We start from the raw sequence: 105195 nt of genomic DNA on the forward strand, positions 1-105195 counted from the left end.
GGTCGGGTTTTGGAAGCACCTGTTTACTATAACCATCTTATTAGCAGGGTTTGCCACCTTTTCCCCTGCGGATTGAACTACTTCTGGTCCCATAAACCTTGGCATAATCATGGAGAGCTTTGCAGGTGCCTCGTAGGTCTTACCCTCCAAGTCCTCGTATATTACCTTATCTGGCTCAACCTTTGTTATCTTTACGTTTGCTGCCCACTTTATGCTCCTTTCCGCCATCAGGTCTTCCATAATCCTTCTTGAGGGTCCTACACCACCAAGACCCATATGTCCTACGTAGGGCTCAGATGTTACGTATGTTATAGGCACCTTGTGTCTTATGCCCCTTTTCCTGAGCTCATAGTGGAGCATGAAAGCGAACTCATAAGCTGGTCCAAAACAGCTAACACCGGGTATGGCACCAACTACCACCGGTCCAGGATTTCTGTAAAATTCTTCAAGTTTCTTGTTTAGCTCCATAGCGTGCTCTGCAGTGCAGACAGAGGTGGAGTTTTGTTCTTGACCCTCCGCACCAAAGACCAGCTTGGGACCTGTTGCTATCACAAGGTAGTCATATTCTATAGTCTTGCCTCCCTTTGTCTTTACCTTGTTGGCTTCTGGGTCAATGCTTTCCGCATCCTCGTTTATGAAGTCTATACCATGCTTTGGAAGCAAGCCTGCCAGCGGGACGCTTATGTCCTCAAACTTTCTCCATCCCAAGGCAAGGTGAGGCCAAGAAGGAGTAAAACCAAAATAGGGTCTTCCTGATATAACAGTGACCTTAAGGCTTTTGTCCAACTTCTTAAGGTCGTAGGCAGTGGCTATTCCTCCTATACCGCCACCAATTATTACCACGTGCTTGCTCATAACACAACCTCCTGAGTTTTATAAGCAGTAGCTTATAATTATATAAGCAAAATGTTGTATGGGTCAAATAAGAATGCAAGGAAGGTTTGTATGCTACATTCCCAAAAAGCATTTCTGATATAATTAAAAAGTTATGAACTATGTCAGGAGGTAATGTCATGGAGACCTCAAGAAGGGACCTTATGGGTCTCGCCATAGGTGGTTTAGGAGTGGTAGGAGTCCTTGGGGTTCTATACCCGATTGTCAAGACCCTTGCACCAAGTGCAGCTTCTCTTGCGGGTGCTATGGTGGAGGTGGATGTGGCTTCAATTCCTGAAGGACAGGTAAGGGTCGTATCTTGGAAGGGTAAGCCCGTTTTCGTTATTAAGCTCCCGCAAGGCTTTCAATGGACTGGTAGGGCGAAAGAGGAAAGCAACTCAAAGCTCCTTCAGGGACAAGAAGCATACGCCCTTATAGCGGTTTGCACCCATCTTGGCTGTGTTCCTTTATGGAAACCACAAGGTGAAGCAGGGTTTAACTATCCTGTTTTTCATTGTCCCTGTCATGGTGGGTTCTATTCTCCGTGGGGTGATGTTATAGCTGGACCTCCTCCAAGACCCCTATACGTGCCTCCACAGAAGAAGGAAAACGGCAAGTTAATTATAGGTGAGCCTGGGTTCGTTAAGGAACTTACATAAGGAGGTATAGACATGCTTGGAAGGATTGGCAGATGGATCGATGAAAGGGCAAACCTCTCTGAGCTATGGCAGGCTCAGATGGTGGACTATAAAGTCCCCAAAAACCTTACATTCCCCTATGCCTTTGGTATAATGGCACTTGTTGCCTTTGCTATTCAGATAATCTCTGGCATATTCCTCACCATGTATTATCAACCAAACGTTCATACCGCCTTTGACAGTGCCAACTACACCATAATGAAGGAAGTTCCCTTCATGTGGCTTATAAGACACGTGCACGCCGCAGGAGCTAACTTCTTCCTTGCTATTGTATACCTACATATATTCACTGGCATATACTACAATGCTTACAAAAAGCCAAGAGAGCTAACCTGGATAGTAGGTTGGCTCATATACTTTGTTCTGCTCACTACAGCCCTTACGGGATATCTCTTGCCTTGGGGACAGCTTTCCTATTGGGGCATGGTGGTCACAGCAGAAATACCTACATCCATAGACTCTGCTCCCCTGATAGGTAGTCTAAAGATAGGAGAGACTATTTCCATATGGATGAAAGGCGGATATGAAATAGGGCAGATAACCCTTGGAAGGTTCTTTGGTCTTCACATATGGCTTTTACCACTCATACTTCTGCTTCTTGTGAGCGTTCACCTCTACTTAGTGCGTGCCGCGGGTATATCCAACCCAGAGGGAAGAGAGATAGACAAGAAAAAGGAAGGTGTTCCTTTCCATCCTTACATGACCCTCAAGGAAGGTGCATATGTGATGGGATACCTTGCGGTGTTCTTCTTCTTTGTCTTTTTCTACATGCATCACTTTTTGCCAGCGGACAACTACGACCCTGCAGACCCCTTCAAGACACCGGAGCACATAGCCCCCGAATGGTATCTGCTCGCCTACTACACCATATTTAGGTCCATACCAGACAAGTTCCTTGGTTTTGTAGCCTTTAACCTTAGCCTTGTTTTCCTTCTTATACTACCCTTACTTGACTTTTCTCCTCTAAAGAGTGCAAGAAACAGACCTCTCTTCTTTATAATGTTTATAGTGCTTGTAATTTCTTCTATGGCTCTTACCATACTTGGCACTATGCCACCTACACCCACAAATGCAACGCTCGGTCTTATATTTACTGGAGGTGTTTTTGCCTTTTTCCTTTCTCTTCCCATAATCTCCATAATAGAGTGGAGCCTGTATAAAGCAAGAGGAGGTGAAAAGCAATGATAAAGACTGTGTTTTTTACGGTTATCACAGTTCTCTTTTTCTACATAATATGGATAAATAACATTTTTGCACCTCACGAGAGTTATGAAATGCCTGTCCAGCATGCAAGGATAGCGGATGATGTGAAAAGTTATGCAAAAGAAGGTAAACAGCTCTTTGAGCAAAACTGTCAGGCATGCCACTCTGTTAGGTATGATGCGGTGTATATAAGCTCTGTGCAGGCAAATCCGAAGCTTCAAACACTGCAAGAAAAATATGGAAAGGTGCTTCCAAGAGATGTATACGAAGCAGTGTTTCATGAAGACCTTATGGCTCTAAAGGAAGCCTTTGGTAAAGTCCCACCAGACCTATCTACCGCGTATTTGGTTAAAGGTAAGGAATACCTTTATGTTTTTACTCTTGAACCTCAGAAGGTTTTACCTGGTACATCCATGCCAGCGGTTATGACAGAAAGACCAGAAGAAACCGCAAAGATAGTAGCTTACCTTAAATCTGTGGCTGAGCCTCCTCCAGAGGAGAAAAACAAGAGGGTTCTTATGGGTGTTGGAACCATAGCCTATCTTGTGGTTATGGGTGTTCTCCTCTGGATATGGAGAGGCAGAATACTCAAGAGGATGGGCTTGCACTAATACAAAAGCTCCTTAAAGGGCACTCTTCACATAGGGGAGTGCTCCTGCAGTATCTTTTTGCGTGCTCGTCTATCAATGCATGGAGTTCCTTGTAGATTTCAAGTTCTTTAGGTAGGTTTTCTTCAAAAAAGTCTTTTAGTTCATCATAGTTCATATCAATTCCCATAAATCTCTTCATAAATCTTTGAGTGTATTTGTCTATAACGAAGCTTAGCCCGCCGCCCGCATAGAGGAGTATGGCGTCTGCCGTTTCTGTTCCTATACCTTTGACTCTTAACAGTTCTTCCCTTGATAAGGTTTTTACCTTGTCCGTAGGCTTTATAAACTCAGCCACTGTTTTTAATCTGATAGCTTTCCGATTGTAAAAGCCAGAAGGTCTAATGAGCTCCTTCAACCTTTCCAAGCTGACCTTTCTAACAAATTCAAGAGATAACTCACCTTCCCTCTTTAGATTCTCTAAGGCTTTCTCCACATTTTTCCAGCTTGTGTTCTGGGTAAGTACCGTACCTATTATGACCTCATCCCTTGGGTCTGTTCCCATTCGGTTATGGTATTGAGTATCTACCGGCCACCACTCTTGAAAGCCATAAAGGTCAAGCAAAAGCTCGTATAACCTCAACAACTTCATCGTATACCTCTTCTCCTCTTGAGTATCTTCTACCCAAATCTATCGCCCTTTCCCTTTCAAGAAAGCCTTCCCTTACCAGCAATTGGAGAAACTGTGTAAGATTATGTAGCTTTTGGGATTTTTGGCTACCCCTTTCAAAGTCAAGCATATAGACTTCTCCATCCTCGCCTAAAAGAGTGTTTTTATCAAGTCTTTGAAGTTCGTCCTTGTTTATACCAAGATAGTCCAAAACTTTAATAAGCTCTAATACCTTCAGAAAAACCCTCGCCTTTTCCTCAAGGGACAGCCTTTTCTTCTCCAAAGGGACACCTTCAATAAAGGGATACACTATAAAGTCCTTTCCGCACAAAAGAACCTGTGGAAAGCCTCCATGTCCCAAAAGCCTTTTTAATATCTTGTATTCCTTCTGTATGGCGTATACTCTCTCCTGGTCTTTGGCTACTTTTATGGCTACCTTTTGCCCTTTCCAAATGCCTCTGTAGATATATCCCCTCCATCCCTTGCTAAAAAGCTCAAGTCCTTCCACTTCCTTTTTAAACTCCTCAAACTTCACCAACCAACCTATAGCCCCACTCTTCCACTGCGGACTTAAGGACATGAAAAGGTATTTCCTCTTCCATGTGGACATGCACTTTACCTTCTTGAAGACTGACTTCTACGTGGGAAACCCCTTCAATGGAATATATCGCCCTTTTTATAGTTTCTACACAGTGAGGACAAGTCATACCTTCAATCTTTAGCGTCTTTCTCATCATACTTTCTAATATAAGACATCTCGTATGTATCTGAGTAGCCTATAACTTTTACTATATAGTCAGCATCCGCCCTTGTGTTCATGTTCAGAAAGGACAAAAGCATAGGGTCATACTCTAAAACCTCCCTTTCAGCAATTTCCTCATATGTAAACCTCTTTACAAAATCTAACACCCTTTCACCACCCGATTCAATATATAGCTTTAACTCTGGCAAGACTTGTTTATAATAAACTGCAAAAAGAGGATAGAGCCTTCCGTCTATATTAAAGAGGGTTATAGGTGGCTTCGCCTTTTCTAACAGTAGATTTACTACTTCCTTCTTTATAAGTGGCATGTCCCCAGCTACGATAAGGACTCTATCTACTCTTAAGTTTTCCAATGCTGTATAAACGCCTGCAAGAGCAAATTGTTTTTCAATTGTGTCCTTTAGAATTTCTACTCCCTTTAGAAAGGAAAACTTTTCTTCGTCCTTTACCACAAGACACAGTCTTCCACATACGCTTTTCAAGGCTTCAAGCGTATACTCTATAACCCTCTTTCCGCCTATCTGATAGAGAAGTTTGTCTTCACCAAAGCGTCTACTAAGACCGCCTGCAAGCACAAAGCATTCTATCATTCCCTTATTATAAGTTTTGCACCGTTTGGAAGTCTTTCAACCCTCTCTTCCATGTTATGCTCTCTTGGTATGTATACATATGTCCCTGCAGGTATGACTTCACTTCTTATGTGAGGGTTTAGGTCTCTAAAGGTGCTTACTCTTAAGTTTTTTTCTGTGAGTATCTCCTCAACCAACGTATCCCTTTCCACAAGCCTTCTGTCCACACTTAAACCCTCAACCCTAACAGACAGGCCATATTTCTCAGGGTCTCTTGCAAGAAGTAATACAGCAAAAAAGGCAGGAACATAGTTTCTTGTTTCCTCTGGCAAGAACCTTTGCGTTGCCCAAAAATCTACACCACCTGTCCTCCTTGCCACACAACCCTCACCACAATTATAGCTGGCAAGGGCAAGCTCCCAGTTTCCAAACATGCCGTATAGGTCTTTTAGATACCTCATAGCTGCATCTGTAGCCTTAAGGACATCAAACCTCTCATCCACAAACTGGTCAACTCTTAGCCCATACCGTCTTGCGGTAGAGGGAATAAACTGCCAAAGCCCTGCTGCACCAGACCTTGAAACTGCGAAGTTGTTAAAGGCACTCTCTATAACAGGCAATAATGCAAGCTCTTCAGGAAGACCATGTTTTTGCACTATGGGTTTTATTAAAGGCATGTAGTAGTTTGCCCTTTGCAGGGTGAGCTCAAAAGACCTTTTATTGCTAAGGTAGTAATCTATAAACCTCTTTATCTCTTCTCTATCCGGTATGGGTATACCAAGAGCTCTTGCCTCTTCCCTTATGAACCTTTCTTCCTCCTCTGTAAAGTAAAAACTTCCTTTTTGTACAAAACTCACTTGGTGCTCCGCCTTGGGCATTACCGCTTGTCTTACAGCGGGAGTACAGGAGCTCAACAATGCTGATAACAGCCCAAAGAGTAAAGCTCCCTTCTTCATATTTTACCCCTAAATATGTATTATACAACTATCGCAATCAAGGTTATAAATTTATACACTATGCGTGTGCTTACCTCTTTTAATCTAACGGAGCTAAGGGATATCTTTAAGGAGCTTGGACTTGAACCATACAGAACAGGTCAGGTCCTTGACTGGGTTTACAAAAAGTTTGAAACAGACTTCCAAAATATGACAAACCTATCAAAGACACACAGGAGCATGCTTTCTGAGCATTTTAAAGTGCATACCCTTGAGCTTGTCAGTAAAGTGCCTGCGGAAGACTCGGTAAAGTATATATTCAGGACTGAGGATGGTCATCTCATAGAAACGGTTCTTATATTTGAAAGAGACCATTTAACGCTGTGTGTATCCTCTCAAGTTGGTTGCGCGGTGGGTTGCAAGTTCTGTGCCACTGCAAAAGATGGACTTTTGAGAAACCTAACAACCTCTGAGATAATTGACCAGTATCTCCTTGTGCAGAAAGAGGCACCAAACAGGATAAGGAACGTGGTCTTTATGGGTATGGGTGAGCCTTTGGCAAACTACGAAGCGGTCAGGAAAGCTGTGGAGATAATGGTAAGCTCCTGGGGCATAGACCTCTCTAAGAGAAGGGTGAGCATATCTACGAGCGGTCTTGTAGCTCAGATAAGAAGAATGGCACAGGACCCCCTCATGAAAGAGCTAAACCTTGCGGTCTCCATAAACGCACCCTCTCAAGCTCTTAGAGAAACCCTCATGCCCATAAGCAAAACCAACAACCTTGAGGAAATACTTCAGGCTCTTATAGAATTCCCTTATCCACCAGACAGAAGAATAATGCTTGAGTATGTTTTGATAAAAGACCTCAATGACTCACCCAAACAGGCACAAGCCTTAGCCAAACTCATAGCTCCCTATAGAAGGAAATTTAAGGTAAACCTAATCCCCTACAACCCAGACCCCTCTATCCCCTTTGAAAGACCATCCATGGAGGGTGTATACGCTTTTCAAGAAGTGCTAAGGAAATACAACATATCCACCTTTATAAGACTGAGCAAGGGTATTGAGGTTTTCGGAGCTTGTGGACAACTAAGGAGCAAAAGGCTTGAGCTTATGGTAAAATAAAAGGGTGCAGGCAGTTCCTAAATGGCTCAGGGAGCTTATAGTAGTTATAATAGTGGTTCTATTTATTAGGGCTTTTCTCCTACAAGCTTACAACATACCTTCAGGCTCTATGAAGCCCACCCTTCTCGTAGGCGACTTTATACTTGTAAACAAGCTCGTTTACAAGATTTCTGAGCCCCAGAGAGGGGATATAGTAGTTTTCAAGTGGCCCATAAACCCGCAGATAGACTTCATAAAGAGGATAATAGGTATGCCCGGAGATACTCTCGAGATAAAGGGTGAAAGTGTATCTATAAATGGTCAAGAATTGCCCTTGAGATTTGTGGGAGAGGTTTTGGAGGATGGAAACCTAAAGCTTATCTACGAAGAAACACTTCCCAATGGGGTGAAGCACAAAATAGCTCTATACCAAAGCCCTTTTATACAAAGAAAAGACGTTTATTATGCTAAGATACCTGAAGGGTACTACTTTGTGATGGGAGATAACAGAGACAATAGTGAGGACAGCAGATACTGGGGGCTTTTGCCAAGGGAAAATATAGTGGGGAAGGCTTTTGTGATTTACTTTTCTGGAGATATACCTCCCCTTGACAGCACAGATGTAAGTATATTTACTGGTTTTAAACAACTCTTCCTCGCCCTGCTGAACCCAAGATTTGAAAGAATAGGCAAGCCACTTATATGGTGATGGAAACACCCGCCATATAAAAGTGTGTTATTGCTTTTTTTATAGTAGCGGGGGTTATATTTTTTGCATACATGAGGCTTAATATAAGAGAGGGTATATTTTCTGGGTCTATAAAAGACTCTACTATTTTGTTGTCTTCCATGTACACAAAGCTACCCAATTCCTCAAGGAAATTCTGAAATTCCTGTGCTTCCAAAGTGTCTCTAAGATAAGCCAGAATGCTGTTGCAGGTTTCTAACACCACCTGGCTATCTATAACCTCAGGAACAGCTAAAAATCCGCTCTCCAGTCTATCAAATATCTCTCTTATTTTGTCTTTTGAGTATACTGGGTTGCCCAACATTGGTAGTATGGCATTTATTTCTTCCTTATTTACCTGCCTCAGAGACCTATTAAGGGTATCCTGCGAGGGTATTATGAGGTTTGTGTATATAAGCACATCCTCTGGGTCTCCATCCTCTAAGGGCTTAAGGTCTTCGTAAATGCAGAGAGAACTTAGAAAGCCTCCTGTAAACAGAAAACCAGTGCTTTCCTCCAATACTGCAAAACTACCTCTCTCAGGGAGAAAGGGTAAGTGTATAAACCTTAGAACATCTCCAGTGGCTAACCTAAGCCTTTTGTTGGGAAAGGTTTCAAAAGCCTTTATTCTTGCCTGCGGAATACCAAGAGCCCTTAATCGCTGAGCAATGCTAAGAGAAGTTATCACAAAGGCCTTTTGGTTTGACTGCAAGAAACTTACAATTCCTGAACAATCATCCACCCCAGAGCTGAGCACTACTACCGCCTTCACCGCTTCTATGGTGCCAACCACTTGTTCCAGCTTTGACCTTATAAGAACATAATCTTGCACCGTGCCTATGTTTATAAGCATTGGGACTTTTATGTTATCCTTTTCGTATATACGCAGGTATGCGTTCCTTTGAACTAGCCCATGCCTCTGAGGTGACCCTATCCAGAAGAACCCATGAGATATTTCTATAGGTTGGCTTAAATCAAGAGCAGGCTTTGGAGCGGTAGTCTCTTCTACTCTTGAAACAGGTGGTGAAACAGTTTGCGGTGGGGTATAACCATGGACGAGACTGGAGAAAAATTCCCAGTTGTCCTTATACATGCAGTTATTAACAGCCTTCCCCTCCTGGTAGATATCAAGTCTGATTTTGACATCTTTTGAGATCAAATTAAACAATTCCTCTTTTCCACAACTACAACCCTTTATAATGCCCTTATGTATGTATATGCTGCAGGATTTCTCTTCATCTTCTATTATGAGAGCTGAAGTAGCCCCTTTACGCAAGAGTTTAATTAACAAATTTATAGGACCTATTATTGACAGGGATGCTGAATCTTGAGGGTCCCTACTTAGGCTGACTAATTTGGTTAAAAGCTCCATTGGATTGAAAGGAAGAACCTCGTAGTTAACTTCCCTAAGCCCGTATTTCGCTAAAGTCTCCGCGTCTTCATAGCTTCCTACGAACAGAATGGGCATTATATATCTTTCAATTTCCAGTAGCTTAAACCAGAAACCCAGATCCTCCGCAGGCATTATTATTACCTCAGGCTCTGATACTTTTAAGAGTTCTAAGGCTTTTTCCTCATCAAAGGCTATGAGGAGTTTATGTCCGGTTATGTTAAATATGTCCGCAAGAAGAGAAAAGTATTGTTTCTTTTTGTCTAAGAGCATGCAGAGAACACTCATCAGTAAACCTCCCCTTTTTGAACTGCTACTCTTAAGAGCGTTAACTGTTCTCTGAGTATGTTCATTGATTGCACTAACATGAAAAAGGCGTGTTCCACATTTAAAAGCGCGGACTGGAAGGATAGATCATCCTCAAGAAGCCTGAGCTCTCTAAACCTTCTGTAAAATTCATCCACCTCGGTACCAAAACTCAGGAGAGCTTTAATGGTTTCCTCTGAAAGGTCTAAAGCGGGTTTTTTTGTATCCATATATTACCTACCTCCTCTCCTTCTGACCTTGGCATATTATATCTACTAAAGAGTATAGATTCAACCATTTTAAGCTCATAGTCTTGTAGGTTTTCTATCCATAGCCTTGCCTTACCTTCCTCAATAGTGTGTCTTAGAATTATATCACCATCCTCTTGCGTGTATACATCTCCGCCACCTGTCATAAAGCCCACCGCTACAGAAAGGGTAATAAAGTTCAGAGTATCTACCTTCATCTTAGGTTTTTCAATGTTCTTGCTTATTTTAATGTAAGTGCACAGTGCAAGACCTATCCTCATGAGGTTTTCCGTGGTAAAAGGAAACAATCCAACTTTTCCCTGCATGCAGTTCTCTTCAAACAACTTCCTTGAGTGCACCTTCTACAACCTCCTCCATGTTTTCTAAGGCTTTTAGGTGCTTGCCCGAGAGGAGAAAAAACTCTTCGTTGCCTTTCGCTCCCTTTGGTTTTGACTTTACTACCCCAGCTATATTAAAACCCAAGGAAATTAAGAAGTCTGCAACCTTTAGCACGGCCTTTTTTTTCTCCTCTTCTTCTCTAACTATTCCTTTTCTTGCTTTCTCAGGACCAACTTCAAACTGTGGCTTTACTAACACTAACAAAACTCCTTCCTCCTTTAGGAATTTTATCACGTGGGGAATTAACTTTGTTGTTGATATGAAGGAGACATCCATCACTATGAGGTCTACAGACTCTGGTACATGCTTGTCTGTAAGCTCTCTTGCATCCGTTTTCTCATAAAGCACTACTCTTGGGTCTGATCTTAGCTTTGGGTCCATTTGACCCTTTCCCACGTCCACCGCATACACCTTTTTTGCACCATGCATAAGAAGACACTGGGTAAAACCACCGGTAGAAGAACCAACATCAAGTGCTATCAGGTCTTTTACATCAAGCCCGAACCTTTGGATAGCCCACTCTAACTTATAACCACCTCTGGATACATACTTAGGAGGTTCTTTGAGCTCTATAGTCTGCCCTTCTTTTATCTTCGTCCCTGGCTTTGTAATAGGTTTACCGTCCACATACACAAGCCCCGCCATTATTATGGCTTGAGCTTTTTCTCTACTGGAGACATAGCACTTCTCAACCAGATACTGGTCAAGCCTCAAAGTCTAAGAAGATGCTTTATGAGGTAGAGTATAAAAAGAAGGACGAGAGGAGAGAAGTCAAACCCTCCAGTTGACGGAAGAACCCTCCTTATAGGGTTAAGAATGGGCGATATAAGGCTGTCTAATACTTCGTATAACTTGCTTTCTCTAACCTTGGGTATCCATGAACCTATTGCATGTATAAAAATCAGGAGTATAAGTAGGTTTATGAGGAGCGATAAAATTCCCTTTATCATTCTACAAGCTCAAGGATAGCAAGCTCGCACCCGTCGCCTTTTCTTCTTTCAGGCAGTCTTATTATCCTTGTGTAACCTCCGTTCCTGTTTTCAAACCTTGGAGCCACATCCTCAAAGAGCCTTTTAACTACTCTTCTGTCAGGCAGGAGAGAAAGGGCAAGCCTTCTAGAAGATAGGTCTCCCTTCTTGCCGAGGTTTATAAGCTTTTCCACAAACGGTCTTACCGCCTTAGCCTTCTGAAGTGAGGTCTCTATTCTTTCTTCCATTATGAGTGCTCTTGCAAGAGACCTATAAAGTGCAAGCCTTTGCTCTTTTGTTCTATCAAAGTGTTTTTTCTTTACCCTGTGCCTCATCTCCTTTACCTCCTACTTTCCATGTCCATGCCTAAATGAAGTCCCATCTGTTTGAGGGCTTCTTTAATCTCGTTTATCGCCTTCCTGCCCACGTTCTTTGTCCCCTTTAGGTCTTCCTCTGTGAGCCTTACCAAGTCTCCTATGGTGGATATACCCATCCTCTTTATAGAATTGAGTGCCCTTTGGGAAACGTCGAGCTCTTCTATAGGAAGACTGAGCTTCTCTACAAACTCCTCTACCATGCCAACAGGCTCTTCTACAACTGGCACTTCAAAGGATATGTTTTCAAGAAGTGTGAAGTTTTTCACTATTAGACCTACCGCTTCCTTTATAATCTCGTCAGGTGTTCTTGTGCCATCTGTGTAAACTTCCATTATAAGCCTATCGTAGTCGCTCCTTTTTTCTACTCTTGTTTTTTCCACCCTAAAGGCAACTTGGCGAACTGGTGAAAAGTCCGCATCCACCAGTATCCATCCAACCTCTCCGAGAACCTCCATTTCCTCAGTAGGCACATAACCAAAACCTCTTTCTATCCTTAGCTCTATGTTTATCTCCTTATCCGGGCTTGTTATAGTGAGTATCTTTTGGTCAGGGTTTACTATCTCTACACTGGGAGGAAGGCTTATATCCCTTGCGTAAACTGCACCCTCTCCCCTTTTTTTCAAGTAAAGAACTTCCACATCAGACTCGTGGAGTTTAAACCTCACCCTTTTAAGGTTTGCTATGATTTCAAGGGTATCTTCCTGAACGCCCTCAATAGAGGAAAACTCATGATAAACACCGTATATCTTTACAGCAGTTAGGGCAACCCCTTGTATGGAAGAAAGCAGTGTCCTTCTAAGAGAATTTCCTATAGTTATACCAAACCCTCTTTCTAAGGGCTCTGCAACAAAACGACCGTAGGTCTTTGTTCTTTCTTCCCAGTAGACCTTTGAAGGAAAAAGAAATTCTCTAAGCATACTTTGAACCTCCTTAAACCCTTGAGTAGAACTCTATTATGTATTGGAGATTTATAGGGACCTCTAACTGAATTTCCCTTGGTAGGTCTACAACCTTTCCTCTAAAGTTCTCCTTGTCTAATTCAAGCCAAGGTGGTATGCTTCTTGGGTCTATGTTTTGCAGGTTTTCCAGGATCTGTGGTATGTCTCTTGAAGAAGGTTTTAACTCTATTATGTCTCCCACCTCAACCCTGTAAGAGGGTATGTCCACTTTTCTACCGTTTACCAAAAAGTGTCCGTGCACTATCCACTGCCTTGCCTGTCTTCTGGTACTAGCAAAACCCAACCTGTAGACCACATTATCAAGCCTTCTTTCCAGTAGCTGAAGAAGCACTTGTCCAGTGTTTCCTTTGGAGCGAGATGCTTCATCAAAGTATCTCTTGAACTGTTTTTCCCTTAGACCTCCGTAGAGGAATTTAAGTTTTTGCTTTTCCATAAGCCTTATGCCGTATTCTGTGAGCTTTTTTCTTCTACCTTTTATCCTTCCATGCTGACCGGGTGGAAAGTTCCTTCTGGCTAAGGTTTTTGGTGCGCTCTTTTTGCCTGAAACAACCGCACCGAGTTTTCTGTCAATCTTTACCTGAGGTCCTATATACCTACCCATGCCTTAAACCCTCCTCTTGGCTGGTGGTCTGCATCCGTTGTGGGGTATGGGTGTTATATCCCTTATTGACTTTATCTTTATACCAGCGGCGTATATGGCTCTCAGTGCGGACTCTCTTCCTGCACCTGCTCCTTTTACCCTAACCTCCGCTTCCTGAAGTCCATACTCCTGCACCGCTCTTTTTGCTGCCTTTTGTGCTGCAAGCTGTGCTGCGTAGGGCGTGCTCTTTCTTGTTCCCTTAAAACCTACAGTGCCACCGCTTTCCCAAACGAGAAGGTTGCCCTGTTTGTCTGTTATGCTTACTATGGTATTGTTGAAAGTGCTAAGTATGTGAACTATGCCTTCCGTTACGGTCTTTTTTTGCTTTTTAGGTTGTTGTTGTCTTCTTGCCATCAATTACCTCCTTACTTTACTATCTTTTTCTTTGTCCCACCCACAGTTTTTCTCTTACCCTTTCTGGTTCTTGAGTTGGTCTTTGTCTGTTGACCTCTTACGGGTAGACCCTTCACATGCCTCATGCCTCTATAACATCCCATATCTACGAGTTTCTTAATATTCATCTGAACTTCTCTTCTAAGGTCGCCTTCCACGGTATAGCTTTGCTCTATAAACTTTCTTATGGTGTTTAGCTCTTCTGGCGTTAGCTCTCCAAGCCTTTTTGTGCCCGGTATGCCAGTTTTTTCACATATCTCCTTTGCCCTTGCCCAACCTATACCGTAAAGGTATGTGAGGGCTACTTCTAACTTCTTGCCGTCAGGAAGGTCTACACCAGCTATCCTTGCCATCTTTTACCTCCTTAACTGCCCTGTCTTTGTTTATGCTTTGGGTTTTCACATATGACCATAACTCTTCCCTTTCTCCTTATCACCTTACACTTATCACATATGGGCTTAACAGAGGGTTTTACCTTCATACTTGCCTCCTTGTAAGCTAAAAATTATAGCACAAAATCATCCTCTGTATACTATCCTTCCTCTCGTGAGGTCATAAGGAGATAGCTCCACCTTTACCTTATCGCCGGGTAATATCCTGATGAAGTGTATTCTCATCTTACCAGATACGTGTGCAAGCACTTCGTGCCCTGTCTCTAACTTTACCCTAAACATGGCATTGGGCAGAGCTTCCAAGACCTCACCCTCAAGCACTATACCCTTTTCCTTTTGTTTTTCTTCTCCCTTCTTTTTAGCCATCCTTGAACTCCGTCAACACTATTGGTCCTTGTTTTGTTATAGCAACCACATACTCGTAGTGTGCCGCAGGACTTCTGTCTGCAGTTATTACTGTCCAGCGATCGCCATCGTGGGATATCTCCTCCGTTCCAAGAGAAAGCATGGGTTCAATAGCCACCACCATACCTTGCCTTAGTTTGTAGTCTTTTTTTTCCCTCTTTAATGTTTCAGGATGGTTCGGTATAAAGGGGTCTTCGTGCACCCTTCTACCTATGCCGTGACCACCGAGGTTTTTAAGAGGATATACACCATACTTCTTTGCCACTTTGTGGATAGCTTCCACTATGTCTGAGACCCAGTTGCCAGGCACACATACCTTGACCGCCTCCTCAAGGGCTTCCCTTGTTGCTTTCATAAGCATTTCCTTTTCCTTACTTATTTCTCCTACCGCCACAGTAAGAGCTGAGTCACCTGCATAACCCTCCGCATAAGCTCCGAAGTCCAAGCTCACAATGTCCCCTTCTTTTATTATCTGCTCTCTCTTTGGCAAGCCGTGAACCACCGCTTCGTTTACAGAGACACACAGGCTGGCTGGGAACTTCTCATCGCTAAAGGGTGGCTTGTAGTTGAGAAAGGCAGGCTTTGCACCTCGTTTTTTGGCTTCCTCCCTTGCTATCTGGTCAAGCTCGTAGGTGGATATGCCTGGTCTTACCGCCTTTGCAACCACCTGCAAAACCTCAACCACCACATCACAGGCCTTCTTTATCCTTTCAATCTCCTTAAAGGAGTATAGCTCAACCGCCATTCTTTAACACCTCTAAGAGCTTCCTGTTTACTTCCTGTATATCTTGCTCTGCGTCCAGTCTTGTTAATTTATTCCTTTCTTGATAGAATTCAATGAGAGGTTTTGTCTGCTCCGCATATACCCTATACCTCTTCCTTATGACCTCCTCCTTGTCATCCTCTCTTTGGATGAGCTTTCCACCGCACAGGTCGCATATACCCTCTTGCTTTGGTGGGTTGTATTTCTTGTGGTATACCGCACCGCACTGAGAGCATGTGAGCCTTCCAGAGAGCCTCTCTACCACTACCTCCTCAGAAAGGTCAAAAAGGAAAACCTTATCTAAATTCCTACCGTGTCTATTAAGCATATCCTCAAGGACGAGGGCTTGTGGCACAGTCCTTGGAAAGCCATCCAGTATAAAACCACCCTCCTTTGGCATGACCTCTTCTATGAGTGCTATCATAAGGCTATCTGGCACAAGCTCGCCTCTATCCATATATTCCTTTGCCTTTAGTCCAAGAGGAGTTTGCTTTTTCACCGCTTCCCTTAGCAGGTCTCCTGTGGATATGTGCGAGAGGTTCAACTCTTGAGAGAGCTTTTTTGCCTGCGTCCCTTTGCCAGACCCAGGAGGTCCCAAAAAGACCACTATCACTTCACCTTCCTCCTGTATTTGTTATACCTTTGTTGAAGGAGCTGGGCTTCAAGTTTGTTTATGGTATCAAGGGCAACACCCACCACTATAAGGGCAGTGGTCCCTCCAAAGTAGAAAGGCACATTAAGCCAGAGGCTCACAAAGATTGGCACAACTGCCACCACACTGAGGAAAATAGCACCCACTAGGGCAAGCCTGTTAACTATATATTCAAGGTATTTCTGCGTGTCTTGACCGGGTCTAACACCCGGGATAAAAGCACCTCCCTTTCTTAAATTGTCCGCCACATCCACGGGGTTTATAAGCACTGCGGTATAGAAATAGGTGAAGAAGATTATAAAAGCAATATAGAGTATGTTGTAAGGCAGGGTGGTTGGATTAAAGGCATCATGTAGGGCTCTTGCGATAGGATTTTGCATAAAGCCTAAAATGGTTGAGGGTATTATAAGAAGGGATTGGGCAAAGATTATGGGTATAACACCTGCGGGGTTTATCTTTATAGGAAGATAACTTGAAGAGCCAACAATTTCTTGTCTTCCTACCTGTCTTCTTGGATATTGGATTGGTATCCTTCTTTCTGCCTCTTGGATGAATACGATACCAACAACCACAGCCAAGATAAAAAGTATAGCACCCACAAAGGCAAAGGGTGAAATATCTCCGTTCCTCAGCATGTCCCAAATCCTTATACCAGCACTGGGAAAGCCTGCCACTATACCCGCAAAGATAAGCAAGGACATGCCATTGCCAATGCCTTTTTCGGTTATCCTATCACCCACCCATACAAGAAACATGGTGGAAGAGACAAGGGCTATTATGGTGGTTATGGAGAAGAGAATTCCTGTATCCGGCACTATGGGAGTTCCTCTTGGAGATACTTGACCCTGAAGCCATACCGCAATACCTATGGACTGCACGAAGGCAACAAAGAGGGTCAAATACCTTGTGTATTGGTTTATCTTATACCTTCCGTAGTCTCCTTCTTCTTTTGCGAGCCTTTGTAGCTCTGGCACAGCCACGGTAAGAAGTTGCATCATTATAGAGGCGGATATGTAAGGCATAACTCCGAGTGCAAAAAGGGTCATCCTGCTTAGGTTTCCCCCCGAGAAGATATCATAAAGGTAAAAGAGTGTTCCCTCAAAGCTCTTAAAGAATTCCTGAAGTGCGTTGGTATCTATGCCAGGCAGTGGTATATGACTGCCAAACCTATATATGGCTAACATAAATAGGGTATAAAATAGCCTCTTTTTAAAGTCCTCAAGGGAAAATAGCTGTTTTATATACTCTATCACCTTATCTCCTCGCAGGTTCCACCGAGGGATTCAATCTTCTGCCTTGCGGAGCCTGAAAAGGCGTGAGCCCTTACCCTGAGAGGCTTTGTGAGCTCGCCATCTCCCAGAACTTTGACGGGCATGCCCTTCCTTACAAGCCCCTTTTGGAGAAGGGTCTCTGGGCTCACTTCTTGACCTGCCTCAAAGTATCTTTCAAGGGTTTTCAGGTTTACTACCGCATACTCCACCCTGTTTATGGGTCTGAAGCCTCTCTTTGGCACTCTCTTGTGGAGTGGTGTCTGACCACCCTCAAACCATGAGGGAAGCCTTCTATCCCCAGACCTTGTCTTTTGACCCTTGTGTCCCTTCCCGCAGGTCTTACCAAGTCCAGAGCCTATACCTCTTCCTACTCTTCTTTTCTCCTTTACCGCTCCTTCATTGGGTGTGAGCTCGTGCAGTTTCATTCCTTTACCTCCTCTACCTGAAGAAGATGAACCGCTTTGCATATGTTCCCCCTTACCATGGGGTTGTCCTCAAGCAACACTTCTTGACCCAACTTCTTAAGCCCAAGGCTCTTTACCGCTTTTATTTGAGCCTCAGACTTCCCCGCAAGACCTCTAACAAGCTTTACTCTAAGCTTTGCCATGCTATGCCTCCTTATGGAATACGCAGATCTCTTGCGTAAATGTTGTAACGCTTTTTCAGAACCTCCGAGTCTATTCCCCGCTCTCTTGCCACTTCTTCCATAGACCTAAGTTTAAGGAGAGCGTCAAAGACTGCTCTTACCACGTTGTTGGGGTTTGTGCTTCCTTGTAGCTTGGTAAGCACATCCGTATAGCCTGCTAATTCAAAGATGGGTTTTGCAGCACCACCAGCCACTATACCTGTTCCACGCCTTGCGGGTATAACCTTTATCATGGTAGGACCATAATGCCCTATCGCGTCATGTGGGACAGTGCCGTTTTCTATTGGCACTCTTATTATGTGCTTTCTTCCGTCTTCTATAGCTTTGGCTATGGCTATTGGCACTTCTCTTGCCTTTCCAAGTCCAAAACCCACAAAACCTCTCTTGTCGCCCACTATCACCAGAGCACTAAAAGAAAACCTCTTTCCACCCTTTGTGACTCTTGTGGTTCTCTTTGCATAAATTAGTCTTTCTTCTATCTGGAGCTGGTCTTCAAGCTCTGCTATACCTTGCTCTTTCCTTTTCCTGTCGATTAAACTTTCAATAGACACACCACCCATCTTTTCCTCCTTTAGAATTCAAAACCAAGTTCTCTACATTTATCTGCAAAAGCTTTTATCTTTCCGTGGTAAAGGAAACCACCTCTGTCAAAGACCACTTTTCTTATGCCCCTTTCTGTTGCCCTTTTGACAAGAAGCTCTGCAACCTTTTGCACATCCTCTATGGACTTTCCACCCCTCTTACCCGCAAGCTGGACAAATTCAGGGTCAACGGAAGAGGCGGAAACTAAGGTTTTTGACTGACCATTAGAATCGTCTATTATCTGCGCATAAAAGGCATTTACGCTTCTGTATACACTGAGCCTCGGTCTTTCTGGAGTCCCTACGATCTTCTTTCTTATCCTTTTGTGTCTTCTTTCCCTCTTTTCATGTCTGCTTAACTTTGCCATAGTTTACCTCCTTACTTCTTACCACCCTTGCCCTTTCCAGCGGACTTACCTGCCTTAAGTCTGAGCACCTCACCTTCGTATCTTATACCCTTACCCTTGTATACGTTAGGTTTTCTAAAGGCTCTTATCTGAGCACACACCTGACCAACCCTGTCCTTGTCTATTCCACTGACGTATATCTTGTTTTCCTTCACCTCTATTTTCACATCTGAAGGTATTTGGTACACCACAGGATGAGAGAGCCCAAGGCTAAGTTCTAAGTTATTACCCTTGACCGCAGCCCTATAACCGAGCCCTACCACCTCAAGTACCTTAGTAAAGCCTTCGGTAACTCCCTTTATCATGTTCCTTATAAGTGCCGCTGTGGTCCCATGCATTGCCCTATGAAAGGGTTGGTCTGTGGGTCTTTCTACCCTTATAGTGTTGCTTTCAAGATTTACTTTTATGTCTGGATGAACTCTCATGGAGAGCTTACCCTTTGGTCCTTCCACCCTTAGCTCTCCATTTTGAAGGCTTACCTTAACTCCCTGAGGAATTTCAATGGGTTTTTTACCTATCCTTGACATGTTTGCACCTCACCATACATAGGCTATTATCTCTCCACCCTTGCCGAGTTTTCTGGCATCGTGGTCTGTTATAAGACCAGCATCGGTGGAGAGGATGGCTATACCAAAACCCCTCTGCACATAAGGAATCCTATGCTTTGGAGTGTATATCCTCCTTCCTGGCTTAGAAACCTTCTGAAGTTCAGATATGGCATTCCTTTCCTTTTTAGGGTCAAGGTATTTGAGGTGAATCCTTAAGGTATACTGAGTGCCCTTTTTGCCTTCTTCCATCCTTTCCCAGTCTCTTATGTAGCCCTCTTTTTTGAGAAGGTCCAATATGGACTCCTTTAGTTTTGAAGAGGACACATCTACATAATCCATCCTTCTCCCTATGGCGTTTTTTATCGCAGAAAACATGTCTGCTACTGGGTCCATCTTCTACCTCCTTACCAACTTGCTTTTCTAATACCTGGAATTTCACCCCTGAGGGCGAGCTCTCTAAAGCAAAGCCTACACATGCCAAACTGTCTTATAAAACCTCTCGGTCTGCCACATATAGGGCATCTATTTTTCTGCCTTACCTCATACTTGGGAAAATGAAGAACATCCTTTGCAACCTTTGCCTTTCTTGCCATATTAACCTCCTACACTCCTTATGGGAAGCCCCAGCAGGGACAAAAGCCAGAAGGCTTCCTCGTCTGTTTCTGCAGTGGTATGGATTATAACATCCATGCCCCTTATGGCATCCACCTTTTCGTAGTCTATCTCCGGAAAGACTATCTGCTCCGCAATACCGAAGGCGTAGTTTCCTCTCCCATCAAAGGACCTGGGGTTAAGACCCTTAAAGTCCTTCACCCTTGGCAGTGCAACACATATTAGTTTATCCAAAAAGTCCCACATCCTTTCCTTTCTAAGGGTCACCTTAAGACCCACAGGCATACCCTTTCTGAGCTTAAAACCTGCCTCGGACTTCTTTGCCCTTCTGACTGTGGGATGTTGACCGGTTATCGCCCTGAGGTCTTCCATTGCTTTTTCAAGCTGTTTTATATCGCCAACTGCCTCACCTACACCCATGTTGACCACCACCTTAACTATCCTTGGCACTTCCATTGGGTTTTTGTAGCCAAAGCGGTTCACAAGCTGGGGAACGACCTCATCCTTATACTTGTTATAAAGTCTTGGGACATACTTAGTTTCCACGCTCATGCTCTAACCCTCGCTTTTTCTCTTATGAGGTCTATGTTTTCATTACACTTCTTGCAATATCTGTATTTCCTTATAGTATCGCCTTCTACCACTGTCCTTATTCCAACCCTTGTGGGTTTTTCACACTTGGGACAGATGAGCATTACATTGCTAATATGTATAGGAGCTTCCATTTCGTATATTCCACCCTCTCTCACGTTGGGTATCTCCTTTATGTGTTTTTTTACAAGGTTAACGTCCTTTACTATAACCCTGTTTTCTTCTCTGAGAATCCTTATAACCTCTCCCGTTTTGCCCTTTTCCTTTCCTCTCAGGACAACCACTGTATCACCCTTCTTTATTCTCTGAGCCATCACACTACCTCCGGAGCAAGAGATGCCAATTTGGTAAAGCCCCTGTTTCTGACCTCTCTTGCAATGGGCCCAAGTATACGAGTGCCAAGAGGCTCTCCGTATTGATTGAGAAGAACCACCGCATTGTCATCAAACTTTATATAGCTACCATCTGGACGCCTCACTTCCTTTTTTGTCCTTACCACCACAGCCCTGTATACCTTACCCTTCTTTGCAGGGCTATTGGGTGCTGCAATCTTTACGGTAACAGTAACCACATCACCCACGGTGGCATAGTCTCTGGGTGCATAGGGTATGCCTATTATCTGAACCTTTTTAGCTCCCGAGTTATCTGCAACATTCGCATAACCTTGCCTTTGTATCATGACTATTCACCTCTACAACAAGCTATAAATTATAACACAGGTTAGTCCCTATTTGTGGGACTTCCAGTCAAGGCTAACCATTTTAACCTAAGCATTATCTCTTTGTCAAGAGGTAAAATAAAAAGGTGAGTAGCTAAGAAAAAGCTCAAAAGATTTCTGCCAAGCATTATACTTTTTAAGCCATGAGAGTTATACTCTTTTCCGGCAAAGGCGGAGTAGGCAAGACCACGATTTCTGCAGCCACTGCCTACAGGCTATCAAATCTTGGCTACAAGACCATAGTGGTTTCTCTTGACCCGGCTCACAGCCTCGGAGATGCCTTTGATATTCCAGAAGAGGAAAAGACCAAGGCGAAGGGATTGCCCATAAGGATATCTGAAAAGCTCTACATACAGGAAATAGACATACAAGAAGAATTGGACAGATATTGGGGAGATGTCTACAGGTTTTTGGAGCTTCTTTTCAACACCACCGGGCTTGACCAAGTAGTATCCGAGGAGCTTGCCATACTGCCGGGTATGGAAGAGGTCACCAGCCTTCTGTATGTTAACAAATACTACAGAGATGGAGAGTTTGACGCTTTGGTGCTTGACCTTCCACCCACTGGCGAATCCCTACGCTTTGTGTCCATGCCCACAGTGCTTAAGTGGTATATGAGAAAGATATTTAATGTGGAGAGAACCATACTCAAAGTGGCAAGACCTGTAGCGAGACGCCTTACCGATGTCCCCATACCCGATGACGAATACTTCAAAGCCCTTGAGAACTTCTACGAAAAGCTAAAGGGAGTGGACGAGCTTCTTGTTGATCCTGACATAACCTCTGTGAGGCTTGTGGCAAACCCAGAAAAGATGGTTCTCAAAGAAAGCCAGAGAGCTTTTATGTATTTTAACCTGTTTGGAGTAAACGTGGATGCGGTTGTGGTCAACAAGGTCTTACCACCTTTTGTGGAAGACTGCGAGCACTTTTCAAAATGGGTGCTAACACAGAAAAAACATCTTGAGGATATGCAAGCCCTTTTTTACCCAGTGCCAGTTTTCAAGGTCCCTCTTATGGAGGATGAAGTGGTTGGTGAGGAGAAGTTAAAGGTTCTTTCAGACCTAATATACGGCGACACAGACCCTATAAGAGTTTTCCACAAGGAAAAGCCCTACGAGTTTATAGAGCAAAATGGAGATTATATGGTAAAACTCAAAGCACCCTTCTTAACAAAGGACGGTCTATCTGTTCTTAAAAGTGAAGGCGAGATAGTTATCCGGTGGAAAAACTTTAAGAGCCACATACTCCTACCAAGAAAGCTCAAAGACTACGAGCCAGTGGGTGCAAAGATTGAGGAAGGCTATTTGAAGGTCTTTCTCTCAAAGGCTACTTAGAAATTCCTTTATCCTCCTTAGGTCCGCCACAAACTCCTTTTCTCCACCGGGATTTCTAAGGATGTAAGCGGGATGATAGGTAAGGAAGACCTTTATTTTTCTGTCGTAAGGATATTCAAGAAATTGACCTCTGTGTTTGGTTATGGAAAGAGATTTTCCCAATATTCCCTCAATGGCTGTTGCACCAAGACAAACTATCAGCTTTGGGTTTATTATCTCTATCTCCTTTCTGAGATAGGGCAGGCAGGTCTGCATTTCTTTTGGGGTAGGCTTTCTGTTGCCGGGTGGTCTGGACTTTACCACGTTGGTTATGTATACCTCCTCTCGCCTTAGACCTACCTCTTGGAGTTTTTGATTTAAATACCTTCCCGCTCTACCCACAAAGGGTCTTTTCTGTTGGTCTTCTTCTTCTCCCGGCGCTTCGCCTACAAATACCACAGGCGAATAGGGATTCCCTTCCCCAAAGACATAACCGCTTGCCCCCTCGTAGAGGATGCACTTTCTCTCTTCCTCAAGTTTTCTATACAAAGCCTTCAAGATTTCTTCTTTGCTCTGAGTAGGTTCTTTGACCTTTTGTGAAGGCTCTACCTGACTTTGCAGAGCTTCTTTTTCTATATACAAAGCGTCAAAGCCAATTTCTATAAGAGACCTTATGGTATGCTTCAAGGTCTTCATCTTTTAAAGAGATCTTCAAGCCAAGACCTTTCAAAGCACTTTACGCCTTCTTCATAACTTTGGCTCTTTTCTAAACAGCTTCTTATACCATCAAGCCTCTTTAAACCAAGATTTTTGCATATACTCCAAAAATATCTACAGTATTCCTTATCCTTTAGAGGATTGCTTTCGCACTTTTGCCCTTCTGAAGCGTAAGCAAGGTAAACCGCAAAGAAAGACAAGAGAAAAAGCCTCATACTCCTAATTTTACTTGCTTTCTATATTTCTCCCACTCTTGTGGAAACTTCTGCATAGCTTGACGAATTAGTCTACCTGCAACTGCACCAAGACCGCAGATAGAAGTGGGCTGTATGTGTGAGTTCACAAACTCAAAGCCTACCCATTCTCCTTCGTCAGCTTCATGGTGCAGTATTCTCTCAAGTAGATTAGCCTGCTCGCGAGTGCCAACTCTACAGGGCGTGCATTGACCACAGCTCTCATGAGCATAGAACTCTGCTACCCATAGACAAGTTTGGACTATGTCATCTTCTTCTGTCAAAACTATAACCGTTCCCGTCCCGCCAAAGCCAAAGGGCGAGTAGTCCATGGGTGTGTCTAACTCCTCTGCGGAAAAACAGTCAAGGGCTCCAGAAAATACCGCTTTAACCTTCCTGTTTCCAATAGTTCCTCCCGCATACTTGAAGATGACCTCTCTGAGGGTGGTGTTCATGGGAAGTTCGTAAACCCCCGGCTTTTTCACTTTTCCACTTACAGGAAAGAGCTTGGGACCCGGATAGTCGCTTGGTCCTATGTAGCGATACTCTTCCCAACCCATACCCACTATGAGAGGAATGTTGCAAAGGGTTTCCACGTTGTTTACCACAGTAGGTCTTCCCCAAAGACCATATTGGACAGGAAAGGGTGGTTTTATCCTTGGAAAGCCTCTCTTACCTTCAAGAGATTCAATGAGTGCACTCTCTTCTCCGCATATGTAGGCACCTGCACCTCTTGCCACATAAATCTCAAGGTCAAAGCCAGAGCCAAGTATGTTTTTCCCAAGAAAACCCTTCTTCTTTGCCTCCTCTATGGCATCCCTGAGGATATAGTATCCCGCAGGATACTCACCCCTTATGTATATGAAAGCCTCATTCGCCCCTATGGCATATGCGGATATTATCATTCCCTCTATAAGAAGATGCGTGTCTCTCTCTATGAGTATTCTGTCTTTAAAGGTCCCAGGTTCGGATTCATCCGCATTGCATATGAGATACCTCGGTGCTGGGTTTTGAACCGCAAACTTCCACTTTCTACCCGTGGGAAAGCCTGCACCTCCTCTGCCCCTGAGCTGGCTTTTGTCCACCCAGTCTATTATCTCCTCAGGCTTCATGTTAAGGGCTTTTTCCAATGCCTGATAGCCACCGTCTTTGATATACTCCTCTATTGTATGAACTTTGGGCTTTTTAGCCCTTTTCAACAAAAGGTTCAATGCTGTCTCTGCGTATATTTCAGGTATAACGGGATAGGACCTCATGGAGCTTCTCCTTTGACTCAAATTTATAGGCGTCGTTATCCACCATGAAACAAGGTGCTTCTGAACATGCACCTATGCATTGCACCCCTATTAATTTAAACCTTCCATCCCTTGTGGTCTCACCTAAGGAGATGCCAAGTAGCTCCCTTAAGGCATTTAGCACCTTGTTAGAGTTCATAAGATTACACACAACGCTTACACAAACCCTTATCCTATGTCTTGCAGGTTCTCCCCTGTCAAACATATCGTAGAAGGAAACCACATTTTCCACGTGGCTTAGTGGCACTTCCAAGAGTTTTGCCACTTCCTCCAAGGCAAAAAAGGGTATATGTCCGTAGTGGTCTTGGACTTCGTGGAGACAAAGCAACACAGCCTGTTCCTTTCTTGGAAAATACTCCACATGTTCCCTTAGCTTTTCCATTAGTTCCTGTGGCAAGACACCCATCAGTCTTTCACCTCGTCGCTGAATATAACCTCTGGCATATTAGCTTCTATTATATTCCCTTCTATTCCCATCTGTAGCAAAAGTCTTACCGCACGCCTGCCATCTTCTCCATAATCTAAGGTTCTGTGGTTTACATACATGCTTACAAACCTGTTGGTTCTTTCTGTGTCTTCTTTTATATCCCTTGCATACTCTCTGGCAAAGCTTAGGGCTTCTTCCCTATGCTGTAATGCATACTCTATACTCCTTCTCATTAGCCTCTCCATCTTCCTTATTATCTCAACACCGAGGTCTTTTCTTATGATATTGCCACCAAGAGGAAGCACAAGATTGGTCTTCTCCATCCACCATTGACCCAGGTCAACAACCTTTTTTAGCCCTCTATCTTGATAGCTTAGCTGTCCCTCATGTATAACAAGCCCTGCGTCCACTATACCATCAACCACAGCATCTAAGACCTTGTCAAAGGGGAAAAGGACTTCCTCAAAGTCTAGTTCGTAGAGCTTTAGGACAAGATATGCAGTGGTAAGCCTTCCTGGAATTGCGACCCTTTTGCCCTTTAAGTCTTCTAAATCCTCCTTGGCGACCACTATAGGTCCGTAGCCTTCTCCCACGCTTCCACCACTGGGTAGCACCAGATATCTGTGTGCCACATAAGGATAGGCGTGAAAGGATATAGCGGAGACCTCATAAGTTCCCTTCAGGGCTTCCCTATTGAGGGTTTCTATGTCCGCAAGCACATGCTCTATCTGAAGACCCTCCGTATCTATCTTGCCTGCGGTTAAGGCATAAAACATAAAGGCATCATCTGAATCAGGACTGTGAGCTATCCTTATCCTCATGTCTTTTCTCCTTAAAGAGCTCTGGAAGTTTTAAAATATAGGCATAAATCCTTTTCCATTTGGACCACTCCATAGCTGAAATAGCCCCTCCGTAAACCTTGCCACCTTCAAGGCTCTTTGACACCCCAGCCTTTGCAGATACAATAGCCCCATCTCCTATTTCCACATGGTCTGCCACGCCTACCTGCCCTGCCAAGATTACTCCCTTGCCCGTCCTTACACTGCCAGAAAGCCCTACTTGAGACACTATAAGGTTACTCTCACCTATCTTGCAATTGTGTCCTACCTGCACCAAGTTATCTATCTTGGTATTTTCGCCTATCACCGTCTGGTCTATAAGAGCCCTATCTACGCAAGTGTTTGCACCTATCTCCACATTGTCTTGGATGACCACCCTGCCTACGTGGTTTAGCTTGAAGATGCCCTCTGGACCCACATAGTAGCCAAAACCATCCGCACCTATAACAGAACCGCTATGAATCCTCACACCTTCACCTATCACGCAGTAAGGATACACGTGAACTCCGCTGAAAAGCACGCTGTTTTTACCTATCCTCACACCTTCCCCTATGTAGCAAAAGGGATAAACCTTTACCCCATCCTCAAGCACCACATTCTTTCCCAAATAAACGAAGGGTGCCACATACACATCCTTCCCTATCTTTACACCCTCTTCTATGTAAGCCTTATCGGATATGCCAGAGGGATGTCTCTCTGGGTAGAAGTGAGACAAAAAGCGTGCAAGGGCAAGCCTCACGTTTTTAACCCTTATGTATGTGGGAAAGTCAATGTTCTGAGTTACCACTGGGACTATTTGCATACCCTTTAAATTCTCCAAAACCTTTACATCTTGCAGAAAGACAGGCGTCCCCTTTTTTGGATTTTCTGGTGATGATATACCCTCTACCTCCATATGAGGGTTTCCAACAACTTCACCCTCTAAAAGCTTTGCAAGGTCTATGAGCTTCATTTTTGCTGATCTAACCTTTGGATTACCTCCGCAGTTATGTCTATCTCCGCAGACATGTATATGAATACAGTGCAGTCAATAACCCCCGTAAAGCCTTCTCTCTTTGCTATGTCTTCGGATATTTTCCTTACTGTTGATACTATGTCTCCTTCTAACTTTTCCCTCATCTCCGCAATTTCTCTTTGTGCCTTTTGCTGTAGTTCTATTCCTTCAGCTTCCACCCTCTGATATTCTCTTATCCTCTGTTCTCTTACATTTTGAGCTATTCCCCTGCTTTCTATCTGTTTTCGAAGGTCTTCAAGCCTCTTGTTTATCTGGTCAAGCTGTTTTTGATACTCTTCCACTTTGGCTCTTAGCTGGGATTCCTTCCCTTTTACAAGCTGGGATTCTGAAAGAATCCTATTTGGGTCAATACAAGCAAACTTTTGCTGGGCAAAGCTAAAACCAGAAAAGAGGGCAACTACAAGAAGAGCTTTTTTCATAACCATAACCTCCTTACTAAAAAGCATACCACTAAATTAGACAGGCGTGTGAAGTTTTAAATGAAACTCTCCGTATCTCTTGTCAACTCTACCCACATGTCCATAAAGCCATCCTGTAAGTATTGCTAAGGCTTGTCTTGTCTGCTTTTTATCCTGCATCTCCTCACCCAGTTTGGTAAAAAGGTTCGCAAGAGTGTTTATCCTGTCCACTATGCCTTGATGCTGATCGTCCATATCCTTTATGCCCGTATACAAGTCTGGAGTGAGCTCCATATACCTCATGACTCATCTCCTTTATACCGCTTCTTTCATTATGTATATGGGCTTTAGCTTGTTTTTTACCACTTCTGCACTTACAATGACCTTCTTCACATCGGGTAGAGAGGGTATTTCAAACATCACATCAAGCATTATCTCTTCCATGATAGCCCTAAGACCTCTTGCACCCGTTTTCCTTCTTATAGATTCTCTTGCTATTTCCACCAGTGCATCCTCTGTAAACTCAAGCTCTACACTTTCCATTTCGAAGAGCTTCTTATACTGCTTAACAAGTGCATTTCTTGGTTCAACAAGCACCTTTATGAGCTCTTCTTCTGTAAGCTCATCAAGGACCGCAATTACAGGAATCCTTCCCACAAACTCTGGTATAAGCCCATAGTGTATAAGGTCATCCACTTCCACAAAGTGGAGCGGGTTTTCTCCCTTGTCAAACTTTCTTATCTCCGCCTCAAAGCCTACCACAGACTTTCCAAGTCTTCTTTTTATTATGTCTTCAAGCCCTACAAAGGCACCACCGCAGATAAAGAGGATGTCTGTGGTGTCTACCTGTATGAACTCTTGGTGAGGGTGCTTTCTTCCTCCCTGTGGTGGCACGTTAGAAACCGTCCCCTCTATTATCTTCAAAAGGGCTTGTTGAACACCTTCACCAGAGACGTCTCTCGTTATGGAAGGGTTTATACCAGCTTTTTTGGCTATCTTGTCTATTTCGTCTATGTATACAATTCCCTTCTGTGCAGCTTTTACGTCGTATCCGCAGTTCTGCAAAAGCCTTACGAGGACGTTTTCCACATCCTCACCCACATAGCCTGCCTCTGTAAGCGTGGTTGCATCTGATATGGCAAAGGGGACATCTAAGATTTTTGCCAGAGTTTTCGCCAAAAGGGTTTTACCAGAACCCGTAGGACCTATTAGTAATATATTGCTCTTTTCCACCTCTACGTCGTCAAGATTGAGACCGAGCTCCTTCGCCCTTATTCTCTTGTAGTGATTGTATACCGCCACAGAAAGCACCTTCTTTGCCCTTTCTTGTCCTATCACATACTGGTCAAGCTGTCTCTTTATTTCCTCAGGCGTGGGAATTTCCTTAGAAAGGCTATAGCTAATGTGTTTTTTCTGGTCTTTTATTATGTTGTTGCATACTTCTACACATCTATCGCATATAAAGGTATCGTTTGGTCCTGCTATTAGCACCAAAACCTCGCTCTGAGACCTTCCACAAAAAGAGCAATGGTTTTCCTGTTTTTTCCTTGACATATTAGCTCCTTTTTTCTATAACTTTGTCTACTATACCGTATTCCATAGCTTCCTGAGCAGACATAAAATAATCCCTTTCCACATCCTTTTCAATCTTCTCTAAGGGCTGTCCAGTGTGCTTGGAGAGGATTTCATTTAACATATGTCTTATCCTTCTTATCTCCTCCGCATGGATTATTATGTCTGTTGCCTGACCTGATATGCCTCCAAGGGGTTGGTGTATCATTATCCTTGAATGGGGCAGCGCATACCTTTTACCCTTTGCACCAGCAGAGAGCAAAACCGCACCCATGGATGCTGCCTGACCAAGGCATATGGTAACCACGTCAGGCTTTATGTATTGCATGGTGTCGTATATTGCCATGCCCGCGGTGACAGACCCACCAGGTGAGTTTATATACATGTATATATCTTTTTCTGGGTCCTGAGCTTCAAGGAAAAGAAGCTGAGCGACAATAAGGTTAGCTATGTGGTCATCTATGGGAAAACCAAGCAAGACTATTCTATCTTGTAGAAGCCTTGAGTATATGTCGTAAGCTCTTTCACCTCTTGGGGTTTGCTCAATTACTATGGGGACAAGTTGGTCAAGTATTTTCATTTTTCTCCTCCTTTTTATCTTCTGTCTCCTTTACTACAGCTTTTGAAACTATGTCCTCAAGAGCCTTTTCTCTCTTTATGTCCTCTTCAAGGACTGGTAGCAGGTTTTCCCTTTCCAAAAACTCCCTCATCTCCTCCACTGTGCGTTCATAAGCCCGTGCCAGAGTTTCTATCCTTTGCTGGATTTCTTCAATGCTGACTTCTATGTTCTTTTGTTGGGCATATTTCTCTAATACGTATCTGAGCTTTATGTTAAAGACCGCCTGTGGTGTAAGCTCTTGGGCTATAGCCTTGTAGTCCAGATACTTGGGGTCTATTCCCCATTGAGATAGTTCCCTTACCTTTCTTTCCACAAGATGTGATAGCTCCCTCTGGAGCAGTGTTTGAGGCACTTCAAACTGGTGGAGCTGAACCAACTTTACAGCTACCGCATCTGATATCATAGCCTTTCTCAAGTTTTCTAAGCTGGCTTTTACCTCTTCTCTTATCTTCTCTTCCGCTTCCGCCCAAGTCTCACCAAGCCCGAGTTCCTTCGCAAAGTCGTCGTTTAGCTCTGGAAGCAGTTTTTCCTTTATACTCTTCACGGTAATTTCTACCCTTGCCTTTCCAGCGGGTTTACCTTCCACATCATAAAGGGTCAGGTCATCAAGCACGAAGCTATCGCCTTCCTTTTTGCCTATCAGCTCTTTCTCTATTTCTTCTCTGAAGGTCCTTGTGCCAATAACTCCAGATGTCTCCCCTTCTGTGGTCTCCCCGCTCTCTAACTCTTGAACCTTGTAGTCCACAACCACTAAATCTCCTTCCTTGACTTCCCTTTCCACAGGCTCCCAAACCGCGTGCTCTTGTCTTATCTCCTCTATCCTCTGCTTTACCAGGTCTTCATTAAACTCAACCTTTTTTATCTCCACCTCAAGCCCTTCCACATTTTGCAGTTCAAACTCAGGGGGCACTTCAAAGGATATGCTATAGCTTAGCTTTTGTCCTTGCTCTTCTAACTCTACATTCTCAAGGTATATGTCCGCAACAGGTTTCAGACCACTTTCTTGTATTGCACTTGACAGAGTAGCGTTTGCAACCCTTTTGCCTACTTCTTCCCTTATGTATTCTTTGAACTTGGCTCTTATAATCCACAGAGGTGCCTTACCCTTCCTAAAGCCTTCCACTTCTGCATTCTGTCTGAGGTAATTGTATACCTCATCAAGAGCGGACCTTACCACATCACCTTCCACCTCAACTTTAAGACTTTTGAATAGCCCCTGCTTGTCTTCTACACTAATCCTCATGCAAACCTCCTATTCTTGGTGCGGGTGGAGGGAGTCGAACCCTCACGGGTTATCCCCACAGGATCCTAAGTCCTGCGCGTCTGCCAGTTCCGCCACACCCGCTTAAGAATAGAAAATTATAACCTGCTTTTGGTCAATTCAACCTCTTACAAAAGCCCTATATTTACATAGACTATGGAGAAGTTTATAGAGATACCTCTTGACCTTGCCCAAAAGTGCGTAAAATGTGGACTTTGTAAGTCCGTATGCCCCACATACCCATACATACAAGAGGAGGCTGGCTTTGCACGTGGCAGGCTTGCCCTTGCGGAGATGGTGGTAAAGGGAGAGCTACCCCTCTCTGAAGAGGTTGCCAAGCAATGGGACCAGTGTGCCATGTGTAGAAGATGTGAATGGATATGTCCCAACAACGTGGAATACAAGGAGATTTTGGTCCATGCAAGGGATATGCAAAGGGATAATCTGGGACAGGGAATGGTAAAAAGTCTTGGTCTAAAGTCCTTGGAGTTTTTGCAGTCAAAGGCAGGTAGAAAGGTGGTAAAGTTAGCTGGAAAACTTTTTAGCCCCTTGCCTTTTGGAGAGATAAAAACGCCCTTTCCCACCGGTGCGGTGAAGTTTATGCCAAAGCCTACTGCAGAGGCTTTTGGACTAAGAGGTAAGGTCTTTAAGGCTCAGGAAGAGAAGGGAAAGCTCCTTTTTTTCACAGGCTGTATGATAGATGCCTTTTATGGAAAGACGGGTGAGAACGTTATAAAGCTTATAAACAAAGCAGGCTACACGGTGGTTGTCCCAGAGGATATAAAGTGCTGTGGTGCACCCCATTACTACTCTGGAAACCTTCCTGCCTTTGAGAGATTAAGAGACCATAACCTCAAGGAGATGGAAAAGTATGAGTTTGACGCAGTGGTGGTTGCCTGTCCCACCTGCGGTGGAGCTTTGCAGGAAGACTATAAACTGCAAAAACCCGTCTACGACTTTGCGGAAATAGTCTTCAAAAGCCCTTTGAAATTCAAAGGCTCTGGAAAAGTCCTCACCTTCCACGTGCCATGCCACTCCTACAGTGCCATGAAGGTAAGCGACAAGGTCTTCTACGGTGTCATGGAGAGGATTGAAGGCGATGAGGTAAGAAAGGCGGAAAAGGACAAGTCTTGCTGTGGCTTTGCAGGGCTCTTTTCCATAACAAACCCCAAAATGTCAGACCAAATACAAAAGGAAAAGGTCCAAGACCTTCAGAAAACTCAAGCGGATGTGGTGCTTACCACCTGCCCAGGCTGTGTGCTTAATTTAAAGGATGGAGTTAAAAAACATAAAACGGGACAGGAGGTCTTGCACTTGGCGGACTATCTGGCACAAAACCTTGAGGATTGATATATAATTGCACTATGCGAATATTAGTAACGGGAGGGGCAGGCTATATAGGCTCTCATATGGTAAAGCTCTTAGGTGAGAGAGGATACCAAGTCCTTACTGTAGACAACCTCTCAGATGGCAACCCTTGGGCGGTGCTATACGGAGACCTCAAGGTGGTAGACCTTCTCAACTACAAAGCCCTTGAGGAAGTCCTGCTTGAGTTTAAGCCAGAAGCGGTTATTCACTTTGCTGCAAAGGTAAAAGTCCCAGAAAGCGTTAGAAAGCCACTGCTATACTACGAGAATAACTTCATGGGAACTCTCAACCTTCTTCAGGCTATGCAAAGAGCTGGGACGCAGTATCTCATATTCTCCTCCACCGCTGCAGTTTATGGCATACCAGATAAAGTCCCAGTAAAAGAGGATGACCCAACAAAGCCTATTAATCCCTACGGCTGGAGCAAGCTATTTACAGAGCAGGCAATAAAAGACTTCTCCTATACCACAGGCTTAAAGTATGCCATTCTCAGGTATTTCAACGTAGCGGGTGCAGACCCAGAAGGAAGAATAGGACAAGTAAGCAAAGAACCAACACATCTCATCCTAAGAGCAGTAAAGACTGCAATCGGTCAGTTTCCCCACATGGAGGTCTTTGGAACAGATTATCCAACACCTGACGGGACGTGCATAAGAGACTACGTGCATGTTATGGACCTATGCGAGGCTCACTTAAAGGCTTTAGACTACCTAATGGGCGGAGGGCAAAGCGATGTCTTTAACGTGGGATATGGCAGAGGATACTCGGTGCTTGAGGTGGTGCAAAAGGTGAAAGAGGTCTCTGGTATAGACTTTGAAGTAAGATACGCACCAAGACGCGAAGGAGACCCACCCATGCTCGTGGCAGATAACCAGAAGGCAAAGCAAATACTTGGCTGGAAACCTCAATATGACAGCTTAGAGTTTATCATAAAAACCGCCTTAGACTGGGAAAAATCCTATATTTATTCCAATGGAACTTGAAATCCTGGAAAAGCTAAAGGAGATAAGAGACCCAGAGATACCTATAGACATAGTGAACCTTGGGCTTATCTACGGCGTGCAGGTAAAAGACAGAATAGCCTATGTGGATATGACTTTAACAGTTCCTTCTTGTCCTGCAAAGGGATTTTTTGCAGAACATATAAGGGAACATCTGCTTAGAAACTTTCCCCAGTTGGAGGATGTTGTGATAAACTTTGTATTTGAACCTGCTTGGAATAGGGATAAAATATCTGAAGAAGGATTGCAAAAACTTAGGAGTATGGGATGGAATATCTAAAGGATAAGTTCAGAGCACTGGCAGAAGCCATAGAGAGGGAATCTGTCCTTGTCCACCGTGCTGCCCTGGTGGATGGCTATAGGGACATACACAAACTGAGCAAATTGGGAATAGACAAGGTGATAAAGAAGGCAACCAATTATGGAGGGAAAAAGGGAGCAAAGATATTAAAGGAGAGGTATGGCATATACACAGATAGGTTGGATGAAGCCCTTGACATTCTAACGGTCATAGCAGAGTCCTCCAGGCTTTTGGATGTTTTTGAGTATGACCTTGACAAAATGGAAATAAGGGTTGACGGCTCAATACTGGTAGAAGCAGTGGGAAGTAGCAAAAGCCCTGTTTGTGAACCCATGGCCGGCTTCTTTGAGGGTTTTCTTAGTGAGTTACTTGACAAAAAGATAAGCGTTAAAGAAGTTGCATGTAGAGCACAAGGTCATGAAAGGTGTATATTTAAGATAAACCTTAAGTAATATGGCGGTCATAAGGGTTAGGACAACCAAGCATACCAGCTTTGTAAACATAACCAATCAGGTCAAAGAAATAGTGAAAAATTCAGGTGTCAAGTCTGGCATATGCATTGTATACGTTCCTCATACTACCGCCTGTGTCTTTATAAACGAAGGTGCAGACCCAGACGTAATAAGGGACATCGCCTACTCTATAGAGAAGCTCATACCATGGAGGGATAACTACGCCCACTCAGAAGGAAACTCTGCAGCACATATAAGAAGTGCCATAATAGGCAACTCAAGGGTAATACCTATAGAAGATGGAGACCTTGTCCTTGGCACTTGGGAAGCGATTTTTCTTGCAGAGTTTGACGGACCCAGAGAAAGGAAGGTTATAGTTAAGGTCATAGAAGACTAAGTGAGGAGTAGTATGAAACTTTTCCTGCTGTTGACTTTGTTCTTTAGCATTGCACTGCCAAAGGAAGTGCCTTTTACACAAGAGGATAGAGACAGGATTATAAGGCTGGAAGAAGGTCAAAAACACTTACGAAAGCAGATAGACGAACTTAAAAGAGACACGCAAAGACAGTTTGACGAATTAAGAACCTTTCTTTATTGGGGTTTTGGCATATTATTTGGAGGTATGGGTATTCTCATAGGTTTTGTCATATGGGACAGAAGAATTGCGGTTGAGCCTATGGCAAGAAAGCTAAGAGAAATTAAGGAAAAGGAAATTCTAAAAAAGGAGGGCTTGATTTGAGATTGGTTGCTCTTGTCCTAATGCTTTTTGCTATCGCTTTGGCAAAGGAAGTTCCTTTTACTCAGGAAGATAGGGATAGAATTATAAGGCTGGAAGAAGGGCAAAAATATCTCCAAAAACAGATAGATGACCTTAAAAAACAGATAGATGACCTAAAAAAAGATACGCAAAGGCAGTTTGACGAATTAAGAACCTTTCTTTATTGGGGTTTTGGCATATTATTTGGAGGTATGGGTATTCTCATAGGTTTTGTCATATGGGACAGAAGGACTGCAGTTGAGCCTGTGGCAAGAAAGCTAAGAGAAATTGAGGAAAAGGAAGAGAAGATAGAAAGATTTATAAAAGAGCTTGCACGAAAAGACCCTGAGATAAAGGAAATTGCAAAAAAGGAGGGTTTGATTTGAGAGTGGTTGCTCTTGTCCTAATGCTTTTTGTTATCACATTAGCTAAAGAAGTGCCATTCACACAAGAGGATAGGGATAGAATTAGAAACGTGGAACTCAAGGTAGAAAGGTTAGAAGAAGGGCAAAAGCACTTACAAAAGCAGATAGAAGAACTTAAAAGAGACACACAAAGGCAGTTTGACGAATTAAGAACCTTTCTTTATTGGGGTTTTGGCATATTATTTGGAGGTATGGGTATTCTCATAGGTTTTGTCATATGGGACAGAAGGACTGCAGTTGAGCCTGTGGCAAGAAAAATTAAAGAAATAGAAGAAGGGGAAGAGAAGTTAGAAAAGGTTATGAAAAAACTTGCCAAAAGGGACCCTGAGATAGAAAAAATATTAAAAGAAGAAGGACTTGCATAGGAGGTAAACATGGAGTACGTGTTGGCTTTTCTTGTTCTTATAGGTGTGCTTATATGGTTTCATGAGCTTGGTCACTTTCTTATGGCTAAGCTATTTGGTGTTAAGGTGGAGATATTCTCCATTGGTTTTGGTCCAGTGCTTATTAGCAAAAAGGTGGGAGAGACAGAATACAGACTGTCCGCACTTCCTCTTGGTGGCTTTGTAAAGCTATACGGCGAAGAAGAACAGATTGAAGACAAAAGAGCCTTTTCTTCAAAGCCCAACTGGCAGAAAATCCTCATAGCTTTTGGTGGTCCACTATTTAACTTTATACTTGCAATCTTGCTCTTTGCCCTAATAGCCATGGTTGGCAGACAGGTGCCAAAGTATCTCTACGAAGAACCTCTTGTGGGTCATGTAGTAGAGGACAGCATAGCTTATAAACTTGGTATAAAGGAGAGGGATATAATACTGGAGATAAACTCAAAGAAGGTGCAAAACTGGAAGGAGCTTGAAAACGCTATCTTTGAAAACATACTTGCCAAAGAGTGGAGCGTCAAAGTGCTAAGAAATGGAGAAGAAGTAAGCCTTTTCCTTAAAGATAGCGTTAGCAAGTCTGCTGGCTTTGGAGCTGAGCCGTGGCTTCCTGCAGTGTTGGGAAGGGTTGTAGAGGATAGCCCGGCATCTCAAGTAGGATTGCAAGCTGGAGATAAAATACTCAAGGTTAACGGTAAAGAGATAAATGGATGGTATGAGCTTGTGAAACATGTGAGAGAGTCAAAAGACAGACCTGTCCTGTTAACTATACAAAGAGGAGACTCCATTGAAGAAAAAATGGTTATTCCTAAGGTTGACCCAAGAACTGGAATGCCCATATTGGGAATAGCTCCCTATGTGGAGAAGGTTGAGACCAGAGAACCTCCTTTGCAGGCTATTTTGGAAGGTTTTCAAAGGACATACATGCTGAGCATACTATCTCTCAAGGCTTTATGGAGTCTTATAACCGGCGGTCTTTCCATAAAAACCCTGGGTGGGCCCATAGCCATAGCTCAGCTGGCTGGCGAATCCGCACAACATGGTCTAATTCCCTTTATAGGTATGATGGCTTTTATATCTGTTCAACTTGCCATATTTAACCTAATACCCCTTCCCATTCTTGATGGTGGGCTTATACTTCTTTTCCTTATGGAATCCATAAGAAGAAAACCCTTCTCTCCCAAATTCAAGGAAGTATGGGTGAAAGCAGGCTATGCCATAATTATAGTCCTCGCAGGTTTTGTGATATTGAACGATATAATGAGAATTCTAAGCGGGGGAAGGTTCTAAAAGGGTCTTCCCGGAACCTTTTCCCAATCTTTTAGGAATAGCTCTATACCCTTGTCTGTAAGAGGGTGTTGGAAAAGCTTTTTCATAACCTCAAAGGGCATGGTGCATATGTCCGCACCAATGAGTGCAGCTTCCACCACATGCATGGGATGTCTTACGCTTGCGACTATTATTTCTGTATCTACGATGTCGTAGTTATCAAATATCTGTTTTACCTCTCTTATAAGCTTCATGCCATCGCTTGAGACATCGTCTATCCTACCTATAAAAGGAGAGACAAAACTTGCTCCTGCCTTTGCTGCAATAAGAGCTTGAGCGGGTGAGAATATGAGAGTGACGTTGGTAGGTATACCTTCAGATTCCAAAGCCTGAACCGCCTTCATGCCTTCTGGGGTCATGGGAATCTTTACCACCACGTTGTCTCCAAGCTCCGCTAACATCTTTCCTTCCCTTATCATGCCCTCTGCATCCTTTGAGACAGTTTCCAGGCTTACAGGACCATCTACCAGCTGGAGTATCTCTTTTGCTACCTCTAAGAAAGGTCTTCCTGTCTTGGCTATAAGGCTTGGGTTTGTGGTTACTCCGTCAAGTATGCCCCAATCAATGGCTTGCTTTATCTCATCCACCATCCCCGTGTCAAGAAAGAACTGCATAGCCTACACCTCCTGAAGTATTCTCTGGTGCTTTACAACACCTACAAAAGCTCTTTTAATTATACCATCTTTAACCACAAGGGTAGTGGGTGTTGCCATAATACCCAAATTCTGTGCATTCTTGAATCCTTCTGGCTTTGCCACATCAATCTCCAAAACCTCTACCTTTTCTTTTAGCTTTTCTATCTCGGGCTTCATTAGCTTACAAGCTCCGCACCTCTCAGAGTAAAAGTAAACCACTCCATCTGTAATAAGGTCAATTTTTCTGCCTTGCATCTTTTTGCTCCTTAGGCTGGCATAAAACCTCAAACCTAGCATAAACCCAAAAAACAAAACAAGAAAAAGAGTAGCCAGTTTTAGGATATTTTCCATGTCTATCTCCTCCCTACAGGCTTAATGTATAGGGCTTTGTGGAGGCTGTCTATCTCTTCCTTTGTCATATCTCTCCACTCTCCAGATTTTAGACTTCCCAGTTTTATTGGACCTATTGCAGTCCTTTTGAGCCTTATAACCTTGTGTCCAAAATGAGATACAAACCTTTTGACTATGTGCTTTCTACCTTCGTGAAAGACTATCTCTAACAGACTTGCATCCCTTAGATGCTTTATCAGCTTTACGCTGTCTGGTTTGGCAAAGCCATCTTCAAGGTTCGCACCTCTTTTCATAGCGTCAAGGGTTTCCTTGCTTACTTTCCCAGAAGCCCAGACTAAATAGACCTTTGGAAGTTTATGTCTTGGATGCATTATTCTGTTTGCAAGTTCTCCGTCGTTGGTAAGTATAAGAAGCCCCTCTGCGTTGTAGTCAAGTCTTCCTGCTGGGTAGACCATCTCTGGGATGTCCTTGATAAGCTCCTTTATGGTTTTTTTGCCGTCCTTAGCATCACCAAGTGAAGTAAGATAACAGCAAGGCTTGTATAGGATTATATATCTGTGCCTTAATGGCTTTACTTCTTTTCCATCTACCTCCACCACATCCCTTTCTGGGTCTACCCTCCATCCCAGTTCCTTTACAACAAGCCCGTTTACTTTGACTTTCCCTTCTAGGATAAGCTCATCTGCCTTTCTCCTTGAAGCAACCCCACACATGGAAAGATATCTGTTTAACCTTACCAATAACGCTCCTCCTTCCATGGGTCTCCTCTCATGTTATAGCCCCTCTGCTCCCAGAAGCCAGGGACATCTTCTTGTAAAAGCTCTATACCCCAAACATACTTGGCACTTTTCCATGCGTATAGCTTTGGAACTACAAGCCTAAGGGGGTAGCCGTGTCTTAGTGGTATGGGTTTTCCATACATCTTGTATGCCAGTATGCTGTCTTCTTCGTAAAGATATTCAAGAGGTAGGTTGGTGGTGTATCCCTCAAGGCATTGAACCATAACATACTTGGCTTCAGGCTTTGGCTTTGCAAGACTTAGTATATGTGAGGTCTGCACACCCTCCCATCTTATTTCCTTTACGCTCCATCGGGTCACACAATGAAAGTCCGCTACAAGCTCCACAGAGGGCAGGCTCAGGAGCTCTTCGTAGGTAAGCTCAAGGGGGTTTTCCACAAGCCCAAAAACCCTAAAGCGGTATTTTCCTGTATCCCACTGGGGTATCTCATCCACTATGTCGTAGACTATTGGGGCGGATATCCATCTTTGACCGGGTGGTAGCCTATCTTCCCTAAGGTTTATGGAGCTTACAAGGGTTTTCTTCTCCATGCTTTTCTATTATAGGCTTTTCTCTTTTTCACACACTGTCCTTTGTCAGGAAGAGCTTGACAGGATATAAGTAATTGCTTACTATATATACATGTTTTATGTGTCAAAGGTAAGCTTGCCCTTTTTCTTTCTTGCGATACTGGACCTGTTGTATTCTCTTGCTGTAAAAAGCCTCCAGCTTGACCCGAAGATAGTTTGGATAACTGCAGTCTTTGGTTTTGTTGCCCATACCATAATGTCCGCTATGTATCAGATAGTTCCCAACTCTCAGGGTAGACCACTCAGACCTATTTGGCTCTCCTATGTGGTTTTTGCCCTAAGTCTTTTTTCTTCCTTTCTTTTTTACCTTTTTCAGACACTCTACGCAAGCCTTGTATATGCCTTTGCCTCTTTGCTTTTTGCCATAAACATTCTGCTCTCTATAAAAAACTGGCAACCTATAACTGTAAAGTTTATAGGTCTTGGCACTCTTTACCTCCTCTTTGCAAGTTTTTTCCTTCTACTTTCGGAGCTTGGTTTCCTTCCCTTAGCCCTCGCGGTTCACAGCCTTACTCTTGGCTTTATGCTTAATGTGGTGGTTGGCGTTGAGCTTGCATGGATTCCTATGCTTTACATGGAACCCCTCAACATAGTCCTAAGTAGAAGGCTTTTCTATCTTAGCCTCTTTTACCTTCCTCTTTTTCTCCTTAGCTTTTACCTTCTTGACTACAGGCTTATCTCTATTGCAAGTCTTCTCGTGCTTGCCTTTTCAGGATACTTTTTATATATCCTCTACTCAATGTTTTCAAAAAGACGCATGCCAAAGGAGATACCCCTCGTAGTTAGATATTTCATACTTGCTTTAATTATGCTACCCTTCGGTCTTTTACTTGGCTCTATTATGGCAGGTGAGGGCATAGTCTCCTTCTTACTTCCCCTACACTTTGACCTGCTGGTTTATGGCTTTACTGGGACAACCATAATGGGTGGGCTTGCTCACCTTTATCCAAGGATTGTGTATAACTGGAAGTTTTCCGGAGCAACGGGTGTCTCACTCTCAGACTTGCTTAGGGAGGATGCCCTAAAAAGGATAATCCTTTTAATCCCCTTTAGTCTTGCCTGGATGCTTTTTGCGGATGCCTATGGTGGTTTTCTTTCTTATATGTCCAGCCTGCCCTATATGCTTCTGTGGCTATACTTTGCATGGGCGGTGCTTTTGAGGGGTATGTTTTACAAGCCTACCAACTGAAATCCCTTCCAAGATAAACTTCCCTTACATCTTCCCTTTCACTTACCTCGTGTGGTTCACCCTCAGCCAATATTCTGCCATCGCTTATTATGTAAACCCTGTCTACCATCCTTATTGTTTCCCTTACATTGTGGTCTGTTATGAGCACACCTATGTTTTGTTGCTTGAGGCTTAGTATGATTGACCTTATATCTGCAATCATTATTGGGTCAATACCTGTAAAAGGCTCATCAAAAAATATATATTTTGGCTTTGGTATGAGAGACCTGGCCACCTCAAGCCTTCTCTTTTGACCTCCGGATAACCTACCGGCCCTTTGGTTTCTTAGTTCCCATAGTCCAAAGTCTACGAGAAGCTCCTCTGCTCTTGCGAGCTGTGATTCTTTACCTTCCTCAAAAAATTCAAGGAATATGAGTAGGTTTTCAAGGACTGTGAGGTCTTCAAAAAGGGTATGCTCCTGAGGTAGGAAGGTTATACCTTTCCTTGCCCTCTCATGGGCAGGCATTTGGGTTATATCTTCACCGTCAAGCTCTATCTTTCCTCCATCTACGGACAAAAAACCCACAAGACAGTTAAACAGAGTCGTTTTACCAGCACCATTTGGTCCAAGAAGCCCCACTATCTCACTCCTTTTAAGCTCAAGGTCTATACCCTTTAGAATTTCCCTTTTCTTGAAACTCTTCCTTATTTCTGTTGCGGTCAACACATTAAAGATTTTAAACTATTAGCATGATACCCATAAGGGACTTAAACCCACACAGGAGCTTTCCTGTAGTAAACCTTAGCATAATACTAATCTGTTCCTTTGTATGGCTCTATGAGGTGAGCCTTTCTGAAAAGGAGCTAAACTTCTTCATATACCATTACGGGCTCGTGCCAGCTAACCTCGTTGAGAGACCTCAGACGCTCCTGACTCACATGTTCCTACACGGAAGCTGGCTTCACATAATAGGCAATATGTGGTTTTTGTGGGTTTTTGGAGACAACGTTGAGGATAGATTAGGAAAGCTCAAATACCTTCTCTTTTACATACTTTCAGGTCTTGGCGCGGCGGTTATTCAAATGTTTGTTAGCTTTATCTTTGGTGGAGCGGATATACCCATGGTGGGAGCCAGTGGTGCAATAAGTGGTGTGCTTGGCGCGTATCTGTGGATGTTCCCACATGCAAGGATACTTGCCTTGGTTCCCATTTTCTTTTTCCTCACCTTTATGGAGCTTCCTGCGGTCTTCTTCATAGGCTTCTGGATACTTATACAGGTTATAAATGGGCTTATAACTCTTCCACTCTCTGGTGTTGGTGGAGTCGCTTGGTTTGCTCACATAGGCGGATTTGTGGTAGGGTATTTACTTGCAAAAAGACTATATAGGAGAAGATGGTATTAGTGTCGGGGTGATGCCCGAAGGGCATCTACTTTAATATCTAAATTACCTGCACTTTATACTTAGAGTGCTCAAAAGTAAGCTTGTATTTGTCTATTGCCTTGCCTCCCACTTCTGCAACAGGATACATGAATTCGTTGAGAGATTCTACGCTGGACATGGGAGGCTTCAGCTTAAAGTCCCTTGCATAATTAAAAGCTACCCAGTGGACATCCCACTCGCCGAACATAAACTCTCTTATCTGTGCCACTTTAGGATGTCTTAGGTCAAGCTCTTCTTCAAGTATTAGCTTCCTTACGTCTGCAGGGTCTGCAGGTATCCATCTGCCCAGATAGAATTCTGCCCTGCAATGCTGTGCTTTTGTGGCGTCACCTTGAACAGAGGATATTCCCTTTGAAAGCTCAGAAGGCAACACCCTTATCCCAAATATTTCCCTTGCTGGTATACCAGAAGCTCTACATAGTGCGACAAACAGAGAGTTTATATCTGTGCACTTTCCGCCAAAATATCCACTTTCCAGCATACTCTTCACGTCTCCGACACCACAACCCAGAACTTTTGGGTCTCTAAAGGTGTTTTCTACAACCCAGTTATATATCGCCCTTGCTTTTTCTAAATCCGTCTTTGCTCCTTTTGTTATTTTGTCTGCGTATTCTTTAACTATACCATCTGTCTGTATATGTTCCGTTGGCTTGAGATAAAGAGCCACATCCTCTGGTATTTTTCTATTATTAGCAGGTATAGTTTTCCAATCTATCTTATCTCTATTCCAAATTTCTACATGGAAGCTCACCTCTGCAAAGTTTCTTTCTGAACCACCCTGAAATTCTAAATACAGAATAGGGGTCTTATAGATATTTTCCTCTGTCATAAGAATTCTGGAAGCATTACTCCTTACATCCACATCAACGAGCTTCTGATAGGAAGTGTTCATAGGAACTGGAATCCATAACCTAACGAGGTCTTTATAGGGTAATTCCGTGGAGTAGGTCAGCTTCAACGCCTTTTTATTTTGTGATGTCTTGCTTAAAACAGTGCCGATGGGCATAGCCATAAGCGTAATTCCACACATTGCTCCCTTAAGAAGCGTTCTTCTATCCATGGTTAACCTCCTTTAGTTTTTGGTTTCATGGCTTACTAATATAGAGCGACTTCAAGGACCTATCATCAGATTTATTCAAACAATCATCAAAAACCCTTTGAAAAGTTTGTAACTTTGTTACAGACAACAGAAAAGAGGCATCTCATAATTTAAACAGAACCCTTAAGGAGGTGCTGTCATGAAGAAACTTTTAGCTTTGGGAATCATGGCAGGTTTTAGCCTTGCCCTTGCAGAAGCCTTCAAGGTAGCTCCTGAGAAATACAGGAGCTGGAACCATGTAAAGAGTATGGTAATATTTGACCAGAAGCATCCCCTTTTTAACCCCTTCAGCGGTGTTCACCATGTTTATGTGAATGATAAGGGCTTGGAAACCATAAAGAAGGATGGAAAAAGGGTCTTTCCAGATGGAACGGTTATAGCCATAGTCTTTTACGAGCATGTGCTTGATAATGGTGCCTATGTAGAGGGTGCAAAGAGGATAGAAGCCTTTATGGTAAAAGATAGTAAGAAATACAAGGCTACCGACGGCTGGGGCTACTATGGCTACGATGGTAAGGGGAACAACTTGGTCAAGGACATGGCAAAGGACTGCCATGCTTGCCATGCTCAGGTAAAGGACAAGGACTTTGTCTTTTCTGTTTGGACTAAGTAAAGCTCAGGGGCGGGTTATCCCTGCCCGCCTTTTCAGGGCCTCATAGTCCTTAATAAATATCCTTCCTCTACAGACCTCTATAAGTCCATCCCTTTCAATGTCCTTTAGGACCCTACTTACCACTACCCTAACACTTCCCACATCTTTGGCAATATCTTCATGGGTCTTTTCAATAAACCCTCTTCCTTTAGCCTCTGAAAGCAGGTAATGTATAAGCCTTTCTTCTACCCTGTTTGATACCATTGAGTTGATTATCTCCATTACAGAAAGAAGGTTTTCTGAGAGGACCTTCATAAAAAGGCTTCTCCACCAGTGATTTTCTTCAAACCATCTGAGGGCTATTTCTTTAGGTACCATGAAAATAACGGAATCTTCTTCAGCTCTTGTGTAGGCTGGATATTCCCTCTTGGAGTAAACCGTAATCATAGCAAGCATGCACATCTGACCGGGCATCACCCTATAGAGGGTTAGCTCCCTGCCTGAGTTTGATATAAGGTAAACCCTTAGCTCACCCTCCTTCACAAAAGGAACTGCAGAGCATAGACTACCTTCAGAAAAAAGCAAAGACCCTTTATTAACTCTCTGAGGTGGAAACATGCCCTCCAAAAGCTTTTTTGTTTCTTCTATCCACATTGACTTAAAATATAAAACATGAAACCTATCTTTACCGAAAAAGCACCAAAACCTGTGGGACCGTATTCCCAAGCACTTGTGGCTGGTGGTTTTTTGTTCCTATCGGGTCAGATAGGCATCGACCCAGATACGGGAAAGCTCAGAGAAGGATTTACAGAGCAAGTTAAACAGGTGTTTGATAACATAGAGGCAATACTGCAGGCAGGTGGTGTGGATAAGAAAAGTGTAGTGAGAGTTGTGGTCTATTTAAAGGACATAAGCCTTTTCAAGGAGTTTAACGCCCTTTATGAGGACTTTTTCAAGGATGTCCCTGTCAAGCCTGTGAGGACAACCGTTGAAGTAAGCGGACTACCTCTTGACGCTCTTGTAGAGCTTGAGATTACCGCACTTGCCAAAGAAAGGACATGATACCCTCTGACCTTGAACCACCCTATGACGAGCTTGCGGAAAGGGCAGTCTTGGGTGCAATAATCGCAGACCCAGAGACCATGCCCACAGTGCTTGAGCATATCAGGGAGGAGGACTTTTATTTTGAAAATCACAAACTACTTTTCTCTTTGCTCTATAAGGTTTGGGAGGACAAGGGAAAGGACTGGGATGATATAGTTCTGAGAGAGTATATAGAGAAACGGGGGCTGAAGGAAAAGTTAGATATGGCTTTTATTTATTCTCTCGTTGAAGAGGCTGCTACTGGAAGCCTTCTTGAAGAAGCCATAAGAAGCGTAAAGGAAAAGTCTGGACTTAGAAAATTAATGGACCTATCTCTTAATGTGCTAAGGGGCATAAAAGAAGAGCCAGACCTTGAAAACCTCCTTGAACTCTTAAACACAAAGCTAATAGAAATATCCGAAAAACAGATAGTTAGCCATTACTGGCATATAAGGGATGTGGCGAGGGATGTTATTGACATTATAGAAAAGCACCGAAAGCAGGAAAAACTTATAACTGGTAGGGCAACGGGTTTTCTTGACCTTGACACTTTGACCACTGGTTTTCATCCCTCTGACCTTATCATAGTTGCTGCCAGACCGGGCATGGGCAAAAGTAGTTTTATGCTCTCTATGGCAATAAACATGGCGATGCAGGAAAAAGCTCCAGTTGTCATATACTCTCTGGAAATGAGCAAGGAACAGCTCGTTATGAGGGCTTTGTCTATGCTCTCTGGAGTCCCTCTTCAAAACATAAGGAGGGGTTTTGTAAACGAAGAGGATAGAAACAAGCTCATATCTTCTGCTCTTGACCTTTCAAGATGTGAAATATACATAGATGATACTCCCGGTCTTTCTACCACTGACGTGAGAATAAAGACAAGAAAGCTAAAAAAGGAAAAGGGTGTGGAAGTAGCCTTTATTGACTATCTTCAGCTCCTTAGACCTCCCACAAGAAGGTCTTCAAGGCAGGAGGAGGTGGCGGAGATATCAAGAAACCTCAAAGCTCTTGCAAAAGAACTTGCCATACCCGTGGTGGCTCTGGCACAGCTATCGCGTCAGGTGGAACATAGGTCAGACAAAAGACCACAGCTTGCAGACCTAAGAGAGTCTGGACAGATTGAGCAAGATGCGGACCTTATAATCTTTATCCACAGACCAGAATACTATAAAAGAAACCCATCACCAGAAGAGCAGGGAACCGCAGAGATAATAGTGGCAAAACAGAGACAGGGACCCACAGGAATCGTAAAGGTTGCCTTCCTAAAGGATACAGCCAGCTTTAGACCACTTATGGCAGGAGTATCTACCACCACAGAAGACTACGAACAGGAGTTGGAGGACTTTTCAGAGGATGAATTTGACTTGGACTTTTAGCTTATAATCTTCCTATGTTTAGTATGACCGGCTACGGCTCAGGAACTTTTGAAAATGAAGATTGGGCTGTTAACATATTCGTGAAAAGCCTAAACGGCAAGACTCTTGAGGTGTTTATAAAGTCAAACTACAACCTTATGTCCCTTGAATTTCTTGTGAGAAAACTGGTAAAGGAGTTTATCAGAAGAGGAACGGTCAACTTGCACATTGAGGTCAAAAGAAAGGGAATTATTGAACCCGTGAGCTTAGATGCCCTATTTAGAAACATAAACTTTTTTAAGATAATAAGGGAGAAGCTTAACTTAAATGTGGGGGATGACACCATCTTACACCTCGCTGCAAAGTTTTCAGAAGCTCCAAAGGAGGAGATAGACCCATCTCTTGAAGAGGCAGTTTCCTGTGCTTTGACGGATGCACTAAAGGAGCTTCTCAACAGAAGAGCGGAGGAGGGAGAACACATAAGGAAATATATGGAAGAGAGGCTTGTAAGTATTGAGGAGTTACTTCAGAAGATAATACAAAGCAGGGAAGAGGTTTACCAAAGGGTAAAAAAGAGGGTTTTGGAAAAGGCAAAAGAGCTTGGGCTTTCGGAAAACAACGCTTTGGTGCTCAACGAGATAGCTCTTATCCTCTCCAAAATGGACGTGGAAGAGGAGATAAGCAGGTTTAAAGCTCACCTTACCAAGAGTAGGGAGCTTTTTAGGTCGCAAGATGAGGTGGGAAGAAAGTTAGAGTTTCTCTTTCAGGAAATGCATCGGGAGATAACCACACTCTCCAATAAACTTCCAGACCTGTCGCATCTTGCGGTGGAGATAAAAACAGAAATTGACAGACTAAAACAGCAGGTGGCAAACGTGGAATAGTGATATAATATATATACCTTAGCGGGCGTAGCTCAGTGGTGGAGCGGCTGCTTGCCATGCAGCAGGTCGCGGGTTCGAGTCCCGTCGCCCGCTTTTAGGCAACGTGGCCGAGCGGCTAGGCGAGGGACTGCAAATCCCTTCTACGGCGGTTCAAATCCGCCCGTTGCCTTAGAAAAAAAGGTAGACTTAAGGAGGTTGTTCATGCCTAACACGAGGCAGGCTGAAAAGCGTATGAGAAGAGACGCAAAGAGGAGGATCAGAAACAGGTATCATCTATCAAAGATGAAGACCTATATAAGGAAATTTAGAAGGATGGTAGAGGCTAGTCAACTGGAAGAGGCAAAGCAGTTTCTACCTCAAGTTGTAAGCATCATATACCATACCGCATCCAAGGGTGTTATACATAAGAAGGAAGCAAGCAGAAGGGCTTCAAGGGTTTCTACCATTCTTAACAAGGCTCTTCAAAAGGTTCAAGGGTAGGTAAGCTAAGGGCTCTTTAAGCATAAGAAGGCATAGCCAATAGACAGCAACCGCAAGGGGTATTGAGTAGAGCACTCCGTAAGGGGATGGTTTTAGTAAAAGGACGGAAATACACATAACCAAGGTGGCAAAGATAGATTTCAACGCAGTTAGGAAGTAGGTTCTTATGTCTAAGTTTCTCTCTCTCCAAAAGTATAGCAAAAATCCAAAGCCTGTTATAGATGAGCTTGCAGTTCCAAGGGCAAGACCCACCACGCCGAGTTTGAGGACAAAGGCAAAAACAAAAGCAAAAAACCCTTCAGATAAAACTGCAAATAGAGAAGACAGCACTGGAGTTTTTGTGTCTCCTTTTGCAAAAAACACACTTGCCAATACCTTCTGAAGGGAAAAGAAAACGAGACCCAAGGAGTAAACCGCAAGCACTTTGCCTGCTACTGCTATGTCTTCCTCTAAAAACTTCCCCCTTCCGTAAAGTAAGGCTATTATCTGGTGCGAGAGCACCAAAAGACCTCCAGTGGCGGGAAGGGCAAGCAGTGTAATAAACCTAAAGGCGAGGGTGATGTTCTTCTTTGGGTCTTGTCCGCTTGCCAAGACAGAAAGCAAGGAGTTTGCCATACCCACAGACAAGGCACCCAAGGGAAGCTGGAATATCCTGTTGGCGTAATAGAGGTATGATATGGCACCCAATGCCAAAAAAGAAGCGAGAAAGGTATCTATAAAAAAGGAAAGTTGAGCAACACCAAATCCCATCAAAGCTGGGATAAGTCTCTTTAAAAGAAGGTTTAGGTCTCTGTCTCTTTTAAGCGTTGGCTGAGGTAGGAGCTTTTGAGAGACTACCGAAGGAAGGTGAAAAATTAACTGGGCAAAGCCCCCCGCTAAAACTCCTAAAACAAGAGCCATATAACCCAAACTGTGAGAAGCGAGTGCAATACAAAGAGCCATTACTATGTTAAAGACCGCCTGTGCAAAAGCAGGAACAAAAAAAACTCCCCTTGTGTTTAATACCGCCATAAAGAAGGCACTAAGTCCTACAAAAAAGAGATAGCTAAAGAGAAACCTTGCCATAAAGACCGCCAATTCAAAGTAGCTTTTACTTATTATCCCTGGAGCTATAAGCCTTATTATCCACTCCGCAAACAGAATGCCTGCAAGGGTTACCAAAAGATTAAAGAGCGTATAGTAGGTAAAGGTTGAATTGAGAAACTCCCTTTCCGTTCCTTCCCTTACCCTCTTGGCAAAGATGGGAACAAAGGCTGCGTTAAAGCCACCCTCTCCAAAGAGCCTTCTAAAGGTGTTGGGAAGCCTAAAAGCTACAAAAAAGGCATCTGTTATATGAGAAACGCCGAAATAGTAGGCTATTAGGGCATCTCTTACATAGCCTATAATCCTACTTAAAAGGGTGGCGATGGAGAAGGAAATGGAGTGCTTGAGTAATCCCATTTTTTCTACTAATGCCGGAGGCGGGAGTCGAACCCGCACGCCCTCACGGGCACTGCCCCCTCAAGACAGCGCGTCTGCCAGTTCCGCCACTCCGGCTTAGGAGTTATATTATACACCATGGCTTTAAATTTGCCAAGATTTTACGCCATAACAGACAGCAAAAGATACCCAGACATGTTCCAAAGGTTGGAGAAGGCTCTCAAGAAGGGTATAAGAATGGTTCAGCTCAGGGAAAAGGAGCTTTCTGGACTTGAATACTACCAGCTTGCAAAGAGGGTAAGAGAGCTTACGCAGGACTATGATGCGAAGCTTCTTATAAACGATAGGGTAGACATTGCACTGGCGGTGAATGCGGACGGAGTGCACTTACCAGAAAAAGGTCTGCCACCAAGCGTGGTTAAGAGGATAGCACCAAAGCTCCTCGTGGGATACTCCTCACACAGCCTTGAGCAGGCTCTCTGGGCTCAAGAAGAGGGTGCGGATTTTATAACCCTTAGCCCCATCTTTAAAACCCAGTCCCATCCAGAAGCTGAGCCTGTAGGTCTTGGTTTGCTAAAAGAGGTTTCTGAAAGGCTTTCTATTCCTATATACGCTCTCGGTGGGATTACATGGGAAAGGTTAAAGCTATGTTATAAAAACGGTGCTTACGGTGTTGCTGGTATAGGATTATTCTTTGACCATGTTGATAGTAATTGGGGGAGCAACGGGTAGCGGGAAGTCAGAAGTATGCTGTCTTTTAGCAAAAAGAATTGGAGGAGAAATAATTAGTGCGGATTCCATGTGCGTTTACAAACATATGGACGTAGGCACCGCAAAGCCCTTGGAATGTATGAAAGAGGTCAAACACTATCTGTTAGACATTATAGAGCCGGGAGGGCTTTTTGATGCTAAACTTTTTGAAGAGTATGCTCTTAGGGCTATAAGGGAAATAATAAACGGGGGAAAAGTTCCCATAGTATGCGGTGGGACTTATCTGTATATTCAAGCACTGCTCTATGGTATAGAGGAAACACCACCACCAGATTGGAAACTAAGGGAAAGGTTATACGAAATAGCCAAGGAAAAGGGAAGCGAATATCTCTACATTAGGCTCAGGGCTGTTGACCCACAATATGCGCAGAAAATATCTCCAAGGGATACAAGAAGAATAGTTAGAGCAATTGAAGTCTTCATAAACACGGGAAGACCATTTTCTTCTTTTCATCGCTGGAGCAAGCCGAGGTTTGACTTTATTGGATTTTATATCCGTTGGAGTTGGGAAAGCCTTTCTAAGAGGCTTGAAGAGAGGGCAAAGAGAATGCTTGAGATGGGTCTTATAGATGAGATTAAAAAACTTATGCAAATGGGCTTTGAAAACTTCCTTACATCGCCTCAAGCTATTGGCTACAAGGAGTTTATTCCTTGCATAAAAGGACAAAAACTTCTTGAGGAGTGCCTTTCCGAAATGCTAAAAAACACAAGGGAATATGCCAAAAGGCAGATAAGATGGTTTAGAAAACAGGGATGGCATGAGGTGGATATGGAAAGGCTTGGCACTTATAGTGCATTAGAAGAAGTTATTAAAATAATTGAACTATACAGGCAATAGCTCTACATTCTCATAAAGACCATGAAAGTTTGACTCTTTTACTGCTTTGTCTAAGATATAATCTCTTTAATAAGGTAGGAAAGAAATGAGAAACAGGGACTATAACAAGGAACTGGTTAAGAGAGGGGAAGTGCTCATTGACCTATCCCTTTTCGGAAGCCCGACCACTCCAGACACAAAGCCAAAAAGAGGAAGACCATACACATACCCAAAAGCACTCATATTCCTACTCTTGCTCCTAAAATTCTCCCTCAGACTACCATATAGACAGACAGAAGGATTGGCAAGAAAAATCTTTTCCTCCTTGGGCGTTACCATCCCCAACTTTAGAACACTGCATTATAGATTAACAAAAGAAGAGATAAACCTTGAAGACCTGCCACAGATAGAAAAGCTACAAGATGACTTTGTCATAGTGCTTGACTCAACTGGGTTAAAGGTCACAAACAGAGGAGAGTGGCTTAGAAAAAAGCATGGTAGGAGGACAAGGAAGGGATGGATAAAGCTACACGTAGCCTTTGACATAAATAGCAAGCAGGTGGTTAGTGTTGAAGTAACTGATGAGAAGACACATGATAGCCAGAAGGCAGAGGAGCTTGTAGAGACAGCAAGGCAGAAAGCTAAAGAGAAGTGCAAGAGAGTAGAGAAGGTAATAGCGGACGGAGGCTATGACACACACAGGATATTCAGGGACATGCATGAGAGAGGAATAGAGGCGTGTATATTGCCGAGGTCATCTGCGAGGATAAGTGGAAATATAGCGAGGGATAAGGTTATAAGGCTAATAAGGAGAAGTAAGAGGGTGTGGAAAGAAGCGAGTGGTTATGGCAAGCGATAGCTTGTAGAGAGCTTTTTTTCTGTATTCAAGCGATGGTTTGGCGAGTATGTAAGTCATGTAAAATTTGAGAACATAAGGAAGGAGGTTGTGTTTAAGGTATGTATAATAAATCTATTTCTTAATTTGGGAACTTAAGGTATATGTAATATTGTAATATAGTATAAACAGGAAGTGGAATTTTGATGGGAGTTTAAAATTTGCATTGTTGGACAGAGCAAATCTTTCAGCTTTTGCTCTTGCATCCTATATCTTTTAAACTCTCCTTTTCTATTGTTTGATGCTGACCTTACAGTTTGTGAAAAAGCAACAAGTAGAAGTTCATAGAAACCCGTTTTGTATAGCTCTTCTAAGTTTTCCAAGGGCTTCAATTACCTGTGGTTTAAACCAATATTCCATGTTTTTCACCTTAGGCACCTCTGGATTGCTTGTCATAGCTTCTTTTATAATGGTATCTGTGGGAACATGAATGTCTAAGTTGGAAGACCTAACCTTTGCTATGAGTAGAGCCAAAGGGTTTATGTCAATACCCATAGCTTTTTTACCTGCCCTTATAGCCTCGCAAAGAGATACGCCACTACCGCAAAATGGGTCAAGCAAAACTTTTTTGTGTCTGCCAAACTTTTCTATAAGCTTTCTGACAAGCATATAGTGAAGCATAGCAGGGTAGTCATGAATTCCGTATCTGCCCTCGCCTGCCCTATAGCCTACAAAATCCCAAGAAACCATCCTAATCTTGTTATTCGTGCTTAACATCTAAACCTCCGTTCCACCCAAGACCATTGACCTTATTCTCAAGGTAGGTTGTGCGTCCGTTACTGGCACGCCCTGTCCATCCTTTCCACAGGTTCCTATGCTCCACCCCAAGTCATGACCTACCGCATCCACATCTATAAGAGCCTTTGGACCGTTGCCTATCAAAGTTGCTGACCTTATGGGATAGGTTATTTTCCCATTTTCTATCATATACCCTTCCATAACCTCAAAGACAAAGTCTCCTGTGACCGTGTTAACCTCACCTCCACCCATCTTTACCACTAAAACACCCTTCTTCGTGTCCGCTATTATATCCTCTGGGTTGTCCTTGCCTGGTGCTATATAGGTGTTGGTCATTCTTACAATGGGAATGTGAGCGTAGCTTTGTCTTCTGCCGTTTCCAGTGGATTGCCTGCCTTCCTTCATAGCGGTTAGTCTATCATACATATAGCCTACAAGATAGCCTTCTTGTATAAGCACTGTCTTTTGTGCCTGCACACCCTCGTCGTCCACCGTAAAAGACCCATTGTAGCCTTCAAGGGTAGCGTCATCTATTACCGTTATAAGCTCACTTGCTACCTTTTGACCTATCTTGTTCTTGTAGATAGACAGACCCTTTTGAACTAAGTCTGCCTCAAAGCCATGCCCAACCGCTTCGTGTATCATGGTCCCTCCCGCCTGACCTGAAAGCACCACTGTAAAAGGACCTGCGGGTGCAGGCTTTGCCTTGAGCATAAGCAATGCCCTTTCCGTTGCCTTTCTTGCTATCTCCTCCGGGCTTGTCCTTTCAAAAAGCTCAAAACCTCCCATTATGCCGGTGGACTCATACCCCCTCTGCATAAGTCCATCTTCTTGAGCGACCACATCCACGAAAAAGACCACCCTCTTTTGTATGTCCTCTGTGGTCTCCCCAAGACTGTTTATAACCATTATCTCCCTTGAGCGGTCCAAGAGGACCACAGTTACTTGCTTTACCTTGTTTCCATAGCTTCTTGCCTTTTCGTTTACCCTGTAGAGAAAACTCGCTCTGTAGTTTATATCTACCTCATCTGGGTCTATAGTCAACTTCGTCCAACCTCTTATGTATCTCTGACCCACCTTTATAGCTCCGTGTCCTGAACCCCTTGCGAGGGTCCTTACTATCTCCATTAGATTTTCAAAGGTAGGCTCTGTAGTGTATCCGTAATAGGTTTTGCCACCCTTTATAAGCCTTATACCCACACCCTCATCAATACCCCATTGAACCTTATCTATTTTGTTGTCCTCAAGTTGAACTCTACAAAGCCTCACCCTCTCGTAAAAGATCTCTCCGTATTCTCCACCCTGAGAGAGTAAATTAGAAAGTAGATAGCCTGATTTTTCCTTTAGCATTTCCTTGACCATTTTGAACCTCCAAAGGTTTAAAAATATATGCTAAAATCATATACCATGGGAGTGAAAATTGACATAAACAGCGTGCAAAGGGATATGTTTATTGAGCATAATGGTATGCCCCATAGGGTGCTTGACTACGAACACGTAAAGCCCGGTAAAGGTCAAGCCTTCGTAAGGATAAAGGCTAAGAATATGCAAACGGGTAATGTTATTGAGATTACCTACAAGTCCTCTGATGCCATTGAGCTTGCGGACTTTGAGCAGGTCTTTGCGGAGTATTCCTACTCTGACGGAGACTACTACTACTTTGTAAGCCAAACTACTTATGAGATGGTCCCTGTTTCTGCGGACAATATAAGAGAGGAGACCAAGTTTCTCAAAGAGGGTATGACAGTGGTGGTCTTCTTCTACAAGGGACAGCCCATAGGTATTGAACTTCCAAAGCAGGTGGAGCTTGCGGTGGTGGAAACAGAGCCAGCCTTTAAAGGAGATACCGCAGCGGGTGGTTCTAAACCTGCCAAGTTAGAAACGGGTGCGGTGGTGCAAGTGCCCTTTTTTGTAAAGGAAGGAGACATAGTAAAGGTGGACACCCGCACCGGTGCATACATAGAGGTGGTAAAGAGAGCCTAATGGATAAGGATTTTGTAAAAGAGATAATAAACCTTGTAAAGGGTAGCGACATAAAACAGCTCACCATAGAAGCGGAAGGTTTCAAGCTATTCATAGAAACCCACCAAAAGGAAATACTTCAAAGGGTAGAAAATGCTCCAAGAGAAGTCCGCTATCAAGAGGTAATACCACCTTCAGAGGATGTCCCTCAGGAAAACCTGCATGTGATAAAAAGTCCGCTTGTGGGCACCTTTTATAGGTCTCCATCTCCTGGTGCACCTCCCTTTGTAGAGGTGGGTGATACAGTGTCTCCAGGTCAGGTGCTCTGTATAATAGAAGCCCTAAAGGTTATGAACGAGATAGAGAGCGATGTGAGAGGCAAAGTGGTAAAGATACTGGTGGAAAACGGAGAAACGGTGGAATACGGTCAGCCTCTCTTTATAATAGATACCAATGTCTAATATGGAAGAGAAAAGGGTCAGCCTAAGACTTTCCGAACTTGAACACACATACGTAGGAAAGACCTCTTATGGTGAGCTTCTGGTAGGAGAACATGGCTACAAGCCTATGGAGCTTCTTCTTCTTGCCCTTGCGGGTTGTAGTGGTGTGGATGTGTCGCACATACTCAAAAAGAAAAGGCAAGAGGTAAAAGACATACAGATTGAGGTGGTAGGCATAAGGAGAGAAGAGCATCCAAGAGTATACGAGAAAATACAGGTCAAGTATAGGGTTTATGGTAAAGGCGTAAAAGAAAAGGCGGTAGAAGAAGCCATTAGGCTTTCAGTAGAGAAATACTGTAGCGTGTATGCCATGCTAAAGGAGTCTGCCAACATAGAAGTTTTCTTTGAGGTGCTTAATGAGGCTTGAAAACCTTTGGAAAAAGGGCAAAAAAGCCTTAGTGTCCTATATGATGGTGGGTTATCCAGACTATGAGACTTCTATGAAAGCCTTTAGAACCCTTCTGAGAGAGGGGACAGACATATTGGAGATAGGTTTTCCCTTTTCTGACCCTGTGGCGGATGGACCTACCATACAGACCGCTCACGAGTTAGCCTTAAGGGAGGGTATAAGCTCTAAGCATGTCTTTGAGCTCTCTCAGAGGCTAAGAGAGGAGTTTCAAGAAAAGCCCTTTCTCCTCATGACCTACTATAACCCAATATTTCGCATGGGTCTGGAAAATTTCTGCAGAAGGGCAAAAGACAGTGGAATAGATGGCTTTATAGTCCCTGACCTGCCACCAGAGGAAGGAATTGAGCTAAAAGGTGTTTGTGAAAAACTTGGTCTTTCTGTGGTCTTTCTTGCATCGCCCACAAGCACAGAAAAAAGGCTCAAGCTCATATGCGAGAAATCAGACCATATGGTTTACTTTGTATCCTTGACTGGCACCACGGGTGCAAGGGAAGAGCTTCCCATACAAAGGCTTAGAGAGAGCCTAAGCCTCTACAGGTCTGTTTGTAAAAAGCCGGTGGTGGTGGGCTTTGGCATTTCAAAATCAGAGCAGGCGAGGGAGATTGCGAGCTTTTCGGATGGTATTGTGGTGGGTAGCCATTTTGTCAAGCTCGCAGGAAACAAGGACCTTGAGGGTCTTTCAAGGAGCGTAAAGGCGATAAAACAGGCTATAGAAGGCTTGGGATAGTTAAGTTAAAATATTAAACCTATGTTTTTCTGGAGGAAGACAGAAGAAGAAAAGCTTGCGGAAAGGGGCGACAAGAACGCCATACTGACCCTAATAGAAAAGGGCAAAAAGGACAAGGCTATTGAGATATTGGAAAGGTTTAAGGAGAACCCAGAGCTAAGAGGCTTGTTATTCAGACTATACATGGAGGAGGGCAAATACTACTATGCTTACCAGCTTATAGAACACTATGACCCTGAGCTTGCAACCGCCAAAGAAAAGGCTCTTATATATGAGAGGGTGGGAGAGTTAGAAAAGTCCGCCACAGAGTATGCAAAGCTGGGAGATTGGGAGAGTTTAAAAAGGGCAGGTCTTTTGCTCTATGAGGCAAAAAAGCCAGAAAGGGCTCTTGAACTCTTAAACCGTTCTCTAAAACTTGCACCAGCCCTTAAAAGGCAGGAGGTAGAGGAGGTCATAAGAAGGATACAGGAGGAGCTAGGTCTTATACAAAGGGAGAGCTTTCTGGAAAAGCTCAAAAAGGGTCTGAAAAAGACAAAGGAAGCGGTAGAGTTTGGCATACTCTTTGCAGGTAGGAAGATAGACGAGGAGCTCTTTGAAGAGCTTGAGGAAAAACTCATTAAGGCTGACGTGGGTGCTAAGGTCTCTCTGCAGATGGTGGAGGAGCTAAGAAAGGAAGCCATAAGGAGAAATCTCAAGACCTCAGACCAACTGGCTGGACTTTTGAAGGGTCTACTTCTTTCACAGATAAGTAAGTGTGAGGGCACGCTCAAGGAGCCTCACGAAGGGATAACCCTCTATCTCTTTCTTGGTGTAAACGGCTCAGGAAAGACAACTACCATAGGAAAGCTTGCCTACAGGTTTGTAAAGGAAGGTAAAAGGGTTCTCCTCGTGGCGGGAGATACCTTTAGGTCCGCCGCTATTGAACAGCTTGAGGTGTGGGCTCAGAGAAGTGGTGCGGACATATTCAAAAAGCACGAAGGTGCAGACCCCGCTTCTGTAGTATACGAAGCCTTGCAAAAGGCTACCTCGGAGGGTTATCAGGTTGTGCTTGTAGACACCGCTGGCAGGCTTCACACAAAAGAGCCTCTTATAAGAGAGCTTAGGAAGATAAGGGATGTGATTAAGAGGTTTTTACCGCAAGAGCCTACAGAAACTCTGCTCGTGTTGGATGCAACCATCGGTCAAAACTCCATACAACAGGCAAAGGTTTTCAAAGAGGCGGTTGAGGTAAGTGGACTAATTCTCACAAAGCTTGATGGCTCTGCCAAAGGTGGTGCAATAGTGCCCATATGTAGGGAGCTTGGCATTCCAGTAAAGCTCATAGGTGTAGGCGAAGGCATAGAAGACCTACAGCCCTTCGTGGCGGATGCCTTTATAGAAGAGTTAATCTCTTAGGAGGTAGGCATGTTTCCAGAGGAGCTCATAAAGGTTCCAGAGGTCCCTAAGGAGGTTTTTGAAGTTCCTGTGATGCCTTTGAGGGACCTTGTGGTTTTTCCCACTATGGTGGTGCCTCTTTTTGTGGGTAGGAGCTTCTCCATAAGAGCTATAGAGGAGGCACTAAAAAGAGACAGGCTCATATTTTTGGTTTTGCAAAAGGATAAAAGCACAGAAAATCCTAAGATGGAAGACCTCTACACAATTGGCACTATAGCCCATATAGTCCGTTCCGCACCCATAGAGGAAAACAGGCTAAAGATACTGGTGCAAGGCATAAAAAGAGCAAGGCTTGTAGAATACAAACAATCTGGAGACTACTATGTGGCAAAAGTCCAACCTATAGAAGAAGTTGAGCCAGACCCAGAAACCCTCTCAAGCGAAGTCAAGGCATACATAAGGTCTGTAAAGGAACAGCTTGATACCGCTGTGTCTCTTGGCAAACAGATAATACCAGACTTGCTTATGCTTATAAGAGAGATTGAAGAGCCTGGAAGGCTTGCGGACTTAACTGCTTCCATATTAGACATAAAGGCGTCAGAAGCACAGCAGGTGTTAGAGACCCTTGACCCTGTGGAGAGGTTAAAGCTTGTCTATCAGTATCTCCAGAGCGAGATAGGTCTTTTGGAAGTCCAAAGCAAAATAAGAGGCGTAGCCAGAGAGAAGATAGAGAAGGAGCAAAGGGAATACTTCTTGAGGCAACAACTTAAGGCGATCTTGGAAGAGCTCGGTGAGGGTGATGAGCGTAGGGCGGAGATAGAGGAATATAAAAAGAAACTTAGCAAGCTAAGGATTCCAAAAGAATCAAAGGAGGAAATAGAAAAGCAGATAAGAAGGCTTGAAAAGCTACATCCCGAGTCCGCAGAGGCTGGAGTCCTTAGGACTTGGCTTGAGTGGGTGCTTGACCTGCCTTGGGATAAAAGCACAAGGGATCGCTATGACCTTGACAAGGCACGGGAAATCCTTGACAGAGACCACTACAACCTTGAGAAGGTAAAAGATAGGATAATAGAATATCTTGCGGTCAAGAAGCTCACAAAGGGCAAAAGCCATGCGGTGCAGATACTTTGCTTTGTGGGTCCACCTGGGGTTGGGAAAACTTCGCTGGGAAGGTCTATAGCAGAGTCCCTTGGCAGAAAATTTATCCGAATAGCCCTGGGTGGTATAAGGGATGAGGCAGAGATAAGAGGTCACAGAAGAACCTACGTGGGTGCCATGCCCGGCAGAATAATACAGGCAATAAAGCAAGGAGGGACAAAGAATCCTCTTATAGTCCTTGATGAGGTAGATAAGCTCTCCCTTTCCTTTCAGGGTGACCCTGCGGCTGCACTTCTTGAGGTGCTTGACCCAGAGCAGAACAAAAACTTCGTAGACCTATACATAGGGCTTCCTTTTGACCTCTCTGAGGTCTTTTTTATATGCACCGCAAACCGTGTGGATACCATACCAAGACCTCTTTTAGACAGAATGGAACTTATACATCTCTCAGGCTACTCAGAAGAGGAAAAGGTCTTTATAGCCAAGAACCATCTATTGCCAAAGCTACTTCCAGAGCATGGCTTTAGGGAAACAGAGGTGCACTTTAGCGCTGATGCCTTGCTTGAGGTTATAAGGGGATACACAAGGGAGTCTGGAGTGAGAAACCTACAGCGACAGCTCAGCTCCATACTTAGGAAATTAGCCCTCAGGAAGTTAAGGGGTGAAAAACTGCCCTTTGAGGTAAAGGCTCAGGATATAAAGGGATTTCTTGGTGTGGCTAAAAGGCACACCATCTCCGAAGAAAAACCTATGGTGGGTATAGCGGTGGGGCTTGCCTGGACAGAGGTAGGGGGTGAGATAATGATTATTGAAGCAACGAAGTTTAAAGGCAAAGGAGGTCTTATACTCACCGGCTCTCTGGGAGATGTTATGAAAGAATCCGCACAGGCTGCACTCTCCTATATAAAGTCAAAGGCGGAGGACTATAGCATAGATCCAGAGGTCTTTTCAAACTATGACGTGCATGTGCATGTTCCTGAGGGTGCAGTGCCCAAGGATGGTCCCTCTGCGGGTATAACCCTTGCGGTAGCCTTGCTTTCTCTCTTTACAGGAAAACAAGTAAGAACGGATATAGCTATGACTGGAGAGATTACCCTAAGAGGAAGAGTCCTACCAATAGGGGGTCTAAAGGAGAAAATATTGGCGGCAAAGAGGGCTGGCATATACGAGGTTATACTTCCCTCAAAGAATAAGGATGAGGTGATGGAGGACTTGCCAGAGTATGTAAGGGAGAAGATGAATTTGCATTTTGTAGACCATCTTGACGAGGTTTTTGGTATAATATTTGGCAAAACCTAAGGAGGTGAAAAGGTTTGGCAATAGTGGAGATTATGGAAAACGAGCCTTTTGAGAAGGCCTTTAAAAGGTTTAAGAGGATAGTAGAAAAAGAAGGCATACTTACAGAGGTAAAGAGAAGACAGTTCTACGAAAAACCCAGCGAGAAGAAGAAGAGAAAGGAAAGACAGGCGAGGAAGAGAATAATCAAGGCTCTGAAGAAGAGAAGTCTTCTTTAAGTTCGCCCATTTTGTAGGCTCTTAGTAGCTCTCTCTGTTCTTCTATTATAAACTTTCTTATATAGTCTTCATCCGCCTTGCTAAGATTTTCAAACTTTATGCCAAGGCATGTTTTGCTTGTGCCACTCCTTACATTCCTTACAGTTCCCAAAGCCCTTATAGGATGGGACTTGAGATCAAAGTAAAGGTAAACTTTCTGCTCTACCCTTGCCTCTAAAAAACCCGAGAAGCAAAGTTTTATACCCTGAATACTCAAATCTTCTATGGTGCCTTCTATAAAGTCCTCTGGCTCCTCAAGTGAGAGTGCATTGGCATCTTTGTATATATATGCCTTTGCAGGTATTTTCACCTTCCAACGAAGACTTTCTCTTAACTGGATTTTTGACAGCTGGTCTGTATGAGGTAGCACTATAATTAGCTTTGTCCCATCTCTGTAAGTTCTTAGCACATCGCCTTGAAAATAATACCTGCCGTCACCTTCTCTAAGAAAGGAAAACTTAACCTTTTCCCCGGACTGTATAGGTCTAAGAGGCGTATCGAGTATGGCAATGTGCAGTTCAAGCTCATTCTTTTCCCATACAGCAGAACCGTAGGCGTTGTTTTCATAAGTTATGAATCCTGTCTGATAAAGTTCTATGTCCTTTGTGTTACTTAGAGGTAAAAACCAAGGAAGGCTGTCAAACCTTAGCTTTTTTCTTATTTGGGTTGCCATTTCTATCTTTGATGCATCTTCCTTTACAAGTCTTGAGATACACTTTTCAAACACTGCCTTGGTCTGCAATATTTTGAGAGGCTCTTTTGTTATGTCTGCACATCTCCAGAGAAGCTCAATCTCTTCCTTTTCAAGTCCTAAAGACCTCCCTGTATTAAAAAAGTCCTTTTTGAGGTCTATCTTAGCCCTGTATCTTGACCAAAGATATGGAAGGATAATGAGAAACCCTACTGCGAGAGAAAAAAGTAAAACCACAAAAAGCACATCAGAAGGGCTCGGAGACCTAAACATATACTTAGTCGCTTCCCTAAAGGTTTCAAACCCTCCCTGATAGTTCATGTCTAAACCTTTCCTTTAAAAATTTTCTTCTATATACCTTTCCGCCTCTATGGCGGATATACAACCTTCTCCAACAGCTACAGCTACCTGACCCGTTGCTCCGCTTCTGCAGTCACCCGCGGCAAAAACTCCTTCCATAGAGGTCCTCATCCTTTGGTCGGTTATTATATAATCCTTATCGTCAAGGTCTATAGTTCCTTTAAGGAAACCTGTGTTGGGCTCAAGACCTATGAAAATAAATACGCCATCTACTGGGAGTTCAGAGAAGCTGTTGTCCTTTGCGTCTCTCAGGAGTAGCTTTTCCACAAAATCGCCACCTTTTATCTCTTCTACCACCTTGTTTGGTACAAAGGTTATCTTTGGGTTTGAAAAAACCTTCTCCTGGAGATGCTTTTGAGCCCTGAGTTGGTCTCTTCTGTGAACGAGGTAAACCTTGCTGGCAAACCTTGTTAGAAAAAGGCTCTCCTGTGTGGCTGAGTCTCCACCTCCAATTACTGCTATAGGAACTCCCTCAAAGAGAGCACCATCACAGGTAGCACAGTAAGAAACACCTCTGTTTAAAAACTCCTCTTCTCCCGGGACTCCAAGCCTTCTTGGATTTGAGCCTACGGCAAGTATAACAGTCTTGCTTCTAATAAGCTCGCCCGTTCTCAAATGAAGAACTATTTCCTTCCCAATCTTATCTATTTTTATGACCTCTTTTTTGAGTATCCGCAGACCAAACCTTTCCGCTTGCTCTCTAAACTTTTTTGTAAGCTCCTTGCCACTTATACCCTCTGGAAAGCCCGGGTAGTTTTCCACTAAGTCTGTGATGGCTATCTGCCCACCAAGTGTTCCCTTTTCAAAAAGAAGAGTGTTAAGCTTTGCCCTTGCACAGTAAAGCCCTGCGGTCAAACCCGCAGGACCACCACCTACTATAACACAATCATAGAATATATCCTCAGAAAGCTCCACCATCACAAGTGGCTGCTAATCATCTGTCTGAGAGCTTCTTTTGGTTGGACTCCAATGCGTGTGTCCACCACTTCACCGTTCTTAAAGAGCATTATTGTTGGTATTGCCCTTATGCCATACCTCATGGCTATGTTGGGATTTTCGTCAGTGTTTAACTTGCCAAACTTTACCTTATCTCCCATTTCCATCGCCAGCTCCTCTACTATAGGAGCTATTATCCTACAGGGTCCGCACCAAGGAGCCCAGAAGTCCACCACCACAGGCTTGTCAGAAGTGATAACCTCCGCTTGCCAGTTGCTTTCTGTGAGAACTATTACCGCCATATTACACCTCCTTGCTAAGTATTTCGTAGATTTTTACCACCCTTTCATCTTTGATGTAATAGCACACTATAGACCCATCCCTTTTACATCCTACTATGCCTCTGCTCCTGAGTATACTCAAGTGTTGAGAAACATTAGGCTGTGAGGTATGTAGAAGGTCGCTAAGGTTTTTCACACACTGCTTGCCTTCAATAAGCACTGCCACTATCCTTAGTCTGATGGGATGAGCCAATGCCTTTAAAAACTCTGCCCACTCCTCTAACTTTTCTTCGCTTAGCATCTCCACTTGCATATTTTCACCTCGTATGCTTATATTCTATCATAGGAATATGGAAAAGGTATACATTTATAGAAAAAGGTCAAGACAGCTTCACTACGCCTTTGTGGCTTCCTTGGTTATCTTATACCTTGCCTGCATCCCCCTATACTTTTACTTTAGGCTTCCCCTCCACAAAAACTTAGTGAACTTCTTTACCTTTTTTGTGGTAGCAACTGGAATAGTTTCCGTCCTTCCCGCAATCTTTATAAAAAGGAAGGTATTCCCTGTGGATACCACGAAGGACCCTTACTGGAGCTACACCGCCACAAGAAGGTATTTCTGGCTTTATGTCCTGTGTCTTGTTCCCTTTGCCTTTGCCTTGCTAACCTTTATAGCCTTTGCCTCTTTTCAGGTTTTGTCCGCCGGCTTTCTGGTTAGTCTTTGTGGTTTAATATTAGTAAGACCAAAAGAGGAGGATATAAGATGACCAGAGAGGAGGCTATTCAAAAACTTCTCCAAGAAAACAAGGAGTTTAGGTATCACTACGAAAAGCACCATGAACTTGATGCACAGGTGGACAAACTGGAAAAACATCATCCCATGACCCATGAACTGGAGATGGAAATAGAAAAACTAAAGAGGGAAAGGCTATACCACAAGGATATGATGGAAAAGATACTAAACGATTATCTTAAGGGAAACTCATGAAAAGCTATACCGCATATTTGACCTTTAACACAAAAAACAGAAGAGAGCTTATAAGGATAACAGACCAAGTAAAAAAGATAGTGGAAGAGTCCGGCATAAGAGAAGGTCTTTGTCTCGTATCTTCCATGCACCTTACCGCTTCTGTGATAATTCAAGATGACGAAGAGGGGCTTCACGAGGATATATGGAAATGGTTAGAAAACCTCGCACCCTATAAGAAGGACTACAAACATCACAAGACAGGTGAGGACAACGCTGACGCTCATCTTAAAAACCTTTTAACTCACCTCCAGGTAGTTTTGCCAATTACCAACGGAAAACTTGACCTTGGACCTTGGCAGGAGATATTCTATGCGGAGTTTGACGGACAAAGGAACAAAAGGACGATAGTCAAAGTAATAGGTGTTTAAGTGCCTCTTGTCTTTCCTTGCATTTTTCACATACTCCACAGGGGATTATCTTACCCATAGATTTCTTTGGTCTAATGCAAGAAAGGGTCTTATCAAGAGGCACACCTTCTGAAAATCCTCTTATTACTTCGTGTTTTTCCATTCCCATAAAGGGCGTTAAAAGTTCTACGTTTATAAGAGATTGCAAGCGTTTCATATAGTCCGCGTTGTTGTCAGGAAAGGGATATATGCCCAAACTGCCTATGGCTACGCATTTTATTCCTTTTAGCAATGCATAGTTTCCCGCCATAGCAACAAGGTTTATGTTTCTGAGAGGAATAAAAAGGTTCTTATCATGCTTTCTATCCTTTACCCTTTCTGGATTTAACGTGGTTAAAACTCTTAGTGGCATTAGGTTTTTGTATTTTTTCTTCGTATAGAGCCACAGACCTTTTGCCCTTTCAAATTCAAGGCTTTCCCAAGGATATCCTGCCTTTACATAAACAGGATAAACGAGCCAACCCTTTTTTAAATACATGTATAGCATGCATGTGCTTTCCACACCTCCACTAAAGAGCACCACTACCTTATGAACATTCACCTGATATATGCCTCCCGCTGTCTAACATAATAATTTCTCCTGTCATGCTTTCCACTTCGAGAAGGAGTTCTGTAAGTTTAACTACATCTTTTATAGATACAGTTCTCTTAAGAGGTGTTTTGTTTACATACTCTTGCCACTTTTCTTCAGAAAAGTCTGGAGGTTTTACAGTAGGACCAAGAGCTATGGCGTTTACAAGCACATGAGGTGCAAACTCCTTGGCAAGCACCTTTACCGCTGTGTGCAAAGCACCCTTTGCTAAAAAGTAAGCCGAGTAGTTTCTATAGGGTGTAGTGTTTGTAGCCCAATCGCCAAAAGCAATTATTCTACCCTTTGTTCTACCTTCGTTTTTAAGCATATAAGGAAAGACCTCTTTGCACATTACTACAAAGGCTTGAGCTATGGGTTTAAAGTGATAGTCCAAGTCTTCTTCTCTTAGGCTCTCAATAGGCGTAGGCTCATAGGGGCTTGAGAGATGCAAAAGGGCATCAACACCACCGAGCAACTGCACAAGTTCTCTTGTTGAACCTTCCGCTTCCTGCCAAAGGCTTAAGTCCGCTCTAACTCCATAAACTCTATCTCCAAAGGATTCTCTCAACTCTTTGTAGACATGCTCAGAGCCCTTATAGACAAGACCTACACTCCAACCCTTTTCAAGAAGACTTTTAGCTATTTCATAACCTATCCTTCTCACACCTGTTATTATGGCTCTCTTCATGGCTATAATTATATGCGTGAGGAGTGTTCTTATAACTGCCACAGATACTGGTGTTGGTAAAACCTTTATTAGCTATAACTTAGTTTACGCCCTCAAAGAGAGAGGCATAAGGGTTGGCTATTTAAAGCCCGTTGAAACAGACGTCAAGGAAGTTCCTGCTGACGGTAGCCTCTTAGCTTCTCTCACAGGTCAGAGCCTTGAAGAAGCAGTCCCAGTAAGATACAAACTTCCTCTCTCTCCCTATGCTGGAATTTTGGAGGAAGGAAAGGACTTTTCCCTTGATGCCTTGAGAGAGCGTTATGAAAAACTTTTAGAAAAGTATGAGTTCCTTGTGGTAGAAGGTGCAGGTGGTGTTGCAGTGCCTATAAAAAGAAGCTACGATTATGCAAAACTCGCAAAGGACTGGGGATTAAAGACCATACTTGTTGCAAGGGCAGGTCTTGGGACGATAAACCACAGCTTTCTAAGTTGGTATTACATGAAGTCTATGGGCGTAGAGCCTTTTGTGATAATTATGAATGGCTTTGAAGGTAAGGACATCTCCGAGAGGACAAACCCAAATATAGTGGAGGAGTTAACGGGTGTAAAGGTTATAAAAATTCCAAAAATACAGGAGCTTTTGCTACCTGCGGAATACAGGTCTTTACTTGCTGAGCTTGTCGGGTTCTAATCGGTAATAAAAGGCTACTCTTTCCACAAGCTCTTTGAAATAGGGTGCGGCCACCGTGCCTCCATATGGGTCGGGTCCTCTTGGTCTGTCCACCATTATACCCGCTATATACTGTGGGTTGCTGGCAGGAAAGTATCCTACAAAATATGTAACTAAGTCTTCCCTTGAGTATCTTCCTGTCTTAAAATCAAACTTTTGGGAAGTGCCAGTTTTGCCTGCAATGCTAAAGTAGTCCGATTTAGCCCTTTGAGCTGTTCCTTCTTCAACTACCTTTGTAAGGTTTTTCTGTAGCCATTGAAAAACCTGTGGTGAGAATATGTTTTCTCTTAAAACCTCAGGTTCATCATCAAGCAATATTCTTGGCTTTACTATCCTGTTTGTAGCCAAGGCATTAAAGCTCACACACAGGTTCAGAAGGTTTGAAGCCATACCTTGACCTATGCTCGAATAGAGAATGTTCGCAGGATAATTAAAGTTAGGCAACTTAGGCTTTGCCTCTCCTGGAAGAATATTAAATCTATCTGTCAGGTGTATTTTTTGCATAAGCTCCTCTACATCCTTCTTTGAAAGGAATCGGGCAACTTTTATAGTTCCCACATTAGAGGACTTTATTAACACTTGCTCAAGGGTAAGCTTCCTTGAAGGTTTCACATCCTTGACGTATCTACCAAAAACTTCTGTTCTACCACCTTCCGTGTCTATCCATATACCAGGCTTTATATAGCCCTTCTGAAGAGCTTGTCCGATAAAAAAGGGCTTCATCACAGAGCCCGGTTCAAAGAGATCCGTGACTACAAAGTTCCTCCTCTGGGAAGGTGAAGATTTCTGATACTGATTGGGATCAAAGGTAGGATAGTTTGCCATACCCAGTATGTCACCGGTCTTGGCATCCATAAGCAGTATACCCACCCTGTCAGGATTCCACTGTTTGACGATTTTGTCCCTTATATCCTCTAATATGGTTTGCACTCCAAGGTCTATGGTAAGCTGAACATCCTTAGAGGTAAAATCTTCAGATAGGGGGTTTACCGCCAACCTCCCTAAGTAAAAAACTCCTTTTATCTCCTTACCCTTCAAATCCTTGTTAAGTGCGTATTCAAGCCCCTCAAGCCCCTCTCCATCTATACCTACAAAGCCTACAAGGTTACTGGCAAGAGTGCCATGAGGATAAAATCTTTTATATTCCTCCTGCAGACCAACCGCTCTATCATTGCCTGTGTCCCTTATAACCGCCCTTAAGTAGGGCATATAAACCTTATCCATGTGTCTTACAAGCCATACAAACCTTCTATCTGAGTTAAGCCTTTCTATGAGCTCCTTTTCCCTGACCCCCGGTAAGGCAGAAAGCCTTCTGACGAGTTCCTCCTTGTTTTGCACAAGATGAGGTGAGGCAAAAAGAGAAATAGTAGGAATGCTTATGGCAAGGTCGTTCCCTCTTCGGTCTTTTATAGAACCTCTGGAAGTAGATAGTCTCACTATAGAAGCCTTTGGAAACTTTTCTACCACCTTGTCTACATAACTTTCCTTTCCTATTAGTTGTATATAAGCGATCCTTACGGTTATTATGGAAAACCCTAAAAATAATAGAAAGGATATTAAAAGAATTTTTGCGTTACTACCTTTGAGATTGTGCATAGCTCATTGCAAGGTCAACGAACTCTTTGAATATGCCCTTGGAGTCATGTGGTCCTGGTGATGCTTCTGGATGATACTGAACACAAAAAACGGGGAGATGTTTATGCCTAAAGCCTTCAAGGGTTTCATCAAGAAGGTTTATATGGGTTATCTCCACTTCCCTTAGACTTTCTGAGTCTACCGCAAAGTTGTGGTTTTGTGCGGTTATCTCTATATGCCCGTCTCTTAGGTCCTTTACTGGATGGTTTCCTCCGTGATGTCCAAACTTTAGCTTGTATGTCTTCCCTCCCAAAGCAAGACCTATTATTTGATGTCCCAAGCATATACCCATTATAGGTAGCTTTTCCATGTATTTCCTCACAAGCCTTATACCTTCTACTACCCTTTGTGGGTCTCCGGGTCCATTGGAAAGGAAAAGAGCATCTGGCTTTATTTCTTCAATATTTCTCTCCACATGGTAAGGTGGAACTACAACAACCTTTGCACCCTCTTGAGTTAGCCTACGCAGTATGTTTCTCTTTACTCCATAGTCCACAACCATTATTAAAGGTTTGTGATTTTCCTTATGGATATACCCCTTTCTAAGGTCCCAGTCCCCCTCTTTCCAGAAGTAGACTTCCTTAGTGGCTACCTTTTCAACTAAGTTCAATTCTGATATGTCAGGAAGTGTCCTTGCCCTTTGCACAAGCCTTATAGGATCTTGTTCAACGGTGGATATGACTCCTTTGAGTGCGCCCTTTTCCCTTATCCTTTTTACCAAGGCTCTTGTATCTATACCCCATATACCCACTACATGGTTTTCCGCAAGATATTCATGTAAACTCTTTACCGCTCTCCAATTGCTGTATACAGGAAATAGTTCCTTTATAACAAGTCCGTTTACTTGAATTTTAGAAGACTCCACATCCTCATTATTTACACCATAGTTGCCTATCTGAGTGTAGGTCATAACCACTATCTGACCCTTGTAGGATGGGTCTGTGAGAATTTCTTGATAGCCTGTCATAGAGGTGTTAAAAACTACCTCTCCTGCGGTTTCTCCCTCTGCACCAAAGGAGTATCCTACAAAGTAGCTTCCATCTTCTAAGGCTAATATGGCTGTTTTCATACTTTATATGTTAACACGGAGAGGGCGGGATTCGAACCCGCGGTAGGGCTGTTAACCCTACAACTCCTTAGCAGGGAGCCGCCTTCGGCCTCTCGGCCACCTCTCCTGCAAGAAAATAGTATAAACATAAAATATGGCTCTTGCAAGCCAAAAGCGTTATACTCAATTTTCCAAAATAGCAAATCATCGCTTCTGGTTTCTTGCCTAAGGACACGCAAAAGTTTATATTAAACCCTTATGGAATGGCAGACAGCATTGACTATAATCGTGAGCGTAATAACCGCGCATGCTGTGGTTCTTGGACTGGTAGCTGGGCTTCTTAACAAAAGAATAGAAGACACTAACAAGAGGATGGATGACTTAAAGGTGGATATCAACAAGCGTCTTGATAGGATAGAGGAGGAGATAAGGGAGATAAGACAGCTTTTGTATAAGTTTCTTGAAGTTCCTCAAAAAGGTGGTAGCTAACTTGACTTAGTTAATACTGAGGTTTTATATTAACCCTTATGGAATGGCAAACTGTTTTGACTGTAATCCTGAGCGTAATAACTGCGCATGCAGTAGTGCTTGGCTTAGTTGCTGGGCTTATTAACAAGAGAATAGAGGACACTAACAAGAGAATAGATGAGACCAATAAAAGAATAGATGAGCTAAAAGCAGACGTTAACAGACGCTTTGACAAGGTAGAGGATGAAATAAGAGAGATAAGACAACTTTTATACAAGTTCCTTGAAGTTCCTCAAAAAAGCGGAGATTAGCTTGACTTTCTTACAACAACAAAAACCCTATACAAGGCTATGGCTATAACACATAGCACGAGGGAGACATACAAAATTGCCATAAAGGCGTTTACATAGTTGTTAAAGATAACTCTATGGGCTATTTCTACGCTTGGAATGGTAGCTGGTAAGGTGTTTGAAATTATTGCGTTTTTTAGAAACTCCGCTTGGGCGAGAAAGCCTATCGCCTTATCTGGATGAAAAACTCTTATAAGACCAGCACTTATGGTGTTTATTGCAAGGAAAAGTGCAGGAAGACCAGTTATCCATGCGTATTTTAGTTTTCCATTGTTTACCATATAAACGGTTGCAACAACGAGAGCGGTGGTTGCCAAAAGTTGGTTGGATATGCCAAAGAGAGGCCAGAGGGTTTTTATGCCCCCATAAGGGTCAATAACTCCCACATACAAAAAGTATCCCCAGCCAGCTACCGTTATGCCACTGGTAAGCACATTTACCCAGAGGTTTCTGTAGTCTCTGAAGGCAGAAGATACGCCAGAGAGGAGGTCTTGAAGAATGTATCTGCCTACCCTCGTCCCTGTGTCTATGGTGGTTAGGATGAAAACCGCTTCAAAGAGTATGGCAAAGTGATACCAGAAGGCAAGCAGGGCTTCGCCTGTTATCTTTGCGAATATAAGAGCCATACCTATGGCGAGGGCTGGTGCTCCACCAGTTCTTGAAAGAATAGTAGGCTCTTCAATTTTTCTTGCTATCTCCTCAAGGTATTCGGGTGTTATATAAAAGCCCCAGCTGGATATCTTCTGCGCTGCCTCTTGAACCGTTTTGCCTATCTCTGATGCTGGGCTATTTATGGCAAAGTAAAGACCCGGCTCCATAGAAACCGCAGCGATGAGTGCCATTATCGCCACAAGGGATTCTCCAAGCATGCCCCCATAGCCTACAAGCCTCACATGGCCTTCTTTGTCAAGCATCTTAGGTGATGTTCCCGAGGATATAAGTGCATGAAAGCCAGATACCGCACCGCATGCGATGGTTATAAAGAGAAAGGGAAAGAGGTCCCCCTTCCAGACGGGACCGTAGCCAGTAAAGGCATACTGTGTAAAGGCAGGCATCTTTATCTCTGGGTTTGCTATCGCCACTGCGATGGCAATAAGGATAATAGTTCCCAGCTTTAAGAAGGTGCTAAGGTAGTCCCTTGGAGCGAGCAAAAGCCAAACGGGTAAAACGGAGGCAAAAAAGCCATAGACCATTAGGGCTATTGCCAGCTGAGGCTCAGAGAGGGTAAAGACCTTTCCAAGGGTCTCGTGCTGTGCCACAAGCCTGCCTACATAGAGACTTATCAAGAGTGCCACCACGCCAAAGATAAAGGACTGTAGCACCGCACCGGGTCTTATATGCCACATATAAATGCCCATGAGCATGGCGATGGGTATGGTCATGAAAACGGAAAAGGTTCCCCACGGACTTTCCGCCAATGCCTTTATAACCACAAGACCAAGAACCGCAAGAAGTATAATGAGGATGCTGTATATGACCAAAAGGGTTATAAAGCCACCTACTTTTCCAAGCTCCTCTCTTGCTATCTGCCCAAGGCTCTTGCCCCCTTTACGCATGGAAATGGTTAGCACCACCATATCTTGAACTGCACCAGCCAAAACCACACCGAGAAGTATCCAAAGAGTCCCTGGCAAGTATCCCATCTGTGCTGCCAGCACAGGACCCACAAGAGGACCAGCACCCGATATGGAGGCAAAATGATGACCAAAGAGCACCCACTTATTGGTAGGCACATAATCAAGACCGTTGTAAAACTTGTGAGCTGGAGTGGGATTATTGTCGTTTATTTCAAAGGCTTTGTAGGCTATAAAGTAGGAGTAGTATCTATAACCTATCATATAGATAGAAAGGGTTGCTATTAAAATCCAGATTGCCCCCACAGGCTCACCCCTTGACAGGGCGAGCACCGCAAAGGCAAAGGCACCTAAGATAGATAATCCAAGAAGTATTAGCCTATCCTTCCACCTCATTTAAGGTGTTTGTTGAAGAAGGCGATAGTCTTTTCCCACACATCGCTTGCATACTCTTCATGATAAACTTCGGGTCTTGAGTCGTTAAAGAAGGCATGGTCTACGCCAGAGTATATTAGGAACTGTGCGGGAACACCATGATTGTTGCACTCTTCGATAGCCTTTAACACATCAGAAAGAGGTATAAAGGCGTCTTTTCCTGCGTGAATTGCAAGCACCGGTGCTTTTATCTTTGAGAAGTCTATGGGAACTATGGAATAGAGACCGTAGTAAGGCACCAGAGCCTTAAAATCCTGTGCAAACTCTGCACCAAAATACCATGTGCATGTCCCACCACAACAAAAACCAGTGGCACCAAGCATAAACTCACCGGTCCTTGGCACATAGCCCATATCTTGCTCTTTGAAGTATTCTATGCAAGCTCTCACTATCTCTTTGGCTTCCGCAAACCTATTTTGGAAAAGGTCTTGCATGAGTTTTCCTGCATTTTCTGGGTCGCTGGCGGTTTTGCCCCCATATAGGTCAATGCCAAAGGCATAAAAGCCTTCCTTTGCATACCTATCGCACACATCCTTAATGTGGTCCACAAGCCCCCACCACTCGTGGAATACAAGAACCATAGGACCCTTTCCAAACTCAGGCTCAGAGAGATAACCTGATACCTCAACTCCATTTTTTCTGAAAGACACCATCCTTCCCATGATACACCTCCTTTGGATTTTTTGAAAATTTTAGGGCATGTTCTTTGTGGATGCAAGTTCCTTATATAAGATTTTTAAATCTTAAAATCTTACTATCTTAAAATATTATTAATTGATAACACTTGACAAAAGACTAAAAATGATTTATATCAATTAGTAAAAATCACAAAGGAGGTGAAAAAATGGCGCACGAGGGAACCCATGCGGCGCACCACGAAACCAGCGTATGGGCACTGCCCGTAGGTTTATCACCCTTTTTTCTGGCCCTTGCCGCCATAGCCTATTTCACCTGGAACATGGCCCTTCTGGCTGTTATAACTGGTGGGATCGGGTTGGCTCTGTTAGCTATAGGTATCGCAGGCTGGGCTAACGAATACTTCTCAAAGGGTCATGATGAAGGGCTTGGCTTTCAGGGTATTGTGTGGTTTGTCTTTGCGGAAGTGGTTATATTCGGAGCTGTCTTTGCAGGCTTTTGGATGGCAAGGGCAACCCATGCGGACGTATGGGTCAGAGAATGGATACCAGAGGGTGGCATGAACTTGGCACTTGTGGCGCTCCTCACTCTCATCCTTTGGACTTCCAGCTACACCATATGGAAGGCAGAACATAGCATCGAGCATGGAGACCTTGGAGGCTACAGAATGTGGCTTTTGGCAACCATGGTCTTGGGAACTGTCTTCTTGGTAATACACGCGTGGGAGTGGCTGCACCTTTGGCAGAAGGGCTTTACCATAAGTGCGAACATGTACGGAACGGGTTTTTACATGCTCACAGGGATTCACGCTTCTCACGTGCTTGTGGGTCTTGGTATGCAGTTAATACTTCTAATAAACAGTGGAAAGTCTCTTAACAAGAAGACACCTGCAAGGGCGGCAAGCTATTACTGGCACTTTGTAGACCTTGCTTGGCTACTTGTAGCGGGCACTGCTTACATTGTAGGTTCTTATGGTAAGTTCTAAGCCATGAGGGTTATAGTCCTTCTTTTCCTGTTTTGGGTCTTCGCCTTTGGCACACCGCAACCTAAGAATACACCTAGTATGTTTGATGCAACTATAATGCAGATAGAGGAAGAAAAATATCTTGGAAACAAGGTTGCGGATGTGGAGTTTATAAGGGAAGACGGTAAAAAACAAAAGCTTTATGACCTCATAAGGGGTAAGCCCACAGCTTTGATACTTGCCTACTTTACCTGCGATTCCGCCTGCCCTCTCATAGTTAAGTCCGCCCTTGAAGCAACTAAGGGACTTGGAAAAGATGCGAACCTTCTCGTGCTTTCCTTTGATAAGGAAGATACTCTTGAGGATATAAAAAAGTTCAAGACCCAGCTTGGTGTAGAAAATCCAAAATGGACCTTTGGTATAATGAGAGAGGACCAAATTCAAAAACTCACCCAATCCTTGGGTTATAGGTTCTTCTATTCTCGTCAGGATAGGGTCTTTGTTCATCCTAATGTGGTTATATTTATAGCTCCAGATGGAAAGATAGTCAGGTATCTTTATGGCATATCTCCAAGAGAAAGGGACTTCCGTATTGCCCTCGCAGAAGCCGAGACCTTTAGGATAACGAAAAACACCATAGTGGATGTTGCCTATATGGTGTGCTACAGGTATGACCCAAATACGGGAAAGTATGGACTTAACCCAGCCATAATCTTCGCTTTTGGTGGGGCAATGCTTGCAAGCCTCACATTGCTTCATGCCATAGTAAGAAAGAAAAAGGAGGTTAAAACATGAGAAACCTCTTGAGCCTGCTTTTGTTGGTAGGAACAGCCATGGCAAAAGAGGACATATTCGCCTATCCAAGAGTCTACTGGGAAAATTCTGTAACCGTATGGTTCTGGGTGGCGGTAGCCATATACATCATAGTCGCAGTTCCCTCTATCTACTTCATGGTCAAATACCGCTACAGACCAAAGGAAAATGAAGAAGGTGCTCACATTGAGGGGAACACCGCAATAGAAATAGTCTGGACTGTCATACCTACAATAATAGTCCTTTTCCTTGGAACCTACTCTTTTGCTAACTTCGTAAAGCAGAGAAATGCTCCCGAGGGTGCATTAGAGATAAAGGTTACCGCCTTCATGTGGGGTTGGGAGTTTGAGTATCCAAATGGTAAGAAGGTCTACACCTTCTTCAACCAGGTAGCTGACCCTGAGAAAAACATATACCTAATGCCAGAAAAGGTTGACGACTCTGCAAAAGCATACATACCCGCAGGCAAGCCCATTAAGGTATATTGCACCTCAAGGGATGTGATACATTCCTTCTTCGTTCACGAGGCAAGGGTTACAGAGGATTGTGTTCCTGGAAGGATTACAAAACTTTGGTTCCAGTTCAACAAACCTGGTGAATACTGGGTTTTCTGCAGAGAATACTGCGGAACATGGCACTCAAGGATGGCAAGTGTTCTAAAGGTTGTGTCTGAAGATGAGTTCAACGAGTGGCTGGGAGGGCAAGAAGCCCAGCAAACAGCTCCTGCAAATGAGCCGGCTCAGACGGTTCAACAATAAAAACTAAAGGAGGTATGTCATGGCAGTAGCACATGTGCCACCTTCGGGAACCTGGTACGGTGCCACTCTCAAGGAGTGGATATTAACCACTGACCATAAAAAGGTGGGGATGCTCTACTTTATCACTTCTCTCATCTTTTTCATAGTTGCAGGTCTTTTTGGTCTCATCATCAGGTTTGAACAAAGTGCCCCTGGTATACAGCTTCCAGGCATGTTTGGACAGGAAGGTGCGGACCTGTATAACTATGTTCTTACAGGTCATGGAGCAGTGATGCTCCTGTGGTGGGCAGTTACTGTATGGACTGGTGGCTTTGCTAACTTTTTAGTCCCTCTTATGATAGGTGCGAGAGATGTTGCCTTTCCAAGACTTAATGCCTTTAGCTATTGGTCTTTCTTTGGTGCAAGCCTTTTGGTTTTGCTCACTCTTATACCAAACAACTGGATTAAGATGCTTTGGACTGGCTACGCACCCTATTCCATGAACGACAACGCAGGACCCACATCCCTTTACGTTCTCATAGTTCTCCTATATAGCGTCTCTTCAACTGCCGGTTCTGTTAACATGATAACCACCATAGTGAGCATGAGGGCAAAGGGTATGGGTTGGACAAAGCTTAACCTCTTTGTGCATGCCATAATGGCAGCAAGCCTTATACAGCTCTTTGGTGTGCCATCTCTTATGGGAAGTGTTATACTCCTCTTTACCGATAAGTATCTTGGCACAAACTTCTACAATCCTATGCTTGGTGGAGACCCGCTTCTGTATCAGCACCTCTTGTGGTTCTACTCCCATCCTGTTGTTTATGTGATGATACTTCCTGCCTTTGGAGTTTTCTCCGAGGTCATATCCACCATGTCCAGAAAGCCCATCTTTGGTTATATATCCATGGCTCTCGCCATATACGCTATAGCCTTTGTGGGTTTTGAAACATGGGTCCACCACATGTTTGTTTCCGGTGTGCCAGACTGGCTAAGGGTTCTCTTCTCTTATACCACCCTTTTTGTAGCAGTTCCCACTGGTATAAAGATATTCAACTGGGTTGCTACGTTGCATAAAGCTTCCATAAGGTATAACACACCCATGCTCTTTACCTTTGGCGGCATTCTTATGTTTCTAATAGGTGGTCTCACAGGTATCCCGAACGCGATGGTTTCCATAGACATTGGTATATCTGACTCTCTGTTTATAGTAGGACACTTCCACTATGTGCTTGGTATGGCTCTTACATTTGGAGCTTTCAGTGGAATATACTACTGGTATCCAAAGGTTACTGGAAGGATGTTCTCAGAGGGTCTTGGAAAGCTCAGCTTCTGGCTAATGCTCGTAGGTGCCAACATCATGTTCTTCTTCCAAATGTATATGGGAATGGCTGAGGGAATGCCCAGAAGATATCCTGACTATCCACCTATTCCAGAATGGGTTCAGCTCATGCAGATACAGACTGTTGGTGCTCTCATCATGTCTGTGGGAATACTCCTATCCTTTATAAATTGGTTTAGAAGTCTCAAGGGTCCGAAAGCTCCAGACAATCCTTGGGGTTCTCCATCCCTTGAGTGGAGCATGACAACCACACCAGTAGGACCCAATAACTTCAAAAAACATCCAGTAGAAGTTCCTGACGACTGGCACCCCTATGCTTACTACAAGGGATACCATACGCATATTTAAAGTGGTGGTGCACCTTATACTCTTGCTCCCTATCTGGGGAGCTCTTTTTATTTTTTTATGGAGGTATATTATATGACTCAAGAGCAAAAAAAGAAGCTGACGGGTATCATAGTTGGGCTTATAGTCCTCGGAGGTTTCCTCACTGGGCTTTTGGGGATGATCCTCTCTGAGAAAAACAGAGAACATTTTATAAACAGGCTTAAGAACATAAAGAACGTGCCCTACATAAGGCATGATAAAGACCCAACAAAATGAACTTTGATGCGGTCACGCTTGGACACATACTTATAGTAGTTGCAAGGCTCTTGGAGATGTTCAGCTTCGGCATGGTGCTTCTTTTTATCTTTAAAGGTGTGGCTATTAAGCATATATTCCTCACCGCAGGGGTAACTGTGGGTGGTATACTTATCTCCATATTTGGTTATTTGGGAAATTTCCTCTCTCCGTTTGCTTCTTTTGCGGTTGATGCTTTTGTTTTTTCTGTGGTTATTGCCATAGCCTTCTACGCTTTTATGGAAAAAAGGGAGTTTAGGATAAAACCACCGCCTCCTCCTCCAAAAGGAGCAAGATGTCCAGTATGTGGTGGTTTTGTAAAGTCCGAAGATGATTACGCTGTAGCAAGAGAAGGCAAAGACCTGCTCTATTTTGATTCAAAGGAACATCTTGAAAGCTTTCTTGAAAATTTTCAGGAGTATAAAAGGCTCAGGAAATTAAACTTCAGAAGGGTTGAAGATTTTTACATTAAGGGTTCTAAGGGCTGGGAAAAGGTTGAAGATTTAGGTAATAGAAGATATAATAAACCACATGAAGTTTAAAATAGTTACTCTAACCTTCCTCTTTGCTTTTGCTTGTGCGGAAAAGACTACAGTTGTGGTAGCAGATGCACCACCTCCCTCAAGACCTCCAGGTTTAATCGTCGCTTCAGACAAAGCTCTTGAAAATGGAAAAAAGCACCTGCGAAAGGGCAACTGTGGGAAGGCTATAAAGGAGTTTGAAAAGGCTCTTAAGAAAAACCCCAACAACTTTGAAGCCTTATATTGGCTTGGTGTGGCGGAGGGCATGTGTGGATACTACAGCAGGGCATACGACAGGTTTGTTCTTGCCTTAAGATACTCACCAGATAGGGGTTGGCAGGCGAGGGTAAACGCCACTATAGGCTTAACTCTTCTGTATATGGGCAGGGACGATGACGCGATAGTTTATTTTGAAAGGACAAGGGTTATTGACCCAAGGAACGAGATAATTATTGCCTATTACGACTGGGATGCTCCTGGGAAAGGTCCAAAAAAGCCAAAAATAAAGAAAAAGCCAAAGGATAGAGAAGGCTTTGAGATAACCCTAAGATGGCTTGATTAGGGTATAGCCTCTGCGTAAGACCTGCTAAGTTTAAAGAGCCTGCGTGCTAACTCCTTAGCCTCGTCCTTTTTCTCATAATGAGGGTCGTCAAGCAAAAAGCTGTTTACCTTTCCTCTCACATAAGCCCTGTAGCATTTGAAAAAGGGCAAAAAGAGGTCAAACTCTTCATCCTGCGTTATTTTCTTGTATTCTTCTTCATAGACTTGAGAGAGGTCTCTTCTTCCTACAAGCTCAAGCTCCATAGAGAGAAAGCACATATCGTTTACCACATCACCGCACCTAAACCTGTCATTAAACTCAATACAGTCAAAAACACAGATACCTTCCTCTAAAAAAGCCACATGCTCAAGCCTTATGTCTCCATGTCCCTCTTTGATGCGTCCGTCCTTTATGCGTTTTTCAAAAAGGTCTGAGTATTTCCTATAAAAGTCTTCTGTTTTCTCCTTGATAAACTCGTAGTCTTCCTTGTCTATGGTTATGCCTATGTATTTTTCAGTTTGTAAAAAGTTTTCGTCGGTGTTGAACTTCATTACCTCAAGCCTTCCGAACTCATCCCGCCTTTCTGCCTTTGCATGGAAGTTTGCTATGTGTCTTGCAAGTTCTTTCATGTCCTCTTGAGAGACCTTTGAAAGCATGTTTTTTAGAAGCCTTTCCTCTGGTATCCTTCTCATCTTCACCGCATACTCCACTGGGTTTGAGGGGTCTTCTATACGATATTCACCATCTACATAACTTATGGGAACCACATCCATGTATACCCATCCACATAGCCTTCTGTTTAGCTCCAGCTCCTTTTTGCAGTTTTCAAGCCTTTTCTCTAAGGTAGAATAGTCCAGAAAGCCAAAGTTTACTGGCTTTTTTATCTTGTAGACCACCTTCTCTAAAAGCAAGACCCAGCTTGTATGAGTCTGTAAAACCTCCGCACTTAGGCTTTTTGATAACTGTTCTATCATGATATCAATCCGTAAAGCCTTTTAAAGTATTCTAACACCTTTGGCAGTTCTTCGTATATTTTATCCGCTAACTCCTCATCGTAGGTGTGGGAGGTGAGGTTTCTATAGTCACATATCTGAAGCCAATAGGGGTCGTTATCTATTAGACCAACAGAGAAGGCAAGCCTTAGGCATCCCTTTGGAGACCTGCATTCAAGACCTTCCACCTCTTCAAGATATAACTTGAGGGTTTTCCACGCAAGGTCAAAGGTAAATTCAAACCTCTGTATAGCGGAGTCTCTAACCACTGAGTTTTTCTCAAGCTTTAGCACCTCTTCCAACCTTTCTATAGCCTTTGCGAGCTTTTCAATGAATATCCTTCTCTGGCTCATGAATGACCTCTATGTGCTTTAGGGCTTCTCTTTTGAACTCTTCTGAGGTTTTGTTAAAGTCCACGAGGTCTATCCTATAAAGGGTTGGCAAGTTTTCTATCTCTTCTTCTATCTGCGTCCATTTGAAAGGGTCAATAGGTGGTCCCTCTATACCCACATCCACATCAGAGCCTCTTCCAGCCCTTCCTTGCAGCCTTGAACCAAAAAAGAAAACCCTGTATTTTGAAAGGTCAAGGTGCTTTGAAAGAACCCTAAGAAGCTCTTCCTTTAGCTCTTTAAGAAGTAAATCTTCAGAACTCATCCCTTATAATTTTATGCATGAGCCAGACGCTGGCAGAAAAGTTTTACTACCTTATGAAGTTAGGGAGGGAATTTGAGATAAGGTGCAAGGAAGAATACTTAAAGGGAAATATATCTGGCTTTTTGCACCTTGCCATAGGTGAAGAGGCGGTGCATGTGGGTGCTGTGGTAGGCTTTGGAAAGGGAGACCTCTTCTGTCCCTATAGGGAGCATGTGCTGGCTTTGGCAAGGGGCATAGACCCAAAGCTCATTATGGCGGAGCTTTTTGGAAAGGCTACGGGTGTTTCAAAGGGAAAGGGAGGCTCTATGCATCTTTATGAGCCAAAAATGGACTTTTACGGTGGCAACGCCATAGTGGCAGCACACCTTCCTCATGCGGTAGGCGCAGCGTATGCCAGAAAGCTCATGGGCGAAAGGGCTGGGGTTCTTTGCATCTTTGGTGATGGTGCGACCAACAACGGCACCTTCTTTGAAGCCATAAACATGGCAAGCCTTTGGGAAGTGCCAATGCTATTTCTGTGCGAAAACAACTACTACGCCATAGGCACGCATGTGAACAGGTCATCTGCACTGAAGGACATTTATCTCAAGGCAAGGGATTACATGCCAGCGGAGGTTGTGGACGGCATGGATGTGTTTGCGGTCTACGAAGCAGTAGTTAAAGCCAAGCAGTACATAGAGGAATATGGAAAGCCTTACTTTATTGAGGCACACACCTATCGCTTTGAAGGACACTCTATGGCGGACAAGGGAGACTACAGGTCTCCAAGAGAGTTAGAGATGTTTCGCAAAAAAGACCCTATAGACCTATTGCTCAAAAAAGCATATAAGGAAGGCTGGCTCACAGAGGAACAGGTAAGGCTCATAGACCAAAAGGTGGAGGCGGTCGTTGAAGAAGCGGTAGAGTTTGCCCTGAGCTCTCCAGAACCCTCCGAAGAGGAGCTATACACAGACCTATACTGTGGGGTATGCTCTGATGTTATACCGTGATGCTTTAAACTTAGCCCTTGACTATGCTATGGAACATGACCCAAGGGTGGTAGTCCTTGGGGAGGATGTGGGTTTTTATGGTGGCAACTATAGAGTGACCGATGGTCTTTATGTGAAGTATGGACCAAAGAGGGTAATAGATACACCCATAGCAGAGAACTCCATAGTGGGCACTGCCATAGGTATGGCTCTTATGGGACTTCGTCCAGTGGCGGAGATAATGACTGTAAACTTTGCCATGTTGGCTATGGACCAGTTTGTAAACCAGATGGCAAAGCTAAGATACATGAGCGGTGGAAAGCTCTTTCTCCCTCTCGTGGTGCGCATGCCACAGGGTGTGGCAAAACAGCTCGCCTCACAGCACTCTCAAAGCCTGGAGCACTTTTTTGCCAGCGTGCCAGGGCTTTATGTCTTCTGTGCTTCGGACTCTATAAGTGCCTATCATGGGCTCTTGCATGCCATAAGGATGGATGACCCTGTGGTCTTTTTGGAGCATGTGCTCCTGTATGGTATGGACTTTCCCTCTGAGTATGTGAAAAACTTTGACCCCTTTAAGGCAAGAATTTTAAAGGAAGGAAAAGACATAACGGTAGTCTCCTATCTTAAAATGGTTCATGACACCTTGAAGGCTTGTGAGTGGTTGGAGGAAAGAGACGGGATTTCCTGCGAAGTTATAGACCTTATCTCCCTCAGACCCATAGACTTTGAGACCATATATGAGTCTGTTAGAAAAACCCACAGGCTTGTGGTAGTTTACGAAGCTCCAAAAACTCTTGGTCTTGGTGCGGAGCTGTCAGCAAGGATAAGCGAGGAGCTATTTTATTACCTTGATGCACCACCTCTTAGGATAGCTGGAGAGGAAGTTCCCATACCTTACAACAGGAAACTTGAGCTAATGGCTATACCCACACCCGAGAAGATATATGAGCGTATACTTAGCTGGAGCAAAAGCCATGGACTATGAGGTTTTGATGCCCCAATTTTCAGACACGATGGAAAGGGGAAAGATAGTCCGTTGGCTCAAAAAGGAAGGAGACTATGTGGAAAAGGGTGAGGTCATAGCGGAGATAGAGGCGGAAAAGGCGGTTATGGAACTACAGAGCTTCAAAAAAGGCACAATAAAGAGGATACTTGTTTCAGAAGGTCAGGAGGTGGAGGTAGGGAAACCCATAGCCATAATGGAGTTGGGAGAGAGAATAGAAAAGCCAAAACTTGAGGAAAAGCCAAAATTGGAAGAAAAACCGAAGGTGGAAGAGAGGAAACCCCCTCCACCACCCAAGGAGATAGAGAAAGAGAAAAGAATTGAACTGCCACCCGGCTTTGCGTCTCCCTATGCAAGACTTTTGGCAAAGGAAAAGGGTATAGACCTAAAAGAGCTACAGGAGGAAGGCAGGCTACCCTCTCCAACCCATGCAAAGGATATAGAGGAGTTTGAAAAAGAGAGATACTTTACACCAAAGGCACTGGAGCTCTTAAGGGAATATGAGCTTTCTCTTGAGGAGCTCCTCAAAGAATTTCCTAACAAAAAGATTGACGAAGACCTGTTCCTTGCCTATGTGGAACAGAAGGGCATTCCAAGAAGAGTCCCAGTGTCCTCTGTTCAAAAAAGCCTTATATCAAACCTCTCCAAAAGTTTTGTGATACCTCACTATCACATGTACGAAGTCTTTGATCTTTCCCTTATCCCCTGGGACAAGGAGATAACCCTTACCCATTGGCTTGTAAAGATAGTGGGCGATGCCATGCAGTTTTTTGAAAGGCTCAGGGCGGTCTACAAGGAAGACCACTATCTGGTTTACCCAAGCTCTAACGTAGGACTTGCCATAGCGGTGGGAGATGAGCTCTACAATCCTGTGATAAAGGAGGTAAACAGGAAGAGCCTAAGGGAGATAGCACAGGAGGTAAGAGAGCTAAGGAAAAGGGCAGAAGAGGGCAAGCTAAGCCTTGAAGATATAAGAGGTGCAACCTTAACCATATCCAACCTTGGCATGTTTGGAATTAGGGCTTTTGATGCGGTAATACCCTATGGACAGGTTTGCATAATAGCGGTAGGCATGCAAGAAGGCGACGGCAAAACCCATATGACCTTTACCTTTGACCATAGGGTTATAAACGGCTTTCATGGAGCTTTGTTTGTAAAGCACCTAAAGGAGAAGGTTTTAGACAAAAATTACATAAAAATGTTAAAGAAGGGAGCGTGATATGTATGACTATGATGTGATAATTTTGGGAGGCGGGCTTGCCTATGTGGGTGCGGAGCTACTACAAAAAGCGGGCTTAAAGACCGCAATAGTGGAGAGGGAACAAGCTCATCTTGGTGGCGTCTGCCTTCATGAAGGATGTATACCTACAAAGCTTTACCTTTTTGAGGCAAGAAAGCTCTTTGAATTGAAAAACTCACCCTTGATATCTGTGAAAGACCTTAGCCTAAACTTGAAAAACCTAAAGGAGAAAAAACAAAGGCTAACAAAAACACTAAGAGACCAGATAGAAAAACTACTAAAGGGTGTGGACTTTATTTACGGATACGGAGAGCTTGTAGAACCACACGTGGTGGAGGTTGAAGGCAGAAGGATAAGTGGAAAATACATAATCCTTAACACAGGAAAGTCTTATCCTCAAAAGCCTAACGGTAATGACCTTTTGGAACTGGAGGAGCTTCCAGGTAGCATAAAACTTGCAGGCGATGACCCAATACTTCTTGAGTTTGCATGCATGTATGCCCTTATGGGTGTGTCCGTTGAGGCTTACTTTGAGGAAAAAAGCCTTGAGTTTATGCACCCATCCATAAAAACAAGGCTCTTAAAAAGCCTAAAGGATTTGGGCGTGCTTTTTAAAACTATGCCTGACACACCACCGGAGGCTGTTTATTGGCTAAAAAAGAGAGTGCCTAACTCACAGTGTATAAGGATTGACCTTGCACGGGACGAGAAGGGGCACATACTGGTAGACAGGAGCTACGAGACCTCTCTAAAAGACCACTATGCGGTGGGGGACATAAACGGTATAGTGGAGCTTGCACACGCAAGCAGGCTTCAGTCCTTTTCGGTGGCACAAAAACTCACAAAAGGTCAAGGCTTTTTCACACCACCCTATAAGATACCCTATGTGCTATACACTCAACCTTTGTCTTACGCAAAGGTGGGTCTCACAAGAAAAGAGCTTGAGGAGAAAAAGGTGGAGTTTTCAGAAAGGAGCATAAGCCTTAGAGCCTTTGCGGTAGGAAGTATATACCACACAGAAGAAGGTATGGCTTTTCTCTATTTTGACAAAAAGGGCTTTCTCCTTGGAGGTGAACTCCTATCAAGAGACGCAGGCGAGATAATATCTCTTCTCACCACGAGCCTCTTTTCAGAGCTAAACCTTGATATGCTCTCAAGGCTCTGCCTGCCACATCCTACACTGGCGGAAAGCCTCTTTTTAAGGCTTTTATGATTCAAAACATAACCTTTCTATCATAGATGCGTAGAATAAAAGCATCAAGCGTAAGGAGGTGCTATCATGTGTTGTTTTAGCAAAGAAGAGCTTGAGAAGATGAAGGCAATGGCGAAGGAAAGGAAGAAAATAAGGGAATCTCTTAAGAATATAAAGCCCTCTGACTTTGAGAAAAAGGAAGAAAAGACAGAGGTGTTTGTGAGCAAATAAGCGAAATCTCAGGTTATGTAGAGGAGGTGTGGACGTTTTTGTTGTATAATAATGTTTTGTGAGGTACGATGTAGCTATTGTAGGTGGTGGAGCCAGTGGTCTTTCTTGTGCTTTGACCTTAGTGTCCGCAAGGGATAGAGGTTGGCAGTGGGCAGAGGGCAGAAGGTATATAGTTTTTGACACGGATAATTCAGACCTCAAAAAGGCTCTGCTTAGAAACGTGCCGGGCTTGGATACTATGCTTGGCACAGAGCTTTTGCAAAAGATAAGGGAGCAGATAGACCAGTGGGGTGGTGTGGACTTTTTGCAAGAAGAGGTAAAGAGCATACAGAAAAAGGAAGAGGGCTTTGAACTTCGGACTACCTCTGGTAAAAGCTTTACCGCAGACTATGTGGTTTTGGCAGGGGGCTTTCATTCTTTTAATATAGAAGGTCTGCAGGTAGAGGTGTTGGAAAACCCTAAATCTCCAAAGCCCGGTAGGGTTATGATAAAGCATAAGGACTTTGAAGTAGACAAAAACCTCTTTGTAACTGGAACTCTTGCTGGGTTTTCCTCTCACTTTACCTCTTGTGCTGGCTCTGGCGTTGAAGTTGCCATAGAGATACTCTCAAGGTTTGCAGGCAAAAGGATTGTTATCCACGACGTGCCAGAAAAGGATTGAAAAAACTCCTTCCCTTTGCCCTTACCCTTCTTTTCCTTGCTTTCCTTTTTTACTTTGTCCCTTTAGGTGAGCTTCTTTCCAGTCTAAAGGATGTTGAGCTTAAAAACCTGCTTTTTGCCTTTTTTCTATACAGCCTTAGCCAGTTAGTGAGGTCTATAAGATGGAAACTGCTTTTGAGAAACCTAAGCCTATATCAGGTTTTTCTCATAAACTCTGCTAACATACTCTTTAATAACCTTCTGCCCGCAAGGACTGGAGAACTTAGTTGGTTTTATTATGCAAAAAGGCTTGGAGTTAACTTGAGTGCTTCCCTTTGGTCTTTCTTTATGGGGCGATTATATGACCTTCTTACCCTCTTTTTTCTGCTTTTTCTTAGCTTTTCTGTGGTTAATCTTTATGCACTTTTGGCTTCTGTGCTTGTTTTAATTTTATCTTTGAGTTTAAGGTTAGGATATTTGCTCCTGCCTTATAGAGGCAGGTTTGGTGAGTTAAAGGACTTTATCAAAAGGGAGCTTAGCTTTAGCTTGTCTTTTTTACTTTTTCTGCTTTCCTCTCTGTCTCATAGCCTAAAGTTCTTAGCCTTGATTGTTTTACTGCCTATAGATAGCATGGATATATACAAGGGCTTTCTTGCCTTTCTTGGTGGAGAGCTTAGCTCTGTGCTTCCCCTTCATAGCTTTATGGGTTTTGGCACTTACGAGTTTGCCTTTGGAATTCCTCTTAAACTTTTGGGTGAGAGCCTAAGGGAGTGGCTAAAAATGGGCTTTGTCTTTCATAGTTTTTTGCTTTTGTCTTCTTTCCTTTGGGGTGTGCCTTCCGCACTTGTTTTAAGCAGATACAGAGCCTAAAGCTGTTATAATTTGTTTATGGAAAAGAGAATTCAAACACCACTAACTAACGAAGTCATCCAAGACCTAAGAGCAGGAGACAAAGTTCTCATTACAGGCTACATATATACCGCAAGGGATGCAGCGCACAAAAGGATGGTGGAAGCTCTTCAAAGAGGAGAGCCTTTACCCATAGATGTAAAGGGACAGGTCATATACTATGTGGGTCCCACACCACCAAAGCCTGGGCAAGTTATAGGCTCTGCCGGTCCTACTACCTCTATAAGGATGGATAAGTATGTGGAAGATCTTCTAAAGCTGGGTCTAAAGGGTATGATAGGCAAGGGGTATAGGTCTCCTCAGGCAAGGGGGCTTTTGAAAAAGTATAGGGCGGTATACTTTGCAGCGGTGGGTGGCGTGGCGGTCTTGCTCTCTAAGTGTATAAAGTCCTCAGAGGTGGTTGCTTACGAAGACCTTGGCACGGAAGCTATAAGAAGACTATACGTGGAAGACTTTCCTGTTATAGTTGCCAACGATATATATGGAGGGGATGTCTTTGAAGAGGGAAGAAAAAGGTTTGCAAGGATAGACATATAATGTGGCAGGAGTTAATCGCCACGGGCTTTTACGTGGGACGTTTTAGGTATGCACCGGGCACAGTGGGAACTCTTCTTGGTGTCCCTCTTGTTTATCTGCTTGTTTACAAGTGGTGGCTCACCTTACTTTTTGGGCTTTTGCTGTATGCGGTTGCGGTCTGGTCTGCCAACTATATGATAGAACTAACAAGGGAGGAAGATCCAGAAGAGGTGGTAATAGACGAGATAGTAGGCTACTTCTTCTCTTTTCTCTTTATTGAACCTACACTAAAGACCATGGCGGTTGCCTTTATAACCTTTAGGGTCTTGGATATACTAAAGCCCTATCCCATAAAGCTCTTTGAAAAACTGCCAAAGGGTCATGGTGTAGTGGCGGACGATGTGGTCGCAGGTATTATGAACGCAGTCATACTGTATTTTCTTTTTGGCTAAGATATTTTCATTATGAGGCTTTTGGAGAAGTTTTTCCTTTCTCTGTATGACTACACTCTGGATATACTTCCCTTCTTCTTAATTGCGGTCCTCATAACCTCTATCCTGCAAGGCTTTACAAAACTTAGCTGGCTAAAAGTATTTCTCAAAAATAAAAGGACCGCACCCATATACACAGGCTTTCTTGGTGGGCTTTTGCCTCTTTGCTCTTGCTCCATGCTTCCTGTGGCAAACCTTATAAATAGTATGTCAAGGAGCTATGCACCCGTCCTATCCTTTCTCATAGTGGCTCCTGTGGTATCTCCAGTAACATTAATACTTACCTATGGATACTTCGGTCTTCCCATGACTGCCCTTAGACTTTTTGGCACCTTAGGTTTTGCCCTATTTTTTGCTTACATGGCTGAGTTATTTTTCAAAAAACCCAGTAGTCTACCTCTTTCCTTTGGTGGTGCAAGCCAAAGCGGATGGAAGTCCTTTGGTACACACTTCAAGGACAACCTCTTTGGGATAGGTAAATACCTTCTTCTCGGTATAGTCATAGCCTCTCTCATAAAAACCCTCATACCACCAGAGCTCATAAGACCCATAGCGGGAAGTTTTCTTTCTTATCCTTTAGTCTCCTTTACATCTATACCCATATATGTGTGTTCTGGTGAAGAAGTTCCGATAGCTAAGGCTCTGAGAGATATAGGCTTTAGCTCAGGTGTGTCCCTTACCTTCATGCTTGGTGGCACGGGTATATGCATGCCTACAATAATTGCGACCCTTAAGTTTCTGCCAAAAGGTTTAGTGGTTGCCTATGTGATTTTTTGGGTCATCTTTTCTATAATCATGGGTGTTGTTTACGATATATTTCTATGGAAATTTTAGTATAATTCTTAAGGAGGAGGGAAATATGGATAGATATACTCAGGTTCTACAGGAACTGATAAGAAACACAGGCTTAGAGGGTGCATCCCTCGTGTCTGCAGACGGATTGCCCATAGCATCGGTTCTCAAACCGGGCATGGAAGAGGACCGAATAGCTGCAATGAGTGCGGCTATACTCTCATTGGGTGAACGCGTTTCAGAGGAATTAGCTAAGGGCAATTTGGAACAGATAACCGTCAAGGGGCATGATGGGTATGTTATTCTGACGGGAGTGGGAAGAGATGCAGTTATGGTGGTTCTTGCGGACAACAATGCCAAGCTTGGACTACTACTTATGGAGATAAAGAAGGCACAGGACAAAATAAAAGGGATGATATAAAAGGTTATGGCTCTGACAGGTGACCTTAAAACTTTTAACTTTGTTGACATACTCCAGATAATAGCCAAAGATAGGAAGAGTGGAATACTCCTCGTAGAATGGAAAGATATAACAGCGGCTTACTATGTAAAGGATGGGGAGATAATCTTTGCCCGTCCTGTGGATAGGGTGTTTAGAGTTTACGCGGAGAGGGACTTTGACCTTCTAATAGAAAAGCTCCGCATATCAAGAGATAATCTTTTTAGGACTGTGCAGAGGTTTCTCATCGAAAGGCTTGATATGAAAGAAGGTGTATTTTCTTTCACGCCCGGTTTTGTTAGATACAGCTCTAATTATTCAGTAGTCTACCCTGTTGAAGATATAATTATGATGGCATCTCGTACTCTCACCCCAGAGGAGGTTGAAAGAAAGATATCTGATGAACTTATCCTCTTTGAACCAGTAGAGGGTTCTGAGGAGAGGTTGAAGAAGGTAGAGCTCACTCCAGAGGAGCAAAGGGTTCTTTCTCTCATAAACGGTGAGAGGACGGTATACGACATAAGAAAAGACTCTGGTCTTGAAAACCTTACGGTAGATAGAGCTCTATACGGTTTTCTTGCCCTTGGAGTTATAAAGAGGAAAAAGAGAGAGAGGAAGCAAAAACCGTCAATAGCCCTTGACCTTCTAATGAAAATAATAGAAAGGATAAGGGAGCTGTAATGAGGACTATAAAGAAAATAAAGATAGTAATTGCTGGACCCTTTGCGGCGGGTAAAACTCAGTTTATAAACACAGTTAGTGAGATAAAAACTGTCAAAACTGAACGGAAAACCCAGGCAGTTGGCGAAAAGAGTGTAAAAGAATACACCACCGTTGCCATGGACTTTGGAAAAATTCGTATAGACGATGAACACGAGCTGTATCTCTTTGGCACGCCTGGTCAGTCAAGGTTTGATTTCATGTGGGAGATACTCGGTGAGGGTGCTCTTGGAATAATAATATTGGTGGATAGCACAGACCCTTCCACTTTTCACGAGGCAAGAAAGATAATAAACTTCTTCCAGTCTCGCTTTCCTGTTCCCATGGTGGTGGGTGCTAATAAACAGGACCTACCTAATGCGTGGCCACCAGAGGATGTGGCTTCTGTTCTTGATATAAGTGAGGATGAAGGTATACCAGTATTACCCGTTTCAGCAATTGACAAGGAAAGTGTCAAGAGGGTGCTTCTTTCTCTGCTCGAAATAATAAAAGAAGAATTATCCGCTTAGGGAAACGTAGCAAGCCTCTTTAGTGCTAAGCCCTCCCCAAAACCCATCATAATATTAAAGTTCTGCACCGCTTGAGAGGATGCTCCTTTGCTCAGGTTGTCTATAACGCTTATAACCTCAAGGATAGAAGTCTCCCTGTGGTAGTGTAAATACAAAAGGCAAAAGTTGGTTCCGACTACATGTTTAAGGTGAGGAGGCTCCTGAGAAATAAATACGAAAGGTTCCCCTTCGTATGTTTCCTTATAAAGGCTAACAAAGTCCAGCTCTTCACATCTTGTATACACCTTTGCCATCATTCCACGCACTGCAGGTATCACCTGCGGTGTAAATCTCAGCTTAATATCCTTACCATACACCCTCTGAATAACATATTCCATCTCTGGAGTGTGTCTGTGCTTTTCCACAGAGTATGCAAAGGCGTTGCCTTCCATCTCAGGGTAGTGGAACTTCTGGCTTGTTTTTCTTCCCGCACCAGAAACCCCAGAGAGGGCATCAACGATAACAAAGTCCAACTCAATCCCTTCTCTGAGGATCGGATAAAGAGCCAAGAGTGTGGCGGTAGGATAACACCCCGGGTTTGCCACAAGCTGAGCGGTTTTTATGTGTTCTCTGAAAAGCTCTGGCAGTCCGTAGACAGCCTTATCCAAAAGCTCTGGATGAGTGTGCTCAAAGCCATAATATTCGGGATACTTGCTTTTGTCTCCGATCCTGTATGCACCAGAGAGGTCTATAACCCTTTTGCCCCTTTTGAGAAGCTCTGGCACAAGCTCAAGGGAAGTTTCATGAGGAAGGCAGAGAAAGGCTATGTCAAAGTCTTCTTCAGGCTCAGCGGTAAGAAACATAGAACCCAAGGGAGTGGGCAAAAAGGAAGGAAAGACCTCAGAGAGCCTTTTCCCTGCGTAGGATTGAGAGGTCAAAGAGACTATCTTAGCATATGGATGCTCCAAAAGTATCCTTAGGAGCTCAACTCCAGTATACCCTGTCGCACCATAAACGCATACTTTTATCTCTTGCTCCATCTGTAGGCTTTTCTTGCCTTCATAAGACCATACTTCTTCCTTTCCTTTTCCCTTGCATCTCTCTTTAGCAAGCCTGCCTTCTTTAGGGTAGGTCTTAGGTCTGGGTTGTATTTAAGCAGAGCCTTGGCAATTCCATACATTATGGCGTCCGCTTGACCGCTTATGCCCCCACCGCTCACGGTGGCGTATATACCAAACCTTCCCTCAAGACCAGTGAGCTTTATAGGATACAAGACCTTTTGATAGAGAGCCTCTCTTTGGAGATAGTCTTTTAGAGCATATTCCTTTCCGCTCTCTTTTACTTTGACAACTTGCTTGTCTGTTCCCCTAATGAGCCAGACCCTTGCAACGCTTTCCTTTCTTCTGCCAGTGCCATAAAAGGAGTTATCAAATCCTATTTTGAAGTCTTTCAGCTTTAAGCTCATGCTTCAACCTCCAATGTTTTGGGTTGTTGGGCTATGTGAGGATGTTCAGAGCCTCTGTAAACCTTTAGCCTCTTTAGCATTCTGTGCCCCAGCCTGTTTTTTGGAAGCATCCTCTTTACCGCAAGCCTTATTACCTCCTCTGGCTTATTCTCAAGCATCCAAGCAAGAGTTCTTTCCTTTAGACCGCCAGGATAATTGCTATGGAAGTAGTATTTCTTCTGCTCTAACTTTTTGCCAGTGGCAACCACCTTGTCTGCATTAAGGACTATCACAAAATCTCCGCAATCCACGTCAGGCTGGTAATAGGGTTTGTGCTTTCCCATTAAAACCCTTGCTACTTGAGAAGCCAACCTGCCAAGGGTTTTACCTTGAGCATCTACAACCCACCAGCTTCTTACCACATCCTCTTTTCTAACATGATAAGTTTTCATCCTTCTTCTCCTTTAAGGGCTTTTAAGAAGTATAATTATAGCACAGATTACTTCTCTGCCTGCAATTTATAGCCTCCTTCCATCCATCCCTCAGGATAATACCAATCTCTAAAGGACCTATAACCTAAGACTTTTAGCTTTGAACCTAGTCTTGTGTTTTGTGGCTCTATTCCCTTCTTTAGCTCCTGCATGGTTTGAGGGTCTTCGTAATACTCTACGAAAATCCTTCTGAAATATTTTGCCAATACGCCATACAGCTCATCCTCAAGAGGAGAGCCAAAAAACTCAGGCTCTATATGGAAAAGCTCCACCCACTCTTTCCAATAAGGTCTTCTGCCGTAGAAGGCTTTTATGAAAAGTATCCTTTTGCCGTCCTTGCCTAGGGTTATGTTCTCCTCTTCTGCGAACCTACCACCTTCAACTTTGAGAAGTTGAAAATGCACAGCTAAATCTTTTTTGAAGGCCTCCATGGTCTATAATTATAAGATTATGCATCACCTAACTCCAGAACAGATAGCGGAGCTAAGGGAAGACCTTCTTAGGATGAGGGAGAGGATAATAAAGTATGCGGAAGAGCAGATAAGAGACCCTTCAAACGTTTCCTTTGAGGGCGGTGATGAAATAGACAGGGCAAACATCGAAACTGAAAGGTATATAAGCCTACAGAGAATAAAGACAAGGGAGCTAAAGCTATTGCGTAAGATAGACTATGCACTTATGAAAATAGAGCAAGGCACTTACGGTATATGTGAAAGCTGTGGTGCCCTTATACCCTTTGAAAGACTAAAGGCAAGACCTGTAACCACCATGTGTATAAACTGCAAAGAGCTTGAAGAGGAAGGAGAGCATGAGTGAAAGCTGGATGTTTCCAAGGGTAAGCAGACTTCCCAAGTATGTCTTTGCCATGGTCAACGAGCTAAAGTATAAGCTAAGGCGTGAGGGGGAGGACATAGTAGACCTTGGCATGGGAAACCCAGACCTTCCACCTGCAAACCATATAGTGGAAAAGCTCTGTGAGGTAGCAAGAAGAGACAACGTGCATGGCTACTCCGCCTCAAAGGGAATTCCAAGGCTCAGAAAAGCCATATGCGACTTTTACCGTAGAAGGTATGGCGTGGAGCTTGACCCAGAGAGAGAAGCTATCCTCACTATAGGTGCAAAGGAAGGATATTCACACCTTATGTTGGCGATGCTTGAGCCTGGTGATACGGTGCTCGTTTCTAACCCCACATACCCCATACACTACTACGCACCCATCATAGCAGGTGGCGATGCCATATCTGTTCCCATAATACCCGACGAAGGAGAGGATTTTGAGGAGAGCTTTCTAAGAAGAATCCAGGACACACTCAGGGCTTCCTTTAGAAAACCAAGGGCTATAGTGCTTAGCTTTCCCCACAACCCTACCACCCTCTGCGTAAGCCTTGACTTTTTCAGAGAGATGGTAAAGTTGGCAAAAAGAGAAGAGGTTTGGCTTATTCATGACTTTGCCTACGCAGACCTGGGTTTTGATGGATACGAACCTCCCAGCATACTTCAGGTAGAAGGTGCAAAAGAGGTGGCGGTGGAGCTTTATTCCATGTCAAAGGGTTTTTCTATGGCAGGTTGGCGTGTTGCCTTCCTTGTGGGAAACGAGGTGCTCATAAAGAACCTTGCACACCTTAAGAGCTACCTTGACTATGGTGTTTTTACCCCCATTCAGGTTGCCTCCATAATAGCCCTTGATAGTCCTTATGAGATAGTGGAAAAAAGCAAAGAGGTATACAGAAAAAGGAGGGATGTGCTTGTGGAAGGTCTTAACCGTATAGGCTGGACTGTGGAAAAGCCAAAGGGAAGCATGTTTCTTTGGGCTAAAATTCCTTCTTGGGTTGGTATGAATTCCTTAGACTTTTCTCTATTTCTTTTGAAAGAGGCTAAGGTGGCGGTATCTCCCGGCATAGGCTTTGGTGAATACGGCGAGGGTTATGTGAGATTTGCCCTTGTGGAAAACGAACATAGAATAAGGCAGGCGGTAAGAGGTATAAAGAGAGCATTTGAGAAGTTCACGCAGAGGGTATGAAATACAAGGCAAAGGATATAACGCAGAGGGTTGTTGACCTTCTGAAGCAGGAACTGAACCCCGAAAGGATAATTCTTTTTGGCTCAAGAGCAAAGGGCAATGCAAAGCCTTACTCAGATATTGACATAGCTGTGGAAGGTGGTAAAATCCTTGACTACAGAGAAAGGAGAAAGCTAAAGGAAAAGATAGAAGAGATAAGTGGCATATACAGTTTTGACCTGATTTTTCTTGATAGTGTAGAGGATGACTTCGCGGAGATAATTAGAAAAACAGGTAGAGTTTTGTATGAAAAGGGAAGAAGTGCTTAAATCTTACGATAAATTGAGAAGGTCTTTTGAAACCCTAAGAGAAGCGGTTTTGACAGCAGGGACTTCCCTTGAAATAGACGGAACATTGCAGAGATTTGAATACACCTTTGATACTTTTTGGAAATTTTTGAAAATTCTATTAGAATACCACGGCTTTGAGTGTAGAAGTCCAAGAAGCTGTATTAAAACAGCTTTTAGAGTAGGCTTTCTCGGAGAAGAGGAGATATTTTTGGACATGCTTGAAGATAGAAACCTCATATCTCATATATACAGCGAAGAAGAAAGTAGGAAAGTGTTTGAGAGGATAAAAAATCTCTACACAAGAGTCCTTGAGGAATTTATAAAAAACATACAAAACTCCTTCTAAGCCTTTGCCACAAAATAGGCGTGAACCTCTTGTGCTCCTATGGACATTAGGAGATAGGCAAGCCTTTCAATAGTGGAGCCAGTGGTTAGCAGGTCGTCTACTACCAGCACCTTTTTGTTTTCAAGAAAGTCAATGAGCTCCTCTTTTAGCCTATGCTCCAAGACTGCCTTTTGTCTTTTTTCCGCATTTAGAAAAGCCATAGGTTTGTGCATATCACTTCTTTTGAAAACTTTCATGTATGGCACACCCGCACCTATAAGTATATATTCCACGTGGTTAAAACCCCTTATCCATAGTCTTCTAAGGTTTAAAGAAGGGAAAGTTATTATGTCTGGATTTGTCTCTTCTATATACTCCCATAGATGCTCCCTTATTGCTTTGCCAAGAAGTAGTGCAAGGCTTTTGGAGCTTTTAAACTTCATGTGGTGGACTATCTCCTTTAGGACACTCTCATACCTGCCAAAAACCCTGTATGAAACCACATACTCAAGCCTATTTGAATAATCCATTGGATGGATAGGCTTTATAGACCCAAGACATTCATCACACAAGTAGCCTTGAGAAAAACCCACAAAGACCTTTCCACAAGAGATACACCTCTCTGAAGACAACCCAAGCCTCTGCAAAAGTCCTATCATATATAACCCTCCCTTCTAAGAGATATGTAGCCTTTTTTGTTTACTATGAGATGGTCAAGAAGTTCAAAGCCTATAAGTTGACAGGCATCTTTAAGCCTCTTTGTAAACTCTATGTCTTCTCTTGAAGGCTTTAGTTCACCCTTTGGATGGTTGTGTGCTATGAGTATAGAATAGCAAGCGGTATTTATAGCATGGTAAAGAATTTCCTTTGGCTCTGCGTGCAAAGCGTTCATCCTCCCTATGGCTATAATCTCATGGGCTATCAACTTGTTGGTAGGAGTGAGATATAGGGCTATGAGGTGTTCCCTACGTTCGTCCATCATATTTTTCAAAAACCTATAAGCATCCTCTGGGTTATTTATATAAACACCTTCGTATGGGTCGTTTATTCTTTTTGCAAGCTCCAATATTGCTTTTATTTGACATGCCTTTGCCTCACCTATACCCTTAAAGCTTTTCATAATCTCACCTATAGTCATCCTGCTTAGCTTTTGCCATCCAACCCTTACTATCTCCGCAGATAAACTAAGCACATCCCTTTCCCTTGTGCCAGAGCCAAGTATAATAGCCAAAAGCTCCTCTTCTGTAAGACTGTCCGCTCCCACTCTGAGCATTTTCTCTCTTGGCTTTAGGTCTTCTGGAAGCTCCTTTAGACTTTTGACCTTTTTATACATGCTTTTCTATCCTTACCTTTATTATCCTCCTTTCATCCCTCTGGAGCACCTTAAAGCGATAGCCTTCATATTCTACAACTTGACCCTTTTCGGGAAATCCTTTAAGCATAAAGGAAATAAAGCCTCCCAAGGTTGTATAGGGTCCCTCTGGAAGTTTTATACTTAGAAGCCTCTCTATTCTTTCTTTTTCAATACCGCCCTCTGCTATCCATATATCCTTTTCTATCTCCACTATATCCTCGTCCTCCTCAGTTTTTCCTTCATAAAGACCACCTATTAGGTAGCTTTGAAGGTTATCCCATGTGATAATTCCTAAGATATTCCCCCTTTCGTCTACTACAACACCCATCTGTTCCTTGCTACTTTTGAAGGATTCAAAGACCTTATCAAGGGTAGTAAACTCCGAAAAATAATGGACAGGTCTTATGAGCTCTCTTATAAACCTCGCATGCCTGCTCTGAATCAGGTCAAAAAGGTCTACATAACCCACTATCTGGTCAACTCTTTTTCTGTAAACGGGGAGCCTCCTGTATTGACTTTCCTTCATGAGAGACATAACTTGCTCAATGCTGGCATTTTCCTCTACCATTACTACCTCTTTTATGGGTTTTATCTCCTCTGTTACAAAGAGGTCTTTCATAGTTATGCTTTGCAATGCTATACGCAGGCTCTCCTCTTTGTTTGTGACCTGCTCCATGAGCTTTATGAGGTCTTCCCTCTCAAGTTTTTCTTGGTATCTACCTTTGAAGTTGCTAGTTATAAGCCTACTTACAACTCTTGAGAGGACGAGGATGGGTTTCGTAAAAATCTTTAGTTTGCTCAAGGCCCAAAGGGAAGGTAGCACAAGCCTTTCCGCATGTTTCTGGAATAGACTTTTAGGAAGCAGTTCCCCAAGGATTAGTGTAAAGACCACAAGGCTTGCGGAAAAAACCACCTCAAAGCCTCTTATAAAGGTCAGATAGTCGGATAGTTCTATAACCGCCAAGGTGTAAAAAGTAGAAGCAAAAACTATGCTAACCGTGTATCCAAGCATGGTGAGAGTTATGTATTCCTCTGGGTTTTCATAAAAATCCTTCAGAAACTCCTGCTTTGTCTTTCTGTATAGGTTCATTACCCTCCCCCTATCCACGCTCACAAGGGCTATTTCAGAGCCAGCAAAAAAAGCCTCAAGAAGTACAAAGAAGAATGCACCAAGAAGAAAGCCTAAGACTTCCATCCTAACACTACCCTCTCCTGTCCCGAGTAGTCTTTAATTATATTTACCTTAAACCCCTTTTCCTCAAAGAGTTTTTTGACCACTTCTCCTTGGTCATGACCTATCTCAAAGGCTATAAGTCCTTTGGGCTTAAGGTAGTTATCTATGGTGCTGGCTATCCTCTCGTAAAATTCCCAACCCTTTTCCCCGCCTATGAGGGAAGTATAACCCTCAAGTTTTACACCTGTTGGAAGGCTTTCCCAGTGCTTCTTTGGAATGTAAGGTGGATTTGAAAGGATTAATTCAAAGGGATAAGGCTTTATGGGACTAAAGAGGTCTCCTGCAACGAGGAAAAACCTCTCTAAAACACGGTGCCTGAGGGCATTTTTCTTTGAAAGCCTTAGCGACTCCAAATTTATATCCACTCCTATTATACGGAGGTTTGACCTCTCACATAGTAGGCTTACGCTTATACATCCAGTGCCTACACCCAGCTCAAGACCAACCATAGGTTCATCTTTGGGAATTTTTTTGAGGACTTCCTCTACAAGCACCTCCGTCTCTGGTCTTGGTATAAGGACACCTTCTTTTACGAAAAAGCTCCTCCCGTAGAAATCCCATTCTCCCAAAATATACTGAAGAGGATAGCCCTCCTCAATCCTTTCTAAGTCTTTAAGGAAGCTCTCTAAGACCTGCAAGGGAACTTCAAGGTCTTCCATAAAGTAGATATCCTTATGGTTTACTTTCAGATGGTGTGCCAGAAGGAGCTGTTTGTCCCTGAGGGTTGCTCTGCTGGGTTTGGACAGGAGGTCTTTTATCTTCATCTCCTATAAGTGAGCCTCTCTTTGAAGGATGGGTTAGGGCAAGGAGTATGGCTAAAGCCATAAGGGAAAAGCCAAGCCAGTAGGTTATTTTTGTTAGAATTGTATCTACTCCGCCTGGTCCAAACACACCCTGTCCCATTCCACCAAAGGCTGTGCCCACATCCCCTCTGCTTCTTTGCATAAGCACTACTATAATTAACAAAAAGGCTACAACTATAAAAACTGTAAGAAGTAGGTAATACATAGCTACTATTATACAAGCTCTCCGTCCTTTAGTCTGTAGATTCTGTCAAAGTAGGGTTTTAGTTCCTCGTTATGAGTTGCCACGAGCATGGTAAGACCTCTTTCTTCCCTTAGTTTAAGGAAGAGGTCAAAAATCCTCTTACCCTCTGCAAGGTCAAGGTTGCCTGTAGGTTCGTCTGCGAGCAGAATCTTTGGGTCAAGCATGAGAGCTCTTCCAATAGCTACCCTTTGCTGTTCACCACCTGAAAGCTGACTGGGTCTGTGTTTTAGCCTGTGTGAAAGTCTTAGATATTCAAGTATCTGAAGTGCTTTCTCTTCTGATCTTTCAACGCCAGCCAACTGTCCTATGAGGATTAGGTTCTCTAACACGTTAAAGTCTTCTAGAAGATAGTAAAACTGGAATACAAAGCCTAAATGCCTTTGTCTAAAAGAGGCGAGCTGGTCTTCGTCCATAAGATGTATGCTTTGACCCATGACATAAATTTCCCCCTCTGTGGACTTTTCAAGACCTGCGGTTATATGAAGTAGGGTGCTCTTGCCTGAGCCAGAGGGTCCCATAAGACCTACTATCTCCCCCTCAAACACTTCAAGGCTAATATTCTTAAGGGCTTGAACCCTGCCTGGATATGCTTTCCAGAGATTTTTTATTTGTATTATTCTATTCATTCCTCAATACCCTTACTATGCTTTCCTTTCCTGCTCTGTAGGCTGGAAGAAGGCTTGCCAAAAGAGAGAGAAACAAAGCACCCAAAAGGGTGAAAAGTATGTCATTTATTTCAAAATGGACGGGCACGTAGTCCATAAGGTACACATCCGCAGGCACTCTAATGAGCTTGTATTCGTTTATAAGATAGCCTCCCACCAAGGATAGCAGAAAGCCTACAAGAGCTCCAGAAATACCTAATATAAAACCTTGAAGGAGAAATATGTAAACCACCTGTCTTTTTCTCAGACCAAAGGTTCTCAAAACCGCTATGTCTCTCACCTTTTCCTTTACCTTCATAAAGAGGAGACTTGTTATGTTAAAAGAGGCTATAACCACCATAAGCATAAGCACAAAGAATATTCCCACCTTCTCAAGCTGTAGGGCGTTAAAAAGAGGTTTATTAAGGTCTATCCATGAACGGACTATGGAAGCATCACCCAGCTTCTTTTCTAACTCTTCCTTTATCTCCTGAGCCTTATATGGGTCTCTTATGTATATTTCATAGCCTGCAAGCTGGTAGCTATCACCAAAAAAGTCTACCGCAGTTTGCCTATTCATAACTATGGTGGCGTAGTCCTGTTCAAAAACCCCCTTTTGGAATATTCCTTCCACCACAAAAGTCCTTGCTCTTGGAACTATACCAAAGGGAGTGCGTGTCCCCATAGGCGACAGCACTATAACCTCATCTCCCACATTGAGCCCAAGTATATCCGCAAGCCCTCTGCCTACCAGAATACCCTCTTTTAAATTCAATCCGTATATTTTGTAGACATCCTCCGGCTTTAGGGCTTTTACGCCTACACTGTTTAACCTTCCTTCTTTTGATATAAGCCCGTTGTAGAGTAGGACTGAATAAAACTTTTCTATGCCTTTGGTCTGAGTTATTATCTTATCGTACTCTTTACCCTCTTCGTAGCTGAGAAGACTTACTATTATGTGAGGTGATGCGGAGAGGATTTTTTCCCTTAGAGCCTGCTGAAAGCCGGCAAAAACTCCCATAGTAAGAAGAAGAGCACTTACGCTTAAAACAACCCCAAGGAAGGCTATAAAAGATACAAGCAGGGTTGTTCCTCTGCTGGAGAGAAGATATCTCAAGGAAAGCCTAAAAATTGGCATCATATTGACTTTAACTGCTCCAATATTTCCCTTTGTCTTCGTATTATGTATTGTCTTATCTTTCTGGTTTGCTCTTCTCTTAGGTTTATCTTAAATCCGAGCCTAACGTACAAGTCTCTTTCTTTGCTTATTATGTTTTTTAGCTCTCCCTGTGCCCTTACCGTGCCTTCCCTGGGAAGCTCTATTTCAATCTCAAAAGTGGTGTGTATTTTGGATGCGTCCGTCGCTATTTGTGATAGGATATCTATCAGTTTTTTTGTATCCTCTTTGTTTAGCAGGATACCAACCCCAGATTCGCTTATATCAGCTGTCCTTGTCCTTACCACGCATTTATCCTCAACGCAAAAAGATACATAAACGGGCTCTTTCTCTGTAGGCTCAACCCTTATAAACTCTCTAAGCACTATAGGTGGAGCTGGCACTGGCGAGTCAACCTCAAGAACCAGCTCGTCTCTTATATTACTAAAGACCTTGCATATGAGAAATAACTCTTTTACCTTTATGTAAACTGGAACAGTGTCTGAAAAGACATGTCTAAACTTGCAGTCCTTAAAATAAAAGCTTACAAATCTTTCTTGAGGAGAAACCCATCTAATCGAGAGTTTTACTCTTATGGGTATTTCTTTCCACGATGTAATTACCTCACAAGACTTTTCCTTATCTAAATCCTTAAGTATTTCGGATACCGTCATAGTTTTATTATACCTTCCTCTGTTATTATTGCAGTTATGTTCTCTGGTGGTGTTATATCAAAGGCAATGTGGAGAGCAGGAGAATCTTCAGGAGCTATGGGAATGCCTCTTATAAACTTGATCTCTTTCTCGCTTCTTTCCTCTATAACTATACCATCTCCTGTAGTATATGGGTCAAAGGTAGACTTTGGTGCTACCACGTAAAAGGGTATTCCATGAGCTTTTGCGAGCACTGAGAGAGCATATGTTCCTATTTTGTTTGCCACATGGTAGTCCTTTGTTATTCTGTCCGCACCAACTAAAATGCAGTCCACTAAGCCCTTTTTCATTAGAAAGCCCGCGGTGGAATCGGTTATGAGCTTATGAGGAATGCCTTCCTTTAGAAGTTCCCATGCGGTCAGCCTTGAGCCCTGAAGGTATGGTCTTGTCTCGTCAACCCATACAAAAATGTTTTTTCCTGCGTAGTGGGCTGACCTGATAACTCCAAGGGCTGTGCCCCAGCCAGCGGTTGCCAGAGCACCAGTGTTGCAGTGAGTTAGCACCCTCGCACCAACTGGAATAAGAGCCTGACCTATCTCCCCCATACTTTTGTTAGCCTTGTAGTCCTCTTCTTCTATAGCTTTTGCCTCTGCCTCAATGTCTTTTCCTTCCTCAAAAGCCTTTTTCATCCTATCCAGTGCCCAAAAGAGGTTATAAGCGGTGGGTCTTGTGTTTTTGAGAGTCTCGTAGACCTTCTCTGGGTTCTCTCCAGCCTTTACGCCGAGGACAAAGCCATAAGCAGCAACGCATCCAATAGCGGGTGCTCCCCTTACAGCCATATCCCTTATAGCCTGAGCGACTTCTCCGTAGTCCTTTAGGCTTAACCAGATTTCTTTGTTGGGAAGCTCTCTCTGGTCTAATAGTTGAAGAACATGTCCTTTCCAGTAAAAAGCTTTAACCTCCATAGCCTATACAAGAAATACTTGCAAATTTAGCATAGGGAATTATAATTATACCCGAGTTCGGGTTTGAGGGAGGAAAATGAAAACGCAAAGCTTAGAGGGACTGCTTCAAGGAGCTGGATTGGTTCAAAGTGTATCTCCACAGTATAACAACATATCCTTTGAGGGTGTTCTGCTTGAGGTTTTTGATGGGATAGGCTTAGATGGACAAGTTTCTTCCGAAGGATTGGGTCAAAAGGAACATTCAGACCTTTCAGGGGAAAACCACTACATACAAATACTTTCTGAGATATCGGGCATGATGATGGTCTCTCAGACTGGGGTTGGAGAAGCTCAAATATCCTTAGATGCTCATATATCAAATCGTGCAGATATCAAAGAAGTTCAAATAACTTCAGATACTAACATATCAAGAGATGGGGTTTTCAACACAAGTGTTTTTGAGAAGACTTTTGGGGATGTTGAAAAACAGCTTAATTATATAGAGACTTTGGGAAATCCAAAGAAAGGCAGTATACAGATTGATGGCCTCAGATACTACCAGGAACCTACCAGTGGTTTAGAGGCAGGTTTACCAGCAGATGTATCTCAAGAACATGAAAGACCTATGACTCAAGAGTTGTATGGTTATGTGGAGATGTTAAGAAGTGAAAAGGACACGGAGCAGAGGTATGATGCTATTTCAAAACCTCAAGAGCAAGTTAAAAAAGCGTCATCCGAAGAACCTTTTGTTGGAAAAGAATTGTCTTCTTTTGTTTCCACCCAGTCTGAAGAATATACGCACGGAAATGTTCATGTAAAAACTTTTGACCAATCCAGAATGTTTTATGGAGAGATAAGACAGGGCAACAATGTGAAGTTTGAAAAAGATAGGGTCCAAGAGAATAAATCCTTAAGAGAAGCAGTTTTTGAAACAAACCCAGATTATACAAATTTTGAAGAGCCTCAAGAGACTTTTCAGAATAAACCCTTTTCTCAGGAGCACAGATTGGTTCATCAGGAAGGTAAGAACTTGGAACACTTTCACTTAAAAGATTACGGTGAAGAAGAAAAGAAGGGAGATAGAGACCTTGCCTTAGAAAAGGAAGGGAAAGGGATGGAGTTGTTAGCGAAAGAAACCATAAGCACCACAAGGTCTAAAGAGGATGTTCCTCAGAGAGTGGAGAGGGTTGAAAGACCACAAACACAGCCTTTTCATGAAGCCAAGCACATAAACATTCGTTTTGAAGAGGGAAGCATAAGGATAATGTTATTTGGCGATAGATTGAGATTATCAATGAACCTTAGTGAGGAATTCTATAGACCACCAACTACTTTAGAGGTTCAGAGACTTGTTCAGTCTCTTCAAAGTATAGGATTGAACCCCGAAGTGTTAAGACTTAATGGAAACAACCTTTACAACTCCGAGTATAGACAAGGGGGTAAGAGAGAGGATAAGGAAAGGCATAGTCAATTCTCAGTGCAAGACCCTTCAGAAAAGCCCATAAAAAATTTCAGCCTTTATCTTTAAACCTTAAAAAGTCTTATTTTGCTTAGAAGTTCAAGCAATACCTTGGCAAAATACACGTTAGAGATAAAGGATGCTATAGTTCCTATGGTGAGAGTTGTCGCAAAACCCTTTACTGGTCCACTACCAAACTGGAAGAGTATTAGAGCTGCAACAAGGAGTGTTATATGTGTATCCCACACAGCACTTAGAGCTCTCCTATAACCCAATTCAATGGATTTCCTTATGCTATTGCCCAGCCTAAGCTCTTCCTTTACCCTTTCAAAAATCAGCACGTTTGAATCTACCGCTATGCCCATGTTGAGTATTACGCCCGCGATGCCCGGAAGAGTAAGCGTGCCACCCAATAGCACAAGCCCAGCCCATAGCATCAAGGCGTTCAAAATTATGGAAAAGGTAGCGGTGATGCCTGCGGTTTTGTATCTGGCTATGAGTATAAACACAAGCAGTAAGAAGCCCACCACACCTGCCTTTATCCCCTGCTCTATGGCATCCCTTCCCAAGGAGGGACCTACTACGCTCTCTTGCAAAAACTGAACCTTTGTGGGAAGAGCACCTGCCCTTAGCACTACAGCAAGTTCTCTGGCTTCTTCTGGTGTGAAGTTTCCACTTATCTGACCTCTGTCGCTTATTCTGCTTCTTATGACCGGCGCGGATATTACCCTTTTGTCAAGCACTATGGCGAGCCTTCTGCCGATATTTTGCTCTGTAGCCTTTGCAAAGGCTTCTGCACCTTTACCTGTTAGCTCAAAGCCTACCGCTGGCATGCCAAACTCGTCGGTGGTAGTATAAGCGGTCTTTAGGTCTGCACCAGTTATAACAGGAACTTTCTCCAAAAGAAACCACTCATCGCCTGTCTGGTCTGGTAAAAGCTCGTAGTCCTTTGTGAGCCTTTCTATGAGAGCCTCTCTTGGTCCAGAGTCTACAACCAACTTTAGCTCTAAAAGTGCAGTCCTTCCCACTATGGATTTTGCCCTCTGTATGTCCAGAACGCCGGGAAGCTCAACTAGTATTCTGTCCGCACCTATGCGTGTTATAACAGGTTGGACCACACCAAGCTCGTCAATTCTTTTGCGAAGCACCTCTATGGTCTGAGTTAGCACGCCACTTTTGAGCTGTTCCAGTTCTATATCTTTGAACCTTATAAGCACCTCACCCTTTTGCCTTTCTGCAACCGTAAACCTTGGAAAGTCTTTTTCTATTATGGAAAGTAGCCTCGTATACTGTCCTTCATCAAGAAGCTCTACCCTTATGCCCTCTTTACTTGCAACAACGTCAAGAATCCTTATTCCCTCTTCTCTGAGCCTTTGTTCTATGTCCCTTGAGAGCCTTTCATATTCTTGTTCAAGGCTGTAGTTCATATCGGGCTGGATAACCATAGATATGCCACCCTTGAGGTCAAGACCAAGGTTTATAGGCTTTAGGAGTATAACCACCACAGAAAGAGAGAACACAATTAGTATAAGCAAGAGGTTAATCCTTAAATCTCTCATCGCTAACCATGATATTTTACAAAACTTTTTCCAAAAAGGAGTTTAGATGAAACAGATGGCACTCAAGGACTTTCTGTGCGTGCTCTTTGAGCGTGGTATGTTTTTTGGTGTCTTCCTTCCCTAACAGTTCTAATGCGGTCTTGTATAGCTCTTCCTCGTCTCTAACACAAAAGCCGAGCCCAATCTTTTCCAAAAAAGCCCTAAGCTCTCCTACCTTGTGGGTATAAGGTCCGTAAAGCACAGGCTTTCCAAAGTAGGCAGGTTCAAGGAGGTTATGCCCTCCTACAGGGACAAGCGTTCCACCCACAAAGCTAACCTTTGCGTATCTATACATTGAAAAAAGCTCGCCAAGGGTATCAAGCACAAGCACATTCCATCCTTCTTCTTCCTTACTTCTTAAACTTGCCCCCAAGTCCTGAAAAAGCCTTAAGACTTCTGTAGCCCTGCTTATATGTCTTGGTGCTATTAGGAGCTTGACCTCTTTGAGTTCCTTTATAAGCCTTTCGTATACCCTTTTTATGATTTCCTCTTCTCCTGGATGGGTGCTACCTGCCACGAGGAGTTTTGAAGTTTCCAACTTTATCTCTACAGGCGGTGGCTCTTCAAGGACAAATTTAAGATTGCCACAGGCAAACACCTCAGATAGTCCATAAGACCTAAACTTCTCTGCATCCCTCTCTTCCCTCGCTAATATTAGAGAAAACCTTTTGGACAATAGCATCTCTAACATACCTCCCTTCGCATAGGCGTTTAGCCAAACCTTTGGAGCTTTGGTTGACAAGAGAAGAAAGGGCCAGAGCTCCCTTTCCATGATTAAAATAGCATTGGGTCTTATCCTTTTTTCAAAACTTTTCACAAAAGGGGGAAAGTCCAGTGGTAGCCTATAGAGTTCATGAAAGTAGCCCTTGCCCTCTTGGCTTTGTAAATACCTTTTCGCCCGTGGAGAGAAGTAGGTGAGGGTTATGTAATGGTCTTTATAAAGCCTCTTGAGGAGTGGCTTTGCGGTGTTAAACTCTCCTACGCTTGCGGTGTGAAACCAGAGCCTACCTTTCCCTCTTTCCACTTATAAACTCTTCTACCATCTTTCTTGCCTGCCAATCGGGATACTGCACTGGAGGATGCTTCATGGTGTAGGCACTTATGGAGTATAGGGGTCCACCTATACCCCTATCTCTGGCAAGTTTACAGCACCTTATGGCATCTATCATAGAACCAGCACTGTTTGGAGAGTCCTCCACATCCAGCTTTAGCTCCACATACATGGGCACATCGCCAAAAAGCCTTCCCTCAATGCGTATGTAGGCTATTTTTCTGTCCTTTAGCCAGGGTACCCAATCGGAGGGTCCTATATGGATACTAAAGGGGTCCATCTCATAGGGTATTAGAGAAGCGACTGCTTGGGTCTTTGAGACCTTTTTTGTCTTTAGCCTCTCCCTTTCAAGCATATTAAGAAAGTCTGTGTTTCCGCCAAAGTTTAGCTGATATGTCCTGTCAATCTTTACACCTCTGTCAAGAAAGAGTTGAGCCAAAGTCCTGTGGACTATGGTTGCACCCACCTGAGATTTTATATCATCCCCCACGACAGGAATACCCGCCTTTTCAAACTTCTCTGCCCACTCTGGTTCAGAGACTATAAAGGTAGGCATACCGTTTATAAAGGACACTCCTGCCTCAAGGCACGCCCTTGCGTAAAACCTCGCTGCCTCCTCAGAGCCAACTGGGACGTAGTTTATAAGCACGTCCGCATTGGTCTCTTTGAGAACCCTAACCACATCCTCAAGCTCATCCTCCTTTTCCTCAGAAAGCACAAAGCTCCTTTCTGGAGGGTAGTTTGCCATATGACTTGCATATCCATCCAAAACCTTGCCCTTTCTCACTATAACGCCTGTCTTTGGCACGTTAGGTTCAAAAACCGTGGTGCAGTTAGGAGGTGAAAAAATAGCCTCAGAGACATCTTTCCCCACCTTTCTGGCATCAATATCCCAGGCGGCGACTACTTCAATATCCCAAGGCTTGTAGCCACCCACATCCTCAAACATCAAGCCACTTACGTTTTCCCTGTGTTTTGCGTAGTAGTAGATACCT

143 protein-coding genes, 5 tRNA genes and 1 pseudogene (2 of these 149 only partly in view) are annotated in these 105195 nt (G+C 43.4%); 65 read left to right on the plus strand and 84 right to left on the minus strand.

Features of this window, described 5'->3' with window-relative positions; genetic code table 11:
- On the minus strand, positions 1-855 hold the 5' portion of the coding sequence (locus IAE16_RS01580) for an NAD(P)/FAD-dependent oxidoreductase (RefSeq protein WP_323700954.1). Its footprint begins 438 nt before the window's first position; only the first 855 of its 1293 coding nucleotides appear in the window; its start codon is at positions 853-855; its stop codon lies off the left edge, out of view.
- Positions 856-1013: 158 nt separating this feature from the next.
- On the opposite strand from IAE16_RS01580, the gene petA reads away from it, so the two are divergent.
- From petA to IAE16_RS01595, 3 genes are read left to right on the plus strand one after another with little or no spacing between them, the layout of a single operon-like run.
- Positions 1014-1532 carry a ubiquinol-cytochrome c reductase iron-sulfur subunit gene (gene petA, locus IAE16_RS01585; protein ID WP_323700955.1) on the plus strand — a complete coding sequence of 173 codons (519 nt, stop codon included), beginning with the start codon at positions 1014-1016 and terminating at the stop codon, positions 1530-1532.
- Between the two features lie 12 nt (positions 1533-1544).
- Positions 1545-2756, plus strand: coding sequence for a cytochrome b (locus IAE16_RS01590; RefSeq protein WP_323700956.1), 1212 nt, complete (start codon positions 1545-1547; stop codon positions 2754-2756).
- The gene (locus IAE16_RS01595) at positions 2753-3385 is read left to right on the plus strand and encodes a cytochrome c1 (protein WP_323700957.1); all 633 of its coding nucleotides are present in this window, start codon (positions 2753-2755) and stop codon (positions 3383-3385) included. Before IAE16_RS01590 ends, IAE16_RS01595 begins: the two co-directional genes overlap by 4 nt.
- Here IAE16_RS01595 and IAE16_RS01600 read toward each other — a convergent pair.
- Genes IAE16_RS01600 through IAE16_RS01620 form a run of 5 tightly spaced genes read right to left on the minus strand, consistent with a single transcriptional unit; the run spans position 3363 to position 6220 of the window.
- A complete protein-coding gene (locus tag IAE16_RS01600; RefSeq protein WP_323700958.1) occupies positions 3363-4013 on the minus strand; it encodes an endonuclease III domain-containing protein in 651 nt (216 codons plus the stop codon). The two genes, IAE16_RS01595 and IAE16_RS01600, sit on opposite strands and share 23 nt — an antisense overlap.
- Positions 3979-4566: a hypothetical protein gene (locus IAE16_RS01605; RefSeq protein WP_323700959.1), complete on the minus strand. Its 588-nt coding sequence runs from the start codon at positions 4564-4566 to the stop codon at positions 3979-3981. Before IAE16_RS01605 ends, IAE16_RS01600 begins: the two co-directional genes overlap by 35 nt.
- The gene (locus tag IAE16_RS01610) at positions 4556-4768 is read right to left on the minus strand and encodes a heavy-metal-associated domain-containing protein (RefSeq protein ID WP_323700960.1); all 213 of its coding nucleotides are present in this window, start codon (positions 4766-4768) and stop codon (positions 4556-4558) included. The genes IAE16_RS01605 and IAE16_RS01610 overlap by 11 nt, the downstream gene beginning before the upstream one ends.
- On the minus strand, positions 4743-5384 hold the full coding sequence (gene mobA, locus IAE16_RS01615) for a molybdenum cofactor guanylyltransferase MobA (protein ID WP_323700961.1): 642 nt from the start codon (positions 5382-5384) through the stop codon (positions 4743-4745). Before mobA ends, IAE16_RS01610 begins: the two co-directional genes overlap by 26 nt.
- On the minus strand, positions 5381-6220 hold the full coding sequence (locus IAE16_RS01620) for a lytic transglycosylase domain-containing protein (protein WP_323700962.1): 840 nt from the start codon (positions 6218-6220) through the stop codon (positions 5381-5383). Before IAE16_RS01620 ends, mobA begins: the two co-directional genes overlap by 4 nt.
- 159 nt (positions 6221-6379) lie before the next feature.
- On the opposite strand from IAE16_RS01620, the gene rlmN reads away from it, so the two are divergent.
- Together rlmN and lepB are read left to right on the plus strand one after the other, a co-directional pair.
- The gene (rlmN, locus tag IAE16_RS01625) at positions 6380-7423 is read left to right on the plus strand and encodes a dual-specificity RNA methyltransferase RlmN (protein WP_323700963.1); all 1044 of its coding nucleotides are present in this window, start codon (positions 6380-6382) and stop codon (positions 7421-7423) included.
- A gap of 4 nt (positions 7424-7427) precedes the next feature.
- Positions 7428-8111 carry a signal peptidase I gene (gene lepB / locus IAE16_RS01630; protein WP_323700964.1) on the plus strand — a complete coding sequence of 228 codons (684 nt, stop codon included), beginning with the start codon at positions 7428-7430 and terminating at the stop codon, positions 8109-8111.
- Here the strand turns inward: lepB and IAE16_RS01635 are convergent.
- The 25 genes from IAE16_RS01635 to rplN are packed head-to-tail and all read right to left on the minus strand — an operon-like array spanning position 8101 to position 21356.
- The gene (locus tag IAE16_RS01635) at positions 8101-9807 is read right to left on the minus strand and encodes an oxygen-binding di-iron domain-containing protein (RefSeq protein WP_323700965.1); all 1707 of its coding nucleotides are present in this window, start codon (positions 9805-9807) and stop codon (positions 8101-8103) included. The two genes, lepB and IAE16_RS01635, sit on opposite strands and share 11 nt — an antisense overlap.
- Complete coding sequence (locus tag IAE16_RS01640) at positions 9807-10055, minus strand: hypothetical protein (RefSeq protein WP_323700966.1); 249 nt, start codon at positions 10053-10055, stop codon at positions 9807-9809. The genes IAE16_RS01635 and IAE16_RS01640 overlap by 1 nt, the downstream gene beginning before the upstream one ends.
- Positions 10031-10399, minus strand: coding sequence for a hypothetical protein (locus tag IAE16_RS01645; RefSeq protein ID WP_323700967.1), 369 nt, complete (start codon positions 10397-10399; stop codon positions 10031-10033). Before IAE16_RS01645 ends, IAE16_RS01640 begins: the two co-directional genes overlap by 25 nt.
- A 10-nt stretch (positions 10400-10409) precedes the next feature.
- Positions 10410-11186 (minus strand): TlyA family RNA methyltransferase, encoded by a 777-nt coding sequence (locus IAE16_RS01650; protein ID WP_323700968.1) that lies wholly within the window; start codon positions 11184-11186, stop codon positions 10410-10412.
- Positions 11183-11422, minus strand: coding sequence for a YggT family protein (locus tag IAE16_RS01655; RefSeq protein ID WP_323700969.1), 240 nt, complete (start codon positions 11420-11422; stop codon positions 11183-11185). Before IAE16_RS01655 ends, IAE16_RS01650 begins: the two co-directional genes overlap by 4 nt.
- Positions 11419-11775, minus strand: a complete 357-nt coding sequence (gene rplQ, locus IAE16_RS01660) for a 50S ribosomal protein L17 (protein ID WP_323700970.1) — start codon at positions 11773-11775, stop codon at positions 11419-11421. Before rplQ ends, IAE16_RS01655 begins: the two co-directional genes overlap by 4 nt.
- Before the next feature lie 5 nt (positions 11776-11780).
- Positions 11781-12734, minus strand: coding sequence for a DNA-directed RNA polymerase subunit alpha (locus IAE16_RS01665; protein ID WP_323700971.1), 954 nt, complete (start codon positions 12732-12734; stop codon positions 11781-11783).
- Between the two features lie 13 nt (positions 12735-12747).
- Positions 12748-13377, minus strand: coding sequence for a 30S ribosomal protein S4 (gene rpsD, locus IAE16_RS01670; RefSeq protein ID WP_323700972.1), 630 nt, complete (start codon positions 13375-13377; stop codon positions 12748-12750).
- A 3-nt stretch (positions 13378-13380) separates the two neighbouring features.
- Positions 13381-13770 carry a 30S ribosomal protein S11 gene (gene rpsK, locus IAE16_RS01675; RefSeq protein ID WP_323700973.1) on the minus strand — a complete coding sequence of 130 codons (390 nt, stop codon included), beginning with the start codon at positions 13768-13770 and terminating at the stop codon, positions 13381-13383.
- Between the two features lie 11 nt (positions 13771-13781).
- Positions 13782-14162: a 30S ribosomal protein S13 gene (gene rpsM / locus IAE16_RS01680; RefSeq protein ID WP_323700974.1), complete on the minus strand. Its 381-nt coding sequence runs from the start codon at positions 14160-14162 to the stop codon at positions 13782-13784.
- Between the two features lie 11 nt (positions 14163-14173).
- Positions 14174-14290 (minus strand): 50S ribosomal protein L36, encoded by a 117-nt coding sequence (rpmJ, locus tag IAE16_RS01685; protein WP_323700975.1) that lies wholly within the window; start codon positions 14288-14290, stop codon positions 14174-14176.
- Positions 14291-14327: 37 nt separating this feature from the next.
- A complete protein-coding gene (infA, locus tag IAE16_RS01690; protein ID WP_173833229.1) occupies positions 14328-14567 on the minus strand; it encodes a translation initiation factor IF-1 in 240 nt (79 codons plus the stop codon).
- Positions 14560-15351: a type I methionyl aminopeptidase gene (map, locus tag IAE16_RS01695; RefSeq protein ID WP_323700976.1), complete on the minus strand. Its 792-nt coding sequence runs from the start codon at positions 15349-15351 to the stop codon at positions 14560-14562. The genes infA and map overlap by 8 nt, the downstream gene beginning before the upstream one ends.
- Complete coding sequence (locus tag IAE16_RS01700; protein ID WP_323700977.1) at positions 15341-15982, minus strand: adenylate kinase; 642 nt, start codon at positions 15980-15982, stop codon at positions 15341-15343. Before IAE16_RS01700 ends, map begins: the two co-directional genes overlap by 11 nt.
- Positions 15979-17274, minus strand: a complete 1296-nt coding sequence (gene secY, locus IAE16_RS01705; RefSeq protein ID WP_323700979.1) for a preprotein translocase subunit SecY — start codon at positions 17272-17274, stop codon at positions 15979-15981. Before secY ends, IAE16_RS01700 begins: the two co-directional genes overlap by 4 nt.
- Positions 17271-17717 (minus strand): 50S ribosomal protein L15, encoded by a 447-nt coding sequence (gene rplO, locus IAE16_RS01710; protein WP_323700980.1) that lies wholly within the window; start codon positions 17715-17717, stop codon positions 17271-17273. Before rplO ends, secY begins: the two co-directional genes overlap by 4 nt.
- Positions 17714-17899, minus strand: coding sequence for a 50S ribosomal protein L30 (gene rpmD / locus IAE16_RS01715; RefSeq protein ID WP_323700982.1), 186 nt, complete (start codon positions 17897-17899; stop codon positions 17714-17716). Before rpmD ends, rplO begins: the two co-directional genes overlap by 4 nt.
- 11 nt (positions 17900-17910) lie before the next feature.
- Positions 17911-18498: a 30S ribosomal protein S5 gene (gene rpsE, locus IAE16_RS01720; protein ID WP_323700984.1), complete on the minus strand. Its 588-nt coding sequence runs from the start codon at positions 18496-18498 to the stop codon at positions 17911-17913.
- Between the two features lie 11 nt (positions 18499-18509).
- A complete protein-coding gene (gene rplR / locus IAE16_RS01725; protein WP_323700985.1) occupies positions 18510-18887 on the minus strand; it encodes a 50S ribosomal protein L18 in 378 nt (125 codons plus the stop codon).
- A gap of 11 nt (positions 18888-18898) precedes the next feature.
- The gene (gene rplF / locus IAE16_RS01730) at positions 18899-19453 is read right to left on the minus strand and encodes a 50S ribosomal protein L6 (RefSeq protein ID WP_323700986.1); all 555 of its coding nucleotides are present in this window, start codon (positions 19451-19453) and stop codon (positions 18899-18901) included.
- A gap of 9 nt (positions 19454-19462) precedes the next feature.
- The gene (gene rpsH, locus IAE16_RS01735) at positions 19463-19867 is read right to left on the minus strand and encodes a 30S ribosomal protein S8 (RefSeq protein WP_323700987.1); all 405 of its coding nucleotides are present in this window, start codon (positions 19865-19867) and stop codon (positions 19463-19465) included.
- Between the two features lie 11 nt (positions 19868-19878).
- Positions 19879-20067 carry a type Z 30S ribosomal protein S14 gene (locus IAE16_RS01740; RefSeq protein ID WP_323700988.1) on the minus strand — a complete coding sequence of 63 codons (189 nt, stop codon included), beginning with the start codon at positions 20065-20067 and terminating at the stop codon, positions 19879-19881.
- A gap of 1 nt (position 20068) precedes the next feature.
- A complete protein-coding gene (gene rplE, locus IAE16_RS01745) occupies positions 20069-20638 on the minus strand; it encodes a 50S ribosomal protein L5 (protein ID WP_323700989.1) in 570 nt (189 codons plus the stop codon).
- Positions 20635-20991, minus strand: a complete 357-nt coding sequence (rplX, locus tag IAE16_RS01750; RefSeq protein ID WP_323700990.1) for a 50S ribosomal protein L24 — start codon at positions 20989-20991, stop codon at positions 20635-20637. Before rplX ends, rplE begins: the two co-directional genes overlap by 4 nt.
- The gene (gene rplN / locus IAE16_RS01755; protein ID WP_323700991.1) at positions 20991-21356 is read right to left on the minus strand and encodes a 50S ribosomal protein L14; all 366 of its coding nucleotides are present in this window, start codon (positions 21354-21356) and stop codon (positions 20991-20993) included. The genes rplX and rplN overlap by 1 nt, the downstream gene beginning before the upstream one ends.
- Before the next feature lie 182 nt (positions 21357-21538).
- Between rplN and IAE16_RS01760 the strand changes: the two genes are divergently transcribed.
- Positions 21539-22729 carry a TRC40/GET3/ArsA family transport-energizing ATPase gene (locus IAE16_RS01760; protein WP_323700992.1) on the plus strand — a complete coding sequence of 397 codons (1191 nt, stop codon included), beginning with the start codon at positions 21539-21541 and terminating at the stop codon, positions 22727-22729.
- On the opposite strand, the gene IAE16_RS01765 is transcribed toward IAE16_RS01760, so the two are convergent.
- The 12 genes from IAE16_RS01765 to IAE16_RS01820 form a co-directional block, all read right to left on the minus strand.
- Complete coding sequence (locus IAE16_RS01765; RefSeq protein ID WP_323700993.1) at positions 22715-23404, minus strand: uracil-DNA glycosylase; 690 nt, start codon at positions 23402-23404, stop codon at positions 22715-22717. The two genes, IAE16_RS01760 and IAE16_RS01765, sit on opposite strands and share 15 nt — an antisense overlap.
- Positions 23401-23640, minus strand: a complete 240-nt coding sequence (locus tag IAE16_RS01770) for a hypothetical protein (protein ID WP_323700994.1) — start codon at positions 23638-23640, stop codon at positions 23401-23403. The genes IAE16_RS01765 and IAE16_RS01770 overlap by 4 nt, the downstream gene beginning before the upstream one ends.
- A complete protein-coding gene (locus IAE16_RS01775; protein ID WP_323700995.1) occupies positions 23637-24914 on the minus strand; it encodes a complex I 51 kDa subunit family protein in 1278 nt (425 codons plus the stop codon). Before IAE16_RS01775 ends, IAE16_RS01770 begins: the two co-directional genes overlap by 4 nt.
- Positions 24889-25359, minus strand: coding sequence for an NADH-quinone oxidoreductase subunit NuoE family protein (locus IAE16_RS01780; protein WP_323700996.1), 471 nt, complete (start codon positions 25357-25359; stop codon positions 24889-24891). Before IAE16_RS01780 ends, IAE16_RS01775 begins: the two co-directional genes overlap by 26 nt.
- Complete coding sequence (locus tag IAE16_RS01785; protein WP_323700997.1) at positions 25359-26201, minus strand: MqnA/MqnD/SBP family protein; 843 nt, start codon at positions 26199-26201, stop codon at positions 25359-25361. Before IAE16_RS01785 ends, IAE16_RS01780 begins: the two co-directional genes overlap by 1 nt.
- Complete coding sequence (lpxD, locus tag IAE16_RS01790; protein WP_323700998.1) at positions 26173-27171, minus strand: UDP-3-O-(3-hydroxymyristoyl)glucosamine N-acyltransferase; 999 nt, start codon at positions 27169-27171, stop codon at positions 26173-26175. The genes IAE16_RS01785 and lpxD overlap by 29 nt, the downstream gene beginning before the upstream one ends.
- A complete protein-coding gene (locus tag IAE16_RS01795) occupies positions 27168-27653 on the minus strand; it encodes an OmpH/Skp family outer membrane protein (protein ID WP_323700999.1) in 486 nt (161 codons plus the stop codon). The genes lpxD and IAE16_RS01795 overlap by 4 nt, the downstream gene beginning before the upstream one ends.
- Positions 27654-27689: 36 nt before the next feature.
- The gene (locus tag IAE16_RS01800) at positions 27690-27935 is read right to left on the minus strand and encodes a hypothetical protein (protein WP_323701000.1); all 246 of its coding nucleotides are present in this window, start codon (positions 27933-27935) and stop codon (positions 27690-27692) included.
- A 12-nt stretch (positions 27936-27947) separates the two neighbouring features.
- The gene (gene clpX / locus IAE16_RS01805) at positions 27948-29186 is read right to left on the minus strand and encodes an ATP-dependent Clp protease ATP-binding subunit ClpX (protein ID WP_323701001.1); all 1239 of its coding nucleotides are present in this window, start codon (positions 29184-29186) and stop codon (positions 27948-27950) included.
- A gap of 1 nt (position 29187) precedes the next feature.
- Positions 29188-29784 carry an ATP-dependent Clp endopeptidase proteolytic subunit ClpP gene (gene clpP, locus IAE16_RS01810; RefSeq protein ID WP_323701002.1) on the minus strand — a complete coding sequence of 199 codons (597 nt, stop codon included), beginning with the start codon at positions 29782-29784 and terminating at the stop codon, positions 29188-29190.
- A complete protein-coding gene (gene tig, locus IAE16_RS01815; RefSeq protein WP_323701003.1) occupies positions 29771-31066 on the minus strand; it encodes a trigger factor in 1296 nt (431 codons plus the stop codon). The genes clpP and tig overlap by 14 nt, the downstream gene beginning before the upstream one ends.
- A 16-nt stretch (positions 31067-31082) precedes the next feature.
- Positions 31083-31168 (minus strand) — tRNA-Leu (locus tag IAE16_RS01820).
- Between the two features lie 72 nt (positions 31169-31240).
- On the opposite strand from IAE16_RS01820, the gene IAE16_RS01825 reads away from it, so the two are divergent.
- Genes IAE16_RS01825 through rseP form a run of 9 tightly spaced genes read left to right on the plus strand, consistent with a single transcriptional unit; the run spans position 31241 to position 37058 of the window.
- Complete coding sequence (locus IAE16_RS01825; protein WP_323701004.1) at positions 31241-32434, plus strand: (Fe-S)-binding protein; 1194 nt, start codon at positions 31241-31243, stop codon at positions 32432-32434.
- Between the two features lie 14 nt (positions 32435-32448).
- A complete protein-coding gene (gene galE, locus IAE16_RS01830; RefSeq protein WP_323701005.1) occupies positions 32449-33435 on the plus strand; it encodes a UDP-glucose 4-epimerase GalE in 987 nt (328 codons plus the stop codon).
- Positions 33425-33733 (plus strand): metal-sulfur cluster assembly factor, encoded by a 309-nt coding sequence (locus tag IAE16_RS01835; protein WP_323701006.1) that lies wholly within the window; start codon positions 33425-33427, stop codon positions 33731-33733. The genes galE and IAE16_RS01835 overlap by 11 nt, the downstream gene beginning before the upstream one ends.
- Positions 33721-34206, plus strand: a complete 486-nt coding sequence (locus IAE16_RS01840) for a V4R domain-containing protein (protein WP_323701007.1) — start codon at positions 33721-33723, stop codon at positions 34204-34206. The genes IAE16_RS01835 and IAE16_RS01840 overlap by 13 nt, the downstream gene beginning before the upstream one ends.
- Before the next feature lies 1 nt (position 34207).
- A complete protein-coding gene (locus IAE16_RS01845) occupies positions 34208-34603 on the plus strand; it encodes a secondary thiamine-phosphate synthase enzyme YjbQ (protein WP_323701008.1) in 396 nt (131 codons plus the stop codon).
- A 12-nt stretch (positions 34604-34615) separates the two neighbouring features.
- On the plus strand, positions 34616-34945 hold the full coding sequence (locus IAE16_RS01850; protein ID WP_323701009.1) for a hypothetical protein: 330 nt from the start codon (positions 34616-34618) through the stop codon (positions 34943-34945).
- Positions 34942-35349, plus strand: a complete 408-nt coding sequence (locus tag IAE16_RS01855) for a hypothetical protein (RefSeq protein WP_323701010.1) — start codon at positions 34942-34944, stop codon at positions 35347-35349. The genes IAE16_RS01850 and IAE16_RS01855 overlap by 4 nt, the downstream gene beginning before the upstream one ends.
- The gene (locus IAE16_RS01860; protein WP_323701011.1) at positions 35346-35753 is read left to right on the plus strand and encodes a hypothetical protein; all 408 of its coding nucleotides are present in this window, start codon (positions 35346-35348) and stop codon (positions 35751-35753) included. The genes IAE16_RS01855 and IAE16_RS01860 overlap by 4 nt, the downstream gene beginning before the upstream one ends.
- A gap of 9 nt (positions 35754-35762) precedes the next feature.
- Positions 35763-37058, plus strand: coding sequence for an RIP metalloprotease RseP (rseP, locus tag IAE16_RS01865; RefSeq protein ID WP_323701013.1), 1296 nt, complete (start codon positions 35763-35765; stop codon positions 37056-37058).
- Here the strand turns inward: rseP and fsa are convergent.
- The 4 genes from fsa to IAE16_RS01885 are packed head-to-tail and all read right to left on the minus strand — an operon-like array spanning position 37055 to position 39413.
- The gene (gene fsa / locus IAE16_RS01870) at positions 37055-37711 is read right to left on the minus strand and encodes a fructose-6-phosphate aldolase (protein ID WP_323701015.1); all 657 of its coding nucleotides are present in this window, start codon (positions 37709-37711) and stop codon (positions 37055-37057) included. The two genes, rseP and fsa, sit on opposite strands and share 4 nt — an antisense overlap.
- 3 nt (positions 37712-37714) lie before the next feature.
- Complete coding sequence (locus tag IAE16_RS01875; RefSeq protein ID WP_323701017.1) at positions 37715-38083, minus strand: thioredoxin family protein; 369 nt, start codon at positions 38081-38083, stop codon at positions 37715-37717.
- Between the two features lie 2 nt (positions 38084-38085).
- Positions 38086-38841 (minus strand): pseudouridine synthase, encoded by a 756-nt coding sequence (locus tag IAE16_RS01880; RefSeq protein WP_323701018.1) that lies wholly within the window; start codon positions 38839-38841, stop codon positions 38086-38088.
- On the minus strand, positions 38817-39413 hold the full coding sequence (locus tag IAE16_RS01885; RefSeq protein WP_323701020.1) for a sulfite oxidase-like oxidoreductase: 597 nt from the start codon (positions 39411-39413) through the stop codon (positions 38817-38819). The genes IAE16_RS01880 and IAE16_RS01885 overlap by 25 nt, the downstream gene beginning before the upstream one ends.
- Before the next feature lie 91 nt (positions 39414-39504).
- Here IAE16_RS01885 and IAE16_RS01890 point away from each other — a divergent pair, with 91 nt between their 5' ends.
- Positions 39505-40641 (plus strand): hypothetical protein, encoded by a 1137-nt coding sequence (locus IAE16_RS01890; RefSeq protein ID WP_323701022.1) that lies wholly within the window; start codon positions 39505-39507, stop codon positions 40639-40641.
- On the opposite strand, the gene lptB is transcribed toward IAE16_RS01890, so the two are convergent.
- Positions 40631-41347, minus strand: coding sequence for an LPS export ABC transporter ATP-binding protein (lptB, locus tag IAE16_RS01895; RefSeq protein ID WP_323701023.1), 717 nt, complete (start codon positions 41345-41347; stop codon positions 40631-40633). The two genes, IAE16_RS01890 and lptB, sit on opposite strands and share 11 nt — an antisense overlap.
- A gap of 23 nt (positions 41348-41370) precedes the next feature.
- Here lptB and IAE16_RS01900 point away from each other — a divergent pair, with 23 nt between their 5' ends.
- The gene (locus IAE16_RS01900; RefSeq protein WP_323701024.1) at positions 41371-42024 is read left to right on the plus strand and encodes a rhomboid family intramembrane serine protease; all 654 of its coding nucleotides are present in this window, start codon (positions 41371-41373) and stop codon (positions 42022-42024) included.
- 37 nt (positions 42025-42061) lie between these two features.
- On the opposite strand, the gene IAE16_RS01905 is transcribed toward IAE16_RS01900, so the two are convergent.
- Entirely contained in the window at positions 42062-43123 is a 1062-nt protein-coding gene (locus tag IAE16_RS01905; protein ID WP_323701025.1) for a transglutaminase family protein, read from the minus strand.
- 178 nt (positions 43124-43301) lie between these two features.
- On the opposite strand from IAE16_RS01905, the gene IAE16_RS01910 reads away from it, so the two are divergent.
- A complete protein-coding gene (locus IAE16_RS01910; RefSeq protein WP_323701026.1) occupies positions 43302-43775 on the plus strand; it encodes a cytochrome P460 family protein in 474 nt (157 codons plus the stop codon).
- Positions 43776-43778: 3 nt separating this feature from the next.
- On the opposite strand, the gene IAE16_RS01915 is transcribed toward IAE16_RS01910, so the two are convergent.
- On the minus strand, positions 43779-44408 hold the full coding sequence (locus IAE16_RS01915; RefSeq protein ID WP_323701027.1) for a Crp/Fnr family transcriptional regulator: 630 nt from the start codon (positions 44406-44408) through the stop codon (positions 43779-43781).
- 18 nt (positions 44409-44426) lie between these two features.
- Here IAE16_RS01915 and IAE16_RS01920 point away from each other — a divergent pair, with 18 nt between their 5' ends.
- The 6 genes from IAE16_RS01920 to rpsT all read left to right on the plus strand — a co-directional run bounded on the left by IAE16_RS01920 (position 44427) and on the right by rpsT (position 47556).
- Positions 44427-44816: a RidA family protein gene (locus IAE16_RS01920; protein ID WP_323701028.1), complete on the plus strand. Its 390-nt coding sequence runs from the start codon at positions 44427-44429 to the stop codon at positions 44814-44816.
- Positions 44813-46213, plus strand: a complete 1401-nt coding sequence (gene dnaB / locus IAE16_RS01925) for a replicative DNA helicase (RefSeq protein WP_323701030.1) — start codon at positions 44813-44815, stop codon at positions 46211-46213. The genes IAE16_RS01920 and dnaB overlap by 4 nt, the downstream gene beginning before the upstream one ends.
- Before the next feature lie 14 nt (positions 46214-46227).
- The gene (locus IAE16_RS01930; RefSeq protein ID WP_323701031.1) at positions 46228-47076 is read left to right on the plus strand and encodes a YicC family protein; all 849 of its coding nucleotides are present in this window, start codon (positions 46228-46230) and stop codon (positions 47074-47076) included.
- 21 nt (positions 47077-47097) lie between these two features.
- Positions 47098-47169, plus strand: a tRNA-Gly gene (locus IAE16_RS01935).
- A 4-nt stretch (positions 47170-47173) separates the two neighbouring features.
- Positions 47174-47245: transfer RNA gene (locus tag IAE16_RS01940), tRNA-Cys, on the plus strand.
- Positions 47246-47277: 32 nt separating this feature from the next.
- Positions 47278-47556, plus strand: coding sequence for a 30S ribosomal protein S20 (gene rpsT, locus IAE16_RS01945; protein ID WP_323701032.1), 279 nt, complete (start codon positions 47278-47280; stop codon positions 47554-47556).
- On the opposite strand, the gene murJ is transcribed toward rpsT, so the two are convergent.
- On the minus strand, positions 47506-48996 hold the full coding sequence (murJ, locus tag IAE16_RS01950) for a murein biosynthesis integral membrane protein MurJ (RefSeq protein WP_323701033.1): 1491 nt from the start codon (positions 48994-48996) through the stop codon (positions 47506-47508). The genes rpsT and murJ overlap by 51 nt on opposite strands.
- Before the next feature lie 12 nt (positions 48997-49008).
- A tRNA-Leu gene (locus IAE16_RS01955) sits at positions 49009-49092 on the minus strand.
- Positions 49093-49113: 21 nt separating this feature from the next.
- Here IAE16_RS01955 and thiE point away from each other — a divergent pair.
- The 3 genes and pseudogenes from thiE (at position 49114) to IAE16_RS01970 (ending at position 51557) form a co-directional block, all read left to right on the plus strand.
- Positions 49114-49707, plus strand: coding sequence for a thiamine phosphate synthase (thiE, locus tag IAE16_RS01960; RefSeq protein ID WP_323701034.1), 594 nt, complete (start codon positions 49114-49116; stop codon positions 49705-49707).
- Positions 49676-50584 carry a tRNA (adenosine(37)-N6)-dimethylallyltransferase MiaA gene (gene miaA / locus IAE16_RS01965; protein ID WP_323701035.1) on the plus strand — a complete coding sequence of 303 codons (909 nt, stop codon included), beginning with the start codon at positions 49676-49678 and terminating at the stop codon, positions 50582-50584. Before thiE ends, miaA begins: the two co-directional genes overlap by 32 nt.
- 85 nt (positions 50585-50669) lie before the next feature.
- A pseudogene (locus tag IAE16_RS01970) lies at positions 50670-51557 on the plus strand (IS5 family transposase).
- 183 nt (positions 51558-51740) lie between these two features.
- Here IAE16_RS01970 and IAE16_RS01975 read toward each other — a convergent pair.
- Both IAE16_RS01975 and IAE16_RS01980 read right to left on the minus strand, forming a co-directional pair.
- Positions 51741-52175, minus strand: a complete 435-nt coding sequence (locus IAE16_RS01975; protein ID WP_323701036.1) for a DNA methyltransferase — start codon at positions 52173-52175, stop codon at positions 51741-51743.
- Positions 52176-53558, minus strand: coding sequence for a TldD/PmbA family protein (locus IAE16_RS01980; protein ID WP_323701037.1), 1383 nt, complete (start codon positions 53556-53558; stop codon positions 52176-52178). It lies immediately after the preceding gene.
- A gap of 45 nt (positions 53559-53603) precedes the next feature.
- Here IAE16_RS01980 and efp point away from each other — a divergent pair, with 45 nt between their 5' ends.
- From efp to rpsU, 7 genes are read left to right on the plus strand one after another with little or no spacing between them, the layout of a single operon-like run.
- Positions 53604-54179 carry an elongation factor P gene (gene efp, locus IAE16_RS01985; RefSeq protein WP_323701038.1) on the plus strand — a complete coding sequence of 192 codons (576 nt, stop codon included), beginning with the start codon at positions 53604-53606 and terminating at the stop codon, positions 54177-54179.
- Positions 54179-54619: an acetyl-CoA carboxylase biotin carboxyl carrier protein gene (gene accB, locus IAE16_RS01990; RefSeq protein ID WP_323701039.1), complete on the plus strand. Its 441-nt coding sequence runs from the start codon at positions 54179-54181 to the stop codon at positions 54617-54619. Before efp ends, accB begins: the two co-directional genes overlap by 1 nt.
- 1 nt (position 54620) lies before the next feature.
- Entirely contained in the window at positions 54621-55025 is a 405-nt protein-coding gene (locus IAE16_RS01995; RefSeq protein WP_323701040.1) for an OsmC family protein, read from the plus strand.
- Positions 55015-55794: a tryptophan synthase subunit alpha gene (trpA, locus tag IAE16_RS02000; RefSeq protein WP_323701041.1), complete on the plus strand. Its 780-nt coding sequence runs from the start codon at positions 55015-55017 to the stop codon at positions 55792-55794. Before IAE16_RS01995 ends, trpA begins: the two co-directional genes overlap by 11 nt.
- A gap of 21 nt (positions 55795-55815) precedes the next feature.
- Positions 55816-57189 carry a signal recognition particle-docking protein FtsY gene (ftsY, locus tag IAE16_RS02005; protein ID WP_323701042.1) on the plus strand — a complete coding sequence of 458 codons (1374 nt, stop codon included), beginning with the start codon at positions 55816-55818 and terminating at the stop codon, positions 57187-57189.
- Between the two features lie 9 nt (positions 57190-57198).
- On the plus strand, positions 57199-59565 hold the full coding sequence (lon, locus tag IAE16_RS02010) for an endopeptidase La (RefSeq protein ID WP_323701043.1): 2367 nt from the start codon (positions 57199-57201) through the stop codon (positions 59563-59565).
- Positions 59566-59597: 32 nt separating this feature from the next.
- The gene (gene rpsU / locus IAE16_RS02015) at positions 59598-59780 is read left to right on the plus strand and encodes a 30S ribosomal protein S21 (protein WP_343203647.1); all 183 of its coding nucleotides are present in this window, start codon (positions 59598-59600) and stop codon (positions 59778-59780) included.
- Here rpsU and IAE16_RS02020 read toward each other — a convergent pair.
- The 4 genes from IAE16_RS02020 to IAE16_RS02035 are packed head-to-tail and all read right to left on the minus strand — an operon-like array spanning position 59749 to position 62400.
- Entirely contained in the window at positions 59749-60831 is a 1083-nt protein-coding gene (locus IAE16_RS02020; protein ID WP_323701045.1) for a flagellar brake protein, read from the minus strand. The genes rpsU and IAE16_RS02020 overlap by 32 nt on opposite strands.
- A gap of 15 nt (positions 60832-60846) precedes the next feature.
- Positions 60847-61788: a thioredoxin-disulfide reductase gene (gene trxB / locus IAE16_RS02025; protein ID WP_323701653.1), complete on the minus strand. Its 942-nt coding sequence runs from the start codon at positions 61786-61788 to the stop codon at positions 60847-60849.
- Positions 61788-62108 carry a thioredoxin gene (gene trxA / locus IAE16_RS02030; RefSeq protein WP_323701047.1) on the minus strand — a complete coding sequence of 107 codons (321 nt, stop codon included), beginning with the start codon at positions 62106-62108 and terminating at the stop codon, positions 61788-61790. The genes trxB and trxA overlap by 1 nt, the downstream gene beginning before the upstream one ends.
- A gap of 1 nt (position 62109) precedes the next feature.
- On the minus strand, positions 62110-62400 hold the full coding sequence (locus IAE16_RS02035) for an ArsR/SmtB family transcription factor (RefSeq protein WP_323701049.1): 291 nt from the start codon (positions 62398-62400) through the stop codon (positions 62110-62112).
- 37 nt (positions 62401-62437) lie between these two features.
- On the opposite strand from IAE16_RS02035, the gene IAE16_RS02040 reads away from it, so the two are divergent.
- The 3 genes from IAE16_RS02040 to IAE16_RS02050 are packed head-to-tail and all read left to right on the plus strand — an operon-like array spanning position 62438 to position 63485.
- Positions 62438-62854 carry a hypothetical protein gene (locus IAE16_RS02040; RefSeq protein ID WP_323701051.1) on the plus strand — a complete coding sequence of 139 codons (417 nt, stop codon included), beginning with the start codon at positions 62438-62440 and terminating at the stop codon, positions 62852-62854.
- Positions 62851-63075 (plus strand): HP1242/YdcH family protein, encoded by a 225-nt coding sequence (locus IAE16_RS02045; RefSeq protein ID WP_323701052.1) that lies wholly within the window; start codon positions 62851-62853, stop codon positions 63073-63075. The genes IAE16_RS02040 and IAE16_RS02045 overlap by 4 nt, the downstream gene beginning before the upstream one ends.
- Positions 63072-63485 (plus strand): secondary thiamine-phosphate synthase enzyme YjbQ, encoded by a 414-nt coding sequence (locus IAE16_RS02050; RefSeq protein WP_323701053.1) that lies wholly within the window; start codon positions 63072-63074, stop codon positions 63483-63485. Before IAE16_RS02045 ends, IAE16_RS02050 begins: the two co-directional genes overlap by 4 nt.
- On the opposite strand, the gene IAE16_RS02055 is transcribed toward IAE16_RS02050, so the two are convergent.
- Together IAE16_RS02055 and IAE16_RS02060 are read right to left on the minus strand one after the other, a co-directional pair.
- Positions 63466-64065: a 7-cyano-7-deazaguanine synthase gene (locus IAE16_RS02055; RefSeq protein ID WP_323701054.1), complete on the minus strand. Its 600-nt coding sequence runs from the start codon at positions 64063-64065 to the stop codon at positions 63466-63468. The genes IAE16_RS02050 and IAE16_RS02055 overlap by 20 nt on opposite strands.
- Entirely contained in the window at positions 64052-64783 is a 732-nt protein-coding gene (locus IAE16_RS02060; RefSeq protein WP_323701055.1) for an SDR family NAD(P)-dependent oxidoreductase, read from the minus strand. The genes IAE16_RS02055 and IAE16_RS02060 overlap by 14 nt, the downstream gene beginning before the upstream one ends.
- Between IAE16_RS02060 and bioD the strand changes: the two genes are divergently transcribed.
- Positions 64782-65453: a dethiobiotin synthase gene (bioD, locus tag IAE16_RS02065; protein ID WP_323701056.1), complete on the plus strand. Its 672-nt coding sequence runs from the start codon at positions 64782-64784 to the stop codon at positions 65451-65453. The genes IAE16_RS02060 and bioD overlap by 2 nt on opposite strands.
- Here bioD and IAE16_RS02070 read toward each other — a convergent pair.
- From IAE16_RS02070 to IAE16_RS02080, 3 genes are all read right to left on the minus strand, one after another.
- Positions 65427-67088 carry a peptidoglycan D,D-transpeptidase FtsI family protein gene (locus IAE16_RS02070; protein WP_323701057.1) on the minus strand — a complete coding sequence of 554 codons (1662 nt, stop codon included), beginning with the start codon at positions 67086-67088 and terminating at the stop codon, positions 65427-65429. The genes bioD and IAE16_RS02070 overlap by 27 nt on opposite strands.
- Positions 67069-68196 carry a glutamine-hydrolyzing carbamoyl-phosphate synthase small subunit gene (gene carA / locus IAE16_RS02075; RefSeq protein WP_323701058.1) on the minus strand — a complete coding sequence of 376 codons (1128 nt, stop codon included), beginning with the start codon at positions 68194-68196 and terminating at the stop codon, positions 67069-67071. Before carA ends, IAE16_RS02070 begins: the two co-directional genes overlap by 20 nt.
- A 16-nt stretch (positions 68197-68212) precedes the next feature.
- Positions 68213-68302 (minus strand) — tRNA-Ser (locus tag IAE16_RS02080).
- A 131-nt stretch (positions 68303-68433) separates the two neighbouring features.
- Here IAE16_RS02080 and IAE16_RS02085 point away from each other — a divergent pair.
- Both IAE16_RS02085 and IAE16_RS02090 read left to right on the plus strand, forming a co-directional pair.
- A complete protein-coding gene (locus IAE16_RS02085) occupies positions 68434-68664 on the plus strand; it encodes a hypothetical protein (protein WP_323701059.1) in 231 nt (76 codons plus the stop codon).
- Positions 68665-68702: 38 nt separating this feature from the next.
- Positions 68703-68954: a hypothetical protein gene (locus IAE16_RS02090; RefSeq protein WP_323701060.1), complete on the plus strand. Its 252-nt coding sequence runs from the start codon at positions 68703-68705 to the stop codon at positions 68952-68954.
- Here the strand turns inward: IAE16_RS02090 and IAE16_RS02095 are convergent.
- Together IAE16_RS02095 and IAE16_RS02100 are read right to left on the minus strand one after the other, a co-directional pair.
- Complete coding sequence (locus IAE16_RS02095) at positions 68951-70963, minus strand: carbon starvation CstA family protein (RefSeq protein ID WP_323701061.1); 2013 nt, start codon at positions 70961-70963, stop codon at positions 68951-68953. The genes IAE16_RS02090 and IAE16_RS02095 overlap by 4 nt on opposite strands.
- Positions 70960-71664, minus strand: coding sequence for a dienelactone hydrolase family protein (locus IAE16_RS02100; protein ID WP_323701062.1), 705 nt, complete (start codon positions 71662-71664; stop codon positions 70960-70962). The genes IAE16_RS02095 and IAE16_RS02100 overlap by 4 nt, the downstream gene beginning before the upstream one ends.
- 182 nt (positions 71665-71846) lie before the next feature.
- Between IAE16_RS02100 and IAE16_RS02105 the strand changes: the two genes are divergently transcribed.
- The 7 genes from IAE16_RS02105 (at position 71847) to IAE16_RS02135 (ending at position 77198) form a co-directional block, all read left to right on the plus strand.
- The gene (locus IAE16_RS02105; RefSeq protein WP_323701063.1) at positions 71847-72623 is read left to right on the plus strand and encodes a cytochrome c oxidase subunit 3; all 777 of its coding nucleotides are present in this window, start codon (positions 71847-71849) and stop codon (positions 72621-72623) included.
- A gap of 3 nt (positions 72624-72626) precedes the next feature.
- Positions 72627-73397: an SCO family protein gene (locus tag IAE16_RS02110; RefSeq protein WP_323701064.1), complete on the plus strand. Its 771-nt coding sequence runs from the start codon at positions 72627-72629 to the stop codon at positions 73395-73397.
- Positions 73394-74173 carry a cytochrome c oxidase subunit II gene (gene coxB, locus IAE16_RS02115; RefSeq protein WP_323701065.1) on the plus strand — a complete coding sequence of 260 codons (780 nt, stop codon included), beginning with the start codon at positions 73394-73396 and terminating at the stop codon, positions 74171-74173. The genes IAE16_RS02110 and coxB overlap by 4 nt, the downstream gene beginning before the upstream one ends.
- Before the next feature lie 19 nt (positions 74174-74192).
- On the plus strand, positions 74193-75842 hold the full coding sequence (locus IAE16_RS02120) for a cytochrome c oxidase subunit I (RefSeq protein WP_323701067.1): 1650 nt from the start codon (positions 74193-74195) through the stop codon (positions 75840-75842).
- 72 nt (positions 75843-75914) lie between these two features.
- On the plus strand, positions 75915-76097 hold the full coding sequence (locus tag IAE16_RS02125) for a hypothetical protein (protein WP_323701068.1): 183 nt from the start codon (positions 75915-75917) through the stop codon (positions 76095-76097).
- Entirely contained in the window at positions 76094-76657 is a 564-nt protein-coding gene (locus IAE16_RS02130) for a hypothetical protein (RefSeq protein ID WP_323701069.1), read from the plus strand. Before IAE16_RS02125 ends, IAE16_RS02130 begins: the two co-directional genes overlap by 4 nt.
- On the plus strand, positions 76647-77198 hold the full coding sequence (locus tag IAE16_RS02135) for a tetratricopeptide repeat protein (RefSeq protein WP_323701070.1): 552 nt from the start codon (positions 76647-76649) through the stop codon (positions 77196-77198). Before IAE16_RS02130 ends, IAE16_RS02135 begins: the two co-directional genes overlap by 11 nt.
- Here IAE16_RS02135 and IAE16_RS02140 read toward each other — a convergent pair.
- Genes IAE16_RS02140 through IAE16_RS02150 form a run of 3 tightly spaced genes read right to left on the minus strand, consistent with a single transcriptional unit; the run spans position 77195 to position 78823 of the window.
- Positions 77195-78151, minus strand: a complete 957-nt coding sequence (locus IAE16_RS02140; RefSeq protein ID WP_323701071.1) for a gluconokinase — start codon at positions 78149-78151, stop codon at positions 77195-77197. The two genes, IAE16_RS02135 and IAE16_RS02140, sit on opposite strands and share 4 nt — an antisense overlap.
- Positions 78148-78522 carry an HI0074 family nucleotidyltransferase substrate-binding subunit gene (locus IAE16_RS02145; RefSeq protein ID WP_323701072.1) on the minus strand — a complete coding sequence of 125 codons (375 nt, stop codon included), beginning with the start codon at positions 78520-78522 and terminating at the stop codon, positions 78148-78150. Before IAE16_RS02145 ends, IAE16_RS02140 begins: the two co-directional genes overlap by 4 nt.
- On the minus strand, positions 78497-78823 hold the full coding sequence (locus IAE16_RS02150) for a nucleotidyltransferase domain-containing protein (protein ID WP_323701073.1): 327 nt from the start codon (positions 78821-78823) through the stop codon (positions 78497-78499). Before IAE16_RS02150 ends, IAE16_RS02145 begins: the two co-directional genes overlap by 26 nt.
- Positions 78824-78840: 17 nt before the next feature.
- On the opposite strand from IAE16_RS02150, the gene IAE16_RS02155 reads away from it, so the two are divergent.
- From IAE16_RS02155 to IAE16_RS02215, 13 genes are all read left to right on the plus strand, one after another.
- Positions 78841-79812, plus strand: a complete 972-nt coding sequence (locus IAE16_RS02155; RefSeq protein ID WP_323701074.1) for a thiamine pyrophosphate-dependent dehydrogenase E1 component subunit alpha — start codon at positions 78841-78843, stop codon at positions 79810-79812.
- A complete protein-coding gene (locus IAE16_RS02160; protein ID WP_323701075.1) occupies positions 79799-80776 on the plus strand; it encodes an alpha-ketoacid dehydrogenase subunit beta in 978 nt (325 codons plus the stop codon). Before IAE16_RS02155 ends, IAE16_RS02160 begins: the two co-directional genes overlap by 14 nt.
- Positions 80736-82013: a dihydrolipoamide acetyltransferase family protein gene (locus IAE16_RS02165; protein WP_323701076.1), complete on the plus strand. Its 1278-nt coding sequence runs from the start codon at positions 80736-80738 to the stop codon at positions 82011-82013. Before IAE16_RS02160 ends, IAE16_RS02165 begins: the two co-directional genes overlap by 41 nt.
- Position 82014: 1 nt before the next feature.
- A complete protein-coding gene (locus IAE16_RS02170; RefSeq protein ID WP_323701077.1) occupies positions 82015-83247 on the plus strand; it encodes an FAD-dependent oxidoreductase in 1233 nt (410 codons plus the stop codon).
- Positions 83248-83313: 66 nt separating this feature from the next.
- Positions 83314-83457 (plus strand): hypothetical protein, encoded by a 144-nt coding sequence (locus IAE16_RS02175; protein ID WP_323701078.1) that lies wholly within the window; start codon positions 83314-83316, stop codon positions 83455-83457.
- A gap of 58 nt (positions 83458-83515) precedes the next feature.
- Positions 83516-84118, plus strand: a complete 603-nt coding sequence (locus IAE16_RS02180) for an FAD/NAD(P)-binding protein (RefSeq protein WP_323701079.1) — start codon at positions 83516-83518, stop codon at positions 84116-84118.
- A complete protein-coding gene (locus IAE16_RS02185) occupies positions 84115-84966 on the plus strand; it encodes a lysylphosphatidylglycerol synthase domain-containing protein (protein WP_323701080.1) in 852 nt (283 codons plus the stop codon). The genes IAE16_RS02180 and IAE16_RS02185 overlap by 4 nt, the downstream gene beginning before the upstream one ends.
- 18 nt (positions 84967-84984) lie before the next feature.
- On the plus strand, positions 84985-85542 hold the full coding sequence (locus IAE16_RS02190) for a Fe-S-containing hydro-lyase (protein WP_323701081.1): 558 nt from the start codon (positions 84985-84987) through the stop codon (positions 85540-85542).
- Complete coding sequence (locus tag IAE16_RS02195) at positions 85542-85973, plus strand: phosphatidylglycerophosphatase A family protein (RefSeq protein WP_323701082.1); 432 nt, start codon at positions 85542-85544, stop codon at positions 85971-85973. The genes IAE16_RS02190 and IAE16_RS02195 overlap by 1 nt, the downstream gene beginning before the upstream one ends.
- A gap of 12 nt (positions 85974-85985) precedes the next feature.
- Entirely contained in the window at positions 85986-86846 is an 861-nt protein-coding gene (locus IAE16_RS02200) for a permease (protein ID WP_323701083.1), read from the plus strand.
- A 25-nt stretch (positions 86847-86871) separates the two neighbouring features.
- Entirely contained in the window at positions 86872-87225 is a 354-nt protein-coding gene (locus tag IAE16_RS02205) for a roadblock/LC7 domain-containing protein (RefSeq protein WP_323701084.1), read from the plus strand.
- 6 nt (positions 87226-87231) lie between these two features.
- Positions 87232-87924: a DUF4388 domain-containing protein gene (locus IAE16_RS02210; protein ID WP_323701085.1), complete on the plus strand. Its 693-nt coding sequence runs from the start codon at positions 87232-87234 to the stop codon at positions 87922-87924.
- Entirely contained in the window at positions 87924-88472 is a 549-nt protein-coding gene (locus tag IAE16_RS02215; protein ID WP_323701086.1) for a GTP-binding protein, read from the plus strand. Before IAE16_RS02210 ends, IAE16_RS02215 begins: the two co-directional genes overlap by 1 nt.
- On the opposite strand, the gene argC is transcribed toward IAE16_RS02215, so the two are convergent.
- The 4 genes from argC to IAE16_RS02235 are packed head-to-tail and all read right to left on the minus strand — an operon-like array spanning position 88469 to position 90817.
- The gene (gene argC, locus IAE16_RS02220; RefSeq protein ID WP_323701087.1) at positions 88469-89491 is read right to left on the minus strand and encodes an N-acetyl-gamma-glutamyl-phosphate reductase; all 1023 of its coding nucleotides are present in this window, start codon (positions 89489-89491) and stop codon (positions 88469-88471) included. The two genes, IAE16_RS02215 and argC, sit on opposite strands and share 4 nt — an antisense overlap.
- Positions 89476-89916, minus strand: a complete 441-nt coding sequence (gene rpsI, locus IAE16_RS02225; protein WP_323701088.1) for a 30S ribosomal protein S9 — start codon at positions 89914-89916, stop codon at positions 89476-89478. The genes argC and rpsI overlap by 16 nt, the downstream gene beginning before the upstream one ends.
- Positions 89913-90347 (minus strand): 50S ribosomal protein L13, encoded by a 435-nt coding sequence (gene rplM / locus IAE16_RS02230; protein ID WP_323701089.1) that lies wholly within the window; start codon positions 90345-90347, stop codon positions 89913-89915. Before rplM ends, rpsI begins: the two co-directional genes overlap by 4 nt.
- 47 nt (positions 90348-90394) lie before the next feature.
- Positions 90395-90817 (minus strand): DUF1122 family protein, encoded by a 423-nt coding sequence (locus IAE16_RS02235; protein ID WP_323701090.1) that lies wholly within the window; start codon positions 90815-90817, stop codon positions 90395-90397.
- A 19-nt stretch (positions 90818-90836) separates the two neighbouring features.
- Here IAE16_RS02235 and IAE16_RS02240 point away from each other — a divergent pair, with 19 nt between their 5' ends.
- Genes IAE16_RS02240 through IAE16_RS02255 form a run of 4 tightly spaced genes read left to right on the plus strand, consistent with a single transcriptional unit; the run spans position 90837 to position 93081 of the window.
- Positions 90837-91202: a TraR/DksA C4-type zinc finger protein gene (locus tag IAE16_RS02240; RefSeq protein ID WP_323701654.1), complete on the plus strand. Its 366-nt coding sequence runs from the start codon at positions 90837-90839 to the stop codon at positions 91200-91202.
- Positions 91195-92406, plus strand: coding sequence for an aminotransferase class I/II-fold pyridoxal phosphate-dependent enzyme (locus IAE16_RS02245; protein WP_323701091.1), 1212 nt, complete (start codon positions 91195-91197; stop codon positions 92404-92406). Before IAE16_RS02240 ends, IAE16_RS02245 begins: the two co-directional genes overlap by 8 nt.
- Positions 92403-92714 carry a type VII toxin-antitoxin system MntA family adenylyltransferase antitoxin gene (gene mntA, locus IAE16_RS02250; protein ID WP_323701092.1) on the plus strand — a complete coding sequence of 104 codons (312 nt, stop codon included), beginning with the start codon at positions 92403-92405 and terminating at the stop codon, positions 92712-92714. Before IAE16_RS02245 ends, mntA begins: the two co-directional genes overlap by 4 nt.
- Entirely contained in the window at positions 92692-93081 is a 390-nt protein-coding gene (locus tag IAE16_RS02255; RefSeq protein ID WP_323701093.1) for an HI0074 family nucleotidyltransferase substrate-binding subunit, read from the plus strand. The genes mntA and IAE16_RS02255 overlap by 23 nt, the downstream gene beginning before the upstream one ends.
- Here the strand turns inward: IAE16_RS02255 and IAE16_RS02260 are convergent.
- Genes IAE16_RS02260 through mtnA form a run of 9 tightly spaced genes read right to left on the minus strand, consistent with a single transcriptional unit; the run spans position 93078 to position 100113 of the window.
- A complete protein-coding gene (locus tag IAE16_RS02260; RefSeq protein WP_323701094.1) occupies positions 93078-93719 on the minus strand; it encodes a ComF family protein in 642 nt (213 codons plus the stop codon). The two genes, IAE16_RS02255 and IAE16_RS02260, sit on opposite strands and share 4 nt — an antisense overlap.
- The gene (gene radC / locus IAE16_RS02265) at positions 93716-94393 is read right to left on the minus strand and encodes a RadC family protein (RefSeq protein WP_323701095.1); all 678 of its coding nucleotides are present in this window, start codon (positions 94391-94393) and stop codon (positions 93716-93718) included. The genes IAE16_RS02260 and radC overlap by 4 nt, the downstream gene beginning before the upstream one ends.
- Complete coding sequence (locus IAE16_RS02270) at positions 94386-95609, minus strand: hemolysin family protein (protein ID WP_323701096.1); 1224 nt, start codon at positions 95607-95609, stop codon at positions 94386-94388. The genes radC and IAE16_RS02270 overlap by 8 nt, the downstream gene beginning before the upstream one ends.
- The gene (prmC, locus tag IAE16_RS02275) at positions 95597-96412 is read right to left on the minus strand and encodes a peptide chain release factor N(5)-glutamine methyltransferase (RefSeq protein WP_323701097.1); all 816 of its coding nucleotides are present in this window, start codon (positions 96410-96412) and stop codon (positions 95597-95599) included. The genes IAE16_RS02270 and prmC overlap by 13 nt, the downstream gene beginning before the upstream one ends.
- Positions 96321-96656 (minus strand): preprotein translocase subunit SecG, encoded by a 336-nt coding sequence (secG, locus tag IAE16_RS02280; RefSeq protein WP_323701098.1) that lies wholly within the window; start codon positions 96654-96656, stop codon positions 96321-96323. Before secG ends, prmC begins: the two co-directional genes overlap by 92 nt.
- An 8-nt stretch (positions 96657-96664) precedes the next feature.
- Positions 96665-97321, minus strand: coding sequence for an ABC transporter ATP-binding protein (locus IAE16_RS02285; RefSeq protein ID WP_323701099.1), 657 nt, complete (start codon positions 97319-97321; stop codon positions 96665-96667).
- A complete protein-coding gene (locus tag IAE16_RS02290) occupies positions 97314-98480 on the minus strand; it encodes an FtsX-like permease family protein (RefSeq protein WP_323701100.1) in 1167 nt (388 codons plus the stop codon). The genes IAE16_RS02285 and IAE16_RS02290 overlap by 8 nt, the downstream gene beginning before the upstream one ends.
- Positions 98477-99169, minus strand: coding sequence for a PilZ domain-containing protein (locus tag IAE16_RS02295; protein WP_323701101.1), 693 nt, complete (start codon positions 99167-99169; stop codon positions 98477-98479). Before IAE16_RS02295 ends, IAE16_RS02290 begins: the two co-directional genes overlap by 4 nt.
- Entirely contained in the window at positions 99166-100113 is a 948-nt protein-coding gene (mtnA, locus tag IAE16_RS02300) for an S-methyl-5-thioribose-1-phosphate isomerase (RefSeq protein ID WP_323701102.1), read from the minus strand. Before mtnA ends, IAE16_RS02295 begins: the two co-directional genes overlap by 4 nt.
- Positions 100114-100189: 76 nt before the next feature.
- On the opposite strand from mtnA, the gene IAE16_RS02305 reads away from it, so the two are divergent.
- Positions 100190-101620, plus strand: a complete 1431-nt coding sequence (locus IAE16_RS02305) for a hypothetical protein (protein ID WP_323701103.1) — start codon at positions 100190-100192, stop codon at positions 101618-101620.
- Here IAE16_RS02305 and secD read toward each other — a convergent pair.
- The 3 genes in view from secD to IAE16_RS02320 are tightly spaced (at most 40 nt apart) and all read right to left on the minus strand, a layout consistent with a single transcriptional unit that may run on beyond the window.
- Positions 101617-103086, minus strand: coding sequence for a protein translocase subunit SecD (gene secD, locus IAE16_RS02310; RefSeq protein ID WP_323701104.1), 1470 nt, complete (start codon positions 103084-103086; stop codon positions 101617-101619). The two genes, IAE16_RS02305 and secD, sit on opposite strands and share 4 nt — an antisense overlap.
- Positions 103087-103126: 40 nt before the next feature.
- Positions 103127-104173, minus strand: coding sequence for a 3-deoxy-D-manno-octulosonic acid transferase (locus tag IAE16_RS02315; RefSeq protein WP_323701105.1), 1047 nt, complete (start codon positions 104171-104173; stop codon positions 103127-103129).
- Positions 104154-105195 carry the 3' portion of an inositol-3-phosphate synthase gene (locus IAE16_RS02320; RefSeq protein WP_323701106.1) on the minus strand. 59 nt of this gene lie beyond the right edge of the window, so the window shows 1042 of its 1101 coding nt (coding positions 60-1101); its start codon lies beyond the right edge, outside the window — the gene reads right to left on this strand; it ends in the stop codon at positions 104154-104156. Before IAE16_RS02320 ends, IAE16_RS02315 begins: the two co-directional genes overlap by 20 nt.

The sequence above is a fragment of the Hydrogenobacter sp. T-2 genome (genome assembly GCF_033971325.1).
GTDB lineage: Bacteria > Aquificota > Aquificia > Aquificales > Aquificaceae > Pampinifervens > Pampinifervens diazotrophicum.

Excerpts from the sequence above, each read along its gene's own strand:
- IAE16_RS01780 (WP_323700996.1), bottom strand. The coding sequence starts at position 25,359 with ATGGGTGTCTTGCCACAGGAACTAATGGAAAAGCTAAGGGAACATGTG.
- IAE16_RS02210 (WP_323701085.1), top strand. The coding sequence starts at position 87,232 with ATGGCTCTGACAGGTGACCTTAAAACTTTTAACTTTGTTGACATACTC.
- efp (WP_323701038.1), top strand. The coding sequence starts at position 53,604 with ATGGGAGTGAAAATTGACATAAACAGCGTGCAAAGGGATATGTTTATT.
- IAE16_RS01890 (WP_323701022.1), top strand. The coding sequence starts at position 39,505 with ATGTTTTATGTGTCAAAGGTAAGCTTGCCCTTTTTCTTTCTTGCGATA.
- rpsH (WP_323700987.1), bottom strand. The coding sequence starts at position 19,867 with ATGGACCCAGTAGCAGACATGTTTTCTGCGATAAAAAACGCCATAGGG.
- IAE16_RS01665 (WP_323700971.1), bottom strand. The coding sequence starts at position 12,734 with ATGCTTAGAGAATTTCTTTTTCCTTCAAAGGTCTACTGGGAAGAAAGA.
- map (WP_323700976.1), bottom strand. The coding sequence starts at position 15,351 with ATGGCGGTTGAGCTATACTCCTTTAAGGAGATTGAAAGGATAAAGAAG.
- IAE16_RS01595 (WP_323700957.1), top strand. The coding sequence starts at position 2,753 with ATGATAAAGACTGTGTTTTTTACGGTTATCACAGTTCTCTTTTTCTAC.
- thiE (WP_323701034.1), top strand. The coding sequence starts at position 49,114 with ATGGCTTTAAATTTGCCAAGATTTTACGCCATAACAGACAGCAAAAGA.
- IAE16_RS01835 (WP_323701006.1), top strand. The coding sequence starts at position 33,425 with ATGGAACTTGAAATCCTGGAAAAGCTAAAGGAGATAAGAGACCCAGAG.
- IAE16_RS02085 (WP_323701059.1), top strand. The coding sequence starts at position 68,434 with ATGGAATGGCAGACAGCATTGACTATAATCGTGAGCGTAATAACCGCG.
- IAE16_RS01915 (WP_323701027.1), bottom strand. The coding sequence starts at position 44,408 with ATGTGGATAGAAGAAACAAAAAAGCTTTTGGAGGGCATGTTTCCACCT.
- rplR (WP_323700985.1), bottom strand. The coding sequence starts at position 18,887 with ATGGCAAAGTTAAGCAGACATGAAAAGAGGGAAAGAAGACACAAAAGG.
- IAE16_RS01635 (WP_323700965.1), bottom strand. The coding sequence starts at position 9,807 with ATGAGTGTTCTCTGCATGCTCTTAGACAAAAAGAAACAATACTTTTCT.
- rpmJ (WP_323700975.1), bottom strand. The coding sequence starts at position 14,290 with ATGAAGGTAAAACCCTCTGTTAAGCCCATATGTGATAAGTGTAAGGTG.
- rplQ (WP_323700970.1), bottom strand. The coding sequence starts at position 11,775 with ATGAGGCACAGGGTAAAGAAAAAACACTTTGATAGAACAAAAGAGCAA.
- IAE16_RS02240 (WP_323701654.1), top strand. The coding sequence starts at position 90,837 with ATGCATCACCTAACTCCAGAACAGATAGCGGAGCTAAGGGAAGACCTT.
- IAE16_RS02215 (WP_323701086.1), top strand. The coding sequence starts at position 87,924 with ATGAGGACTATAAAGAAAATAAAGATAGTAATTGCTGGACCCTTTGCG.
- IAE16_RS02175 (WP_323701078.1), top strand. The coding sequence starts at position 83,314 with ATGTGTTGTTTTAGCAAAGAAGAGCTTGAGAAGATGAAGGCAATGGCG.
- clpP (WP_323701002.1), bottom strand. The coding sequence starts at position 29,784 with ATGAAAATACTTGACCAACTTGTCCCCATAGTAATTGAGCAAACCCCA.
- IAE16_RS01825 (WP_323701004.1), top strand. The coding sequence starts at position 31,241 with ATGGAGAAGTTTATAGAGATACCTCTTGACCTTGCCCAAAAGTGCGTA.
- IAE16_RS01740 (WP_323700988.1), bottom strand. The coding sequence starts at position 20,067 with ATGGCAAGAAAGGCAAAGGTTGCAAAGGATGTTCTTCATTTTCCCAAG.
- IAE16_RS01600 (WP_323700958.1), bottom strand. The coding sequence starts at position 4,013 with ATGAAGTTGTTGAGGTTATACGAGCTTTTGCTTGACCTTTATGGCTTT.
- IAE16_RS01610 (WP_323700960.1), bottom strand. The coding sequence starts at position 4,768 with ATGATGAGAAAGACGCTAAAGATTGAAGGTATGACTTGTCCTCACTGT.
- IAE16_RS01765 (WP_323700993.1), bottom strand. The coding sequence starts at position 23,404 with ATGAAGACCTTGAAGCATACCATAAGGTCTCTTATAGAAATTGGCTTT.
- lpxD (WP_323700998.1), bottom strand. The coding sequence starts at position 27,171 with ATGAAGCTCATAGACCTTGCAAAGCTTTTAGAGGGTGAAGTTGTTGGA.
- tig (WP_323701003.1), bottom strand. The coding sequence starts at position 31,066 with ATGAGGATTAGTGTAGAAGACAAGCAGGGGCTATTCAAAAGTCTTAAA.
- IAE16_RS01645 (WP_323700967.1), bottom strand. The coding sequence starts at position 10,399 with ATGCAGGGAAAAGTTGGATTGTTTCCTTTTACCACGGAAAACCTCATG.
- rpsD (WP_323700972.1), bottom strand. The coding sequence starts at position 13,377 with ATGGGTAGGTATATAGGACCTCAGGTAAAGATTGACAGAAAACTCGGT.
- IAE16_RS02090 (WP_323701060.1), top strand. The coding sequence starts at position 68,703 with ATGGAATGGCAAACTGTTTTGACTGTAATCCTGAGCGTAATAACTGCG.
- trxA (WP_323701047.1), bottom strand. The coding sequence starts at position 62,108 with ATGGCGGTAATAGTTCTCACAGAAAGCAACTGGCAAGCGGAGGTTATC.
- IAE16_RS01910 (WP_323701026.1), top strand. The coding sequence starts at position 43,302 with ATGAAGAAACTTTTAGCTTTGGGAATCATGGCAGGTTTTAGCCTTGCC.
- prmC (WP_323701097.1), bottom strand. The coding sequence starts at position 96,412 with ATGAAGATAAAAGACCTCCTGTCCAAACCCAGCAGAGCAACCCTCAGG.
- infA (WP_173833229.1), bottom strand. The coding sequence starts at position 14,567 with ATGGCTAAAAAGAAGGGAGAAGAAAAACAAAAGGAAAAGGGTATAGTG.
- rpmD (WP_323700982.1), bottom strand. The coding sequence starts at position 17,899 with ATGGCAAAGCTTAGAGTAAAGCTTGTTAGAGGTCTTGCGGGGAAGTCT.
- IAE16_RS02150 (WP_323701073.1), bottom strand. The coding sequence starts at position 78,823 with ATGAGTTCTGAAGATTTACTTCTTAAAGAGCTAAAGGAAGAGCTTCTT.
- IAE16_RS02070 (WP_323701057.1), bottom strand. The coding sequence starts at position 67,088 with ATGCACAATCTCAAAGGTAGTAACGCAAAAATTCTTTTAATATCCTTT.
- bioD (WP_323701056.1), top strand. The coding sequence starts at position 64,782 with ATGGCTATAATTATATGCGTGAGGAGTGTTCTTATAACTGCCACAGAT.
- IAE16_RS01640 (WP_323700966.1), bottom strand. The coding sequence starts at position 10,055 with ATGGATACAAAAAAACCCGCTTTAGACCTTTCAGAGGAAACCATTAAA.
- IAE16_RS02135 (WP_323701070.1), top strand. The coding sequence starts at position 76,647 with ATGAAGTTTAAAATAGTTACTCTAACCTTCCTCTTTGCTTTTGCTTGT.
- lon (WP_323701043.1), top strand. The coding sequence starts at position 57,199 with ATGTTTCCAGAGGAGCTCATAAAGGTTCCAGAGGTCCCTAAGGAGGTT.
- IAE16_RS02260 (WP_323701094.1), bottom strand. The coding sequence starts at position 93,719 with ATGATAGGACTTTTGCAGAGGCTTGGGTTGTCTTCAGAGAGGTGTATC.
- IAE16_RS02205 (WP_323701084.1), top strand. The coding sequence starts at position 86,872 with ATGGATAGATATACTCAGGTTCTACAGGAACTGATAAGAAACACAGGC.
- trxB (WP_323701653.1), bottom strand. The coding sequence starts at position 61,788 with ATGGTGGAGCTTTCTGAGGATATATTCTATGATTGTGTTATAGTAGGT.
- IAE16_RS01775 (WP_323700995.1), bottom strand. The coding sequence starts at position 24,914 with ATGAGGTCCTATCCCGTTATACCTGAAATATACGCAGAGACAGCATTG.
- IAE16_RS02110 (WP_323701064.1), top strand. The coding sequence starts at position 72,627 with ATGAGGGTTATAGTCCTTCTTTTCCTGTTTTGGGTCTTCGCCTTTGGC.
- IAE16_RS02145 (WP_323701072.1), bottom strand. The coding sequence starts at position 78,522 with ATGAGCCAGAGAAGGATATTCATTGAAAAGCTCGCAAAGGCTATAGAA.
- radC (WP_323701095.1), bottom strand. The coding sequence starts at position 94,393 with ATGTATAAAAAGGTCAAAAGTCTAAAGGAGCTTCCAGAAGACCTAAAG.
- rplF (WP_323700986.1), bottom strand. The coding sequence starts at position 19,453 with ATGTCAAGGATAGGTAAAAAACCCATTGAAATTCCTCAGGGAGTTAAG.
- secG (WP_323701098.1), bottom strand. The coding sequence starts at position 96,656 with ATGTATTACCTACTTCTTACAGTTTTTATAGTTGTAGCCTTTTTGTTA.
- rseP (WP_323701013.1), top strand. The coding sequence starts at position 35,763 with ATGGAGTACGTGTTGGCTTTTCTTGTTCTTATAGGTGTGCTTATATGG.
- IAE16_RS02295 (WP_323701101.1), bottom strand. The coding sequence starts at position 99,169 with ATGACGGTATCCGAAATACTTAAGGATTTAGATAAGGAAAAGTCTTGT.
- rlmN (WP_323700963.1), top strand. The coding sequence starts at position 6,380 with ATGCGTGTGCTTACCTCTTTTAATCTAACGGAGCTAAGGGATATCTTT.
- coxB (WP_323701065.1), top strand. The coding sequence starts at position 73,394 with ATGAGAAACCTCTTGAGCCTGCTTTTGTTGGTAGGAACAGCCATGGCA.
- IAE16_RS02290 (WP_323701100.1), bottom strand. The coding sequence starts at position 98,480 with ATGATGCCAATTTTTAGGCTTTCCTTGAGATATCTTCTCTCCAGCAGA.
- IAE16_RS02270 (WP_323701096.1), bottom strand. The coding sequence starts at position 95,609 with ATGGAAGTCTTAGGCTTTCTTCTTGGTGCATTCTTCTTTGTACTTCTT.
- IAE16_RS02165 (WP_323701076.1), top strand. The coding sequence starts at position 80,736 with ATGAGCGTATACTTAGCTGGAGCAAAAGCCATGGACTATGAGGTTTTG.
- rpsK (WP_323700973.1), bottom strand. The coding sequence starts at position 13,770 with ATGGCAAGAAGACAACAACAACCTAAAAAGCAAAAAAAGACCGTAACG.
- IAE16_RS01760 (WP_323700992.1), top strand. The coding sequence starts at position 21,539 with ATGAGAGTTATACTCTTTTCCGGCAAAGGCGGAGTAGGCAAGACCACG.
- rpsU (WP_343203647.1), top strand. The coding sequence starts at position 59,598 with ATGGAAAACGAGCCTTTTGAGAAGGCCTTTAAAAGGTTTAAGAGGATA.
- IAE16_RS01655 (WP_323700969.1), bottom strand. The coding sequence starts at position 11,422 with ATGATAAAGGGAATTTTATCGCTCCTCATAAACCTACTTATACTCCTG.
- IAE16_RS02050 (WP_323701053.1), top strand. The coding sequence starts at position 63,072 with ATGAAAAGCTATACCGCATATTTGACCTTTAACACAAAAAACAGAAGA.
- IAE16_RS02040 (WP_323701051.1), top strand. The coding sequence starts at position 62,438 with ATGGAAAAGGTATACATTTATAGAAAAAGGTCAAGACAGCTTCACTAC.
- accB (WP_323701039.1), top strand. The coding sequence starts at position 54,179 with ATGGATAAGGATTTTGTAAAAGAGATAATAAACCTTGTAAAGGGTAGC.
- IAE16_RS02245 (WP_323701091.1), top strand. The coding sequence starts at position 91,195 with ATGAGTGAAAGCTGGATGTTTCCAAGGGTAAGCAGACTTCCCAAGTAT.
- rplO (WP_323700980.1), bottom strand. The coding sequence starts at position 17,717 with ATGAAACTGCACGAGCTCACACCCAATGAAGGAGCGGTAAAGGAGAAA.
- IAE16_RS02060 (WP_323701055.1), bottom strand. The coding sequence starts at position 64,783 with ATGAAGAGAGCCATAATAACAGGTGTGAGAAGGATAGGTTATGAAATA.
- miaA (WP_323701035.1), top strand. The coding sequence starts at position 49,676 with ATGTTGATAGTAATTGGGGGAGCAACGGGTAGCGGGAAGTCAGAAGTA.
- IAE16_RS01795 (WP_323700999.1), bottom strand. The coding sequence starts at position 27,653 with ATGAAAAAAGCTCTTCTTGTAGTTGCCCTCTTTTCTGGTTTTAGCTTT.
- IAE16_RS01980 (WP_323701037.1), bottom strand. The coding sequence starts at position 53,558 with ATGGTCAAGGAAATGCTAAAGGAAAAATCAGGCTATCTACTTTCTAAT.
- IAE16_RS01880 (WP_323701018.1), bottom strand. The coding sequence starts at position 38,841 with ATGGAAGGAGGAGCGTTATTGGTAAGGTTAAACAGATATCTTTCCATG.
- IAE16_RS02160 (WP_323701075.1), top strand. The coding sequence starts at position 79,799 with ATGTTATACCGTGATGCTTTAAACTTAGCCCTTGACTATGCTATGGAA.
- argC (WP_323701087.1), bottom strand. The coding sequence starts at position 89,491 with ATGGAGCAAGAGATAAAAGTATGCGTTTATGGTGCGACAGGGTATACT.
- IAE16_RS02130 (WP_323701069.1), top strand. The coding sequence starts at position 76,094 with ATGAACTTTGATGCGGTCACGCTTGGACACATACTTATAGTAGTTGCA.
- carA (WP_323701058.1), bottom strand. The coding sequence starts at position 68,196 with ATGAAAACAGCCATATTAGCCTTAGAAGATGGAAGCTACTTTGTAGGA.
- IAE16_RS02035 (WP_323701049.1), bottom strand. The coding sequence starts at position 62,400 with ATGCAAGTGGAGATGCTAAGCGAAGAAAAGTTAGAGGAGTGGGCAGAG.
- rplX (WP_323700990.1), bottom strand. The coding sequence starts at position 20,991 with ATGGCTCAGAGAATAAAGAAGGGTGATACAGTGGTTGTCCTGAGAGGA.
- rpsT (WP_323701032.1), top strand. The coding sequence starts at position 47,278 with ATGCCTAACACGAGGCAGGCTGAAAAGCGTATGAGAAGAGACGCAAAG.
- IAE16_RS01845 (WP_323701008.1), top strand. The coding sequence starts at position 34,208 with ATGGCGGTCATAAGGGTTAGGACAACCAAGCATACCAGCTTTGTAAAC.
- rplM (WP_323701089.1), bottom strand. The coding sequence starts at position 90,347 with ATGAAAACTTATCATGTTAGAAAAGAGGATGTGGTAAGAAGCTGGTGG.
- clpX (WP_323701001.1), bottom strand. The coding sequence starts at position 29,186 with ATGTCAAGGAAAAAACAGGAAAACCATTGCTCTTTTTGTGGAAGGTCT.
- IAE16_RS01850 (WP_323701009.1), top strand. The coding sequence starts at position 34,616 with ATGAAACTTTTCCTGCTGTTGACTTTGTTCTTTAGCATTGCACTGCCA.
- mntA (WP_323701092.1), top strand. The coding sequence starts at position 92,403 with ATGAAATACAAGGCAAAGGATATAACGCAGAGGGTTGTTGACCTTCTG.
- IAE16_RS02305 (WP_323701103.1), top strand. The coding sequence starts at position 100,190 with ATGAAAACGCAAAGCTTAGAGGGACTGCTTCAAGGAGCTGGATTGGTT.
- IAE16_RS01785 (WP_323700997.1), bottom strand. The coding sequence starts at position 26,201 with ATGAGGATAAGGATAGCTCACAGTCCTGATTCAGATGATGCCTTTATG.
- IAE16_RS02020 (WP_323701045.1), bottom strand. The coding sequence starts at position 60,831 with ATGAACTATCAGGGAGGGTTTGAAACCTTTAGGGAAGCGACTAAGTAT.
- ftsY (WP_323701042.1), top strand. The coding sequence starts at position 55,816 with ATGTTTTTCTGGAGGAAGACAGAAGAAGAAAAGCTTGCGGAAAGGGGC.
- IAE16_RS02235 (WP_323701090.1), bottom strand. The coding sequence starts at position 90,817 with ATGGAGGCCTTCAAAAAAGATTTAGCTGTGCATTTTCAACTTCTCAAA.
- IAE16_RS02190 (WP_323701081.1), top strand. The coding sequence starts at position 84,985 with ATGGAAAAGAGAATTCAAACACCACTAACTAACGAAGTCATCCAAGAC.
- IAE16_RS02095 (WP_323701061.1), bottom strand. The coding sequence starts at position 70,963 with ATGAGGTGGAAGGATAGGCTAATACTTCTTGGATTATCTATCTTAGGT.
- IAE16_RS02170 (WP_323701077.1), top strand. The coding sequence starts at position 82,015 with ATGTATGACTATGATGTGATAATTTTGGGAGGCGGGCTTGCCTATGTG.
- trpA (WP_323701041.1), top strand. The coding sequence starts at position 55,015 with ATGAGGCTTGAAAACCTTTGGAAAAAGGGCAAAAAAGCCTTAGTGTCC.
- IAE16_RS01900 (WP_323701024.1), top strand. The coding sequence starts at position 41,371 with ATGATACCCATAAGGGACTTAAACCCACACAGGAGCTTTCCTGTAGTA.
- fsa (WP_323701015.1), bottom strand. The coding sequence starts at position 37,711 with ATGCAGTTCTTTCTTGACACGGGGATGGTGGATGAGATAAAGCAAGCC.
- IAE16_RS02155 (WP_323701074.1), top strand. The coding sequence starts at position 78,841 with ATGAGCCAGACGCTGGCAGAAAAGTTTTACTACCTTATGAAGTTAGGG.
- IAE16_RS02105 (WP_323701063.1), top strand. The coding sequence starts at position 71,847 with ATGGCGCACGAGGGAACCCATGCGGCGCACCACGAAACCAGCGTATGG.
- galE (WP_323701005.1), top strand. The coding sequence starts at position 32,449 with ATGCGAATATTAGTAACGGGAGGGGCAGGCTATATAGGCTCTCATATG.
- dnaB (WP_323701030.1), top strand. The coding sequence starts at position 44,813 with ATGATACCCTCTGACCTTGAACCACCCTATGACGAGCTTGCGGAAAGG.
- IAE16_RS02045 (WP_323701052.1), top strand. The coding sequence starts at position 62,851 with ATGACCAGAGAGGAGGCTATTCAAAAACTTCTCCAAGAAAACAAGGAG.
- IAE16_RS02200 (WP_323701083.1), top strand. The coding sequence starts at position 85,986 with ATGAGGCTTTTGGAGAAGTTTTTCCTTTCTCTGTATGACTACACTCTG.
- IAE16_RS02125 (WP_323701068.1), top strand. The coding sequence starts at position 75,915 with ATGACTCAAGAGCAAAAAAAGAAGCTGACGGGTATCATAGTTGGGCTT.
- IAE16_RS01770 (WP_323700994.1), bottom strand. The coding sequence starts at position 23,640 with ATGAGGCTTTTTCTCTTGTCTTTCTTTGCGGTTTACCTTGCTTACGCT.
- IAE16_RS02140 (WP_323701071.1), bottom strand. The coding sequence starts at position 78,151 with ATGATAGAACAGTTATCAAAAAGCCTAAGTGCGGAGGTTTTACAGACT.
- rplN (WP_323700991.1), bottom strand. The coding sequence starts at position 21,356 with ATGATACAAAGGCAAGGTTATGCGAATGTTGCAGATAACTCGGGAGCT.
- rpsM (WP_323700974.1), bottom strand. The coding sequence starts at position 14,162 with ATGGCAAGGATAGCTGGTGTAGACCTTCCTGACGGCAAGAAGTTAGAA.
- IAE16_RS01920 (WP_323701028.1), top strand. The coding sequence starts at position 44,427 with ATGAAACCTATCTTTACCGAAAAAGCACCAAAACCTGTGGGACCGTAT.
- IAE16_RS02255 (WP_323701093.1), top strand. The coding sequence starts at position 92,692 with ATGAAAAGGGAAGAAGTGCTTAAATCTTACGATAAATTGAGAAGGTCT.
- mtnA (WP_323701102.1), bottom strand. The coding sequence starts at position 100,113 with ATGGAGGTTAAAGCTTTTTACTGGAAAGGACATGTTCTTCAACTATTA.
- petA (WP_323700955.1), top strand. The coding sequence starts at position 1,014 with ATGGAGACCTCAAGAAGGGACCTTATGGGTCTCGCCATAGGTGGTTTA.
- IAE16_RS02120 (WP_323701067.1), top strand. The coding sequence starts at position 74,193 with ATGGCAGTAGCACATGTGCCACCTTCGGGAACCTGGTACGGTGCCACT.
- IAE16_RS02285 (WP_323701099.1), bottom strand. The coding sequence starts at position 97,321 with ATGAATAGAATAATACAAATAAAAAATCTCTGGAAAGCATATCCAGGC.
- mobA (WP_323700961.1), bottom strand. The coding sequence starts at position 5,384 with ATGATAGAATGCTTTGTGCTTGCAGGCGGTCTTAGTAGACGCTTTGGT.
- IAE16_RS02195 (WP_323701082.1), top strand. The coding sequence starts at position 85,542 with ATGTGGCAGGAGTTAATCGCCACGGGCTTTTACGTGGGACGTTTTAGG.
- IAE16_RS01875 (WP_323701017.1), bottom strand. The coding sequence starts at position 38,083 with ATGGAAAATATCCTAAAACTGGCTACTCTTTTTCTTGTTTTGTTTTTT.
- IAE16_RS01905 (WP_323701025.1), bottom strand. The coding sequence starts at position 43,123 with ATGGATAGAAGAACGCTTCTTAAGGGAGCAATGTGTGGAATTACGCTT.
- rplE (WP_323700989.1), bottom strand. The coding sequence starts at position 20,638 with ATGAGCGTGGAAACTAAGTATGTCCCAAGACTTTATAACAAGTATAAG.
- IAE16_RS01840 (WP_323701007.1), top strand. The coding sequence starts at position 33,721 with ATGGAATATCTAAAGGATAAGTTCAGAGCACTGGCAGAAGCCATAGAG.
- rpsI (WP_323701088.1), bottom strand. The coding sequence starts at position 89,916 with ATGAGCTTAAAGCTGAAAGACTTCAAAATAGGATTTGATAACTCCTTT.
- IAE16_RS01800 (WP_323701000.1), bottom strand. The coding sequence starts at position 27,935 with ATGAGGTATATGGAGCTCACTCCAGACTTGTATACGGGCATAAAGGAT.
- IAE16_RS01995 (WP_323701040.1), top strand. The coding sequence starts at position 54,621 with ATGGAAGAGAAAAGGGTCAGCCTAAGACTTTCCGAACTTGAACACACA.
- IAE16_RS01590 (WP_323700956.1), top strand. The coding sequence starts at position 1,545 with ATGCTTGGAAGGATTGGCAGATGGATCGATGAAAGGGCAAACCTCTCT.
- murJ (WP_323701033.1), bottom strand. The coding sequence starts at position 48,996 with ATGGGATTACTCAAGCACTCCATTTCCTTCTCCATCGCCACCCTTTTA.
- IAE16_RS01930 (WP_323701031.1), top strand. The coding sequence starts at position 46,228 with ATGTTTAGTATGACCGGCTACGGCTCAGGAACTTTTGAAAATGAAGAT.
- IAE16_RS01975 (WP_323701036.1), bottom strand. The coding sequence starts at position 52,175 with ATGTTAAGCACGAATAACAAGATTAGGATGGTTTCTTGGGATTTTGTA.
- rpsE (WP_323700984.1), bottom strand. The coding sequence starts at position 18,498 with ATGGGTGGTGTGTCTATTGAAAGTTTAATCGACAGGAAAAGGAAAGAG.
- IAE16_RS02100 (WP_323701062.1), bottom strand. The coding sequence starts at position 71,664 with ATGGGAAGGATGGTGTCTTTCAGAAAAAATGGAGTTGAGGTATCAGGT.
- IAE16_RS01885 (WP_323701020.1), bottom strand. The coding sequence starts at position 39,413 with ATGGAGAAGAAAACCCTTGTAAGCTCCATAAACCTTAGGGAAGATAGG.